Raw genomic sequence first — 101464 nt, forward strand, 5'->3', positions numbered from 1 at the left:
TCATCCAGCGCCGGATACGGCCGGAGCGGGGTGAGGCCGCAGCGGCCCGGGCGGCGATCAGCGCCTCAACAAGATCTTCCGCCTCGCACGGCCACCCGTCAGGCGTGACATAGAGAGGATACTCCAGAAGCGTGGCGACGATCAGGGCGTCCAGATCGGGGCGCGCCGTGCGGTCGGGCAGGGGCAGGCGATCCTCGGTCAAACCCCAGCCCGCATAGAAGGGCCGGCCGTATGTGATCACCCGCTGTCCGCGCAGCAGGGCTTCAAATCCGGTCAGGGAGGTCAGGGTCACCACGACGTCGCAGGCCTCAACACAGGCCCCGATGTCCAGGGTGTCGGCCACCGCATCGATGGCCTCCAGGGTGGTGTCGTCGACAACGCCGGGCCGGTTTCCGGCCAGCACGTCCGGGTGGGCCTTCCAGATCAGGAAGCTGTCCGGGTGGTCAGCCCGGGCCGCAGCGATCAGGTCGGCATTGGTCCGGATGTCCCCGCAGCCCAGCAGGACCGACCGGTCGTTCTCGACCTGGCCCACGATCAGCACCCGTTTCCGATCCGACGGCCAATCCGGCGGCGTTGCGCCCGTCAGATTGTATTTCGACAGGCCGCTCTCGACGATCCGCTGACGCAGGGCCGCGGCGCGGGCTCGGGCCTCGACCGAAGGGCGTCCGGATTGAATCAGGGTCTCCAGCCGCGAGGGGCTGGCAGGGTCATAATAGATGCCCTGATCGTCCAGCACCGTCGACAGGGCCCCGATGAAATTGGAACCCAGTCCGTGCGAGCGGATGAAGCCGTCCTCCATCCGCACGGTCGGCCCGTCGAAACCGGCCGCTGCCTTCCGGATCGCAGCGGTCTCCTTGCCCGCCCACCACAGTAGTCGACCGCCGTTGGCTCCGGCCGCCGCCGCGGCGGCACCGACTGTATCGAAATAGCGGAGCCGGGCGGTCGGGGCATTGAGCATCCGACGGATCGCCGGTCGTTTGGCCGGGGCAAAGCCAACCCCGGCCCAATAACCCTTCAGCCGGTCGGCCCGGGCGCGCAGGGCGATCAGACGGGTCACCGCCTGTTCGGCTTCGCAGCGGTGCCCGGTGACGGGGTCGACGTAGCGGCTACAGACGATCAGGGCGGCGGCGGCCAATGTCTCGATGTCGCGCGCCATACCGCGACGTGCCATCGGCACCGTGTCGGTGGTCAGCCCCCAGCCGGCATAGAAGGGTACCCCGAAACAGGTGACGACCTTGCCACGCAGCAGGGCCTCGAAGCCGAGGCCGCTGGTCACCGTATAGACGGCGTCGACTTCGGCCAGCAGGTCTGCGGGGCGGACGTCGGTGTTGATCAGGGTGACCCCGGCCAGATCCGCGTCGGCGATACAGCCCGTCTTCAGGCCTGCGGCTACGGCGGGATGGCGTTTGACGATCAACTGGGCGTCCGGGTGGTCGGCCCGGGCTGCGGCCAGCATCGTGGCAAAGGCGTCCGGCGCGGCCAAACCATAGCGGATCGAGGCGTCGCCCCGGGTCTGGTCGACCACCAGCACGCGCGGGCCGGGACGAAGGATCGACCGGTCCAGTGGCTCGCCCAGATTGGTCCGCGACAGGCCGGCGGCGACGATGCGGTCGATCAGGGATCGGGCCCGGGCATGCATGGCTGCATCGCACCAGTCGGGGGCCTCCACGAGAGTCCGCTCCAGTCGCGAGGGGCGGGTGGCGTCATAATAGATGCCGAGGTCATCGACGATCAGGCTCAGGCTTGCGGCTCCGGCCTCGCCCAGTCCGACGGAGCGCAGGAACCCGTCCTCCAGCGCGACATAGGGGTGGCCGGTAACCCGGCTCCATAGACGCCCCGCCCCCGTCGTCGGCCGTCGACCCCAGCCCAGCACCGTCCGTACCGCCGGTCCCGGCAGTCGCTGCGGCGCATATTCCGGCAGGAAGGCATCCAGATGCGGAAGCGCCAGCAATCCCGGCGCGCACGCCCAGGCGGGAACTGGCGCGGCCTCGTCCATCAGTCGGGTGTACGCGAGCAGGCGTCGTGCCGCCGCAGCAGGGCCTCGGCGGCGGTCAGGTGCAGCCGCTCGACCATGCCCCCGCCGACGCGGATCGCGCCCCGCCCGACCGCAGCCGGATCGGCGAAGGCGGCGACCAGTGTCATGGCATGGGCCACCTCGTCGTCGGTCGGGCAGAAGGTCGCATTGGCGATGGCGATCTGGCCGGGATGGATCAGACTCTTGCCGTCGAAACCGTACAGTCGGCCCTGATCGCATTCGCCGGCGAAGCCAACGGCATCGTTCAGACGGTTGAAGACGCCGTCGACCACCTGCAGACCATGGGCCCGCGCGGCTGCGACCGTGGCGGCCAGCCATGGCTTCAACGGTTCGCGGTCCGGCACGGACTGGCAGCCCAGGGCGGCGGTCAGATCGTTGGTGCCGAACATCAGGGCCGTGAGCGCGCCGTCCACCCCGCACAGCGCATCCAGATTGAACAGGGCGCGCGGGGTTTCGATCATGGCCCACAGGGCGGTGCCAGTCGGCAGTCGGCTGCCCAGTTCCGCGACGTCGCGGGCGTCCTCGACCTTGGGGGCCACGATGATTTCGACCGGGGTACCGGCCAAGGCGTCCAGATCGTCGCTACCCCAGGGGGTGTCCAGCGCATTGACCCGCACGGCCAGGCGCGGACCGAAGCCGCCGCCGCGTACCGCCTCGACCGCGGCAGCGCGCGCCTCGGCCTTCATGTCGGGGGCCACGGAGTCCTCAAGATCGAACACCGCGACGTCGCAGGTCAGGGTGCGCGCCTTGTCGATGGCGCGCGGGTTCGAGGCCGGCATAAACAGGACGCTGCGGACCAGCCCCTCGGTCATCACACCCGTCCGGTCACGGGGATCAGGGCTCCGGTGATCGCCCTGGCCTGCGGCGAGGCCAGGAACAGCATGACAGCGGCCAAATCGGCCGGGGCGACCCATGTGGCGGGATCGGCGTCAGGCATGTCGGCCCGGTTCTGCGGCGTGTCGAGGATCGACGGCAGTACGGCGTTGACGGTGACCGTGCTCGACTTCAGCTCCTCGGCGAGGCTTTCGGTGAGGCGATGCACGGCCGATTTCGACGCCGCATAGGCCCCCATCCCGGCCGCCGACTTCAACGCGCCATTGGCTCCGACATTGACGATCCTGCCCGTGTCCGACTGTTTCAGATGCGGCAGGGCGGCGCGGCAGGTATTCAGCGCCGTGGTCAGGTTCAGGGCGTACATCCGGTCCCAGGCGGGCCGGTCGTCGTCCAGGGTCTGCCAGACGAAACCGCCGGCGATGTTCAGCAGGGCGTCCAGCCGCCCGAATTTCCCGACCACGGCCGCGATCGCCGCAGACGCCGCCGCCGGATCGGTCAGGTCGACCCCGCCCAGCTCCAGCGTGTCCGCCGGGGCCGACTGGCCGACGGCATGATCGATGATCGCCACGCGCCAGCCCTGGGCCAGGGCGGCAGCTACAACGGCGCGCCCCAGCTCTCCGTGCCCGCCCGTAATCGCGATGACGCGTTCGTTCATTGTTTCATCTCCCATCGGTCATCCCTCGCGCGCACGGCCCGGGTCCGTCAACCGGCCACAGCCGGGCCGCGCCCCGGACGCCGGAGGAATCGCCCCATCGGGCGGGCACGATGCGGGTGAGGGTGCTGTCGGCGAAGACGTGTCGGGGGACTCGCTCCGCCAGTCGGGGATAGAGGTCGGCGACATTGGACAGGCCGCCGCCCAGCACCACCACGTCCGGATCAACCAGATTGACCACCATGGCCAGGGCTCGCGACAGACGATCAGTGTAGCGTTCCAGCGAAGCGACGGCGGCCGGGTCGCCCGTGCCTGCTGCGGCGACGATCGCCTCGGCCGCCAGGGTCCGGCCGGTCACTTCAGCATGATCCCGCTGGAACCCGGTCCCCGAAATCCAGGTCTCGAGACAGCCGTGCAGCCCGCACCAGCAGGTCGGGCCCGGCACTTCGGCGGCGGTCGGCCAGGGCAGGGCGATGTGACCCCATTCTCCGGTCAGACCGTTGGCCCCGCCAATCAGTTGTCCGTCGACGGCCAGGCCGCCGCCGCAGCCGGTGCCGATGATCACCGCGAACGCGACCGCCGCGCCGGTGGCTGCGCCGTCGACGGATTCGGACAGGGCCAGGCAGTTGGCGTCGTTGGCCATTCGGACCGGTCGCCGCAGGGCCGTCTCCAGATCCTCGCGGAACAAGCGGTCGTTCAGCCAGATCGAGTTGGCGTTGCGCATCCGTCCGGTGGTCGGTGACACTGAGCCGGGCACGGCCAGTCCGACGGTTCCGGCCCGGTCAAACTCACGTTCGATCCGCTCCACCAGTCGGACCACGGCCGCCAGCGCCGCGTCATAGGTTCCGGGGTTGGGTTCTCGCAGGCGGGTCAGGAAACGGCCGTCAGCCGCCAGGGCCGCGGCCTCGATCTTGGTCCCGCCGAAATCCACGCCGATCTGCATTGTGCCGGTCTAGCAGGCCGTCGTCAGACGGCGAAGACCTGCGCTACCAGCCGCTCGAGCGCCCCGGCGTCGACCGCGTCGAAGGCGGCGACGTCGGTCGCATCGACATCGAGCACACCGATCAGGTCTCCGGCCGCGTCGAAGACGGGCACGACCACTTCACTGCGTGAGCGGGAATCGCAGGCGATGTGTCCGGGGAAGGCCTCGACGTCATCGACGATCCGGGTCTCGCCTGTGGCGGCCACGGTCCCGCAGACGCCCCGTCCGAACGGAATCCGCAGACAGCCCAGCGTGCCCTGGTAGGGACCGACCACCAGCTCCCCGGGCTTCACGGGATCGACGACATAGAAGCCGGTCCAGAAGAATTGCGGGAAGGAGTCAGCCAGCATGGAGGCGACCGTGGCCATCCGGGCGACTTGGTTCATCTCGCCATCCAGCACCGCCAGGATCTCGTCATGGACCTCCGCATAGCGGGCCGCCTTGTCGGCAGGGCGATCATCACGGGCGGTGTAGGACATGGCAAGACTCCGGCTGTAACCGCCATATAGGCGGCCCGGTCAGACATTGCGACCAGGGGCGGACCGGACGAATTCCCCTGTCAGGGGAATCGCTAAATGGCTGAATCTTGGGGATAACTGTTCACCGAACAAAAATCAGCCAATCTGCGGCAACGCTTTCCCGCAAAACGACGTTAACCTTGACAGCCGGGTGTCCGGACCGGACACATTGGCCGGCGAACATGGTTAATGGCCGATCGCGCGACCGATCAGCCCGCAACGTGTGAGGGGGAGTATGCGCGACCGCCACGGCTTCGACGACGACCCCGCACCGGCCCGGCGCCGTCGTGCCCCGATCGCCGCAGCCGCCGTAATCGGTGTGCTGGCGATCGCCGCCCTGACCCTGTCCAGCTGTGGTGATCGCGGCCTGCAGTTCTGGCGACAGGACTCTGCCGGTGGTGCAGCCAACGCCTGTCCGCGCCCGGCAGCCTTCACCGGGGCCGAGTTCAACGCCCAGGAGACCAGTCTGCGCGCGCTGCGTCGGGCGGCCTTCCGTGGCGACTTTTTCGCCCAGCTGGAGCTGGGGTCACGCTATGCGGCCGTGAAGGCGACCGACAAGAATATCGAGGATCCGATCGAGAGCTCGGTCTGGTTGGCCCTGGCCCTCGCCAATGACGAGGGCTATGCGCCGATCAACCGGGTCGAGCGTGGCGGCTTCGGCGGCTGGCGGCCGCTGTCCCGCTACGACGACTGCCGCGCCTGGGAACGTCACAATGTCTACCAGCGACTGGATCGTCAGCTGGGGCGGATGACGCGCGCCGAGCAGGAAGCCGTTCGAGACCGGGTGATCTATGTCCTGTCGACCCAGGACGCCAAGGGTTACCGCGCCCTCGCCCGTCTGCACGATTCCCTCTACGGCCCGTTCGGCGAGCCGCAGGACAATCGCGAGGGCCGCGAGGCCTGGGGACATGACGGCAAGAACGGCGGGCCTGACCGGGATCCCAGCGCCCTGCATGCCGCGACCAGCCTGTTCCAGCGCAATGACGTGGACGCCTATCTCTACAACTATCTGGCGGTCCAGACCGGCGATGTCGGGGCCTATGTCCTGCTCAAGGATTTCGAGCGGTCTTCGCCGAGCCGCAGCCGCTACGCCGCCTTCGTCGAGGCCAAGGCGCGCCAGTGGGTGCCGCCGTTCGAATTCTATCCGAATGCGGCTCCGGCCTCGGGTGTCCCCTTCTCGGATGAAAGCCGTCCGCGTGGCGATGCCTATGAATACGCGCTGTCGCGCATGACCGAACTGCCGTTCGTCCATGTCGGACGGGCGCTGCGTTATCTCGGCGTGACCGAGACGGTCGCGACCCGTCCCGACGCCCTGTCGAAACGCCAGATCGAGACGCTGGAGGCCATGCTGGGTCATCCGATGGAATCGCGGCTGTCCTATCTCGAGCGGGTTCGGGCGGTTCAGCTGGCGGCGGTCAACGGCTCGTCCGAGGCCCAGCTGGTGCTGGCGGTGATGTACGCCGAGGGCATTGGGGTCCCGACGGACTATGCCCGCGCCTTCCACTGGTTCGACGAGGCGGCCCGACAGGGCAGCCCTGAGGCCAAGTTCGCCATGTCGACCTATTTCGCTCTCGGCGTCTCCGGCGTCGCCGATCAGGACAAGGCTGCGGCCGTCGCCGTGCGGATCGATTCCGCCCTGGCCGGCTTCGGCCCGTCCGCATCCCGCCTGCAGGCCGTCCTGGCCCAGGTCTCCCGCTCGCAACGCCGCTAGGAGGGCGTGGAATCATGACCGATCGTCCCGTCCGCAGTCTGATTACCGGCCTGGCCGTCATCGCGGCCGCTGCCCTCGGCGGGGTTCTGGCACCGGCCTCGACCGCCGAGGCCCAGGTGGCCGCCCGTGTCGAGAGCCAGACCCGCCCCAATTTCGGCATCCTGCTGACGCCGCCGACCCGCGGTACGCGCGGGCGGTCGAGCCATCACCGTCGCTATGACTATCGCCGTGACCACCGCCCGGACTGGCGGCCGGAGTTCCGTCGCGACGGCACCGAAGAGATCGTCCTGGTCGATTGCGGCGGCAATCCCGGTTCCGGGGCGGTCGAGGACGCCGTGCGCCGCGTGCGCCCCGGCGGCACCCTGGTCATCCGGTCGCGCGCCGGTGCCTGTGTCGGCTGGCTGAACATCGACAAGCCGATGACTCTCATCGGCGAGGGCGGCTTCGACCCGCGCGACTGGAACCGGACACCGTCGGCGACCCTGCAGGCCCCGGACGGTCTGCCCTGCATCACCGTGGCCCAGGGCGTTCGGGTCGAGATCCGCGACATGGTGTTCGCGTCGCCCAAGGCCGGCGATGCCGCCTGTATCGTCGGCTACGGAGCCGAGATCGTGATGAACCGGGTCGGTTTCCGCCATGCCGGCGACGAGGCCGCCATCTATGCCGACGGGGGTCTCATCGACATCCGCAATGCCATCATTGATGCCCAGACCATCGCCCCGGCCATCGTCGCCGACGGAGCCGTTCTGACCACCTATGAACTGGTGGTCACCGGTGCCCAGACCGGCCTCGAACTGATCCCGGGTGCGGGCCAGACTTCGCGGGTTTCGACCTCGACCTTCAAGGGCACTGGTGTGCCTAACAGCTTCGGGCCGCGCTCGATCGGCATGATCATCCGCTCGGGCCGCGACTACGGCCGGGTCGAGATCGAGAACACCGCCATCGTCGGCTATGTCGAGGGTGTGGCCATCGAGGGGGCCTCCGTCACCATGAGCGACAGCCGGGTCGGACGCTCCGACAAGGGCGTGGTCCTCTACAATGGCGAGTTGCGGCTGACGGACAGCCGGATCCGGGCTGCGGGGGTCGGGGTCGCCGCGGCCTCGGGCCACGCCGTGATCACCAACAATGTCTTCGCCGGGGTGCAGCAGGTGATCTTCGCCGAGTCACGCGCCACAGTCGAAGCCAGCGGCAACCGCGTCTGGTCGCAGTCGGTGTGCCGCCCCAGCTTCCGTGATCGCTACCGTGGCCGTTACGAGCCCTACTGGGATCCGGGCAATGGCTGGACCTGCGTCAACAGCCCCTATCCGCGCGACTGGTGGGACGACGAGGACGGTCTGCTGGGCCTGCCCTACCACGACGACAGCTACAGGCTGGACGGCTACGACAGCTATCGTCAGGGCGAGGGCTGGTACGATCAGAGCGGCCGCTATGTGACCGACGATCGCTACACCGGCGACGACCGCTGGAGCCGTGGCGGCGGCTGGCGGCGTTGATCCCCGGCTCGTGTTGATGGATTCCGGTATCCAGCCACCCCCGTTCAGGGGGCGGGCCATTCCGTAGTCGGGGAGTTAGGGATGATTTCAGCTTGGGGTATTCCGCTGGCGCTCGGCGACCGTCGCATCTTGCGTCCCGGGTCCCTGCGCTGGCTGCGCGCCCTGGGCTGGATGGTCCTGCTGTTCGGCGTCGTGGCGATACCATCCTATGCGGCGATCGGCGGCCTGACCGCCGCTCTGCCCGAGGGGGCCGTCTCCAGCCTGATCGCCAATGCGTCCGGGGCGGTGATCAGCCTGCTCCTGTACGCGCTTTTGGTCTGGGGTGGCGAGGCGCGCCGTCCGTCGGAACTGGGGCTTGGCGCCGCACCCGTCGAGTTGATGACGGGTCTGGTCATCGGGGCCGCCATGTTCGCCTCGGTCATGGGTTTGATGGCGCTGTTCGGCCTGTATGATTTCGTCTGGAAGGGGGCGGCTCCGGTCTGGGAATCCCTGGGCATCACCATCCAGTCCGGTGTGGTCGAGGAGATCCTGACCCGCGCCATCATCCTGAGGCTGGTCTGGCGGGCCTTCGGGCCGTGGGCCGCCTTCGCGATTTCGGCCGCCCTGTTCGGGGCCCTGCATCTGGCCAATCCCAACGCCACGCCGTTCGCGGCCCTGTGCATCGCCGTCGAGGCGGGCATCATGCTGGGGGCCTTCTATGCCCTGACCGGCCGGATCTGGGTGTCGATCGGAGTCCATGCGGCCTGGAATTTCACCCAGGGCTATCTGTTCGGGGCTGCCGTCTCGGGCACGGATTTCGGACCGTCCCTGGCCACTAGTACGGCCCGCGCCGGCTTCCATCCCTGGCTGACCGGCGGGGCCTTTGGCCCCGAGGCCTCGGTCCCCGGTCTGGCCGTCGGCACGGCGGTCGGGGTCTGGGTCCTCTGGCTGGCGTGGAAGTCCGGCCGCTTCGCGCGTCCGGTAGGCCCGGAGGGACTCGAACCCCCAACCAGACCGTTATGAGCGGTCGGCTCTAACCATTGAGCTACGGGCCCGCCGAGGGCGGTAGTTTCGCCTAGCAGGCGGTCGCTCCGCTTGCCAAGCGCCATTGTAGCCCGACCGGTCCCGGGTATTTCCGATGATGAATGGAACCTGCCACCGGGGCCGGGACGTTGTTCAGGCACCAACCGCCAAGGTTCCGCCACGGCCCGACGCCACCGTCCGGGTCCCGTGGCCCGTTTTCCGGAGACCTGCTGACATGACACGATCCTTCCACTCCCTTTCGCTGGGAGCCGTTCTTCTGGCCGCCAGCGCCCTGACCGCCCCGGCTGCCCTGGCCCAGGAGGCCCCGATGGCCGGCATGCATATGATGCAGGCCCCGCCGTCGCTGAACCTGTCGGCCCATGGCGAGGTGCGTATGGCCCCCGACATGGCCACCATCACCTTCGGCGTCGTCACCGAGGCCCCGACCGCCGCAGAGGCCATGCGCAGCAACGCCGCCCGGATGAATGAGGTCATGGCCGCCCTGCGCCGCGCCGGCATCGCCGAGCGCGACGTCCAGACCTCGGGCCTGAATCTCTCGGCCCAGTACGACTATGTCCAGAACGAGCCGCCCAGGCTGCGGGGCTATCAGGCCAACAACCGGGTGACCGTGACGATCAATGATCTGTCCCGGGTCGGTACCACCGCCGACGCTGTGGTGGCTGCCGGGGTCAATCAGATCGACGGCATCAGCTTCGGCCTGAAGGACTCTAGCGCCGCCGAGGATCGCGCCCGCCAGTTGGCAGTCCGCAACCTGCAGGCCAAGGCCGCCCTGTATGCCCAGGCGCTCGGTGTGCCGCTGGCCGGGATCCGCTCGCTGACCGAGTCCGGTGGCTACAGCCCACGCCCGCCGCAGCCCATGTATGCCCGCGCCGAAATGGCCATGGATTCAGGCTCGACACCGGTCGCGGTCGGTGAACTGACCGTGCGGATCGACATCACCGGCGTCTACGACCTGGGACGTTGACGCGACCCGGGCCCGCCGTCACCGGCGGGCCCGGGTCGTTCGCCCGTCGGGATACGTTCATTTGACGCAAACGCTTGCCTCTCTATGGTCGCGTCAGGCCGCTTTCTGGCCCGCACCGTCCGGACCTTCCGACCTCCATGAAACAGTTCTTCCTGACCGTGCTGGGCGTTTTCCTCGGCCTCATCCTGTTTGTGGTCGTCGTGCCGGTGGTGCTGATCACGGCGGCGGTGTCCTCGGCCTCGTCGGCCCCGGTGACCGCATCCAACACGGTGCTGGAACTGGATCTGCGCGACGGTCTGACCGACCAGGATCCGATCAATCCGTTCGCCGCCTTCGGCGGCTCCGGGCTGTCGGTCATGGAAGTCGTCGATACCCTGGCCCAGGCCGGGGATGACCGGCATGTAAAGGCCCTGCTGATCCGTCTGCCAGAGGCCGGCATGACCCCCGCCGCCGCCGACGAGGTGCGTCAGGCCGTGCGGCGTTTCCGCGCTTCTGGCAAGGTCGTGATCGCTCACAGCCAGGGCTTCCAGCCGGTCGGCACCACGATTTCCAGCTATATGGTCGGCGCCTCGGCCTCGGAACTGTGGATGCAGAACACCGCCAGCTTCCAGCTGACGGGCTTCTCCGCCGACCAGATTTTCCTCGGCCGCGCCTTCGACAAATACGGCGTCAACGCCCAGTTCGAGCAGCGTTACGAGTACAAAAACGCCGTCAACGAATACACCCAGAGTGACTTCACCCCGGCCCACCGTGAGGCGATGACGGCGTGGATGACCTCGATCTACACCAGCGCCATCGCCAATGCGGCCAGTGATCGAAAGGTCACCCCGGCGGCCCTGCGCGCGACCATCGAGGGCGGCCCGTGGTCATCGGCCGAGGCGCTGCAGCACAAGCTGATCGACAAGATCGGTCAGGTCGAGGAGGCCGAGGCCGAGATCAAGCGGCGCGCCGGCGACGGGGCCAAGCTGGTCGAATTGAGCGACTATGCCTCGTCCAAGGGCGAGCGCAGTGGCTCGGGCCGCAATGCCATCGCTATCGTCGGCGGTGAGGGGGCCATCCTGACCGGTACCGGCGGCGGCGGCGGGTTCGGCGGCGGCTCGTCGATCCGCTCCGATGACCTGGCCGGAGCCCTCTATGAAGCGATTGAGGACAAGGACGTGAAGGCCATCGTCTTCCGCGTGTCCTCGCCCGGCGGCTCGCCGGAAGCCTCGGAACAGATCCTGGCCGCCGTGCGCGCCGCCAAGGCCGCCGGCAAGCCGGTGGTCGTGTCCATGGGGGCCTACGCCGCCTCGGGCGGTTACTGGATCAGTTCGGAAGCCGACTACATCGTGGCCCAGCCCTCGACCCTGACCGGCTCGATCGGCGTGTACGGCGGCAAATTCGTGCTGGCCAATGCGCTCGGCCGCTTCGGGGTCGACATCCGCGACCTGTCGGTCGGCGGCGACTATGCCGACGCCTTCTCGCCGGCCCAGCCCTTCACCGCCGCGCAACGGACCGCCTATGCCGCCACGATCGACCGTACCTATGAGGAATTCATCACCCGGGTCGCCACCGGTCGTCACCTGACGCCGGCCCGGGTGCGGGAAATTGCCCGCGGTCGCGTCTGGACCGGTCGTCAGGCCAAGGAACTGGGTCTGGTCGACGAGCTGGGCGGGCTGCACGAGGCCATCGCCCAGGCCCGTCGTCTGGCCGAGATTCCCGCCGATGAGTCCGTGCGCTTCAAACGCTATCCGACGCCGGAATCGCCGTGGGAAGCCCTGTCCAAGGCCTTTGGCGTCTCCAGCGAGGCGGCGCGCGTGCTGGTCGGGATCGGTGGGGTGATGGCGGATCCGCAGGCCCAGGTCGTGCTGCAACGGATCGAATCCGACCGCATGCGCAGCGCCGGGGCCTCGGTCCTGGCTGAGCAGCCGCTGCCCTGACAGGGGCCCGGTCGGGCTTTCCGGACGGGCTGTCACCGCAACGCACACTCGCCTGTGACCGTGTCTTCCATTGACCCGGAAGCGATATGGACCGACATTGCGCTTCCGACGCCCCCCGGGGTGTTTCCAAAGGCTGTTCGATGATCGAGACCGATCGCTTCATTCCCTCGGGGGCTGCATCCCGTCGGCGGGCCCCCGGCCTGCTGGCACCTGTGGTGTGGCTGTGCGGTCTGATCGCCACCCTGGCGGCGATGACGATCGGGGCGGTTCTGGCAGTGTTTACGGCCGTGGCCGTGGCCGTGATCGCGATCTTCGGGACGATTCTGATCTTTCTTGCTGGTCTGGCCCTTCGCGCCCGCCGCCGCTTCGGTGGCCGCAATCGTCGCGGTGACGATGTGATCGAAGCCCGCAAGGTCGACGGCGAATGGGTCGCCTACGGCTGGGAACGCCAGGGGCGATAAGCCCGCCCATGCTCGATATCAGCGACGCGCCGTCCCCTAATTTCGACAATCGCCGCGCACCGCCGGACCTGCTGGTGCTGCACTATACCGGCATGCAAACCGCCGAGGCGGCCATCGCGCGTCTGCGGGACCCGGCAGCCGCGGTCTCGGCCCATTATGTCGTCGATGAGGACGGCCGGATCCTGAAACTGGTCGCCGAGGAACGCCGGGCCTGGCACGCGGGTCAGGGCGAATGGCAGGGCGAAACCGATTGCAACGCCGCCTCGATCGGCATCGAGATCGTCAATCCCGGCCATGAGTTCGGCTACCGGCCCTTTCCGGATATTCAGATCGCCGCCGTAACCACCCTGGTCGCTGACATCCGCTCGCGCTGGACCATCCCCGACGGTCGCATCATCGCCCATTCCGACCTGGCCCCCGCGCGCAAGCAGGATCCGGGTGAGCTGTTTCCGTGGAAGGCTCTGGCCGCCGCCGGTCATGGCCTGTGGTTCGAACCCGCCCCTGAGCGGATCGCTGCGCTGGGCCCTGACCTGACCATCGGCGACGAGGGGTTGGGTGTGGTCGTGATGCGCGCCGGCCTGCACCGGCTCGGCTACGGCCTGAAGCCCGGTGGCAGCTATGACGACGACACCCGGCTGACGGTCGAGGCCTTCCAGCGCCACTGGCGGCCCACCCGCGTCGACGGCATCGCCGATGGCGAGACTCGCGCGACCCTGATGGGCGTCCTGCAACTGGCGACGGCGGAGAGTCCGACCGGCGTCCTCAATTAGCTACGGCCATGGTCGGCGACCCGGACATCGAGGTTCTGAGGCAGCAGGACCGGGAGCGCCGGATCAAACACCGGGCCCGCGTCCGGGCCGAGGTCGAGCGGCGTGGGCTGGGCTCGGTCATGAACCAGACGCGCTGGACCGAACTGCGGGCCGCGATCAGGGACCTGCCGTTCGCGCCACCCTACCAACGCCACGACGTGCTGGAGCGCCCCGAACCGCTGTGGCCCTCTGACCAGCAGATCGATCCAGGCTGCTGGTGCGATGAATGCCTTGAGCCCCTGTATGCGATCGAATGGCTGCGGATCATCCCGCGGCTGTGGCGGCAGGAGGGGGCGCTGGTGCCGCTGAAGCCCGTCGGTGATTGCTCCGGGGCGCTACGCGCCGCCCTGTCGCGCCTCAACATTCCCTATCGCGAGGATGATCGCGGGATCTGGATCCATGGCTATGCGACGGGCGATCCCACGCTGGATCCCGGTGCCGGAGGCTGAGCCCCCAGTCCCGTCCGTTGGTGGATTGACGTGCCCGGACGAAACGCCCATCTGTCCCCCGTCAGACGGCCGGGCGGTCGCGGCGGGCGCGTGCGCCTGTCGAGGAAAGTCCGGGCTCCACGGTGAAAAGGCGGCGGGTAACGCCCGCCCGGGGTGACCCGAGGGATAGCGCCACAGAAAGCAAACCTCCGGCCCTGCGGGACCGGTAAGGGTGAAAGGGTGGGGTAAGAGCCCACCGCGTCTCTGGTAACAGCGACGGCATGGCAAGCCCCGCCTGGAGCAAGACCGAATAGGGATGTCGCGCGGTTTCGGCCGCAGGGTTCACCGCCCGAGGCATCCGGGTAGGTCGCGAGAACCGTCCGGCAACGGGCGGTCCAGAGGAATGATCGTCACCCGACGTCCGGCTTCGGCCGGGCCCAGGGGACAGAACCCGGCTTACAGGCCGTCTGACACTTTTCCCTTCAGATCGCCCCGGCCCGGCATGGGGGCGTTAACCCCTGCATCAGTCGACGGGCGCATTCTCTGTCCACAGGGTGTTTATACTTGCCGTGTTCTGTGTATGTTCTGCAATTCCCGGCACGATGTTGTCGGCGGGCCGTGAACTTGGTTAAAAAGTGTCAACTAATCCCATTGAGGCCCATCTGATCCCATGCTATCCCAATGACATGATTTTGGGGCTGAGGGACGTCGCATAGGGCGCGTCACGGATTTCAGGGGCGGACCTAAGGGTCCGATAGGGCAGAGCGTGTTTCTCTCGACCTTCGAGAAGCAGCTGGACGGCAAGCGCCGTCTCTTGATCCCCCAGGAATTCCGCACGGCTGAAAACGGCGCGGAACACGGCGTCTTCTGCTTTCCTTCCATTGAAGCCGACTGCCTCGAGGCCGGCGGTGACCGGCTGTTCGCCGAATACCGCGGCGTGATCGAGGGCCTGCCGTTCGGCGACCCCTATCGTTCGGCGCTGGAGGCCGCGATCTACGGCGAGCAGAAGGCCCTGGCCTATGACTCGGGCGGGCGCATCACCCTGCCGGAATCCCTGTGCGCCGAAGCCGAATTGTCCGAGGCGGTCGTCCTCTATGGCGTCGGCGACCGGTTCCAGATCTGGGCCCGCGACAAATGGGAAACCCATCGCGCCGAACAACGCCGTGCGGCCCGGGCCGGTCTGGCCCAGTTCGGTGAAATGCGGCGTCAGGCGATCAAGCCGGGCGGGGCCGGATGAGCGCCCCCCACGCCCCCGTCCTGATCGACCAGGTCATCGCCGCCCTGTCGCCCGGGCCCGGCGATGTGATCATCGACGCCACCTTCGGGGCCGGCGGCTATACGCGCGCCATCCTGGCGACCGGGGCCGAGGTTATCGCTCTCGATCGCGATCCGACGGTCCAGCCCTTTGCCGAGGCGGTCGCCAACGACTTTCCCGGCCAATTCACCCTGGTGCGCACGCCATTTTCAGCCCTGACCCAGGCCTTCACGGACAGCGGTCGCGACCGGCTCGACGGGGTGGTCTTCGATATCGGCGTCTCATCGATGCAACTGGACCAGGCCGAGCGCGGCTTCTCCTTCATGCGCGACGGTCCGCTCGACATGCGGATGGGCGATGAGGGCGAAACCGCCGCCGACATCGTCAACACCTGGGATCACGGGCCGATGGCCCACATTTTCAAACTGTATGGTGATGAGCGCCAGTCGGGCCGGGTCGCCACCGCCATCCTGCGTCGCCGGGTCGAGCAGCCGTTCGAACGGACGCTGGACCTCGCTGCCGTCGTGGAAAAAGCCCTGGGTGGCCGTCGGGGTGCGCCGATCCATCCGGCCACGCGCGTGTTCCAGGCCCTGCGCATCGCCGTCAACGACGAGCTGGGCGAGCTGCGTGCCGGGCTCGAGGCCGCTGAGGCCTGCCTGTCGCCGGGCGGTCGGATGGTGGTCGTGACCTTCCATTCGCTCGAGGACCGCATCGTCAAGGCCTTCCTGACCGAGCGGACCGGCAACGCCCCCGGTGGTTCGCGTCATGCCCCGGTGAAGATCGAGACCCGCAAGCCCAGCTTCACCCTGCAGTTCAAGGGCGCGCATGATGCCGACCAGCATGAGCTGGACGCCAACCCCCGCGCCCGTTCGGCCAAGCTGCGCGCCGCCGTCCGCACCGATGCCGCCCCATGGGGAGGGATCGCCGCATGACGATGTGGACCGCCCCCCGCAATGGCTTCCAGCGCCTGTTCGACTGGAAGGTGCACGGCATCCGTTGGGTCGAGATCATCGGCCTGCTGCTGGTCGCGATCATGATCTTCTCGGTCTATGTGGCCAAGGCGGGCGCGGCCCGCGAGGGTGTGCGCATCAGTCAGCTGGACCGCGAGATCGACGACAACGGCGAGCGGGTGCGCCTGCTGCGGGCCGAGGTCGCGCGCCTGGAACAGCCCGGTCGGCTGGAGGCCTTGTCGCGCAGTGCCGGTCTGGCCCCGGTCGACGTCCATCGCCGGACGAGCGAAGAGAGCCTCGCCGCGATCGCGCCTGTGCCCGAACCGCGTCCCGTCATCATCGCCCCGACAACCGCTGCCGCCGTTGATGCCGCCGCCGCCGAAAGCCCGGTCGTTCCGGGTCCGGAGGCCGGTCGATGAGCACCCAGGATCATCCGTCCGCCTATGATCGTCCGGCACCGGGTCAATCGCCGGGGCGGCGGGTATCGCCGACCTGGCGCTGGTTCGCCGAGGGCATCTGGTGGGTCGAACATGCCTTCGGCCGCGCCCGCGCCCACGCCCGGCCCGAGGAAGACGCGCGGGTCCGGATCTTCCTGATCCTGGGCCTGTTCGCCCTGGTGTTCGCGGCCCTGGCCGCGGGGGCGATCCATTCGGCCCTGATGGTTCCGCGCGGTGGCGGCGGCTATGCCGGTAATTCGAACGCCCTGGTGCGGGGCGATCTGGTCGACCGCAACGGGGCCCTGCTGGCCACCAATATCGTCCACTACGCCTTCTATATCGATCCGGCCGAGGTCTGGGACCGCGCCGCAGCCGAGCGGCAGATCCGCCAGGCCCTGCCGGCCGTGCCCGCGACGCGGCTGAAAAAGGTCCTGAACGGGGACCGACGTCTGATCGTCATGCCGGGACTCACGCCCGCCGAACGCAGAACGCTGCACGCCCTGGCGCTGGGCGGTCTGTCGTTCGAACCGGAAGACCGGCGCGTCTATCCGCTGGGCACGTCGGCTACCCATCTGATTGGTGACGCTGACACGGGCGGAATCGGGATCTCGGGGGCAGAGCTGGCCTTCAATGATGAAATTCGTGCCGCCGGGGCCAGCGGCGTGCCGTTCGCCCTGTCGATCGATCTGCGGGTCCAGGGTGTGCTGGAGAACGAATTGGCCGCGGCCGCCGAGGCCAACGGGGCCAAGGGTGCGGTCGGCATCATCACCGACGTTCAGACCGGCGAGGTCCTCGGTCTGGCCAGCTGGCCGACCAGTGACCGCCTCGATCGTGTGACCTCGGCCCACTACGAGATGGGTTCGGTGTTCAAGACCTTCACTGTGGCCGCGGGTCTCGACACCGGCACGGCCGACATGAGCACCCGGTTCGACGCCTCGGAAGCCTTCATGATCGGCAACCGTCGGATCACCGACTTCCACGCCCAGAATCGCGTGATGACGCTGGAGGAGGTCTATCTCCATTCCTCGAACATCGGCACCTCGCGGCTGGCCGTCGAGATGGGTGGATCGGTCATGCGCGACTATTTCACCCGCTTCGGCCTGATGGATGCGGCCCCGATCGAATTGAAGGAATCGGCCCGCCCGCGGCGTCCGCGCCGCTGGGACGACTCCACCCTGGCCTCCCTGTCGTTCGGCTACGGCATCATGATCACCCCGGCCCAGATGGCCGTGGCCATGGGGGCCCTGACCAACGGCGGGCGCTTCATCCCCCTCACCCTGCGCAAGGGTGACGGCACCCCGGTGCGCGGTCGACAGGTGGTCTCGCCCGAGACCTCGCGCACCCTGCTCGATCTGTTGCGCCTCAATGTGGTGCGTGGCTCGGGTGGCTTTGCCGAGGCCCCGGGCCTGCGCGTCGGCGGCAAGACCGGCTCGGCCAACAAACTGGTCGGGGGACGCTACGACCCGACCCACGCCGTCGGCACCTTCGCGGCCGTCTTCCCCGCGGACGGCCCGATCGACGCGCGCCGCTATTCGATCCTGATCCTGATGGACGAGCCCTCGGCCTGGCCGCGCACCGGCGGCTATGTCGCCGCTCCTGCCGTGGGCCGTATCGCCGACCGCATCGCCCCCTTCCTCGGCGTCGAGCGCCGCGCCGATGCCTGGCGCACGGCCCTTGGCGAACGCATCGTCGCTGAGCCAACGGCAGACGGGGGCGTGCGATGAGCGGCCTGCGCCTGTCCGACCTGCTGCGTCGCGACGTCAGTTCTGACCCCGTGATCACGGGGCTGACAGCCGACAGCCGCCAGGTCGTCCCCGGGTCGCTGTTCGTGGCCCTGCCGGGCACCGTTGCCGACGGTCGCGCCTTCATCCCCCAGGCCCTGTCGCGCGGCGCGGCGGCGGTGCTGGCCCCGCAGGACACCCCCGACAACTCGGCCCCGGTGCTGGTCACCTCGGGCGACGTGCGGCGCGCCTATGCCATCGCCGCCCGCAGCTTCTACGGGGTCCAGCCGGCCGTCTGCGTCGCCGTCACCGGCACCAACGGCAAGACCTCGGTCGCCACCTTCTGCCGCCAGATCTGGGCGGCGCTGGACATCAAGGCCGCTAGCATGGGCACGTTGGGCGTCGTCGCCCAGTCCGGTTCGCTGTGCGAGGCCCTGACCCCGCCCGGCCTGACCAGTCCCGACGCCGCCGACGCCGCCCGGCTGCTGGCCCGGCTGGCCGGTCAGGGCGTGACCCATCTGGCGCTGGAAGCCTCGTCGCACGGGATCGACCAGCGCCGCCTCGATGGCGTGTCGCTGAAGGCGGCGGCCTTCACCAACCTGTCCCAGGACCACCTCGACTATCACGGCACCATGGACGGCTATCGCGCCGCCAAGATGCGGTTGTTCGAGACCCTGCTGCCGCGCGGCCGCACAGCGGTGCTCAATGCCGACTCCGACGTCTATTCCGGCTTCGCCTCGGCCAGCATCATGTCGGGTCTGGGCGTGCTGGGCGTCGGCCAGCGCGGCCGTGACCTGACGCTGATCGAGCGTCGTCCGACCGCCGAGGGTCAGCGTCTGACCATCGAGGTCCGCGGTGAACTGCACGATGTGCTGCTGCCACTGGCCGGGGCCTTCCAGGCGTCCAACGCCCTGGTCGCGGCCGGTCTGTGCATCGCCGCCGGCGAGTCGGCCGACCGGGTGCTGGCGGCCCTGTCCACGCTCAAGGGTGCCGAGGGTCGGATGCAGCGCATCCCGGGTGCCACCCGCGGCGAGGTCTATGTCGACTATGCCCATACGCCCGATGGACTTGAGACGGTTCTGGCCGCCCTGCGGCCCCATGCCAGCGGTCGACTGATCGTGGTGTTCGGGGCCGGTGGTGACCGCGACCGGGCCAAGCGGCCGCTGATGGGCGAAATCGCCGGCCGGCTGGCCGATGTGGCCATCGTCACCGACGACAACCCCCGTTCCGAGGATCCCGCCGCCATTCGCAAGGCCGTCCGGGCCGGCTGTCCCGAGGCGCTGGAGATCGGCGACCGCGCCCAGGCCATCGCCGAGGCCGTGGCCATGATGCGCGACGGGGATGTGGTGGTGATCGCCGGAAAAGGGCATGAACAGGGTCAGATCGTCGACGGGGTGACTCACCCGTTCGACGACGCCACCGTCGCGACCGAGGCCCTCCGCGTTCATGCCTGACTCCGCTCCGCCCCTCTGGACCGCTCCCGACATCGCCCTGGCCACCGGGGGCCGGATCGAGGGCGGGGCCTTCCAGGCCAACGGCATCACCTACAACAGCCGCGAGATCGTGCCCGGCGACCTGTTCATCGCCCTCAGGGGCGCGCGTGACGGGCATGAATTCGCCGCCTCGGCCTTTGCCGCCGGCGCGGCCGGGGCCCTGGTCGAACATCCGGTCGACGGCGGTCCCTGTATCGTCGTGCCCGACACCCTGAAGGCGCTCGAGGCGCTGGGCGCAGCGGCGCGGGACCGGGCTCCGCAGGTGCGGCGCGGGGCCGTTACCGGCTCAGTCGGCAAGACCAGCGTGACCCAGGCGATCAAGGCCGGGCTTGATCTGGCCGGTCCGGCCCATGCCTCGATCAAGAGCTACAACAACCATATCGGCGTGCCCCTGACCCTGGCCCGGATGCCGGCCTCGACCGAACGGGCGGTGTTCGAGATCGGCATGAACGCACCCGGCGAAATCGGCCCGCTGAGCCGGATGGTCCAGCCCCATGCCGCCTGCGTGACCACGGTCGGCCCGGTCCACATCGAGGGCTTCAGCGACGGCGAGACCGGCATCGCGCGCGAGAAATCCGCCATCTTCGAAGGCCTCGGTCCCGGTGGCGTGGCCGTGATCAACGGTGACAACCTATGGCAGCCTATGTTGCACCAGGCCGCCCTCCACGCCGGCGCCCGCATCGCCACCTTCGGTTCCGAGCCGGGCCATGATGCGCGGTTGATCGATTTCCGGCCCGGTCCGGACGGCGCGCGCGTCTCGGCCGAAGTCCGCGGGCGTACCCATCATTTCAACCTGCGCCAGTCCGGCTTCCACTGGGGGCTGAACAGCCTGGCCGTGATCCTGATGCTGGAGGCGCTTGATGTGCCGATCGAGACGGCGCTGGCCGCCCTGTCGGACTTCGAACCCCTGGTCGGGCGGGGTCAGATCCGCAGCGTCACGCTGGCGGGCGGGGCCTTCACCCTGATCGACGAAAGCTACAACGCCAATCCGCTGTCGATGCGGGCCGGTTTTCTCAGCCTCGGCGCGCGCGCCGTCGCGCCGGGCGGGCGTCGTATCATCGCCCTGTCGGACATGCTGGAACTGGGTGACCAGTCGCGCGCGCTGCACGAGGGTTTGGCCGAGGTGATCGAGGCTGCCGCCATCGATGTGGTCCACGCCGCCGGACCGCAGATGCGCCATCTCTACGATGCCGTTCCTCCCGAGCGCCGCGGCCTGTGGTTCGCCACTGCCGCCGAACTCGCCGAACACGCTGATGATCTGGTGAACCCTCGTGACGTCGTCATGGTCAAGGGCTCCAATGGATCGAAGGCCTCTCTGGTTGCCGCCGCCCTGGCCGATCTCGAACGCCGCCATGACGCCCGGTTCAACGACGCAATAGGGAGCGTCTGATGTTCTATCTGCTCTACCTCTACTACGCTGACATCGCGCAGGATTATCCGCTTTTGAATCTGGTTCAGTACCAGACCGTGCGGGTCGTTCTGGCGATGGCCACAGCCATGATCGTGGCGGTGGCCATGGGCAGTCGCTTCATCGCCTGGATGCGCGCCAAACAGGGCAAGGGCCAGCCGATCCGCGCCGACGGGCCGATCAGTCACCTGTCCAAGGTCGGCACCCCGACGATGGGCGGACTGATGATTCTGGCCGGGATCGCCGTGGCGGTGTTTTTGTGGGGCGACCTGACCAACCCCTATATCTGGATCGTTTCGCTGGTGACGGCGGCGTTCGGTGTGCTCGGCTTCGTCGACGACTATTCCAAGGTGACCAAACAGTCCTCGGCGGGACTGACCTCGAAGCAGAAGTTGCTGGCCCAGACCGCCATTGCCGTGGTCGCGGGAATCCTGACCGTGCTGTGGATGACGGCCTCGCCGACCACGCCCAATCTGGAAACCTCGATCGCCTTCCCGTTCTTCAAGGCGGTGCTGCTGAACATCGGCTGGTTCTATGTCGTGTTCGCCGCCTTCACGATCGTCGGTTTTTCCAACGCCGTGAACCTGACCGACGGCCTCGACGGCCTGGCCATCGTGCCGGTGATGATGGCGGCGGCGGCCTTCGGCGTGATCACCTATCTGGTCGGCAATTTCATCTTCTCGGAATATCTGCAGATCCATCACGTGCCGGGGGCCGGTGAGCTGGCAGTATTCTGTGCGGCCATGATCGGCGGGGGCACGGGTTTTCTCTGGTACAATGCCCCTCCGGCCAAGATCTTCATGGGTGACACGGGTTCACTGGCCTTGGGTGGCGCGCTCGGGGCCATCGCCGTGGCAACCAAGCACGAACTGGTGCTAGGTATCGTCGGTGGTCTGTTCGTGATCGAGGCCGCCTCGGTCATGATCCAGGTCGCCTATTTCAAGGCCACCAAGAAGCGCATCTTCCTGATGGCCCCGATCCACCACCATTTCGAAAAGCTGGGCTGGCCGGAATCGACGGTGGTGATCCGCTTCTGGATCGTCTCGGCCATGCTGGCCCTGGCCGGTCTGGCCACGCTGAAGCTGCGGTAGAGCCATGATCCCCGTTCCCGGTTTCGAAGGGCGGCGTATCGCGGTCTTCGGCCTGGGACGGTCGGGGATCACGGCGGCGCGCGCGCTCAAGGCCGGCGGTGCCCGGCCGGTGCTGTGGGACGACAGTGTCTCCAGCCGCATGCAGGCCCAGGCCGAGGGCTTCGATGTCGACGACCTGACCGTGGCCGACTGGTCGGGCTTCGCCGCCCTGGTGCTGTCGCCCGGCGCGCCCCTGACCCATCCGCTGCCGCACTGGACCGTGACGAAGGCCGCCGAGGCCGGGGTGCCCGTGATCGGCGACATTGAACTGTTCGCGCGTGCTTTTGCCGCCCTGCAGCAAGTCGACCGCCCCAAGGTGGTGGCCATCACCGGTACCAACGGCAAGTCGACGACCACAGCCCTGATCGGCTGGGTGCTGCAGCAGGCCGGGCTGACCGTCCATGTCGGCGGCAATATCGGTATCGGCGTGCTGGCCCTGCCGGCCCCGACGCCGGACGCCGTCTATGTGATCGAGGTGTCGAGCTATCAGCTCGATCTGACCACCTCTTTCGCGCCTGACGTGGCCATCCTGACCAATATCAGCCCCGACCATCTGGACCGCCACGGCGGCATGGACGGCTATGTCGCGGCCAAGACCCGGATATTCCAGGCGCAGGGGCCGGATGCGGTGGCTCTGGTCAGCCTCGATGATGACTGGAGCAGCCGCGTCGCCCGTGACCTTTCGGCCTTGGGGCAGCACGTGCGTACCGTTTCGACCGCGGTCCCCGCCGAGATTCGCGTCGACAATGGCGTGTTGAGCATCGCCGGTGAGCCCGTCGCCAGCCTGACCGGTGCCCGTTCGCTCCCCGGGCGTCACAATGCCCAGAACGCCGCCTTCGCCTGGGGGGCCGCCCGCGCGCTGGGTGTACCGCGCGAGGTAGCCGCGAGCGGCCTGATGACCTTCCCCGGCCTGGCCCACCGGATGGAGCCCGTCGGCACGTTGGGTCGCGTTCAGTTCATCAACGACTCCAAGGCCACAAATACCGACGCCGCGCGTCAGGCCCTGCTCAGCTATCCGGCCAGTTTCTGGATCGCCGGTGGGCGGGCCAAGGACGGTGGTATCGACACCCTTCGCGACCTGTTTCCGCGTGTGGCCCGGGCCTATCTGATCGGCGAGGCGGCCTCCGATTTCGCCGCCACGCTCGGCGCAACGCCGCACCGGGACTGCGGGGACATGGCCTCGGCGGTTCAGGCCGCGGCCGCCGATGCGGTCGCGACGGGCGTAGAGGCGGTCGTGCTGCTGTCGCCCGCCGCCGCCAGCTTTGACCAGTATCCGGACTTCGAGGCGCGGGGCGAGGCGTTCCGTGCGGCCGTCCTGGCCTTGGGCGCGACCCCGGCGGCGAGCGCATGACCCACGGCTACACCCCTGCCTTCTCGCGCAACGACCAGGGCCCGATCGCCAAATGGTTCTGGACCGTCGATCGCGGCTTGCTGGGCGCAGCCCTGGGGCTGATGGCTCTGGGCGTCGCGCTCAGCTTCGCCTCCAGCCCCGCCGCCATCCTCGTCGATGAGTCGATTACCGATCCGTTCCACTATTCCTGGCGCATGATCGTCTTTGCCGCGATGGGGCTGGGCATCATGCTGACCACGTCGCTGTTGTCGCCACGTGGTGTGCGACGCATCGCCGTCCTGGCCCTGTGCGGAGCGCTGCTGATCATGGCCCTGCTGCCGTTTATCGGTGACACGGTGAAGGGGGCGGCGCGCTGGATCAACCTGGGTCCGTTCAGCCTGCAGCCGTCCGAATTCGCCAAGCCGGCCCTGATCGTCTTTGCCGCCTGGATGTTCGCCGAAACCCAGAAGGGGCAGGGCGTTCCCGGCGTCTCCATCGCCTTCGGCTTCTATGCGGCCACGGTCTTCCTGCTGCTGATCCAGCCCGACATCGGCCAGACCCTGCTGATCACCACCACCTTCATGGCCGTTTTCTTCATGGCCGGGGTGCCGCTGAAATGGATGGCGGTACTGGGCGGGATGGTTCTGGCCGGCATGTTCTCGATCTATTTCCTGTTCGAACATGTGCGTGCGCGTCTGGCCAAATTCATCGCTCCCGGCGTCGAGGACACCCATCAGGTCGATCGCGCCTCCGAAGCCATCCGCGCCGGTGGTCTGGTCGGACGCGGGGTCGGTGAAGGGGTGATGAAACGTCACGTCCCCGACCTGCACACCGACTTCATCTATTCCGTCGGGGCCGAGGAGTTCGGCCTGGTCCTGTCCCTGACCATGATCGGCCTCTACGCCTTCATCGTCCTGCGCGGGATGAGCCGGGCGATGAAGCTGAACGATCCGTTCGAACAGACGGCCGCGGCGGGTCTGTTCATCCTGATCGGGCTGCAGGCCTGCATCAATGTGGCGGTGAACCTGAACCTGATCCCGACCAAGGGCATGACCCTGCCCTTCATCAGCTACGGCGGCTCGTCGATGTTGGCCATGGGCCTGACCATGGGTTTCGCCCTGGCCCTCACCCGTCGCCGGCCCGGGGCCTATGAGCCGGGGGCCAGCCTGCCCCAGCGTCGCCGCCTGCTGCCCTGATTTCACGCGCCCGCCCTCGGCACGGCCGCGCGCGTGACGTAAGGAGGCGGGGCAATCCCGGAGTGTCCATGTCGTCAAAAGTCTGTGTCGTCGCCGCCGGAGGCACCGGCGGCCATATGTTCCCGGCCGAGGCCCTGGCCCGCGAGCTGGCCGGTCGCGGCTGGCGTATCGTCCTGGCCACCGACCGGCGCGGCGAACACTATGCCGGGGCCTTTCCGGCCGAGGAGCGACTCGCGCTGGACGCGGCCACCGGCGCGGGCCCGCTCGGCCTGGCGAAGGCCGGGTTGGCTATCGGTCGCGGAGTTTTTCAGGCGCGCTCGGCCTTCCGGCGGCTGGATGTGGGCGTGGCGGTTGGTTTTGGTGGCTATCCCTCGGCCCCGGCGCTGCTGGCGGCGATCGGCCAGCGTCGCCCCACCCTGTTGCACGAACAGAATGCCGTCCTCGGTCGCACCAACCGCATGCTGGCTCCGTATGTGAAGGCCCTGGCCTCGTCCTTTCCTGTGCTGGAACGGGTACCGGCCCCGCTGGCGTCCCGTGTTCATCTGGTCGGCAATCCGGTGCGGCCGGACATCCGGGCCCTGTTCGACCGGCCCTACACCGCCCCGACGGCGACGGGCTCGATTCGCGTCCTGATCACCGGCGGCAGCCAGGGGGCCCGCATCCTGTCCGAGGTCGCCCCCCGTGCCCTGGCGGCTCTGCCGCCTGCCGTGCGCGCCCGCCTGGTGGTGCAACAACAGTCGCGCCCCGAGACATTGGAGGCGGCCGAGGCCACCTACCGTGACGCCGGGATCAAGGCCGAGGTCGCCCCTTTCTTCACCGATATGGCCACGCGCCTGTCGTCGGTGCATCTGGTCATCGGCCGGGCCGGGGCCTCGACCTGTTCGGAACTGGCCGTCGCGGCCCTGCCGTCGGTGCTGATCCCACTTAAGATCGCCATGGACGACCACCAGCGCTTCAACGCCGCAGGACTGGTCGCGGCTGGTGGGGGGGTGATGATCCTCGAGGACGACGCGAACGTGGAAACCCTGACCACCAGCCTCGCTACGGTGCTTTCCGATCCGGCCCGGTTGGCGACCATGTCGGCGGGAGCCCGGTCCGTTGCCCTGCCCGACGCCGCGGCCCGTCTGGCCGATCTGGTTGAGGCCACGGCTGGCCAGGCGGCAATCCCCCGTTAACCGCCTTCGGACACCTCACCTACAGACAGGAGCTGTAGCGTCGGGTCATGTTTCACGAGCGCACAGGTTTTGATCTTGCCGCGGCCCTGCCGGATCGTCGTCGGCTGGCCCGCACCCTGTTCCGCACCCAGCGCCGGCCCGAGGAACGGGCCACGCTGCTGGGTGAGGTCGTCGATCTGGTTCGGCCGGAGGAGGTGCTGCTCCATGTCGAACGCTGGGTCCGGGCCGGGCGCAAGGCGATCGTCGCCAACCACAATCTGCACAGCCTCTATCTGGTGCGCCGCGACCCGTCGCTACGGCGCTTCTTTCAGCGAGCCGATCTGGTGCAGCTGGATTCGACGCCCCTGGTCTGGTTCGGGCGGCTGATCGGCCTGTCCAGTCGACCCTTCCATCGCTGTACCTATCTGGACTGGCGCAACCATTTCTGGAGTCTGGCCAATCGCGAAGGCTGGCGCGTCATGTACGTCGGCGGGGCACCGGGTGTGGCCGAACGCGCCGCGCGGCGACTGTCGTCAGACACGCCCGGGGCGACGATCGCTGTACTCGACGGCTATTTCGACGTCACCGCCGGCTCGAGTGACAACGCGGAAGTCCTGGCCGCGGTCAATGAGTTCCAGCCGAACGTCCTGTTCGTGGGCATGGGCATGCCCCGTCAGGAGGCCTGGATCGCCGACAATATCGAAGCCCTGCCACAGACGGTCATTCTCAGCGTCGGGGCCGCCTTCGACTATGAGGCCGGTGAACAAAAGGCCGCGCCGCGCTGGATGGGGCGAATTGGTCTGGAGTGGCTGTTCCGTCTGGTCGTCGATCCGAAGCGACTGTTCACCCGCTACTGCGTCGAGCCTTGGAGCCTGCTGGGTCCGGCGCTCGCCGATCTGCGCGCCGCCCGTCGTCTGGGTGCTCGCGAAAGCTAGGCCACCAGTTTTTCGGCCTGATGCAGGTCGACGCTGACCAGTTGCGACACCCCGCGCTCGGGCATGGTCACGCCATACAGCCGGTCCATCCGGCTCATGGTCACCGGGTTGTGGGTGATGACGATGAAGCGGGTATCGGTGCGCTTGCGCATCTCGTCCAGCATCCGGCAGAAGCGATCGACATTGGCGTCGTCCAGCGGCGCGTCGACCTCGTCCAGCACGCAGACCGGGGCCGGATTGGCCAGGAAGACGGCGAAGATCAACGCCGCCGCCGTCAGCGCCTGTTCGCCGCCTGACATCAGGCTCATCACCGACAAACGTTTGCCGGGCGGACAGGCAAAGATCTCCAGCCCGGCCTCCAGCGGATCGTCGCTCTCGACCAGCTTCAGCTCGGCCTGACCGCCGTCGAACAGGGTCTCGAACAGGGCCTTGAAATTATCGTTGATGATGTCGAACGCGGCGACCAACCGTTCGCGACCCTCGGCGTTCAGTTCGTCGATACCGTCGCGCAATTTGGCGATGGCTCCGGTCAAGTCCGACCGCTCTATCCGCATGCTGTTCAGCCGACCGTCGTATTCGTCGGCCTCTTCCTCGGCCAGCAGATTGACCGCCCCCAGGGCCTCGCGCTCACGCTCCAGCCCGAACAGCAGGCTCTCGGCTCCCGCGGCGTCGGGCGGGCGGGCGATGGCGTCATCGGTCAGCTTTTGGCCCAGTTCCCCGGGCGACATCTGGGCCGTCTCGCGCACGGTGGCCTCGGCCTCGGCCAGGCGTTCGCCGGTGGATTCAGCCCGCGCCGCCAGTCCGGCCCGCGCCTCGCGCGCCGCCGAAGCCGTGCCCTCGGCTGCGCGCGCGGTACGGTCGGCCTCGATTGCCGCCGTCTCGACCACGGCCAGGGCATCGCCGGCGGCCTTGCGCCGGGTCTCGGCGGCGGCCAGGGCATCCAGCAGCGATGACCGCTTGGCCGCCAGCGCCTCGGGCGCGCCTTCAGCCTGTTTCAGCAGGGCAGCGGTACGCTCTCGGTCCTTGTCGAGGGCGATCACGCGCGCGGCGCTGTCACGCGATCGGGCGCTCCAGCTGTCGCGTTCACGCACCAGTCCGGTCAGCCGGGACTCGCGTCCGGCCCGTTCGCGCGCCTCGCCGTCGCGCTCGGCCCGCGCCTGGGCGGACCGGCTGCGCGCGACCTCGGCCGCCGCGCGGACCTCGGCCAGCTCTGCCCGCAGGCTGTCGAGTGTCTCCGACGGGGACTCGACGGACAAGGCCTCGTCCAGCGCCGTGCCGGACGCCTTGGCCTCGGTCTCCAGCCGCTCCAGGGTCTCGTCCAGCGCCTGGCCCCTGGCTTCGCGCCGGGCCTGATCCCGGCCCAGGGCCTCGACCCGGTCGCGGGCGGCGGTGACGGCCTTGTCGGCGGCGAACGGGGCCAGTCGCGCCGACTTCACCGCCTCCTCGGCCGTGCGGAAGGCTTCGGCGGTCGCCTTAAGAGCGGTCTGGGCTGCATCCAGCGCCGGCTTGCCCTCGTCGATCCCGGATTCCAGTTCAGCCAGCCGGGTGCGCTGCTCCAGCCGGATCGCCGCCGGTCGTGGAGCTTCGGCCCGGGTCACGAACCCGTCCCAGCGGTACAGATCACCCTCGACCGTCACCAGACGCGCCCCGGTGGGCAGGTCCCCGGCCAGGGTCGCGACTTGCCCGCGTTCGGCGATGCCGCACAGGGCCAGACGGGCGGCCAGCTGATCGGGCGCGCGCACATGGTCGGACAGGGGGCACACGCCCTTCGGCCAGACCGGGGCGGGCACCTCGGCCCCGGCCCAGTAGGCCGCCGCTGCCTTGTCCAGAGCGGCGTCCAGATCGTCGCCCAGCGCAGCGGCCAGCGCGGCCTCATAGCCCTTGTCGGCGCTGACCCGATCCAGTGCCGGCGGATGGTCACGCTTGCCCGTGGTCAGCAGTTGCGCCAGACCCCGCGCCTCGGTTTGCAGCCGTCCCAGCCGATCCTCGGCCGCGCGGGCAGCCTCGCGTGCCACCTGTTCCGCCCGGGCCCGGTCACCGCGTTCAGCCTCGGCCGCTTCGACGGCAGCGCGCGCTGCCAGCAATTCCGTATGGGCCCGGTCCAGCGTCTCGCGAGCCGCCGCCAGGTCCGGCGTCTCCATTGGTCCCAGCGCCTCCCGCTCGCGGCGGGCACTGTCCAGGGCAGCGGCCGCCCGGCTGACCCGTGCCTCGGCATCGCGCTTGCGGGTGGTCTCGGCATTGGCCCGGGCCTCGACCGAGGCCACGGTGCCGGCAACCCGTTCGACCTCGGCATCGGCGGCGGCCCGTCCGGCCTCGGCCGTGGCCAGCGCCTGTTCCAGTTCCGGCGTCCGCGTCGGCGCGGCGGCGACCTCGGCTTCCAGTTCGGTGATGGCGCTGCCCAGTCGCGCCAGTTCGGCGGTCGCATCTCCGGCCATATTGGCCTCGCGATCACTGTCCGCGGCGATCCGTGCCACTTCGGCGGTCAGCCGGTTGACCTCGGCCCGGGCTGCCTGTTCGGCCATGTCCAGCCGGTCCCGCTCCAGCGAGGCCCGGTGCAGCAGGGCCCCGGCCACAGCGTCCTCCTCGCGCGCGGGCTTCAGTCCCTCCTGGGCCGTCAGCGCTGCGGTCTGGGCCCGCGCCGCGGCCCCGGTCGTCTCGGCCACGGCGCGGTCCGCCTCGGCCAGTTCAGCCGCCGCCGCCTCGGCCGCCAGCCGCGCATCATTCCAGCGGACGAACAGCAGCGCCGCCTGCAGGGCCCGGATCTCGGCCGAGATCTTCTTGTATTTCTCGGCGTGGCGGGCCTCGCGCTTCAGCCGCGTCAGCGCCGTCTCCAGTTCGCGACCGATGTCGTCCAGCCGGTCCAGATTGGTCTCGGCCGCCTTCAGCCTCAGCTCGGCTTCATGGCGACGGGTGTGCAGGCCGGCCACGCCGCCTGCCTCTTCAAGAATACGCCGCCGGTTCTGCGGCTTGGCGGCGATCAGTTCGCTGATCTGGCCCTGCCGCACCAGGGCGGGACTGTTGGCCCCGGTCGAGGCGTCAGCGAACAGCAACTGCACATCGCGGGCCCGCACCTCCTTGCCGTTGATGCGATAGGTCGAGCCCTGACCCCGGTCGATGCGGCGCGACACTTCCAGCATGGGGGAGTCGGTGAAGGGCTGCGGGGCCCGGCGCTGGGCGTTGTCGATGGTCAGCTGGACCTCGGCGTGGCTGCGCGGCGGGCGGTCGGCGGCCCCGGCGAAGATCACGTCGTCCATGCCCTGACCGCGCATGGCCTTGGCTGAATTGGCCCCCATGACCCAGCGCAGCCCTTCCAGCACATTGGACTTGCCGCAGCCGTTGGGCCCGACCACGCCGGTCAGGCCCGGCTCGATATGCACCTCGGCGGGGTCGACGAAGGATTTGAAACCGACGAGCCGAAGGCGCTGGAACTGCATTACGGTTCCCGACTCTCCGTGGTCAGTGCGCGGCGACGAGGGGCGTGATCATCGCGGCCAGACCGCCCAGGCTGCGATCCATGACCCGCTGGCCATTGACGAACAGGGTCGGGGTGCTGTCGACACCGGCGGCGATGGCCCCGTCGATGTCAGCGTCGATGGCCGCCCGGGTCGCAGGCAAGGCGACACAGGCGTCGATTTCGGCCTGCGTGCGCCCGCTGACGGCCACGGCGCTGTCGAACCACAGGGTCTGGTCCCCGCCGTTCAGAACCGCCCTTTGTCCCTGCATCAGGGTCCCGGCCACGTCATAGAAGCGCTCGGGTGCAGCACAGTGGGCGAGAGCCGCGGCCGGCACGGCGATCGACGCCGGTGCGGTCGGCAGGTTGCGGAACACCAGCCGGACCTGACCCGTATCGATGAAGCGACGCTTGAACTCGGGATAGACCACCAGATGCCAGTCCGCGCAGTGCGAACAGGCGAACGAGGCGTATTCCACCACCGTGACCGGCGCATCGGCGCGGCCGATGAACCGGTCCGCGGCGGTGACGGCCGGCGGTGACCCGGCCAGCGCCGATACCGGCGCGAACGCCAGCATCAGCATTGAAAGGACCAGCCGCCGGACCAGGGTCATCGCGCTCAGCCCTTGGCCAGTTCGGCGTCGATGGCCGACGACAGGCTTTCCAGCGAAGTGTCGACCACGCGGGTGCCGTTGACCAGGAAGGTCGGGGTGGAGTTGACCCCGGCGTCGACGCCGGCCTTGACGCGGGCGTCCAGCGCCTTGATCGCGGCCTCATCGCTGACGCAGGCTTGGAACTCCTGTTCGCTCAGGCCGGCCCCGGTGGCGACGCGGACCAGGGTCGAGCGTGGCGGCACGCCGGCCTGCCATTCGCGCTGGCTGGCCATGATTTCATGGATCACGTCGAAATATTTGTCCTCGCCGGCACAGCGGGCGATCAGGAATCCGGCGGCGGCGATGTCGGCCGGCGGCGTCGGGAATTCGCGGAAGATGTAGCGGACCTTGTCGTTGTCGACATAGCGGGTCTTGAACTCGGGCCAGACCTGTTCCTGCCAGATGGCGCAATGGCTGCAGGTGACCGAGGCATATTCGATCACGGTGACCTTGGCCCCTTCGGCGGCCCCCAGGGCCATGTCGCCTTCAGCGGCAGCGCCACCGTTGCCGCCGCTGCAACCGGCGAGGGCGGCCATGGCTGTGAGGGCTGCGGCGGTCATGGCCGCGCGACGGCTCATCGTGCCGTAGCGGAACTTGCCGGTGATCGTGTCGCGCATGGATGACTTCCTCGAACGGGGGACGGATTTCGGGACGATCGCGCGATTCCCCCGGAAACGCGCGTGTCGATAGCTTTCGAGAACAGGTGCGGCAAAGGTTTGTCAACGGCGGCGATTATCGCTCCCGGGCTTGTCCACCGCCAGAACCGCGCGACCCAAGCGCTGCAGGGCGGCCTTCAGCCCGTCCGGAGCCGGGCCGAGAGAGGCGTCCAGCTCGGCCTCGGCCGAGGCGGACAGCGGTGGGGCCGACGGGCCGATGCGGTTGGCCGGACGCGCCAGGTCCGACGGCGGATTGATCGGGCCCTGGGCGATGCGCAGCCGGTCGACGCTGCCGGGGCCGAGGAACAGATTGACCCGGGCCAGGATGTCTTCCGACTGGTGCTGCACCAGCAGGGCTGCGGGTCCGGCCACGCGCAGTTCCAGCGTGCCGCCGGCCCCGCCCTTGCCGCGCGTCAATTTCTGCGGCCGCGTGACCCGGGCCAGTCGATCACCGACGATTTCGCGCCAGCGCGGCTCCAGCGTTCCGGCGCTGCGGCCGAATTTCGCGTCCAGCTGTTTGATCAGCGGGGCCAGGGCGCGACCGGCCGGCGGCGCGGACCGGGGCAGGGGCCGGGTCCGTCGGCGCGAGAGGATCTCGCGCACTTCGCTGTCAGTGGGCAGATCGCGGCGCATTTCGCCTGTATAGCGCGCGGGATGGCATCCGTCCCCTGCGACATCCCCACGATCCGCGCCGCCCTGCTGGGCTGGTACGACGCCCATGGCCGGACCTTGCCGTGGCGCGCTGCCCCGCGCTCGGAGGGGGCGAACGACCCCTACCGGGTCTGGTTGTCCGAGGTGATGCTGCAGCAGACCACCGTGCCGCACGCGACCCCCTATTTCCGGACCTTCCTCGATCGCTGGCCGACGGTCGAGGCCCTGGCCGCTGCCCCGGATGCCGAGGTCATGGCCGCCTGGGCCGGGCTTGGCTACTACGCCCGCGCCCGCAACCTTCTGGCCTGCGCCCGGGCCGTGAGCGCCGACCACGGCGGTATCTTTCCGGACACCGAGGCCGGCCTGCTGGCCCTGCCCGGGGTCGGGGCCTATACGGCGGCGGCCGTGGCGGCGATCGCCTTCGATCGCCCGGCCAATGTCGTCGACGGCAATGTCGAACGGGTCATGGCCCGGCTGTTCGCGGTCGAGACGCCGCTGCCCGCCGCCAAACCGGAACTCAAGCGGCTGGCGGGCGGCCTGATCGCCGATCACCGTCCGGGTGACTGGGCCCAGGCCCTGATGGATCTGGGGGCCACTGTGTGCCGTCCCCGCACCCCGCTGTGCGACTTGTGCCCACTGACCGCCCACTGTGCCGGCCTCGCGGGCCGCAGGCCTGAACGCTATCCGCTGAAGACGGCGAAGGCCGACCGGCCCCGTCGCTTCGGCACCGCCTTCGTGCTGTTCGATGATCGCGGCTGGGTGGGTCTGGAGCAGAGGCCCGCCAAGGGGCTGCTGGGCGGCATGCTGGGCCTGCCGACGACGGACTGGGGTTCGCCGGACATGGCCGTGGTCCCCCCGATCGCAACCGACTGGCAGGTGGCGGGAACGGTCACCCACGTCTTTACCCATTTTGCCCTGACGCTTGAGGTCAGCATCGCAACGGGAGAGGGAAATCTGCTGTGGACGCCGGTCGAAGACGCGCGGGCGGGGCTACCGACCGTCTTTCGCAAGGCGCTGGACAAGGCAGTCGCGGCAAGTCGGGCATTCTGAGAGCTTTTCAGGACCCGCACTCAATGTCATAGCAGCACGGACTGCGGGCCTAGCTTATGTCAGGTTGCGCTCAGGGTGGGGAGCCCGGGTCCTTTGAAGCTGGCATTGAAAATCCTCGCGGGTCTCGCTGTCGCTGTTGTGGCTCTGGTCGGGGCGCTGGTGATCTACACTTTTGCCACGGCGCTTCGGCCCGCCAGCCCGGTCGGTGTTCAGCAGGCGGTCGTCGTTGATGCAGGCCATCCGCCGATCCCCGTGGACATCTGGTATCCGACCGACAGCAAACCGGGCTTTGTCCTCCTGCCGTCGGCGGCACAGTGGGTCGCCGCCCGGGGGCGCGTGGCGGGCGCAGGTCTGCCGCTGGTGATCCTCTCCCATGGCACCGGCGGCGGTGCCATGAGCCATGTCGATACGGCCCTGGCGCTGGCAGAGGCCGGTTTCGTGGTGGTCGCGCCGACCCACACAGGTGATAATTTCAGGGATGACAGTGCGGTCGGCACGTCGCACTGGCTGGTCGACCGGTCACGCCACATCAGTCGTGTCGCCGACTTCATGCTCAACACCTGGAGAGACCGGGCTTATCTGGATGGCAGGCGCGTCGGTCTGTTCGGCTTTTCGGCCGGGGCGACGACCGGGCTGATCTCGATCGGCGGCGTGCCCGATCTCGACCGCGTCGAGACCCAGTGCGCCAGCCATCCCGAGTTCGTCTGCCAGCTTCGCCGGGCCGAAGCACCGATTCAGGATCCCGGCACCGCCAGCTGGACGCACGATACCCGGATCTCGGCAGCGGTGATCGCGGCCCCGGGGCTGGGCTTCACGTTCGAACCGGCGGGGCTCGCGGCAGTCCGGGTGCCGGTGCAGCTCTGGAGCGGTGCCGAGGATCAGTCGGTTCCCTATGCGACGAACGCCGGGATCGTCAGGGGACTGTTGCCGAACCCACCCGAATTCCACAGCGTGCCGGGTGCCGGACATTTAGCATTTCTTCGGCCATGCCGGATTGGTCCGCCCCTGCTCTGCAAGGATGGTCCCGACTTCGATCGCGTGGCCTTCCATAAGACCTTCAACCGCGCGGTCGTGACCTTTTTCGAAGCGCATCTCGCCGCGTCGTCAGCGGCAGTATCGGCGGGCGCAGACACCGGGAACGGGCACCACAAAACCCCTACCGCAGGGTGACGATCTTCAGCGTTCCGACCTTGTTGCGGGGTGTGACCGCCACCTGATCGCCCAGCCGGCGAAACAACAGGTCGGTGCGCGCGTCTCCGACCTGAAGGCCGGTCACCGTCAAACGCTCGATACCCGCGGGCAGGGATGGATTGGTGATGGTCACCGTCTGTTCGAAAGCATCGACCTGAAGTCCCAGCACCGCCTGCATCATCAGGAACACCGAACCCGCCGCCCAGGCCTGGGGCAGGCAGGCGACCGGATAGGCAATCGGCGGTTCGCCCGGCTGGCGCTCGAAGCCGCAGAACAGCTCCGGCAGCCGCATGTCGAAATGGCTGGCCGCAGAATAGATCTCGCCCATCAGCAGGCTCACCGCATCGCGTTCGCCATAATGCGCCATGCCCGCGGCCCCGATCGCCGTGTCGTGTGGCCAGACCGAACCATTGTGATAACTCATCGGATTGAACCGGACCTGTCCGCGCGCCAGGGTTCTCAGGCCCCAGCCGGTCCGGAACTCTCCCGACAGCATCCGCTGGGTAACCTTCAGGGCCCGCTCGCGGCTCGGCAGGCCGGTGAACAGCAGATGGCCGGCATTCGAGCCGATGGCCCCGCACGGCGCGCGGTCTCCGTCGAGCGCGATGGCGTAAAAGCCTTCGTCCTCCATCCAGAACAGGTCCTCGACCTTCGCCCGCAACAGCTCGGCCCGTTCCAGCCATCCGCGCGCGCGATGATCGCCCAGCCGTCGACCCAGGTCCGCCATGGCCCGCCAGGCGGCGTAGGCGTAGCCCTGAACTTCCAGCAGGGCGACCGGCCCCTTGGGGAAGCTTCCGTCGCTGTGGAAGATGGAGTCTTCGGAGTCCTTCCAGCCTTGGTTGGACAGGCCGGTGTCGGCCGCCCGGGCGTAGTCGATCAGGCCGTCCCCGTTGGAATCGCCATGATCGCGCATCCACTCAGCGGCGGCCAGCAGGTTGGGCCACAGCTCGCGGATCAGATCCAGATCGCCGCTGCGGCGGGCGTAGGCTCCGGCCAGGGCGATGAACAGAGGGGTCGTGTCGACCCCGCCATAGTAGAGATGGAACGGAACCTCACCCAGGCCCGACATTTCGCCGCCGCGGGTCTCATGCATGATCTTGCCGGGCGTGGAATCCTGGAAGGCCGAGGTCTCGGTCGCCTGCCGCGCCGCCAGATAGGTCAACACCCCTTTGGCCAGTGACGGGTCCAGCCACAGCAGCTGCCAGGCGGTGATGATGCCGTCGCGTCCGAACGGGGTCGAGAACCAGGGCACCCCGGCATAGGGATAGGGTCCGGTCGGCAGGTTGGTGGTCAGCAGCGCCACGTCGGCCCGCGACTGGTCCAGCCAATGGTTGAAGCGTGGATTGCCGGGCCCGCGCAGCGACGCGCCACTGCGCCGACGCGACCGCATCGCCAACTGCGCGATTACCCCGTTCAGCCGCCAGCGCTCGGCATTGGGCACCTCGTCGACCTCGGCCCCGAGCTCGATATAGAGGTCGACCTGCTTGCCCTTGGGCAGGCTGAACATGAATTCGGCCCGTTGCGGCGTCAGTCGGGCCGGTGGCTCCGAGAATCTCAGGCTACTGGATCGCTCGACCCCGTCCAGGCCGGTGTAGCGGAAGGTGACGTCGCGACCGCCGCAAACCGGTGGTTCGACGGTCCCGCGTGCCTTGCGCATTGTGCCGCGGACCTCGAAAATATCCGCGAAATCGGCACCGAATTCGAACGCCAGCGGCAGCAGCACGTCCTCGATGCCGTGGTTGCAGATCTGCACTCGCTCGAACATCCGGCGGCCCCACAGGAACCGCCGTCGCTCGATGTGCAGCACGCCCGCCGGGGCCCCCTTGCCGCCCATCGGCGGCAGCGGCCGGTTGGTCGAATGACACGAGAAATAGACGTTGTCCTGGGAGACACCCGAGCTTAGACGGGACGGCCGTGCGCCGCCGGCGGTCATGACAAATCGGGACAGCAGCCGGGTGTCGTGATCGAACAGGCCGTCGGCCCCGCCCTTCAGATCACCCCAGGCGTCCGCGACCAGAAAGGTGTCGGCGTTCTTGAGCGCCAGCAACTGTTCCAGGCCGGCGGGTTCGGTCGTTTCCTTGGCCGTCGTCGTCACGCTGTAGGTGTCGTCCAAAGGGGTATGTCCTCGCCGGTCGTCGGGTCGGTGGTGATGGCCTTCACGCGAACCGTAACCATTGAGAGGGGGGAGGGTTCAATCAAGCCCCCAGGTTGCCGGGGTTCAGGCGATGGAGGCGAACGTCCGGGCTTCGTCCACCGCTCGCAACGTCGAGGCCGTCGCTCGGGGCAGCTCGGCATAGGGCCGCCGTGCCAGCAGGTCGCCGTAAACGTCCAGATAGCGTCGCGCCATCGCCGTGGCCGAGAAGCGTAACTCGAAGCGGGCCCGGATTGCCTCGCGGTCCAGCAGGTGTGCCCGCCCGGCGGCGGCGACCGCCTGTTCCAGCGTCTCGACCAGATATCCGGTCTTCCCCGCCTCGATCACCTCTGACGTCGAGCCGCAACGGAAGGCCACGACCGGCGTGCCACAGGCCATGGCCTCGATCATCACCAGGCCGAACGGCTCGGGCCAGTCGATCGGGAACAGCAGGGCCTCGGCCCCGCCGAGGAAGGTGGATTTCTGATGGTCGCTGATCTCACCGACGAATTCGATGAGCGGATTGTCGGCGATCATCGGCTGAATCACCGTCTCCCAATAGACGGTGTCGGCCGCGTCGATCTTGGCCGCGATCTTCAGCGGCTTGCCCAGGGCTGTGGCGATCTGGATGGCCCGGTCGGGCCGTTTCTCCGGCGAGATGCGACCGAGAAAGGCCAGATAGCCCTGCGAGCGCGCCGAGAATTCGTACAGCTCGGCCGGCATGCCGTGATGCACCGTCGCCTGCCAGTTGGCGAATGGCATCGGCCGTCGCTGGTCGTCGGAGATCGACACCAGGCCGAACTCGCTCCAGCGCTCGTAGACCTTGGCCAGATCCTCCAGATCAAGCCGCCCGTGCAGCGTGGTGATGGTCTTGCCCGCCATCCCTGCAAAGAAGGGGAAATGGATCATGTCGGTGTGGAAATGGATCAGGTCGAAATCGTCGGCGTGCTCCAGCACCGTCGCCAGCAGGGTCATGTGCGCCGCCAGGTCGGACTTCAGCGGCCGGGGGTCGAGGCGTATGGCCTGGTCACGCACCGGGATCAGCCGGGCCCGGGTTTCGGCATCGGCGCTGGCGAACAGGGTCACCTCATGGCCGAGGTCGACAAGGGCGTCGGTCAGGTGGGCCACAACCCGTTCTGTACCCCCGTACAATTTGGGAGGAACCGCTTCATAAAGGGGGGTGACCTGGGCGATTTTCATGTCCGAAACTCCGCCGTCCGCAACCACAGGGACGCGAGAGTCAAACCGGCCGGGTGGCAGTTCGTTCCGCAAATAGTATGGGTCTGCGACCGTATGTCCCGACCGCCGGGAAGGCTGTCGCTGCCTACTGCATTCCGGCGCGGACCTCGGCCCTCAGGGTGTCGATCGAGCGCAGTCCCTGATCGGTCTTGAAGCGCCAGTAGGTCCAGCCATTGCAGGCCGGGGCGTTCTCGAACAGGGCCCCTAGCTTGTGGATCGAGCCGCTCATCTCGCCCGACACCAGCGAGCCGTCGGCCCGCACCCGCGCCTCGCGGTCGCCCTTGGGACAGTACAGCCGGTCGCCGGGCTGCAGCAGGCCCGCCTCGACCAGGGCCCCGAACGGCACCTTGGTCTCGTGCTTCTTTGAGCCCGTGACCATCAGGTCCTCGGGACGGGCCGGCACCACGGCGGCGATGCGTTTCTCGGCCACGTCGGCATAGGTCGGATCGCGTTCGATGCCGATGTAGTGGCGACCCATCCGGCGCGCGGCAGCCCCGGTGGTGCCGGTGCCGAAGAAGGGGTCCAGCACCACGTCGCCCGGCTTGGTCGCGGCCATCAGCACCCGGTGCAGCAGGGCCTCGGGCTTCTGGGTCGGGTGGGCCTTCTTGCCATCGGCATCCTTGATCCGCTCCTCGCCGGTGCACAGGGCGAAGGTCCAGTCGGAGCGCATCTGCACATCCTCGTTGAAGGCCTTCAGGGCGTCGTAGTTGAAGGTGTAGCGCTTCTGGTCACGCGACCGTGCCGCCCAGATCAGCGTCTCATGGGCATTGGTGAAGCGGGTGCCCTTGAAATTCGGCATCGGGTTGGACTTGCGCCAGATGATGTCGTTCAGCACCCAGAAGCCCAGATCCTGGATCGCCGTGCCCAGGCGGAACACGTTGTGATAGCTGCCGATCACCCAGATCGAGCCCTCGGGCTTCAGCACCCGGCGGCATTCCGCCATCCAGGCGCGGGTGAAGGCGTCATAGGCGGCGAAGCTGTCGAACTTGTCCCAATCGTCATCGACGGCGTCGACCACGCTGTTGTCCGGCCGCAGCAGGTCGCCGCCCAGCTGCAGGTTATAGGGCGGGTCGGCGAAGACCATGTCGACCGACGCATCGGGCAGGGTCTTGAGCATTTCGATGCAATCGCCACGCAGGACGACGTCGGTCTTCAGATCGGTCACGAAACTTGGCCCCACTCAGCTTGAGCGTTGAGTGGTGAATCATCACGGTTAAGGGCGGGTAACCGCGCGAAAATATCTCGCCTCATTCGCAGGAAACTCGCGTGGGGAAGGCTCCGGCTATGGGCAAACCCGCGCTGCCTTCGCTATGACGACGGAATGAACGCACGCCTTCGCCCCGTCCCCTTCGCCCTCGGGCCCGTCCATTTCGTCGGTATCGGCGGTATCGGCATGAGCGGCATCGCCGAGATCATGCTCAAGATCGGCTATGCGGTGCAGGGCTCGGACGCCAAGGCCAGCGCCAATACCGAACGGCTGGAAAAGCTGGGCGCACGCATCTTCATCGGCCACGACGCGGCCCATGTCAGCGAGGGTGTCTCGGCCGTGGTCTATTCCACCGCCGTCAAGGCGACCAACGTCGAGATGGTGGCCGCTCGCGAGCGCCGCATTCCCCTGGTCCGCCGGGCCGAGATGCTGGCCGAGCTGATGCGGCTGCAGTTTTCGATCGGCGTCGGCGGCACTCACGGCAAGACCACCACGACCTCGATGGTCGCCTGTCTGCTGGACGCGGCCGGGCTGGACCCCACCGTGGTCAACGGCGGCATCATCAATGCCTATGGAACAAACGCCAAGGTCGGCGACGGCGACTGGATCGTGGTCGAGGCCGACGAGAGCGACGGCAGCTTCCTGCGCCTGAAATGCACCGTGGCGATCATCACCAACATCGACCCCGAACACCTCGACCACTACGGCGACTTCGACGCGCTGCGGAAGGCGTTCTGCGACTTCATCGAGGACATCCCCTTCTACGGCTTCGGCGTGGTCTGCCTCGACCATCCCGAGGTGCAGCGGCTGGCGGCCTCGATCGACAACCGGCGGCTTGTCACCTACGGCCTCAACCCCCAGGCCATGGTCCGGGCCGAGAATGTCGAAATGTCGCCCGACGGCTGCCGTTTCGACGTGGTCGTCCAGGGCCAGGGTCTGGCCGCACTGGACGCGCCGATCCGGATTTCCGGCCTGCACCTGCCGATGGCCGGTTGGCACAATGTCTCCAACGCCCTGGCCGCCATTGCCGTGGCGCGTGAACTGGGCGTCGCCGACGAGGCGATCAAGGCGGGTCTGGCCGGCTTCGGCGGCGTGCGCCGGCGCTTCACCACCACGGGCGTCGTCGGCGGCGTGCGCATCGTCGACGACTACGGCCACCACCCCGTCGAGATCGCCGCCGTTCTCAAGGCCGCCCGTCAGGTGACCGAGGGCCGCGTCATCGCCGTGGTCCAGCCGCACCGCTTCACCCGGCTGCGCGACCTGATGGAGGAGTTCTCGACCTGTTTCTCGGATGCCGATGCGGTGTTCGTCGCCGATGTCTATGCGGCCGGTGAGCAACCGATCGAGGACATCGACAAGAACGCCCTCGTCGACGGTATCCGCCGCTTTGGCCACCGCTCGGTCCAGCCGCTGGAAAGCGTCGCGACCTTGCCGCGCGTGATCGCCGACGAAGCCAAGGCGGGCGATCTGGTCGTCCTGCTGGGGGCCGGTGACATCACCGGCTGGGCCTATGCCCTGCCCGGGCAGCTTGAGGCGCTGGCGTAATGCCTCCTTTCACCGCTCATCCCCGCGAAGGCGGGGACCCAGGTTTGAACGCCCGCACTGATGGAGACGTTTTCAGGTTCGTTCGATTGGACTCGGGTACCGCGGCCAAAGCCTGGGTCCCCGCCTTCGCGGGGATGCACGGAAACTAGTATGGCCTGGACCGACTCCCTCCCTCCCGTGCGCGGCAAGTTGCTGCGCGACGAGCCGCTGGGCCCGTTCACCTGGTTCCGGGTCGGCGGCGCGGCGGACGTGCTGTTCATCCCGGCCGATGCCGACGACCTCGCCGACTTCCTGAAGGCGCTGGACCCGGCGGTGCCGGTGGCGGTGCTGGGCGTCGGCTCCAACGTCATCGTCCGCGACGGCGGGATCGAGGGTGTGGTCGTGCGCCTGGCGGGTCGTCCGTTTGCGGGCATCACCACCGATGGCGACACCATCACGGCGGGCGCAGGGGCGCTGGACGCCATGGTGGCGAAGGCTTCGGCGAAAGCGGGGCTGGCGGGACTGGAGTTCTACGCCGGTATCCCGGGCACCATCGGCGGGGCCCTGACCATGAACGCCGGCTGCTATGGTGCGGAAACGAAGGACATTCTGGTGTCAGCCCGGGGCCTGACGCGGGCAGGGCAGTGGGTCGACTACACCCTGGCCGATTTCGGCTACACCTACCGCCACTCAGAAGCGCCCGTCGACATCATCTGGATCGAGGCCGTCTACCGCGGCACGCCCGATGCGCCCGAGGCCGTGGCCGCGCGCATCGCCGAGATCACCAGCCGTCGCGAACAGACCCAACCGATCCGCGAAAAGACCGGCGGTTCGACCTTCAAGAACCCGCCCGGCCATTCGTCATGGAAGCTGGTCGATGAAGCGGGCTGGCGCGGCAAACCTTTCGGTGGCGCAAAATTCAGTGAGCTGCATTCCAACTTCATGATCAATTTCAACGACGCGACCGCCGCGGACATTGAAGGTCTGGGAAATGCCGTGCGCGAAGACGTTCAAAGTAAACTGAACGTAAACCTCGAATGGGAGATCAAGAGGATCGGCCGCCGCCTTTGAGTTGATCCCATGACCCGCCCGCTCGCAGATCTGCACGTCGCCGTCCTGCTGGGCGGACTGTCGTCCGAGCGCGAAGTGTCGCTGTCCTCGGGCAAGGGCTGCGCCGAGGCGCTGGAGGCCCAGGGTGCCCGCGTCACCCGCGTCGACGCCGGTCGCGACCTGGCCCAGGTGCTGGCCGCCCTGAAACCCGACGTCGCCTTCAACGCCCTGCATGGTCATTATGGCGAGGACGGCTGCGCCCAGGGCGTGCTGGAAACCCTCGGCATTCCCTATACCCACTCCGGCGTACTGGCTTCGGCCCTGGCCATGGACAAGTCGCGGTCCAAGGCGGTGCTGAATGCTGCCGGGGTCGTCGTGCCCGGTGGCGGCCTGTTCGACCGGTTCGAGGTCGCCAAACGTCACGTGATCCCGCCACCCTATGTCATCAAGCCCAATGCCGAAGGCTCCTCGGTCGGCGTCTATGTGGTGATGGAGGGCGCGAATCGGCCCGTCGCCGACCTGGCCGAGGACAGCTGGACCTATGGCGAAAAGGTCATGGTCGAGCCCTTTATCGCCGGCAAGGAGTTGGCCGTGACGGTGCTCGGCGAAGCGTCCGGGCCGCGCGCCCTGACCATCACCGACATCACCCCGACCAAGGGCTTTTATGACTACGAGGCCAAATACGCGCCGGGCGGCTCGATCCACGTGCTTCCGGCCGCCCTGCCGTCCCATGTTTTCGAGCGGGCCCTGCGCCAGTCGGAGCTGGCCCATACCGCCATGGGCTGTCGCGGTGTGACCCGGTCCGACTTTCGTTATGACGATATTAAGGACGATCTCGTCTTTCTGGAGATCAATACCCAGCCCGGCATGACCCCGACCTCGCTCAGTCCCGAGCAGGCCGCTTATTGCGGGATGGATTACAAGTCTTTGGTTCGGTGGATGGTGGAGGACGCCTCATGCCCGCGATAGTTCGCGGCGGTCGGCGACAGAGTTCCAAACAGGTGCCCAAGCGCGGTGCGCCCTCCGGCAAGGGGGGCACGCGGTCGCGTGGCGGTGCCCGGAATGCGTCGCCGGTTCCCGGCAAGATGGCGGCCATCGGCCGTCTCGATCTGTCGCCGCGCGCCGTGGTGATCAGCATTGCCGCGGGCGCGCTGCTGCTGGCCGGCGTTCTGGCCACCGGCGCGCGTGCCGAGCGGATTGGAGCCTCCGTGTCCGGCGGCGTCGATACGGTCATGACCGGCATGGGGTTGAGCCTGCGCCGCGTCCACATCACCGGGGCCTCGACCGAAGCCACCCCCGCGATCCAGCAGGCGCTTGAGGTTCAGGCCGGGCAGCCGATCATCGGTCTTGATCTCGACCTGCTGCGCCAGCGGGTCGAGGCGGTTGGCTGGGTGCGCGAGGCGCGCGTGGTGCGCCTGCTGCCCGATACGCTGATCATCGAGGTGCGCGAGCACGACCGGCTTGCGGTCTGGCAGGCGGGCGGACAGGTTAAGGTCATCGACGGCCAGGGCCGGGTCATCACCGGTGCCGACGCCGGTCGCTATCCGGGCCTGCCGCTGGTGGTCGGCAAGGGGGCCGATCTGGCCGCCGCCGACATCCTGCCCCTGCTGGCCCAGCGCCCGCGCCTGATGAGCCGCGTCGACGCCCTGGTACGGGTCGACGAGCGCCGCTGGGACCTGCGTCTCAAGGACGGCAGCCTGATTCAACTGCCCGCGACCAACCAGGACGCGGCCCTGATCCAGCTCGATGCGCTGGACCAGCGTGAGCGACTGCTCGACCTTGGCTTCGCCCGGGTCGACCTCAGAACTCCGGACGAAGTCGCCGTCCGTCCTTCGGCCGGTGATGTGTAAGCGTATGAGAAAGCGGAACTGATGGCCGGGCGTGTGGACAAGACTGTGGACAATGCCAAGGGCGCGGCCGGCCGTGCGCCCGTCGTGGCGGCGCTCGATCTGGGCCAGTCCAAGATCGCCTGTTTCATCATGAAGCCGGACGGCGTGCGTCATGCCGACCGTACCATCCGCGTCGCCGGGGCCAGCCACGTCCAGTCGAAGGGCGTGAAGGGCGGGGCCATCATCAGTATGGACGACGCGGCCCAGGCCATCGGCCATGCCGTCGAGCGAGCCGAACGCGCCGCCGGGGCTCCGGTCTCGGGCGTCGTCGTCACCACCGCCATCGGCCAGATGGCCAGCCACCGCGTTCAGGCACGGGTCTCGCTCGGGGCCAATCCGGTCGGTGACGCCGATCTGGCCCGCGCCATCGGCATGGCCCTGGCCCAGGTGCGCCTGCCCAACCGCCGTCCGATCCACGTCCTGCCGATCGCCTGGTCGGTCGACGGCGCGCGTGGTGTCCATGACCCCCGTGCCATGCACGGCGGCTCGCTCGGCCTCGACCTGCTGGTCGTGTCGATGGCCGAAAGCGCCTTCTCCTCGCTCAGCCACTGCCTCGAACTGGCCCATCTGGACCTGCAGGGCGTGGTTGCCGCGCCGATGGTCTCGTCCCTGGCGGCGCTGGAAGACGACGAGATGGATCTGGGTGCCGTCTGTATCGACATGGGCGGTGGCTCGACCAGTGCCGCGGTCTGGGGCGGACGCTCGCTACTGCATATCGAAAGCCTCAATGTCGGCGGCGACCACGTCACAGCCGACATCGCCCGCGGCCTGTCGACCTCGCGGGCCGGGGCCGAGCGGCTCAAGACCCTGCACGGCTCGGCCATGGCCTCGGCCAATGAGGACCGCGAGATGCTGGAGGCCCCGCCGCGCGGCGAGGATCCGTCGTCGGGCCCAGTGATCGTGCCCCGCGCCATGCTCAAGACCGTCATCGCCCCTCGCGTCGAGGAGACACTGGAGCTGCTGCGCGACCGCCTGCGCAACGCCGGCGTCGGGCTCGAGCCGGGGGCCGGCCTGGTCCTGACCGGCGGAGCCAGCCAGCTGAACGGCGTGCGCGAACTGGCCGTGCGGGTGTTCGACCGCCCGGTCCGGCTGGGCAAGCCGCAGCGCGCCCCCCACCTGGCCGATGCGGCCTCGGGTCCGGCCTTCTGCTCGGCCGCCGGCATCCTGCTGCGCGCCGCCTATGGTCCGCGTGAGGCCGTCTCGGCCCGCAAGCTGATGTCGCGTCAGATCACCGCGGCCGATGCCCCCCGCGTTCATCAGGGCAATCTGGTCGCCCGCGCCGCCGGCTGGCTGCGCGAAAACCTCTGATAGCGCGTCGGTTTTCTGCCAAAACCGGGCCGACCTGTTGAAAGCCGGGTGATTTCTGCCGTGAAGGTTAACGAACCGGCTGTTTAACCGTCCGACTCACCTTATCCGGTAACCTTCCCTTAACGCTGTTGGGGCTTTCCTTAACGCGTCCATAACCAATGCGAATCGGCGGGGGCTTCGCATTGGATCTACGGGGCTGGGTCGGAAGGTCGGAATCGAAATGTCTCTATCACTGGTGCGTCCTGAGCATACGGAATTGAAGCCCCGGATCGTCGTCTTCGGCGTCGGTGGTGCGGGCGGCAACGCCGTCAACAATATGATCGACGCCGGCCTTGAAGGGGTCGAGTTCGTCGTCGCCAACACCGATGCCCAGCATCTGTCCTTCGCCAAGACCGACCGCCGCATCCAGCTGGGCGAGACCATCACCCAGGGCCTGGGCGCGGGCGCGCACCCCGAGGTCGGCATGAATGCCGCCGAGGAATCGGCCGAGGAAATCTTCAGCCATCTCGATGGGGCCCATATGGTCTTCATCACCGCCGGCATGGGTGGCGGCACCGGCACCGGTGCGGCCCCCGTCATCGCCAAATGCGCCCGTGACCGCGGCATCCTGACCGTCGGCGTCGTGACCAAGCCCTTCACCTTCGAAGGCCGTCACCGCATGCGTCTGGCTGATGCGGGCATCGCCGAGCTGCAACGCTACGTCGACACCCTGATCGTCATTCCGAACCAGAACCTGTTCCGCGTCGCCAATGAGCGCACCACCTTCGCCGATGCCTTCGGCATGGCCGACCAGGTGCTGCATTCGGGCGTGCGTTCGATCACCGACCTGATGATCCTGCCGGGCCTGATCAACCTCGACTTCGCCGACGTCCGCGCCGTCATGTCCGAAATGGGCAAGGCGATGATGGGCACCGGAGAGGCCTCGGGCGACGACCGCGCGCTGCAGGCGGCCCAGAACGCCATCGCCAACCCGCTGCTGGACGAGACCTCCCTCAAGGGCGCCAAGGCCGTGCTGGTCAACATCACCGGCGGTCTGGACATGACCCTGCTGGAAGTCGACGAGGCCGCCAATGCCATCGCCGGCGAAGTGGATGGCGACGCCAACATCATCTTCGGCGCGGCCTTCGACCCGTCGCTGGACGGCAAGATCCGCGTCTCGGTCGTCGCGACCGGCATGGACGAGGCGGTCATCTCCAAGATCGAGCCCCAGGGCACCAACCTGCTGGACGGCCGCCGCAACGCCGCTTCGGCTGCGCCTGCCGCTCCTGTCCGCGCGCCGGAACCCGCCCGTGCCGAAGCGATCCGGGCCGAGTCCCCGCGCGTCGCCGAGGCGGCCCCGGTCACCCCGACCTTCCAGTCGTCCGAGCGGACCTACGCCGCCGCCCCCCGGGCCGATGCGCGCCCCGAGCCGGTGATCCGCGTCGCCGAGGAACGCGACCTGCAGCCGATCGTCGATCCGTGGGTCGAAGAATATGAAGCGGCCCCGCAGCCCCGTACCGCCGCCGCCGCCCCCGAATCCCAGGGCGACCTCTACAGCGAGCGTCCGGCCGCCGCCGCACCCGCCCGTGAAGAGGTCGTGGCCGACGATTCCTACGACGACCGTGACCATCGCCGCAGCGGCTGGAGCCTGTTCGGCCGTGGCAAGCGCACCCCGACCCCGCCGGTCTATGTGCCGTCATCGTCGCGCGGAACCTCGCAGATGCGCACCACCACCTCGGCCCAGCCGGCTCCCGAGCCGGAAATCGGTCAGGCAGAGGACGATCTGGAGATTCCGTCCTTCCTGCGCCGGCTCGCCAACTAACACGCTGAACGCACTGTTATAATCAGCCGCCCCGGAGCCCCAGGCCCCGGGGCGGCTTCGCGTTTGAGGCGAGCGTTTTTCCCAAAACGAAACAATCCGAAACCCGACTTTCATTTCGGCCTTGCGCCCGGATCGCTAGACGGTCTGCGAGTACAGGTCCGCGCGCAGAAGCCGCCGGACGTCACAGCGAGTTCGAGTTTGTCGGTCAGAAACGACCATCACCAGAAAACGACCATTGCCCCTGCGATCATCGCGGGCGTGGGCGTGCACACCGGAAAGCGTGTGCGTCTGGCTGTGCGTCCGGCCCCTGTGGGCACCGGCATCGTCTTCGTGCGCACCGACATCAAGGACCGCGACAACCGCATCCCCGTCTCGGGCGAGGCCGTCGTCGACGCCCGCCTGAACACCATGATCGAGAACGCCGCCGGCGTGCGCCTGTCGACCATCGAGCATCTGATGGCCGCCTTCTGTGCCCTGGGCGTGTCGAACGCCGTGGTCGAGGTCGACGGCCCCGAGCTGCCGATCCTCGACGGCTCGGCCCTGCAATTCGTCCAGCTGCTGGACCGCGCCGGCTTCCGCCGTCAGGAAGCCCCGGTCCACTATATCGAGATCCTCGAGCCGATCCGGGTGCGCGACGGCGACAAGACCGCCGCCCTGCTGCCGTGCGATCGCTACGAGATGCGTTTCGAGATCGACTTCCCTTCGGCGGTGATCGGCAACCAGGTCGTCGATTTCGTCGTCGACGAACAGACCTTCCGTACCGAGATCATGGCCGCCCGCACCTTCGGCTTCGCCCATGAGGTCGAGGCCCTGCGCAAGGCCGGTCTGGCCCGCGGCGGCAGCCTCGAGAACGCCGTGGTCATTGACGGCGACGAGATTCTCAACCCCGGCGGCCTGCGCATGGAACGCGAGTTCGTGAAACACAAGGCGCTGGACGCCATCGGCGACATGTACGTCCTCGGCGCGCCGCTGCGCGGTCGCTACGAAGGCGTCAAGGCCGGTCACGCCATCAACAACCTGCTGGTCCGCGAACTGCTGGCCAACCCCCAGGCCTGGCGCCAGATCACCCACCTGCCGGCGCTGGCCCAGGTCGGCTAGAGGCCGACGCGCCCTCGCGCCGTTGTCATCCCGGACGCCGCGCCGCGGCGATCCGGGACCGCAGGCTCTTCATGTCCCGGGGCTCCCGGAAATCGCGGCGCGACTATCCGGGACACGGGTTCCGCCACGCTGGATCCTGACCTGTCTCCCGGATAGCGGCTGACGCCGCTTCCGGGAGGATCAACCTTGTGCGCTCAAGCGTCCCGGATCACCGCTTTCGCGGCGTCCGGGATGACAAGGTGTCTGGACTCTTGCGCAGGGCGACGGGCTGCCATCCACCCTTGGGCGACCGACAGGATTCGACCCGTTGCGGACAGCGGTGTGGACTCGCATGATCGACCGATGAAACTCCAACACTTACTGGCGCGGCAAGGCGGTAGAGCAGCATTGCTTCTTGCGGCCTTCTTCGCGCCTGGGCTGGTTTACTCCATCCGCTACGTCCAGGCCGGAGCGGACGCCGCCTTTTACGGCATTCTCTGGGGAGCGGTGGGGTCGATTATGGCGCTCATCGGGTTCGCACTCAGCTTTCAGACATCAGCGGTAGGACGGCTGGGGCGTTTCGCGCAGGGCTTGATGCCAGTCGTAATCGCTTGGTGCATCATTCTCTTCTGGTGAAGGGGCGTCATTTAAGGATTGTCGGCTTCTCACCCGTTGCGGACCAAGAGAATGTCGGCTCTGCTGCCGGGATGAGAGCAATCGTCCTCCCGCTTGTGCTCGCGCTGTCGACCTTTGGATCGTCGGCGCATGCGCTTTGCAGCTACAAGGGCGAACTCTATGCCCGGACGACAGTCAGGCAGGAGTTTCAAGACTCCCAGTGGGTTGTCAGGGCCAAGGTGCTTACGGCGACCGAACACTTCATCGAAGGCGAAGAGCCTTGGACCGAGTATCAGCTTGAAGTGCGGCACGCCTACAAGGGTAGTCCGCCGGGACGCCTGCGGTATTTCACACTCCGCAACAGCGGAGGTTTCTATCTGGATCGCGGTCGGGAGCATGACCTCGGTGGCGAGTATTTCCTCTTTCTGAACCCCACGATCAGATCCCCCGAAGTCCCCGCGGCAGCCAGCGGGACGGTCTCCGTGAACTACAGTTGTGGCGTTTCCGGGCCTTGGAACAGTGTGACGACGGCGTCACGCGCGGACCTGGTTCGGCTCAGCCGCTAAAGTCTGCATTCCACCCCTCCCGGACCTCGGCCGGGCCTTCTCAGCGTCACAGCGCTACCCCCGCTGCGCTGTTGCAGACGCCCGGCGAGGCCACCATGTTCCATCCTGCAAGGCCAAGCGCAGGGGGACGACATGGTCGGGATAGCAGTCTCGGATCTCCAGGAATCACGGCGTCACGCCGAGCACCAAACCCGTGTTGACCCCCATGACTGAGGCTGTCCTCGCCGTCTGGCTTGTCGCCGTTCTCCCCGCCTACATGTGCTGGAAGAGCCTGCGCCCCAGACGGCCTGACCGGTCAAGGACGACCCGGTATCTTTCCACGATCGGCCTGGTGGCGGTCTCGGTCGCTGCGCTCGCCGCGATCTGGATCGCACAGGGTCGAACCGGGGCGGACCTGGGGCTGGCGATACCGCCGCCGCTGGCCGGGATGATCGGCCTGCTGATTGCCGCCCTGATCATCCCCGTCCTGATTGTCATGATGCGGGCGAAAGCCCGGACCGACAGGCCGCCGTCAGACGCCATGAACGCCCTCCTGCCCGAAACGGGGTCAGAGGCCTTTCTGTTCGTGGTGTTCAGCGTCGTCGCCGGGTTCGGCTGGGAGGTGCTCTATCGGGGTTTCCTGCTGTGGTTTCTGCAACCCTTTGTCACATTGTGGGGGGCCGTCCTCCTCGCGGCCATCGCCTACGGCCTGGCGCACGGCATCGCGGACAAGCGACGGATTGGCCCCAGCCTGTTGTCAGCCCTTGTATTTACAGCGGCCTATGCCCTGACACACAGCCTGTGGTGGCTCATCGTCATCCACATTGCCCTGCCTTTGCTGGGGGCCTTTGCCGCGCGGCGATCGTCCGGGACCCAGCCGGGGTCGACGACCGTTACGCCCCCTGCCTGACGCGACATTAGCCAGCAGCGCTCCGGGGCGATATGGTCAAGGTTCGTTTTCGGCCGGGCGCCGGTGTCGCAAGCCGCTCCGTCGCGGACAGACAGCAAACGCCCGGCCTTTCGCCAGCCCGTTCTCTTCCGCGGATCAGGAGAGAGCGTTCCGAGATCCAGGAGCCCGGAAATGCAATTTTCGTCTGCTCGTTTTCTGTTTTTTCTCGTGGCGGGCTTGCCGGTCGGCTTCATTCTGGTGGCGCTGGGTTTCGCTGTCGCGGGGCTTCCAATCTCGGCACCCCAGCTCTTCCCCTGGGCCCTTGGACTCGCGGTCATTGCTGGTGCGATCGCGGGATTCTGGCGGCGGTCTGCCTAGAGCGCGCTTCTCAGCCGCAACAGACCCTCACCCCAGCGCCACCGCCGACATCAACCGCCCGAAGTCCGGCTCGCCGTTCAGATAGGCCCGCCGGTTCGAATAGAACCGCGCCGCATCCGCCCGCGTGTCGTCGCCGGTCCAGGCGGCCTCGCCGATCCCGGCCTGTTCCAGCCGCCACAGCACGAAGCCGGGCAGGTCGAACTGACGTCGGTCGGCCACGACACCCGACGCGAAAAACCGCTCGCTGCCCGGATCGTGGTGGGTGAACCGGTCCATGAAGGTGGTGTCGACCTCATAGGATGTCTGGGCGATACAGGGTCCGACCACGGCCACCGTCCGGCCCGGCTCGGCCCCCAGCGCCTGCATCGCGGCCGCGGCGCTGTGCACCACTCCGTCCAGCGCCCCCTTCCAGCCGGCATGGACGGCCGCGACCACCCCTGCGGTGGCGTCGGCCAGCAATATCGGCGCGCAGTCAGCGGTCAGCACGGCGCAGATTACGCCCGGCGCGGCCGTCGCGACCGCGTCGCCTTCGGGTCGGTCGCCCTTCCAGCCGGTCTCGGCCACCCGGGTGACGACGGAATGGATCTGGTAGCAGGCGGCCAGGTCGTCGGTCGTGCCGCCCATCCACGCGGCCACGCGCCCGCGGTTCTCGCGCACGGCCGTCGGATCATCACCCGACCCCACCCCGGTGTTCAGCCCCTGATACAGGCCGGTCGAGACGCCGCCCGCGCGCGTGAAGAAGCCGTGGCGCACCCCGGCGCTGGTCAGCAGCGGGTGGGTGATTGGGGTCAGGATGTCGGTCATCCCCTTTTCATATCGCGCGCGCATCGGCCTGTCGCGGTTGCGACCTGCGTCCGGAACCGGCGCAGCGGTCCTCTATGATCACAATATGGAGACTTTGGCCGATCAGGGCGCGGGGCGGAGTTTGGCAGGGTTGGCACCCCGAATTCGCCAAACCCTGCCAGTCCGTTCAGTCCTCGAACCCCGGGACCGCCAGCGAGCGCGGGGAAAAAATGGCCGCGGCCTTGAACAGGGTCCCCATCTGGTCCGGCCCGGTGAGCCGGTCCAGCTGACGCTGGATCACCGGGGCGACGTCGGGACGGGCCGTGCTCAGCCGTTCGGCCCGGGCCGCGATACCCAGCCGGTTCAGGAAATCGCCCTGGTCGCGGCAGCCGGTGACGTCGGCCCCGGCATGAACCGCGGCCTCCAGCACTGCGGGAAAATCGGCCCATTGGGTCAGGTCGGCCTCGCCCGGCGTTTCCAGCGGATCGACCTTGCGGTGACGATGCAGGCCCTGCAGCGTATCCCCGGCCTCGGGTCGGGCCCGGCCATAGTCGATCAGCAGGGCAGCCCCCGACGTGGCGCTGACCAGCCGGGCCAGATCGCGACCGAACATGGCCTGCTGGTCGGAAATCTCCAGCGTCTGACCGGACTCCATGTCGAACGCCGGGCGCTTGAAGCCGCCGCTGATGGCCACGAGTCCGAAGATCAGCTCGCCGTCATCGCTGACGCCGACCCGGCGCTCGGCCCAGCCGTCCTCCGTCTTCACGAACTGGCGCGCCGGCATACAGTCCAGCACCTCGTTGGCGATCAGGATCACCGGCGCATCGGTCTCGATCCGGTCCAGGGCGGTGACCCAGCGCGGATGGATGTCGCTGTCGGCCAGCATCCGGGCCTGCATGTCCCGCAGCGGCGCGCTGGGCTCGATCAGGATCAGGTCCACCGCCTGCAGGAAGTCGGGGGCCAACCGCGCCGCGCGCAGGGCGTCGGCCATAAGGGTCCCGTCGCCGGGTCCGACCTCGACCAGCCGCACCCGCTCCGGCGCGCCCAGCCGCTGCCACGTCTCGACCGCCCACAGTCCGATCAGCTCGCCGAACATCTGGCTGACCAGCGGGGCGGTGATGAAGTCGCCGCCGGCCCCCAGCGCGGGGCGGGTCGCATAGTAGCCGGCCTGCGGATCGTGCAGGCAGCGGTTGACGTAGTCGGCGACCGTCATCGGTCCGGTCAGGGCGATCTCGCGCGCCAGCCGGTCCTTCAGCGCCATCAGCCGGCCGCGGGTGCGACCGGCGGCCGACGCCAGGCCCGCTGGATCAGCCAGATACCGATCAGCATCATCGGCACGGACAGGATCATGCCCATGGTCAGGCCCATCGGAAGTTGGTCGAGACCGACGTCAGGCTGGCGCACCGTTTCCAGCGTGGCCCGGATCAGGCCGTAGCCCAGCAGGAACAGGCCCGTGACATAGCCGGGCTTGGCCAGCAGACGCACCTTCCACACGGCAAAGGACAGGATGGCCAGCAGGACGATGCCCTCCAGCCCCGCTTCATACAGCTGGCTGGGGTGGCGCACGACGTCGCCGGGGCCCGACCCCATATATTCGCAGGTCGCGCCATAGATCGCCCGGGCGTGGTTGTTGCAGAAGTTCACGCCCCACGCGACGTCAGTGGTCCGGCCCCACAGCTCACCATTGACGAAATTGGCCAACCGCCCGAAGGCTAGGCCGATCGGCACCACCGGGGCAATCAGGTCGCCCAGACTGAGCATGTTGATCCGGCTGCGGCGCGCGAAGGCGATCATGGCCACGGACACGCCGATCAAACCGCCGTGGAAGGACATGCCCCCGTCCCACAGGCGGAACAGCGCCAGCCTCTGACCCCAGTCGGCACCGGTGAACAGGTCGCCATACAGTTCGGGGCGATAGAACAGGGCATAGCCCAGACGCCCGCCGAGGATGATACCGAGGGTGATCCACAGCACCAGATCGTCCAGCTGCACCGCATTGACCGGCGGCCGGCCCGGGGCCCAGACGCTGGTGCTCTTGACCAGCCGTGCCGCATACCACCAGCCCAGCACGATGCCGGTGACATAGGCCAGGGCATACCAGCGGATATCCAGCGGGCCGATGCTGAACCAGATGGGGTCGAATTCGGGAAAGGGCACGGGCACTCCTGCAATCGCCTGCCTCGCCGTTTAGCAAGGGACGCTGCGTCCGTCGCGGACTTTCAGCCGCCTCGCTTCTGCCCCAAGGCGCGGTTAGGTGCGGGTCCCCCGTGTTCTAAAGGATTCATTCACCATATCGGGCGGACCATCCCCCACAGAGACCCGGATTCGATCCGGTCAGGAGACAGACGGCATGCAGACGCGAAATCCCATCCTCGACGAGTTCGCCAAGCTGACGACCGGCGCGATGGGGCTGGCCCAGGCCGCTGGAGACGAGGCCAAGGCGGCCTTCCGCTCCCAGTCCGACCGGCTGGTCGCCGAGATGGATCTGGTGCGTCGCGACGAGTTCGACGCGCTGAAGGCCGAGATCACCGCCCTGCGCGCCGAGGTTGCCTCCCTGAAATCGGGAAAAGTGTCCGCAACCGGGCAAAAGAAGCCTGGAAAGGGAACGTCCACAGCCTCGGTTCCCCCCAAGGACGCAGTCGGTTGAGCCGAATCTGCGAACACGCCTACCGTCAATTCATGCCGCGTGAGTCGCGCGACATGCCCCGAACGATTGGGACTGCCTGATGGACGCTGTGAGGCCCGAAGAGGTCGATGTCCCGTTTGATCCGCTGGATGTGGTCGAACATGTGCTGACGGCAGAGAACCTGCCGTTCGACCGTACCGACGACGGTGATCTGGCTTTCGCCCTGGCCGGCGACTGGAAGGACTATGAGCTGTGGTTCGCCTGGCGTCCCGAGGGCGACTGCCTGCAGCTGTGCTGTGCCCTCGACCTGCGGGTCAGCAAGGGACGGCGCACGGCCGCCTATGAACTGATCGCCCTGGTCAACCAGCGCACCTGGTTGGGCCATTTCGAGGTCTGGGCCGAGGATGGCGAGATCGTCTTCCGCCATTCCCTGGCCCTGCCGCACGGCGAGCGCCCGACCCTGGCCCAGGCGGCCTCGATGATCGACGCCGCCGTCGAGGCGGCCGATCGCTACCACCCGGCCTTTGCCTTTATGATCAAGGGCAACAAGAAGCCGCAGGAAGCTATCGACGCCTGCCTGTTCGAGACCGTCGGCACCGCCTGATCCCGTCCTTCTGACTGGCCGCGACCCTGACTGCGGGTGACAGCGCCGGTCTGAAGCCATATGCCCTGCGCCTGAAGTGTCCCGACTGGTCGTCGGGACGCGGTCTATCCAGGAGCATCCGCCGTGGCCAAAGCTGAATCCGAACAATCCTCGGTCCGTCCTGTCGTTCTGCTGGGCTGCGGGCGGCTGGGCTCGGCTATCGCCGAGGGCTGGCTGGCGACCGAGGCGCTGGATCCCGCCGAGCTGATCATCCTGACCCCGTCGGAAAAGCCGGTCGCCGAGGCCGCCCGCAAGCTCGGGGCCTGGATCAATCCGCCGCTGGAAGCCCTGGCCGACGCCCGGGTGCTGGTGGTCGCGGTCAAGCCGGCCATGTGGCGCGCTGCCGTCGCGCCGCTGATCGAGCTCCTGCCAGCCGACGCCGTGATCGTCTCGGTCATGGCCGGGGTCCCCGGCGCGGCCCTGACCGAAGCCTTCGGCGGCCGTCCGGTCGTGCGGGTCATGCCGACCACCGCCGTGGCCCAGGGACGGGGCGTCGCCGCCCTGTCCTCGACCTCCGCCGTGGCCCTCAAGGCCGGGCGCGCCCTGTTCGCCGCCATGGCCACCGTGGTTGATCTCGACGACGAGGCGCGCATGAACGCCGCCACCGCCGTCGCCGGCTCGGGCCCGGCCTTCGTCTATGCGTTCGTGCAGGCGATGGCCGCCGCCGGCGAGGCCCAGGGTCTGGATCCCGTCGCTGCCGAGGCCCTCGCCCGCGGCGCGCTGCGTTCGGCCGGATCGGGGGCCGATACCGGTCGCCCGCTCGCCGACCTGGTGTCCCAGATCGCCGCGCCCGGCGGCACCACCCAGGCCGGGCTGGACGCCATGGCCGCCAGCGTGTCCGCCCCGGCCACCGCCGCGATCACGGCCGCCGCGGCCCGGGCTGCGGAACTATCGGGTCACTAGCCGACCGGCGACCAGATTGGCGGCCAGCCGGTCGAAGGCCCGCTCGGCGTCGTGCCAGGTGGCGTAGCCATACACATCGGCCAGGGTCGGCGAATACCAGTCATAGCGGACCGGCAGGCGCTGACCGTCGGCGGTAATCACCTCGCCCTCGACCGTCGCCCCGCCGATGCTGATGCTGCGATGACCGTCCAGACCCGGCCGACGGGCCATCTGTTCAAATGTCGGGCGGTTGGGGCGCAGGTCGGTCAGCACCAGCGCGATGCGCGCGCCCTGCAGAGTGCCGGCCTTCGTCAGGGCGTCGCGGACGGTCACCGCCAGTCGGTCGACCTCCCGCTGTACGTCGCGCGGGCCCAGTTCCGCGATCTTCTCCTGCAGGTCGGGACCAATGCTGACGCTGACCTCGGCCGGCTGGGCCTGGGCGGCACCGGCCAGGGCCAGGGTGGCGGCGAGGGGGGCGAGGAAGGCAAGATTGCGCATGGTCATCTCCGGGGTCGGACCCTGTCCGCTGAAGATGCGCCTGTCGTCCCGTTCCCGCCAGTGAGTCGCCGGAATTTGTGATCAGCCGGGCAGACGGATCATGGCGCGCAGCCCGCCCATATCGCTGCGGTCCAGGGTGATGTCGCCGCCGTGGCCGCGCGCCACGTCGCGGGCGATGGCCAGGCCCAGACCCACGCCCTTGCGGTTCTGGTTGCGCGCGGGGTCCAGACGCGAGAACGGCCGGAAGGCTTCCTCGTACATGTCGGGCGGTATGCCGGGGCCGTCGTCCTCGATCACCACTTCCAGCCCGCCCGAGGCCAGCGGGCGGGCCGACAGCCGCACGTGCTCGCCGTGCGCCGCGGCATTGCCGGCCAGATTGGTCAGGGCGCGCTTGAAGGCCATGGGGCGGACAGTAGCGGTCAGGTCGTCGGGCACCACCACCTCGGCTTCGACCCCGGCGCGGCGGGCGTCGGCCGCGGCAGTGTTCAGCAGGTCGGCCACCGTCACGGTCTGGGCGGCCTCGCCGGCCTCGCCCTGGGCGAAGGCGAGGTATTCGTCGATCATATGCTCCATCTCGTCGAGATCGCCCTTCATCGCCTCGGCGCGCTTGAACGGCGGGGCCAGGGCCAGCTCCAGCCGCAACCGGGTCAGGGGCGTGCGCAGGTCGTGGCTGACCGAGGCCAGCAGAGCCGTGCGCTGCTCGATATGGCGCTGGATCCGGTCGCGCATGGCCAGGAAGGCGACCGCGGCGGCCCGCACCTCGCGCGCGCCGTGGGGCTTGAACCGCACCGAGGTCTCGCCGCGGCCAAAGGCCTCGGCCGCCTCGGCCAGCCGTTCGATGGCCCGGACCTGATTACGAATGAACAGGATCGCCACTGACATCAGCAGCACGGTGGCGATGGTCAGCCACAGCACGAAGATCTGGGCCTGGGTTGCCACCGCCCGTTCGCGCGGGGCGATGATGCGCAGCACGCCGTCGGCCTGCTGAACCCGGATGTCGACATAGGCGGGGTAGCGGGTGGTGTTGAACCAGAACGGCTGGTCCAGCCGCGCCGACAGGGCGTGTTCCAGCGTGCGGTCGACCACGCCGATCGCGCCGCGTTCCTGTTCGCGGGGCAGGGTTGCCCCCTCCTGCAGTGCCACCGACAGCGACATCGCCCGCTGGGCCCGGTCGGCGATCACCGCCAGGTTCTCAGCCGTCGGTTCCTCGCTGTAGCTTTCGGCGGCCCAGGCGATGTCCCCGGCCAGACCTTCGGACAGGCGGGCCGTCACCGTCTGCCAGTGAGCGTCGAAGAAGATCCAGGTCACCGCCATCTGCATGATCAGCACCGGCAGGACGATGATCAGCAGTGACCGCCCCCACAGCGAGGTCGGTAGCCGCCGCTTCAGGAACCGCGGCCACAACGCAGCGGGCAGGATGCGCATCGGTTCAGTCCGGGGCCAGCATATAGCCGACACCGCGCACGGTCTGGAGGTAGCGCGGATTCTTGGGGTCGACCTCCAGCTTGCGACGCAGGCGGGTCACCTGGACGTCGACGGCCCGGCCGGTGATGTCGGCGGTGTCGGGCGACAGGCTGATGCGCTCGACCGGGGCATGCGCACTCAGGGCAAGGGTCTTCAGCAGTTGGGCTTCGGCCTCGGTCAGTCGCAGCGGCGCGCCGTCGCGGGTCAGTTCCAGCCGCTCCATGTCGAACACGGCCGTGCCCAGCTTGATCTCGCGTGGCGACATCGGCTTGCCGCCGGTGCGGCGCAGGATGGCCTCGATCCGCAGCGCCAGCTCACGCGGGTCGAACGGCTTGGTCATATAGTCGTCGGCCCCGCGGGTCAGGCCCTCGACCCGGTCGTCGGCCTCGCCTCGCGCGGTCAGCAACAGCACCGGCGTCCTGGAGGTGTCGGCCTTGCTGCGTACCCAGGTCGTCAGGTCCAGACCGCTCTCGCCCGGCATCATGATGTCCAGCACCACCAAGTCGAACTCGATCAGCTCCATCAGCCGCCGCGCCGCCGCGGCATGGGCCGCGCCGGTGACGCGATACCCTTCGCGGGCCAGATATTCCTTGAGCAGTTCGCGGATGCGGTCGTCATCATCGACGATCAGCAGATGGCGACCGACGCCGGCTCCGGCGACGGGCCCGGAACGGCCGTTCTGGCGCGGTTCGACGGCGCTCATGACACACCTCTGGCGATCAGGGCGTTGACCTCGGCGGCTTCGAGGGCTCTAAACCGCACTTCTTCGCGGGAGACGTTATTCAATGGCCTTCGTTCCTTTCGACGATCGTGACGGCTGGATCTGGATGGACGGTGATTTTGTGCCCTGGCGGGAAGCAAAAACGCACGTTCTGACCCATGCCCTGCACTACGGCTCGTCGGTGTTCGAGGGTGAGCGTATGTACGGCGGTGAAATCTTCAAGCTGACCGAACACTCAGAACGCCTCCATCGCTCGGCGAACATGCTGGACTTCGACCTGCCGTACAGCGTGGCCGAGATCGACGCCGCCTGCAAGGCGACCTGCGAACGGATGGGGCTCGACGACTGCTATGTTCGTCCCGTGGCCTTCCTCGGGGCCGAACAGGTCAGCGTCACGGCCAAAAACAGCCGACCCCATGTGGCCATCGCCGCCTGGGAATGGCCCAGCTATTTCGACCCCGAAACCAAGGCCAGGGGCATCCGTCTGGAATGGGCCAAATGGCGCCGTCCGGACCCGATGACCGCCCCGTCGACGGCCAAGGCGGCGGGTCTGTACATGATCTGCACCATGTCCAAGACCGCGGCTGAAAAGCGCGGCTTCTCCGACGCCATGATGCTGGACTGGCGCGGCTATGTGGCCGAGGCCACCGGGGCCAATGTCTTCTTCGTCCAGGACGGCGTGCTGCATACGCCGCCGGTCGACGCGATCCTTGACGGCATCACCCGCCAGACCGTGATCCAGATGGCTGCGGCCAAGGGAATCGAGGTCGTGGTCCGCAACATCCGCCCCGAGGAGCTGTCGACCTTCAGCGAATGTTTCCTGACCGGCACGGCCGCCGAGGTCACGCCGGTCAGCGAGGTCGGCGAGTACACGTTCAAGCCGGCGGCGCTGTCGCTGGGCCTGATGGAAGACTACGGCCGGCTGGTGCGACGACAGACCTGAAACCGGGGTCCCTTCGAACCATGAGCGCCTTTCCGGTGCATGACGCGGACCTGACATGTCTTGCCGCCGCCGGTCGGCGGCGCGGGCTTGCGCCCCGGCGCGGTATTGATTTCGCCTCGAATGACTACCTCGGTCTGGCCGGTGGTGAAGACCTGACCCGGGCCGTGACCGCCGCCCTGTCCCGGGGCGTGCCCGTAGGCTCGGGCGGCTCGCGTCTGCTGCGCGGCAATCATCCCGAGCATGAGGCGCTGGAGGCCGAGGCCGCCGCCTTTTTCGGTGCAGGCGCGGCCCTCTATTTCTCGACCGGCTATGCCGCCAACACGGCACTGCTGGCCACCCTGCCGCAGCGCGGTGATCTGGTGCTACACGATGCCCTGATCCATGCCAGCGTGCACGAAGGCCTGAGACTGGGGCGGGCCGAGGCGATCGCCTTCCCGCACAATGACGTCGCCGCCGTCGCTGATGCGATCGGCCACTGGCGCGATCATGGCGGTTCGGGGCGCATCTGGATCGCGGTCGAGAGCCTGTACAGCATGGACGGCGATCAGGCACCGCTGGCCGACCTGATGGCCGTGGCTGACCGTCACGACGCGGTGCTGCTGATCGATGAAGCCCATGCGACCGGCGTGTTCGGTCCCGGCGGGCGCGGGCTGGCGGCGGCCCTTCAGGGGCGGGACAATGTCGTCACCCTCCATACCTGCGGCAAGGCCATGGGCGGGGAGGGGGCATTGCTCTGTGGTCACCCGACGGTGATCGATTTCCTGATCAACCGCGGCCGCGCCTTCATCTTCTCAACCGCCCCGTCGCCGTTGATGGCGGCGGCCATGCGGGAATCGCTGATCCTGATCGGAGACGAGGCCGCACGCGGTCGTCTGCAGTCCCTGTCCCGGACGGCGGGGGAGTTGCTCGCCGAGCGGCTCGGTGTGGCACCGACGGGGTCACAGATCATTCCGGTGGTTCTGGGTGACGACGCCCACACCATGACCGTGGCCCGGGCGCTGCAGGACGGTGGCTTTGACGTCCGCGGCATCCGCCCGCCGACCGTACCGCCCGGCACCGCCCGCCTGCGCCTGTCCTTGACGCTGAACGTCGACATGGCGGCGGTCGAGGCCCTGGTCACCGCGCTGGAACCCCTGTTGCAACAGCACCCTGGAACGCCCTGATGCGCCCCATCGTTGTCACCGGCACCGGCACCGACATCGGCAAGACCGTCTTTGCGGCGGCGCTGACGGCAGCCCTCGACGGTTGCTACTGGAAACCGGTGCAGGCGGGATTGCAGGAACCGACCGACAGCATGACGGTGGCCACCCTGACCGGTCTCGGTCCGGATCGAGTGCTGCCGGAGACCTGGCGGCTTGTCACCCCGGCCTCGCCCCACCACGCCGCGCGTCTGGACGGGGTGCATATCGATGACCTCGCCCTGACCCCGCCGCCCTGCGACCGGCCACTGGTGATCGAGGGGGCGGGCGGCTTGCTGGTGCCGCTGAACCCGACGACGGTCTATGCCGACGTCTTCGCGCGCTGGGGTCTGCCGGTCGTCGTCTGCGCCAGCACCGCCCTTGGTACGATCAACCACACCCTGCTGACCCTTGAGGCGCTGCGGGCCCGCGACATTCCCGTGCTGGGGGTGGCCTTCATCGGCGACGCGATGGACAGCTCCGAGACGGTGATCGCGGATCTGGGCAAGGCGCGGCGGCTGGGCCGTCTGCCGTGGCTTGATCCTCTGACGCCGGACGGTCTGGCCCGGGCTTTCGCGGCCAATTTCGACGTGGCGGACTTCCGTTGAGCGGGGCCGACGACACCTCGCCGGTCTGGCGGCCCTTTACCCAGCATGGCCTGAACGAACCGGTGCCGATGGTGGTGCGGACCGAGGGGGCGGCCCTGCACACCGACGACGGGCGGCGCATCATCGACGCCATTTCCAGCTGGTGGGTGATCACCCACGGCCACAGCCATCCGCGCCTTCAGGCCGCCCTGCGCCGCGCCAGCGAACACTATGACCAGATCATCTTCGCCGGCTGGACCCATGAACCGGCCGAAACCCTGGCCCGCGGTCTCGTCGCCATGACACCCGAGCCGCTGCAGCACGTCTTCTATTCGGACAGCGGGTCGACCAGTGTCGAGGTGGCGCTGAAGATGGCGCTGGGCTTCTGGGCCAATACCGGCCGGCCGCGCCATCGCATCGTGACGATGCAGCACGGCTATCACGGTGACACCATCGGCACGATGTCGGTCGGCGAGCGTGGCGTGTTCAACCGGGCCTATGCGCCGCTGCTGTTCGATGTCGCCACCATCCCGTTTCCGTCACCGGGAACGGAGCAGGTCACGATCGACGCGCTCGAGGCCTTCTGCCGCCAGGACCCGGCCCCGGCCGCGTTCATCGTCGAGCCCCTGATCCTCGGGGCCGGCGGCATGCTGATCTATTCCGCGGCGGTGCTGCGGGCCATGGCCGAGGTCTGCGCCCGGCACGACGTGCTGTTCATCGCCGATGAGGTGATGACCGGCTGGGGCCGCACCGGCACCCGTCTGGCCTGCGAACAGGCCGGGGTCACGCCCGACATCCTGTGCCTGTCCAAGGGACTGACCGGCGGGGCCCTGCCGCTGGCCGTTACCCTGGCGACCGGCCCGATCTTCGAGGCCCACCGCTCGTCGGACCGCTCGCGGATGTTCTTCCATTCGTCCAGCTACACGGCCAACCCGATCGCCTGCGCGGTCGCCGTCGAGAATCTGGCCATCTGGCGCGACGAGCCGGTGCTGGAGCGGATCGACGCCCTCGGGGCGGCCCAGGCCGGGCATCTGGACCGGTTGCGTGACCACCCGGCCCTGACCCGCCATCGGCAGCTGGGCACCATCGCCGCGGTGGATTTCAATGGTGGCAAGGACGGCTACCTGTCCGGACTGGGGCCGTGGCTGCTGGCCTTCTTCCTCGACCGCGACCTGTTGATCCGCCCGCTGGGCGACACCGTCTATGTGATGCCGCCCTACTGTATCGACGTGCCGGATCTGGACCGGGTCTGGACCGCCATCGTCGAGGCGGCGGACGCGGTGGCTGCGCGCGCCTGACGGCCTACGGCTGACCGTCGGTAGCGGACGGAACCGGCTCTTCGGCTTTCAGGATCCTCGCGGCCCTGCGCCGTCGCAGCACGATCCAGAGGATCGGAACCGCGATCAGGGCGAACGGCAGGATCGCCGCGAATACGAGGATCAGCCCGCCCAGCGCCTGCATGAATACGGTCAGGGCGTTGTCCAGCGCCGAAGACACCGGACGGAAGGCGCTGTCCGGAGCCAGCTGTCCCGCTGCCTCATAGGTGATGGTCAGGGTCGAGGTAGCGACGCGGGTCCGCATCAGTTCGAGCGCCGACCGGGTCGCGTCCAGTTCGCCCTGGACCCGCGCCAGTTCCCGTTCGGTCTGCAGCAACTGTTCCAGCGGGGCGGTTCGTGTCGCCAGCAGCTGTTGCAGCCGGTCCCGCAGAGTCGACAGGGCGCGCATTCGGGCCTCGGTGTCGCTGAGATTGCGGGACAGGTCCTCGCTATCGGTGGCGGCGAGGGCGATCCGTCCGCCGGCCGCTGTCGCATCCCCCTCCAGCCTGGCCCGGAACGGCGTCAGGAAGGCGGGTACGGCGCGGATTTCCAGCCGGGCTGACAGGCTGTCGCGGCCGTACCGGGTCGATTCCGAACCGATCACCTGACACACGGCGGCCCCGGCTGAAACACAGGCCTGTTCATGCCGCTGCATCAGCGCCGGCCCCTTGTCCGCCGGCACTTCCAGACCGTAGCGATAGGCGTAGGCGATCTGGGCGGCCCGAACGGCCACCTCTGCGGGCGGCCCCGACGAGGTCTTGCCGGCGGCGTCGGTGGCGACGGCCATCGCCGGAGGCGGGGCTGCGGGGGCCATCATCTCCATGCTGACGACCGCGTCGGCTGCATCGAGGGCGCCGTTACTGTCGGACTGCTGGCAGCCGGCCAGTGCCGCGATCGCGGTCAGGCTGGCGAAGGTCTTCAATCCCGTGGGCATCGACATCCTCCATCCGCGCGGTGATCACGCCTGCGTGATGTCGCGCGCCGATTATGGCCGGCTTACGGCAACGTCGGCGTGCGAAGACGTCTTGCCAGACGCCCTCCGCTCGCGTTCAAGCGGTCAGAGACGTCCGGCGGGGGGCCGGGCGGGGGAGTCCTCGATGTTCAGCCTTCTGAACCTGCAGAGCCTGTTCGGGCTGCTCGTCATCATCGCCGCCTGCTGGGGTCTGTCCGAGAACCGGCGGGCGTTTCCGTGGAAGCTGGCCATCGGGGCCGTGGCCGTCCAGGCCGGACTGGTGCTGGCCCTGTTCGCCATTCCCGGCTCCCAGTCCGTGCTGGCCGCCGTGACCAGCGCCGTCGACGGTCTCAGCCTGGCCTCGGCCAAGGGCGCGCAATTCGTGTTCGGCTATCTGGCCGGGGGCGACCAGCCCTATTCGGTCGACAACCCGTCGGCCCTGTTCACCTTCGCCTTCAATGTCCTGCCGCTGATCCTGGTGATCTCGGCCCTGTCGGCCCTGCTGTGGCACTGGAAGGTCCTGAAATGGATCACCCACGGCTTCGGTCTCCTGTTCCAGCGCACCATGGGCCTGGGCGGGGCCTCGGCCCTGGCGGTAGCGGCCAATATCTTCCTCGGCATGATCGAGAGCCCGATCGTCATCCGCGCCTATCTGGCCAGGCTGACCCGGTCCGAGCTGTTTCTGCTGATGGTCGTCGGTCTGGCCACGGTCGCCGGTTCGACCATGGTCGCCTATGCCACCATCCTGCATGACGTCCTGCCCAACGCCGCCGGCCATGTGCTGGTCGCCTCGATCGTCTCGGCTCCGGCCGGGGTGCTGCTGGCCCGCATCATCATTCCGGAGAAACCGGGGCAGGGCGGGGCCCACGCCGAAGACGGTTCGGACCTGAAATACGACAGCGCCGTCGACGCCATCGTCAAGGGTACGGCCGATGGCCTGATGGTGGTGCTGAACATCTCGGCCATTCTGATCGTGTTCGTCGCGCTGGTCGCCCTGGCCAATGTGATGCTGGGCGGCCTGTGGCTGTTCGGCGACCATGTCACGGTCGAGCGGGTGCTGGGCTGGGTCTTCATGCCCGTGGCCTGGCTGACCGGTGTGGAATGGGCCGAAGCCGGCAAGGCCGGCTGGCTGCTGGGCGTCAAGCTGACCCTGACCGAGTTCGTCGCCTTCATCGAACTGGGCAAGATCCCGGTCGGTGACATGAGCGAACGCACGCGGATGCTGATGACCTATGCCCTGTGCGGCTTCGCCAACATCGGTTCGGTCGGCATCACCGTCACCGGCCTGTCGGTGCTGGTGCCCGATCGCCGCGAGGAGGTGCTGGGCATGGTCTGGAAGGCCCTGTTCGCCGGTTTCCTCGCCACCCTGATGACCGCCGCCGTGGTCGGGGCCTTGCCCGCCGCGGTGTTCGCCTGATAGCGTTGCATTAGAAAACGGAGCGTCCCTCATGAAGCTGTTCGACTATGCACGCGCACCCAATCCGCGTCGGGTTCGCTGGCTGATGGCCGAAAAAGGCATCGAGGACATCGAGATCGTGTCCGTCGATCTGGCGACGGGTGAGCACAAGTCTCCGGAATATCGCAACCGTATCGGCCTGGCCCATGTCCCGGCGCTGGAGCTCGACGACGGGACCTGTATCTCCGAGTCGCTGGCCATCTGCCGCTATCTGGAATCCCTCTATCCCGAGCCCAACCTGTTCGGCCGGGACGCGCGCGAACAGGCGGTGATCGAGATGTGGACCCGGCGCTGCGAGATCTATCTGGCCAATCCGATGATGCTGGCGGTGCGCCACACCCATCCGGGTCTGGCCCTGATGGGGCCGCAGAACCCGGAGGTCGGGGCCTACAACCAGGCCGAGGCCGAGAAGATGATGAAGACGCTGAACCGGCATCTGGCCGACCGTGAATTCATCGCTGCCGACCGCTTCACCATGGCCGACCTGGTCTCGGTGACCGGGCTCGATTTCGCCCGCATGATCAAATACCAGCCGCCCGAGGCGTTCGAGCATTTCAACCGCTGGCTCGAGGCCTGCCGGGCCCGCCCGGCGGCGAAGGCCGGGCTCTAGCCCCGCGGCGTGAATTTCCGGATCACGCCGGAATAGGTCATCAGCGTCCGGTCACCGGTGGTGATCTGGCCGCGCACGAAGATCAGCGACCCGCCGGCCCGCACCACCTCGCCGGTCGCCTCGATCAGCTCACCGACATAGGCCCCGTCGATGAAGGTCGAATCCAGCTGGATGGTGACGCCGTTCTTGCCCTCCATCTCCTGGTAGGCGGTCTGGAACAGGGCGATGTCGGCAAACGTCATCAAACAGCCGCCGTGCATGCGGTCACCGGCGTTCATATGTTTGTGCTCGGCCCGGAAGGCGCAGCGCATGCGGCCGTCCGGATCGGGCTTGAAATAGAACGGCCCGACCACCTGGTCGAAGGTGCCCTGCAGATCATAGTGCTGCCAGCCGGCGAACTCGCCCTCGCTCACCGTGACTTTCGCGACCATAGTCCTTACTCCGCCTTCTTTCCGCTATTGCAGCGCAGCATATAGACATCATGAACGATCCCATCGAGAGCGCCATCTTCGAAAAATTGGCCAAGGCCGATCCCAAGGGTGTCGGCGGCAAGAGTATCGAGCCCTCCGACGTGGCCAAGGAACTGCAGCCGGAACAATGGCAACGCCTGCTGCCCAAGGTGCGCCACTGCGCGCTGGCCCTGATGCGTCAGGGCAGGCTGACCATCACCAAAAAGGGCAAGGTGGTCGACCCGACGGCCTTCAAGGGCGTGATCCGCCTGCGTCTGCCGACGCCCGAGGAAACGGCGGCCGCCCTGGCCGCCCTGCCGCCGGTGGTCGACGAGGATGACGACGACTTCGCCTGATCCCGATCTCGGAGCCGTCCTCGACGACATCCGGGCCTGCCGCGCCTGTCTCGGTGAGCTGCCGCACACGCCGCGTCCGGTGGTGCATGTCTTTCCTGAAACCCGGCTGCTGATTTGCGGCCAGGCCCCCGGTCGACGGGTGCATGAGAGTGGCCTGCCGTTCACCGACCCGTCGGGCGACCGGCTGCGTCAGTGGCTGGGCGTCGACTATGCGACCTTCTACGCCGACCCGCGCATCGGCGTCGCGGCCCAGGCCTTCTGCTATCCCGGCACAGCCCCCAGGGGCGGCGACTATCCGCCACCGCGCCGCTGTGCCGAGCTGTGGCGACCCCGGCTGCTGGCGGCCCTGCCGCGCATGGAGCTGACCCTGCTGGTCGGCGGTCATGCCCAGGCCTGGGCGCTGGGCGCGGCGGCGAAGTCCGGTATGACCGCGACGGTGCGGGCCTGGCGCAGCTTTGCGCCTGACATATTGCCGCTGCCGCACCCGTCATGGCGCAACACGGCCTGGCTGCGGCGAAACCCCTGGTTCGAAGCGGAAATCCTGCCCTATTTGCAGCAACGTGTCCGGGCTATCCTCGCCCCATGATCAGACGCCTGTCCGTCCTGTGCCTGGCCATGGTCCTGACGGCCTGCGCCACCCCCTATGTCCAGCCGCCGCTGACGCCGCCGGCCGGGTTCGTCGGTCCGTATATCGAGGATGTGCCCGCAGGCCAGTCCGGGGCCTTCGTCGTTCAGGACGGGGCCCGGTTGCCGTATCTGCACTGGGCCCCGGCCGAGGCTGAGCCGTGGGCGGTGATCGTGGCCCTGCACGGTATGAACGACTCGCGCGCCTCGTTCCGTCTGGCCGGTCCGTGGTGGGCCGAACAGGGGATCGAAACCTGGGCCTATGACCAGCGCGGCTTCGGTGAGGCTCCGGGCCGGGGCCTGTGGGCCGGCGAGGCGACCCTGACCACCGACCTGCGCACCGTCGTCGCCCTTGTCCGGGCCCGTCATCCCGACGCCCTCGTCGCCGTTGTCGGTGAGAGCATGGGCGGGTCGATCGCCGTCGCCGCCTTCGCCTCGGATCAGCCGCCCGCCGCCGACCGGCTGATCCTGCTGGCACCGGGGGTCTGGGGCTGGTCCAGCCAGGGCTGGCTCAACGGCACCAGCCTGTGGTTCGCCTCCCGCCTGTTCGGCGACCGCGCGGTCGAGCCGCCGGAGTGGGCCGTCCGCGACATCCGCGCCACCGACAACATTCTGGAGCTGATCCGCAACGGCCGGGATCCCAACAGTATTCTGGCGACCCGTTTCGACACCCTGTCGGGCCTGGTCGGGCTGATGGAGACGGCTTCGCAGCGGCTGGGCGACACCCGCGTGCCGACCCTGCTGCTGTATGGGGCGCACGACCAGATCGTCACCCCCGGACCTATGCGGCTGGCGCTGGAGCGGGCCGGGGCATCGCCGACCCTGCGCACGGCCTGGTATCCGGACGGCTGGCATCTGTTGGACCGCGATCTCGGGGCGGTGACCGTCTACGGTGATGTCGTCGCGGCCCTGCGCGATCCCGCGGCCCCGCTGCCGTCCGGAGCCACCGCGGTCCTGCCGCAACTGCAGGCTACGTCCCCGGGACTCTGAAACCAACCGTCAGGCTTGCCGTTGCGTCATCCTGAGGGTATCTGGCCCCAACATGAATATTGCCCGGGAAGGCTCGCTATGAGCACGACGCTTTTCGATTCTCCGTCTTTTGCGAACCATGAAGGCGTCCACGCCTTCTTCGATGAAAAGACTGGCCTCAGGGCGATCATCGCCGTCCACTCCACGGCCCGGGGCCCCGCCGTCGGTGGCACGCGCATGTGGAACTACGCCTCCAGCAGCGAGGCGCTGGAGGATGTTCTGCGCCTGTCGCGCGGCATGAGCTACAAGAACGCGATCGCCGATCTGGAGATGGGCGGCGGCAAGTCGGTCATCATCGGCGACAGCCGCACCCAGAAAACCCCCGAACTGTTCGCCGCCTTCGGGCGCGCCGTCGACACGCTGGGCGGCACCTATTACGCGGCCGAGGACGTCGGCGTGTCGGTCGAGGACGTGGCCGAGGCCCGCAAGGTCACGCCCTATGTCCTGGGTCTGAAGGACGGTCCGGAAGCCTCGGGCGATCCCAGCCCGGTCACGGCCGAGGGTGTGTATCGCTCGACCCTGGTCGTCGCCCGTCGTCTGTGGAAGCAGGATGACCTGACCGGCCTGACCATCGCCATGCAGGGCGTCGGCCACGTCGGCGGCTATCTGGCCGACAAGCTGCACGCGGCCGGTGCCAGGCTGGTGGTGACCGACGTCAACACCGAACTGCTGGCCGAGGTCGCGGCCCGCACCAATGCCGAGATCGTCGCCCCCGACGCCATCTATGACGTCAAGGCCGACATCTATGCCCCCTGTGCGCTCGGCGCGACGCTGAATGCGCAGACGCTGGACCGGTTGACGGTCAAGGCGGTGGTCGGCCCCGCCAACAACCAGCTCGCCACGCCCGAGATCGGCGAGGCCCTGTTCACGCGCGGCGTCCTGTACGCCCCGGACTATGTCATCAACGGCGGCGGCATCATCAATGTCGCCTCCGAACTGCGCGCCCGACAGGCCGGCGGGGCCTATGACCCGGCCTGGGTCGAGGCCAAGCTCGGCCGCCTGATGGAAACCCTTGAGGAGATCCTCGAGCGTTCGGCGTCCGAACGGCGGCCGACCGATCAGATCGCCGCTGCCATCGCCGAAGCCCGGATTGAGGCCGCTGCCGCTGAACGGGACACCCGGCGCCGGGCCGCCTGACCCAACCCGGTCGACACAGCCCACGGAAACTGTTGCCTGATTAACCGGTCTTAACGCCCCATTTACCACGCAGGCGGCAGTTTCTGCCTAGCGGGCGTGTTCGGTCTCCCGTCGGTTAGAGTGGGTGGGGACGCGTGGGCGGCTTCTCGGCGGCGTTGCAGCGATTTGGAATCGGTCGACTGACTGTGGTGCTGGGCGTTGCCGCCGGCGTTGCGGCGGTGCTTGTCGCCGTCATGCTGCGCATCGGTCAGGCCCCGGACGCCCTGCTCTATTCCAACCTCGACCTGCGTGAGGCCTCCGAGATCTCCAGCGCTCTCGACGGGGCCGGGATCAAATATCAATCCAAGGGCGACGGCTCGACCATCTTCGTCAATCGCGACGACGTCGGCGAGGCCCGGCTGATGCTGGCGGGCAAGGGGCTCGTGACCTCGGGCTCGGTCGGCTACGAGCTGTTCGACAACCAGTCGGTGCTGGGTCAGACCGAATTCCAGCAGAACCTCAACGAACAGCGGGCCCTGCAGGGCGAGCTGTCGCGCACCATCATGTCGATGCGGGGCATCACCTCGGCCCGGGTCCAGATCGCGATGCCACGGCGTGAGCTGTTCCAGTCGGACGGGGTCGACCCCACGGCCTCCGTCGTCGTCGGTGTCAGCGGTCGGGCCCTGACCGCCAACCAGGTCGATGCCATCCGCAACGTGGTTGCCTCTTCGGTGCCGAACCTGAAGCCGGAAAAGGTCACCCTGACCGACACCGCCAACCGAACCCTGGCGGCCGGATCCAGTGCCGACGGCTTCAGTGCCGCCTCGGCCCTCGACGCCAAGAATACGACCGAGGCCCAGCTTCAGGCCCGCATCAAGGACATCGTCGAGGGCGTCGTCGGTGTCGGGGCGGCTCGGGTCCAGGTCACCGCCGACATCGACCACAGTCGCTCCACCACCCAGGAAATGCGCTACGATCCTGACGGCCAGGTCGTGCGCTCGACCTCGACCAACGGCACGGAGTCGACCGACACCACCGGTGCGACCGACGGCGGAGCCACGGCGACCAACAACATCCCCGGCGGCCAGGCACCGACCACGACCCCGGCCGGCTCCACCGACACGGCCAATACCGAAACCACCAACTACGAAATCTCCAACACCACGACGACGACGATCAAGGAGGCCGGCGAGGTCAAGAAACTGGCCGTGTCCGTGGTCGTCGACGACGCGCGCGTCCCGGCGGCCGACGGCAACGGGCCGGCCACCTATACGGCGCGCTCAGCGGAACAGATCGAACAGATCAAGTCCCTTGTCGCCGCCGCCGTCGGTATCGACGAGGCCCGGGGCGACAAGATCGAGGTTCTCAACGTCGGCTTCACCCGCAACATCGCCGACATGGGCGGCACTGAAGCCGGGTCGTCGCTGTTCGCCTTCACCAAGAACGACATCATGCGCGGCATCGAGCTGCTGGTCCTGTTGATCACCGGTCTGCTGCTGATCTTTTTCGTCCTGCGGCCGCTGCTGAAGACCGCTTCGGGCGGCGGCGGGCTCCCCGCGCTGGCCTCACCGGGCGGCACCGCGGTGCTGCAGACGAGTCTGGGCGGAGGCCAGGGCGGCGATGTGGCCCAGCTGACCGGGCCGTCGGAAATGGAAAAGCGGCTGGATATGGCCCGGGTCGAAGGTCAGGTGAAGGCATCGTCGGTCAAGATGGTCGCTGATTTCGTGGACAAGAACCCCGATGAATCGACGGCGATCCTGCGCAACTGGGTGCACGAAGGCTGATGGCCCGCGCTCCCACCAAGAAGGTCGTCATTGAAGACCCCGCCAAACTGAGCGGGCCGGAAAAGGCCGCGGTCATTCTGCTGGCCCTCGGTGAGGATCATCCCCGGCTCTGGGAGTCTCTCGACGAGGAGGAGATCAAGGAAATCTCCCAGGCCATGGCCGCCCTGGGCACGGTGGCCTCGACGGTCGTCGAGGAGCTGATGGTGGAGTTTGTGTCCGGCATGGCCGGTTCGGGCTCGGTCATGGGCAGCTTCGAACAGACCCAGCGCCTGCTGGCCTCCTTCATGCCCTCGGATCGGGTCGACGGCCTGATGGAGGAGATCCGTGGTCCCGCCGGCCGGACCATGTGGGACAAGCTCGGCAATGTGAACGAGGCCGTCCTCGCCAACTATCTCAAGAACGAATACCCGCAGACGGTCGCCGTGGTCCTGTCCAAGATCAAGCCGGACCATGCGTCACGGGTCCTGACTGCCCTGCCCGAGGATTTCGCCCTGGAATGCGTCCAGCGGATGCTGCGGATGGAGCCGGTGCAGCGCGATATCCTCGACAAGATCGAACAGACGCTGCGCACCGAATTCATGTCGAACCTGGCGCGCACCTCCAAGCGCGACAGTCACGAGCTGATGGCCGACATCTTCAACAGTTTCGACCGTCAGACCGAGGCCCGGTTCATCGGTGCGCTGGAAGAGCGCAACCGCGAGGCGGCCGAGCGCATCCGGGCATTGATGTTCGTGTTCGAGGATCTGAACAAGCTCGACCCCGGCGGTGTCCAGACCCTGCTGCGCGCCGTCGACAAGGACTCCCTCGGCCTGGCCATGAAGGGGGCGTCGGAAAGCCTGCGCGAGATGTTCTTCTCCAACATGTCCGAACGCGCCTCCAAGATCATGCGCGAGGATATGGAATCGATGGGCCCCGTCCGTCTCAAGGATGTCGATGCCGCCCAGACCGCCATGGTTCAGGTCGCCAAGGACCTCGCCGCCAAGGGCGAGATCATGCTGGTCGGCCAGAGCGGCGATGACGAGTTGATTTACTGACATGACCGAACCCTCCGTCCATCGCCCGTTTGCCTTCGATACCGAGTTCGACGACTCCGGCGTCGTCGTAACGCCGTCCAGCTTCCGCCCGACCAAACGCTCGTACGCTCCCGCCGAAGTCGAGGCCCTGGTGGCCCAGGCCCGGCTCGATGCCCGCGAAACGGCCCTGGCCGAGGTCGAGAGCCTGCAGGCCATGGCCGTCACGGCCATCGGTGAGGCCGTGGCCTCCGGTGCGCCGGCCCTGACCCGGCTGATCCAGCTGCATCGCGAACAGGCATCGCACCTGGCCCTCGCCGCCGCCCGCGTTGTCGCCGCCGCCGCCCTCGACCGCTTTCCCGATGGCCCGCTGCAGGCCGCGCTGGAAGCCCTGGGTCAGGAGATCGACGCCACGCCGCGTCTGGTCATCCGCTCCGCCGGGCTGGACGAGGCCGTGCAGGCGCGGATGACCCAGCTGTGCGCCGACGCCGGGTTCTCGGGTCTGGTCGCCTTCCGCGAGGACTCCGATCTGCCGGTCGCGGCCTTCCAGCTGGAGTGGGCCGACGGTCGCGCCGGCTTCGATCCAGAGGCCGCCCATGCCCGCATGTCCGAGGCCTTGCACTCGGCCCTGGCGAGCGAAGCCGGCCACGCTGAAACCCTTTCTGACGGGAGGCCCTCCGATGGCCAATGACGATCTGTCCCTTGAGGAGTTTCCGGACTCCACCGCCCTGACCACCGGCGATGAGGGGGGTGACAAGGCCGCCACCGATCTCGCCAGCGTCTTCGACGTCCCGGTCAACATCTCGGCCGTGCTCGGCAAGGCCCACATGACCGTAGCCCAGCTGCTGAAGCTGAATCGCGGCTCGGTGCTCGAGCTGGACCGCAAGGTCGGCGAGGCCATCGACATCTTCGTCAACAACCGTCTGGTCGCCCGCGGGGAGGTTGTCGTCGTCGAGGACCGTCTCGGCGTGACCATGACGGAAATCATCAAGACCGAGGACACCGGCGCCTGATCGGCTGCCGGATCCCCGTAAGTAGAGATTAGAGGAGAAGACCCATGCGGCTTCTGGTGGTTGGACGGCTTTCGGGCCAGCTGGCGTCGGCGGTAAAGATGGCCATGGCCCACGGGGCCAAGGTGCAGCACGTCGAGCGCATCGACCAGGCGACGGAGCAACTCCGGCGCGGGCAGGGGGCTGACCTGCTGATGGTCGATTATCACCTCGACATCGGGGCGCTGATCGCCGCCAACGATGCCGAGCGGATCCACGTTCCGGTGGTCGCCTTCGGTCTCGACGCCAACGCCGCCGAGGCCGCCGCCGCCATCAGGGCCGGGGCCAAGGAATTCATCCCGCTGCCGCCGGAAGCCGATCTGATCGCCGCTGTGCTGTCGGCCGTGGCTGACGACGACCGGCCGTTGATCTCGGCCGATCCGTCGATGAAGGCCGTGGTCATGCTGGCCGACCAGGTGGCCCGCTCCGAAGCCTCGATCCTGATCACCGGCGAAAGTGGCGTCGGCAAGGAGGTGATGGCCCGCTATCTGCACACCAATTCCAAGCGCGCCGAACGGGCCTTCATCAGCGTCAACTGCGCCGCCATCCCCGACAACCTGCTGGAGTCGGAGCTGTTCGGTCACGAGAAGGGGGCCTTCACCGGGGCCATCGCCCGGCGCATCGGCAAGTTCGAGGAAGCCGACGGCGGCACCCTGCTGCTGGACGAGATCAGCGAGATGGACGCCCGCCTGCAGGCCAAGCTGTTGCGCGCCATTCAGGAGCGGGTCATCGACCGGGTCGGCGGCACCAAGCCCGTGCCGGTCAACATCCGCATCATCGCCACCTCCAACCGCGACCTGGCCCGCGCCGTCAGCGAGGGCACCTTCCGCGAGGACCTGCTCTATCGTCTGAACGTCGTGAACCTGCGCCTGCCGTCCTTGCGCGAACGACCGGGCGACATCGCCGCCCTGGCCGATTTCTTCGTCAAGAAATACGCCGCTGCCAACGGCGTGCCGGTCCGCCCGATCGCCGCCGACGCCCGCCGCGCCCTGGCCGGCCACCGCTGGCCCGGCAACGTGCGCGAGCTGGAAAACGCCATGCACCGCGCGGTGCTGCTGGCGACCGGGGCCGAGATCGATGCCGAAGCCATCCGCCTGCCCGACGGCCAGCCCCTGACCGGCAGTGGCTCGATCGATTCCAGTCCCGCCGCCCGCGCCGCCCAGACCGCCGACGCCGTGTCGCGCGCTTACGTCGGCCAGACCGTGGCGCAGATGGAGAAGACGCTGATCCTCGACACCCTGTCGCACTGCCTCGGCAACCGCACCCACGCGGCCACCATCCTCGGCATCTCGATCCGCACCCTGCGCAACAAGCTCAACGAATATTCGGACGACGGCACGCCCATTCCCGCACCCCAGTCCGGCGTCGCCGCCTCCGGTTACGCAGCCTGACCATGGCCACGGCGGCGGATCGCAGAAGCGTCCTGACCGGCCTCGGCGCGCTGGCGCTGGGGGGCTGTTCCGCACCAACTCCGTCCGACGCGCCCCCCCGGGTCCAGCCGGCCCGGCCCGCGGCCACGATCGGGGCCATCGATCTGTCGGCCCTGGAGGCCCGCAACGGCGGCCGTCTCGGCTTCGTCGCCATCGACACCGGGAGCGGTCGCAGCTGCGGCTGGCGCGGCAATGAGCGGTTCGTCTACTGCTCGACCTTCAAGATGTACCTCGCCGCCGCGACCCTGGTCCGTATCCAGGACGGCCAGGAGACGCTGGACCGGCGCATCCCGATGACCGCCGCCGACATGGTTTCGCACGCCCCGGTGACCGAACCCGCGATCGGATCCAGCCTCAGTGTCGAGCGCCTGATGCAGGCCATCGTCGAGGTCAGCGACAATCCGGCCGCCAATCTGCTGCTCAAGGCCAACGGCGGTCTGGCCGCCATGCAGGCCTTCTACCGCACGCTCGGCGACGCCAGCACCCGCGTGGACCGCTTCGAACCCGAGATGAACCGCCTCGACGGCGACAAGGACACGATCCGGCCGGACCGTTCGGCGATCAATCTGCAACGTCTGTTCGTCAGCCTCGACTCGCCGCTGACGACGGACTCGCAGGCCCGGCTGCTGGGCTGGATGGTGGATTCCCCGACCGGTGCGCGTCGGATCAAGGCCGGTGTGCCCGCCGGCTGGCGTGTGGCGCACAAGACCGGAACCGGCGGTTATGGTCCGACCAATGACATCGGCCTGCTGTATCCGCCGACAGGCAAGCCGGTGATCGTCGCCGCCTACTATCATGCCTCCGCGAACACGTCGTCCGCGGCCAATGACGCCGTCATCGCCGAGGCCACCCGGCTGGCCCTGAGGGCCCTGCGTCACGGGGCTGCCGCATGACCGACATCCCGACGATGATGAAGGACGGCATGGCCCGTCCAACCGGCAAGGAAGTCCTGGGCTGGTTCGCGCGCGGCGAGGTGGCCATGGCCATCAGCGTCATCGGCGTCATCCTGCTGCTGATCCTGCCGGTTCCGAAATTCCTGCTCGACATGTTGCTGGCCATCTCCCTGGTCTCCAGCGTGCTGATCCTGATGTCGGCGGTGATGATGAAGCGGCCACTCGACTTCGCCATCTTCCCGACCGTCCTGCTGGTTTCGACCCTGTTCCGCCTGGGTCTGAACCTGGCCTCGACCCGGCTGGTCCTGACTCACGGTCACGAGGGGCACAATTCCGCCGGTGAGGTGATCCAGGCCTTCGGTTCGCTGATGATGGGCGGCAATTTCATCATCGGCATCATCATCTTCGCCATCATCCTGGTGGTGAATTTCGTGGTCATCACCAAGGGCTCGACCCGTATCGCCGAGGTCAGCGCCCGCTTCACCCTCGACTCCATGCCCGGCAAGCAGATGGCCATCGACGCCGACCTGTCCTCGGGTCTGATCGACGAGGCCGGTGCCAAGCTGCGGCGCAAGGAGCTGGAGCAGGAATCGACCTTCTTCGGGGCCATGGACGGTGCCTCCAAATTCGTCCGCGGCGACGCGGTGGCCGGGCTGATTATCACCTTCATCAACGCCATCGGCGGCATGCTGATCGGGGTGCTCCAGCACGACATGGCCGCCGGTGATGCGGCCAATGCCTATATCCAGCTGACCATCGGCGACGGTCTGGTCACTCAGGTCCCGGCCATCATCATCTCCATCGCCGCTGGCTTCCTGGTGTCCAAGGCCGGGGTCGAGGGCACAGCCGACAAGGCCTTCGTCGCCCAACTGGCCACCAACCCCGTCAGCCTCGGCGTGGTCTCGGCCGCCTCCGCCCTGATCGGCCTGATCCCCGGCATGCCGCTGATCCCGTTCGCCGCCCTGTCCCTCGGCACCGGTGTCATGGCCTGGCGTCGGGGTCGCAGCCGTCTGCGACCCCAGCCGACCGAGGCCCAGCTGGCCGCCGCCGCGGCCGGTCCCAAGGAAGAGATCGAGGAACCGATCGGCACGGCCCTCACCATCGACGAGGTCAAGATCGAGTTGGGCTATTCGCTGCTGTCCCTGATCAACGACCTCGAGGGCCGGCGCCTGACCGATCAGGTCCGCGCCCTGCGCCGCTCGCTGGCCCAGGAGTACGGCTTCGTCATGCCGTCGGTGCGCATCCTCGACAACATGCGGCTCGGCACCCAGGGCTATGCCATCCGCATCAAGGAGATGGAGGCGGGGCAGGGCGAGGTGCGTCTGGGCTGTCTGATGGCCATGGACCCCAACGGTCGCCAGGTCGAACTGCCGGGCGAACACACCAAGGAACCCGCCTTCGGCCTGCCCGCCACCTGGATCGACGAGAGCCTGCGCGAGGAGGCCACCTTCCGCGGCTACACCATCGTCGACCCGTCGACCGTGCTGACCACCCACCTGACCGAGATCCTCAAGGAGAACATGGCCGAGCTGCTCTCCTACGGTGAGGTGCAGAAGCTGCTGAAGGAACTGGGCACCGAAGAGCAGAAGCTGGTCGAGGAACTGATCCCCTCGGTCGTCACCGTCACCACCCTGCAGCGGGTGCTGCAGACCCTGCTGCGCGAGAAGGTTTCGATCCGCGATCTGGGGGCCATCCTCGAAGGGCTGGCCGAGGCCGCGCCGCACACCAGTTCGGTCACCACCCTGGTCGAGCACGTCCGCACCCGGCTGGCCCGCCAGCTGTGCTGGCAGCACAAGGGCGAGGACGGAGCCCTGCCCATCGTCACCCTGTCACCCGAATGGGAACAGGCCTTCGCCGAGGCCCTGGTCGGCCAGGGCGAGGACAAGCAGCTGGCCATGGCCCCGTCGCGTCTGCAGGACTTCATCCGCGCCGTCCGCGACGTGTTCGAACGCGCCGCCATGGCCGGTGAGAGCGCCGTGTTGCTGACCGGACCCCAGGTCCGGCCCTATGTGCGCTCGATTATCGAACGCTTCCGCGGCCAGACCGTGGTGATGAGCCAGAACGAGGTCCACCCTCGCGCCCGGCTGCGCACCATCGGCTCCGTCTGATCTAGTTGACCTGGCTCCAGCCCCCGGCCGAGGCGTCGCGGGCCACCACATTGACCGGGCGGGCGATCAGGCCGGACTGGGTGATCCACACCTCGTATTTGGCCCCGTCGGCCATCGGCATATAGGTCGCGCCGCCGTACAGGGTGTCGACCGCGTCGATGTGGCGGCGATAGCGCCGTGCCATGTCCCAGACGCTGAGCTTCCACGGCACGGTGATATTGCCGGGCAGGACGGTGGCCCGGTCGCCGCCGGACAGGGCGTGGACGCTGCGGGTACTGTGCAGCTCCTGCTCGATGTCCTGATAGCGGCCCGACAGCCGGTCCAGCCGGTACTGGCTGTCCAGTCCCATCACATTGGCCCACGGCTTCCACTTCAGCACCTGGGCCTCGATCCGCCAGTCGTCGCCGTTCAGCAGAAACAGTTCGGTCCGGTCGGGCGCGCCCTCGACCCGGGCGGGCTGGGTCACCGTGGCCTCGAAATACTGCGGTCCCAGCTGCTTCAGCTGCAGGGTCGCCACCGGGCGTTCATAGGTCATCCGCGCATAGGTCTGGACGTTGAGGCCCGTCAGGGCGGCGATCGCCGCCACCGCCATCAGTCCGCCCCCGCCGATCGTGCCCAGACCGCCGCTGAACAGCCTGCCGCGGAACAGACTGCCAAGGCTGGCCAGAAGCAGAAACAGGCCAAGCGCCCCGACCACCGCCGGAATAATCCACCACCACCAGATCATATCGTCTTCTCCACCCCTCGGACCTTGGCAGTATTAACCGTAATTCACGGTTCTGACGACAGTTTCACCCATCACGCGACTGGACTCAGCATCGGGGGCGGCTAAAGCTCCGCCGGATGAGTGAGATCGTTTCCCTGAAATCCGGGGACCCCGCCCGGTCCCTGTTCATGCCGACGCCCGGTTGCGCCCCGACGGGACAGTCGGCACCCGGCCCGGCTCATCAGGGGTAGACCATGCTGCAGTTCGGTGACCGCCAGAGCGGCCTCGTCTATCGGGATCGGCCGACCGCCTTCGGTCTGCTGGTCGAGGCCGGGCGACTGGCCTGTGTCCGGGTCGATCGGGACGCGGGCAGCTATTTCGACCTGCCCGGCGGTGCCGTGGACGGCGATGAGACCGAGGCCGAGGCTCTGGTGCGCGAATTCATCGAGGAAACCGGCCTGACCGTGCGGCCGGTGTCGCGACTGGTCGAGGCGGCCCAGTATTTCCGCAAGACCGACAGCACGCCGTTGAACAACCGGGGCGGCATCTGGATCGCCGAACGGGTCGCCTTCGACCCTGCAGCCAGGATCGAGGCGGACCATGAACTGGTCTGGCTGGATCCGCTCGCGGCCCTGTCCGGTTTGCGCCATGAGGCCCACGCCTGGGCCGTGGCGCGAATGCTACGCCAGTCGACCTGAGCGTCGCGCGGGTAACGTATGTTGTCTGGTATCCGACAAGGGGCCGTGTACAGCTAACCGGCTGGCTGCGGAATCCGTCGTGTCCGGGCCGGACCCGACCGTCGTGAAAACCAAGCCGATCCACGGCATTGAAGACGCCCAGACCCTGGCCGAGGCGATCGTGGACACCATCCATGAACCCCTGCTGGTGCTGGACGGTGGCCTGCGGGTGCTCGCCGCCAGCCGGGCCTTCTACGAGACCTTCAAGGTCGATTCCGAACATACGATGGGCTGTCGGCTCTACGATCTGGGCGACGGCCAGTGGAACATCCCGGCCCTGCGTGAGCTGCTGGAAACCATCATCCCGACCCGGGTGGCCATGGACGGGTTCGAGGTCGATCACGACTTCCCCGGCGTCGGCCGGCGCACCATGCTGCTGAACGCGCGCAAGGTGATCTACGAAACCAGCCCGAATTCGACGATCCTGCTGGCCTTCACCGACATCACGGCCCGGCGGGCAATCGAGCGGGAGAAGGAATTGCTGCTCGAGCGGACGGAGGAGTTGCTGCAGCAACAGCAGACCCTGTTGCAGGAGATGCAGCACCGCGTCGTCAACAGCCTGCAGATCATCGCCAGCATCCTTATGCTGAAGGCGCGCAAGGTGACCTCCGAGGAGTCGCGCGCTCATCTGCGAGACGCGCATCAGCGTGTGATGTCGGTCGCCGAGGTCCAGTCCCACCTGCATGCCACCGGCGGTGTCGACAAGATCGCGGTCGGTCCCTATCTGACCAAGCTGTGCGGCAGCCTGTCATCCTCGATGATCGGCGAAGGTCGACCGATCGCGATCGTCGTTGAGGCCGATGAGGGTCTGATCCGGTCCGATCAGGCCGTCAGTCTCGGGCTGATCGTGACGGAACTGGTGATCAATTCGATCAAATACGCCTTTCCGAGTAACCCCGCCGACGCCCGGGTGACCGTCCGGTACGCCAGCGAGGGCACCGACTGGACCCTGACCGTCGCCGACAATGGCGTTGGCGACTCGTTACCGGCGATCGTCACATCGGGCGGTGGTCTCGGCACGGCCATCGTCGAGGCCCTGGTCCGGCAACTGGAGTCGCAGCAGACGGTCTGTTCCGGGCCGGGCCGCACGGTGACGATCTCGCATATGACCGAGGCCCTCGCCCGGGTCTGACGCGCCTGCATCTCCCGGGTCCAAGCGGGGCCTTTCGGAACGTCAGCCCGATCTGTCCGCTGTCTTGATCCGGTCGCCGCTGGGGCGACCCCTGACAGGAGACTCTCAATGCCCGATCATGATCGCATCGAAGGTGCCGCCAAGGATCTTGGTGGCAAGGCCAAGGAAACCGCCGGCAAGGTGACCGGCGACGAGAAGCTGAAGGCTGAAGGCCGCGCCGACCAGGTCGAAGGCAAGATCCAGAACGCTTTCGGCGGTGCCAAGGACGCCCTGCGCGACGGCAACAAACACTGATCACACGTCAACCGCTGCGGTCCGGCTGGTCCCCGGTCGGCAGCAGCGGAAGGCCGGTCCTGTTCGGCCAACCGCCTATTTGGTCAGGGCTCGCATGGCCTTGTCCAGCCCGTCGATGGTCAGCGGAAACATGCGCTCGTCCATCAGTTCGCGCACCATCGAGACCGAGGCGGAATAGCTCCAGTAGCGTTCGGCCACCGGGTTCAGCCAGACGCATTTCTCCCACTGCTGACGCGCCCGCGTCAGCCAGACGGCTCCGGCTTCCTCGTTCCAGTGTTCGACCGAACCGCCGGGCATGGTCACCTCATAGGGGCTCATGGTGGCGTCGCCGACGAAGATGGCGCGCCAGTCGCCGGGGTATTTGTTCAGCAGGTCCCAGGTGGCGATCTTCTCGCCGTGACGCCGCCGGTTGTCCTTCCACACACCCTCGTAGAGGCAGTTGTGGAAGTAGAAGAACTCCATGTTCTTGAACTCGGTCTTGGCCGCCGAGAACAGCTCCTCGCACAGCTTCACATGGCCATCCATCGACCCGCCGATATCGAGAAACAGCAGCACCTTGATGGTGTTGCGCCGCTCGGCCCGCATATGGATATCCAGCCAGCCCTGACGCGCCGTGCCGTCGATGGTCGCGTCCATGTCCAGCTCGTCCTGCGCGCCCTCGCGGGCGAAGCGTCGCAGCCGGCGCAGGGCCACCTTGATGTTGCGCGTACCCAGTTCGACCGTGTCGTCCAGATTGCGGTATTCGCGCTTTTCCCAGACCTTGACCGCCCGCCCGTGTTTGCCCGGCCCGCCGATACGCACCCCTTCGGGATTGTAGCCGCCGTGGCCGAACGGGCTGGTGCCGCCGGTGCCGATCCATTTGGACCCGCCCTGGTGCCGCTCCTTCTGCTCTTCCAGACGCTGTTTCAGCGTCTCCATCAGCTTGTCGAACCCGCCCATGGCCTCGATCGCGGTCTTGTCCTCGTCGCTGAGGTATTTATCGGTCAGCAGCTTCAGCCAGTCGTCGGGAATTTCGGTGGTCAGATCCTCGCCCGCACCCACCGTCTCGACCCCGGCGAACACCTTGCCGAACACCTGGTCGAACCGGTCGTAGTGCTTCTCGTCCTTGACCAGCACCGCCCGCGACAGGTGATAGAAGTCATCGACCCTCCGGCCCGCCACGTCCTTGTCCATGGCCTCCATCAGATGGAGCCATTCCTTCATCGACACCGGAACCCGGGCGTCGCGAAGCGCGGTGAAGAAGGGGAGCAGCATCAGTCTTCGGTTCCGATAACCGTACGTAACTCGGCAAGTGCCGCCCGCAAATCCGCAGCGTCATCGATAGCGAGGCCAAAAATGGTCAGACGATCCACGGATTGATACCGGTGGGCGATCCTGTGGCGAAGGGAAATGATTTGTGGCCACGGTGCGGTTCGGCCCTTGGCTTTCGTGGCTTCGCTGAGCGTATTCGCGCATTCTCCCACTACAAGGAAATTCAAGGCGACGGCATCCTGAACCAGGGTACTATCCAGAAACTCCTCGCGGCTGACGTCCCCGGTATATCGCGCGACCTTGTCCAATGCCTCGATCATCACGTCGAGCATCGCCAGATCGTCTTCGGGGTCAGACCGCAATGGCGTCGCTTTCGGCGTGCTTGCGGATGCGTTCGGTCATGGCTCTCGCTGTCCCCATTTCGACGCGTGCGCCTACGGCCTTCGACAGGTCTTCCTCGATCCCGAAGAATCGAAAACCTAACGGTCGGGTCATGTCCACCAGCAGGTCCACGTCACTGTCCGGCCCCGCCTCATCGCGGGCATAGCTGCCGAACAGGCGCACATTGACGATGCCCTGCTCTGCCAGCCAGGGCTTCAGGTCGCGCAGCTTGATCAGCAGTTCGTCGCGGGTCATTGGGCTATCATAGACTATCCGCGCCGCAGGATGAACTCATGGTCGCGCCAGGTGCCGACCGGATACTCATATTCCCCGGCCTTTTCGAAGCCGTAGGCGGCATACAGTTTCTGCGCCTTCAGATTGCCGCTCCACACCCCGATCCATTCGGCCCCGTCACCATTGGCCGCCATCCAGTCCAGCGCCACGGTCAGCAGTTTGGTCCCGAGCCCCAGCCCCTGCGCCGACTTGGCCACATACAGCCGCTTCAGCTCGGTGTGCGACGGGCGGCCGTCGGGATGGGGCAGGCTATTGGGGCCGGTGGTGGCAAAGGCCACGACTGCGCCGTCGACCTCGGCCACCCACCAGCCCCCGGCCGGGTCGGCCAGGCTGGCGGCCGTGGTCTCCTCCCCGAACGCCACATTCAGGAACGGCACCAGATCAGCGGGCGGGTAGGGGATGCCGAAGCCCTCAACGAAGGTCTCGACGAAGGTGACGCGCCCCAGGGTCGACAGGGCAAGGGCGTCATCGGGGCGGGCGGGGCGGATCAGGGGCTCGGTCATGGTCCCGCTTTAGCACCCGTCGGTGGCCGGGACTCAACCCCTGTTCAGCGGTTGACGCGGTGGTTGGGGTTCCCTGCGGACCGCTCTATCCTGCGCCGCATGAGCGTTGCCCTGTTCACCCACCCCGACATGATCGACCACCGGCCCGGGGTCGGCCATCCCGAACGACCCGAACGGCTGCAGGCGGTGCTCGATGCCCTCGATGCCGCCGGCCTGTCGCGCGACCGCCACGCCGCGACCGAGGCCGCCGTCGCCGATCTGGAGCGACTGCACCCCGCCGCCTATGTCGCCCGCATCCTGGCCGCCGGACCGGCCGAGGGGCTGACGGCGCTGGATGCCGACACCCTGCTGTCGCCCGGCAGCGTCCGCGCCGGTCGCCTGGCCGCCGGGGCGGTGATCGACGCTGTGCGCGCCGTGGCCCGCGGCGAGACGGCCCGTGCCTTCGCCGCCGTGCGCCCGCCCGGCCACCATGCCGAGCCGGACACGCCGATGGGCTTCTGCCTGTTCTCCAATGTCGCCGTCGCCGCCCGCGTGGCCCAGGCCGAGGGATTCGCCCGCGTCGCCGTGGTCGATTTCGACGTCCACCACGGCAACGGCACCCAGGCGGCGTTTGAGGGGGACGCCAGCCTGTTCCTGGCCTCGATCCACCAGTCACCGCTCTATCCGGGCACGGGCGCGGCGTCCGAGACCGGGGTCGGCAATATCGTCAATGCGCCGGTCGCCCCCCACGTGGCCCGCGAATCATGGCGCGCCGCCTTTGCCGATGTCCTGATGCCGGCGCTCGAATCGTTCGCCCCGGACCTGGTCCTGATCTCGGCCGGATTCGACGCCCACCGCCGCGATCCGCTGGCCCACCAGTCACTGGAGGCCGACGACTTTGCCTGGGCCACCCGCGCCGTGCTCGAGGTTGCCCGCCAGACCTGCGGCGGCAAGGTTGTGTCCTCGCTCGAGGGCGGTTACGACCTCGAAGGGCTGGGCCGTTCCGCGGTCGCCCATGTTCAGGCACTGGGGGAGATTTAGGGACCGCATACGGCGTATCGACCACACCGCCCGCCCCCCGCAGCCATGACCGCTTCCCTTTCCGATATCGACGCCGGCCGCCTGCGGTCCGAACCGACGCCCCAGCCGGTCGCGGTCCAGACCCCGACACGCCCGGGTGCCATCATCCTGGCCCGCCACGGCGAGCCGGCCCTGTCGCGCAAATGCCTGATCACCGCGACCCAGTACCGCGACTGGTGGGCCCGCTATGAGGACGGTGGCCTGCTGGCCGGCCAGACCCCGCCACCGGCCCTGGTCGCCGCCGCCCAGGGGGCCGGGGCCATCTATGCCTCGACCCGGCTGCGGGCCCAGGAAACCGCCGCCGCTGTGGCCGATGGTCGCGAGGTCATGGTCGACGCCCTGTTCATTGAAGCGCCCCTGCCGCCGCCGAACTTCCCGGACTGGATCCGACTGCCGCCCAAATACTGGGGCGTGGTGGCGCGCTTCTGGTGGCATGTGTTCAACCACCACGATGGTCAGGAGACCCGCCTCCAGGCCGAGGCCCGCGCCAAACAGGCCGCCCAGGCCCTGATCGCCCGGGCCGCCACCGGCGAGGACGTGCTGGTCTTCGCCCACGGCTATTTCAACCATATGGTCGGGGCCCGGCTGAAGGCTGACGGCTGGCGCCTGGTGCACAATCAGGGCTTCAAATACTGGTCCCAGCGGCGCTACGAGAAGGCCTGATCCCCGGGCCTGACGTTCCTGGGGTTGGCGCGCCCGCCGCGTCCTGTAGAACGAACCGATGACCGACAAAGCCGCCATTCCCGCCGATCTCAGCTTCGAGGACGCCCTCGCCCGGCTGGAGTCGATCGTCTCCCGCCTTGAGTCCGGCCAGGCCCCGCTCGAGGAATCGATCACCCTGTATGAAGAGGGCGCGCGCCTGAAGTCGCATTGCGAGGGCCGGCTCAAGGCCGCCCAGCTGCGCGTCGAGAAGATCGTCGTCGGCTCCGACGGCCAGGCCAAGGGTGCCGAACCGGCCGAGTTCGGCTGATGGCCACCGACCCGGTCGCCGAGCGCATTGCCTTCGATGACTTCCTCAAGGTTGATGTTCGCGTCGGCCAGGTTCTGACCGCCGACCCCTTCCCCGAGGCGCGCAAGCCCGCCTTCAAACTGACCATCGATTTCGGCCCCGACATCGGGGTGAAGAAGTCCTCGGCCCAGATCACCGTCCACTACACCCCGGACCAGCTGGTCGGCCGCAAGGTCGCTGCCGTGGTCAATTTCGCCCCGCGCCAGATCGGCCCCTTCATGTCCGAGGTCCTGACCCTGGGCTTCCCGGATGCGGACGGCGAGGTGGTACTGGTCGGGGTCGACCGCGACGTCCCTGTCGGCGGGAGGTTGTTCTGACGCTTCCGCCGGTCATCCCCTGTGCCGCCAATTCGTCCGCCCAGACGGTCATCGACCGGGTGGCCGAGGTCGCCGACCTGGTCACCGTCGCCCTCGACGAACTGCTGCCCCGCGCCGACGGACCCGAGGTTCGGCTGACCGAGGCCATGCGCTATGCCGCCCTCGGCCCCGGCAAGCGGCTGCGGCCCTTCTTCGCGCTTGAGGCGGCCAATCTGTTCGACATCGAGGAACGGCCGGTGCTGCGCGCCGCCTGCGCCCTCGAATGCGTCCACGCCTACAGCCTGGTCCACGACGACCTGCCCTGTATGGACGATGACGACATCCGCCGCGGCCGCCCGACCCTGCACAAGGCCTATGACGAGGCCACCGCCGTCCTCGCCGGTGACGCGCTGCAGACCGCCGCCTTCGACATTGTCCTGCACGAGGACACTCACGAGGACCCGGCCATCCGCTGCGAACTGGCGGCCCGTCTGTCGCTGGCCTCGGGCGCGCGCGGCATGGCCGGCGGCCAGATGATCGACCTGCTCGGCGTGCGCGACGACCTCGGCGGCGTGGCCCGGATGCAGCGGCTCAAGACCGGGGCCCTGTTCGCCTATGCCTTCGAGATCCCGCTGATCATCGCCGGGGCCCGCGACCACCACCGTCAGGCCCTGACCAGTTTCGCCCACGACATCGGTCTGGCCTACCAGATCGTCGACGACCTGCTCGACGTCGAGGGCGACGAGGACCTGCTGGGCAAGGCCGCCGGCGGCAAGGACGCGGCCCGCGGCAAGACCAATTTCGTCACCCTGCTGGGCGTCGATGCGGCCCGCCTCCGGGTCGCCCACCTGGCCGATCAGGCCCGCGCCCATCTGGATGTGTTTGGTCATGACGCCGAAATCCTCAAGGCCAGCGTCGACTTCGTCCTGAAACGTCAGTCCTGACGCACCGTTCGTTCGCCCGGCTGAGCCCCGGACCGTTCGGTGCAGCGACACTGTGGCCTCTCGCCCGGGTCGTTTGGGCGCGCTAGATGCACCGCTCCTGCACGGAATTTTCAACGGGAGTCGACCTGACCCGCAGCGAAATGGTCTAAGGCGGGTTGGTAGATAGTCTTTCCTGGGTCCAAGGTCCCCGAATGCCCGATACGCCGCTACTCGACACCGTCCATATCCCCGCTGACACGCGCGACTTCGACACGCACCAGCTGCGGCAACTGGCCGACGAGCTGCGGGTCGAGACCATCGACGCCGTCTCGGTCACCGGCGGCCATCTGGGGGCCGGTCTGGGCGTGGTCGAACTGACCGTGGCCCTGCATCATGTGTTCGAGACGCCGAAGGACATCCTGATCTGGGACGTCGGCCACCAGTGCTACCCGCACAAGATCCTGACCGGGCGTCGCGACCGCATCCGCACCCTGCGCCAGCCCGGCGGCCTGTCCGGCTTTACCAAGCGCAGCGAGAGTGAATACGACCCGTTCGGCGCGGCCCACGCCTCGACCTCGATCAGCGCCGCCCTCGGCTTCTGCGCCGCCCGTGACCAGAAGGGCGACAGCAACAAGGTCGTGGCCGTGATCGGCGACGGTTCGATGTCGGCCGGCATGGCCTATGAGGCGATGAACAACGCCGCCGAGACCACTAAACAGCTGGTCGTCATCCTCAACGACAACGACATGTCGATTGCCCCGCCGGTCGGCGGCATGAGCGCCTATCTGGCCAAACAGGTCTCGGGCGGCACCTATCGCAATTTCCGCCGCTTCGGGAAGTCGGTGGCCGATCACCTGCCGCGCCCGTTCCGCAATGCGGCGCGCAAGGCCGAGGAATACGCCCGCGGCATGATCGTCGGCGGCACCTTCTTCGAGGAGCTGGGCTTCTACTACATCGGCCCGATCGACGGTCACGACCTCGACAACCTGGTCCCGATCCTGAAGAACGCCGCGGCCATTGATGACCGGCCGGTGCTGGTCCATGTCGTGACGCAAAAGGGCAAGGGCTATGCCCCGGCCGAGTCCAGCACTGACAAGCTGCACGCCGTCGCCAAATTCGATGTGATCTCGGGCAAACAGTCCAAGGCCGTCTCCAACGCCCCCAGCTACACCAAGGTGTTCGGCACCGAACTGATCAAGCGGGCCCATCTGGACCCCTCGATCGTGGCCATCACCGCCGCCATGCCCTCGGGCACCGGCCTCGACCTGTTCGGGCAGGTCTTCCCCGACCGCACCTATGACGTCGGCATCGCCGAACAGCATGCGGTGACCTTTGCCGCCGGTCTGGCCGCCGACGGCATGAAGCCGTTCTGCGCCATCTATTCGACCTTCCTGCAGCGCGGCTATGACCAGGTCGTCCACGACGTCGCCATCCAGAAACTGCCGGTGCGCTTCGCCATGGACCGCGCCGGTCTGGTCGGGGCCGACGGAGCCACCCACGCGGGCAGCTTCGACATCGGCTTTATGGGCGCGCTGCCGGGCATGGTGCTGATGGCCGCCGCCGACGAGGCCGAACTGGCCGCCATGATCGCCACCAGCCTCGAGATCGACGACCGCCCCTCTGCTTTCCGCTATCCGCGCGGCGAGGGCGTCGGGGTCGAGATTCCCGAACTGTCGGCCCCGCTGGAAATCGGCAAGGGCCGCATCGTTCGCGAAGGCACGGCCGTGGCCATCCTGTCGCTGGGCACCCGGCTTGAGGAATCGCTCAAGGCCGCCGACCTGCTGGCCGCGCGCGGCGTCTCCGCCACCGTGGCCGACGCCCGTTTCGCCAAGCCGCTGGACGCCGACATGATCCTGCGTCTGGCCCGCGAGCACGAGGCCCTGATCACGGTGGAGGAGGGGGCCATGGGCGGCTTCGGGGCCTTCGTGCTCCAGCTGCTGGCCGAGAAGGGCGCGCTCGACGCCGGCCTCAAGATCCGCACCCTGTGCCTGCCCGACGTGTTCCAGGACCAGGACAGCCCTGCCGCCATGTATGCGACCGCGGGCCTCAACGCCCAGCAGATCGCCGCCAGCGCCCTCGCCACCCTGGGCATCGACGCCGCCCGCGGTGCCGTCCGGGCCTGATTTCGACCCCTGAGGCAACCCGTTCGCCCGCCACCCCGTTGTAACCCGACAGGGTGGAGTGGAGAGCGTGATGAAATACCAACTGATTGCCGGCGTGGCCGGACTGAGCCTCGCCCTGTCCGGAGCCGCCATGGCCCAGGACGCCCCCGCCGAAGGGCCTGCGCCCATCATCCGGGCCACGGATTCGACCCTCACCTGTGTCCAGATGTCCGAGGAAGCTGCCCAGCTGAGTCAGGCCATGGGCGGTGAGCCTGACGGGGGTCTGTTCGGCACCCTCGGCGGCGTCGCCCGCTCCGGCGCAGCGCTGCTGATCCCCGGGGCCGGCCTCGTCATGGCCGGAGCTGACGTCCTGACCCAACCCGACCGCGACCGCCGCGAAGCCGAAGCCGCGGCGATCCGGCACCGCTGGTACTACCTCAACGGCCTCTACGCCGGTCAACGCTGCCAGCAACAGGCCGAAGCCGCCGAAGCCACCGCCCCGCAACATTAGGGTCGGTCTCATCTTCCTTCTCCCCTTGCGGGAGAAGGTGGCCCGTGCAGCGGGTCGGATGAGGGGTCACACCGGCCGGGCCGGGCGTGAGCCCATCGAAAGCCGCTGACTCTGGCCGCCTGAGAGACCCCTCATCCGTCAGCCTTCGGCTGCCACCTTCTCCCGCAAGGGGAGAAGGAACGCATTTTCCATCCGGATTCGTACGAAAAACCCTTCACACTTCAACCCACTACCCTTTTCTACCCGCAAAACACCCGCCCCCCTTCCGACCTGCCCCATAATCCCCCTGTCCCGTCGCAAGGAAGGGCCGCCTGGCCTGCGACCTGGTGTGCGGCGGGAGTGGAGAAGCGGGGGCCCGGTTCCGGTCTGCCATCGCAAGGCAGGCGACGCCCGGGGTCTGATCGGGATGATTGGATGTCAGGGATGCGGGGGATACGCATCCGGTCCGGGGACTGTGTCGCAAGAACGGCCCGCCCGTCAGGGGCACTGCGGTAAGGCGCTAAATATCGCCACCCGACGCAAGCTTCTGAAAACTCTCCACGCGGAGCGTCAGCCTTCGTCGAAACGGTATTCTTTCTGTTGTTCCGGGCGAAGGCCCGGCGCTCCGCCTGCCCTTCCATACCCGCCCCGGCATCCGGGGCGGCGATCCCGTTCGTCTGTCGTTCGTCGTGTGTGGGCGGGAAATATGTCCGGCAAGCCTTGCAGTGCCGTCCTCGAACCCCAGTTAGACGGGATACTTTTCCGACATCCGACCCGCCCACAAAGGAGCGCCGATGCCGCATGCCGACAGCCTGATTCTCACCCTGGTCGGAGGATTCGTCCTCGCCTTCGTGTTCGGCATGTTGGCCAACCGGCTGAAGCTGTCACCCCTGGTCGGCTATCTGGTGGCGGGGGTCGTCGTCGGCCCCTTCACGGGGGGCTTTGTCGCCGATACGGAACTGGCTCCGCAGTTGGCCGAGATAGGCGTCATCCTGCTGATGTTCGGCGTGGGCCTGCACTACTCGCCGGCTGACCTGATGAAGGTGCGCAAGGTAGCGGTGCCGGGGGCCATCGTGCAGATCGCCGCCGCAACCGTGCTGGGCTGGGCCCTTGGCCGCGCCGTGCTCGGTCTCGGCCACCTTGAGGCCGGGCTGTTGGGCTTCGCCCTCGCCACCGCGTCGACCGTGGTCCTGCTGCGGGCTATCGAGGAACGCAGACAGCTCAAGGTCGAGGTCGGGCGTATCGCCGTCGGCTGGCTGATTGTCGAGGATCTGGTGATCGTCGTCGCCCTGGTCATGCTGCCACTGCTGATCGTGCAGCCGGGCCAGACGATGGACAGCCTGCAACTGGCGCAATCGATCGGCTGGACCCTGCTCAAGGTGGCGCTGTTCGTCGGGGCCATGCTGGTGATTGGCCCCCGGGTCCTGCCGTGGCTGCTGGTCCGGATCGCCCATACCCGGTCGCGGGAGCTATTCACCCTGGGGGTGCTGGCCATCGCCCTCGGCATCGCCTGGATCGCCTACTCTCTGTTCCACTCGTTCGCGCTGGGGGCCTTCCTCGCCGGACTCGTCCTGAACAGTTCGCCCCTGGGGCACAACGCAGCCGAGCGGTCCCTGCCCCTGCGCGATGCCTTCGCCGTGCTGTTTTTCGTCTCGGTCGGTATGTTGTTCGACCCGACCATCCTGGTCCGCGAGCCGCTGGCCGTGCTGGGTGTGCTCGGCATCGTCATCGTCGGCAAGTCCGTGGCGGCCCTGGCCATCACGACCCTGTTCAAACTGGACCGCGCCACCAGCCTGACGGTGGCGGCGAGCCTGGCCCAGATTGGCGAGTTCTCGTTCATCCTCGTCGCTCTGAGCGTGTCTCTCGGTGCGATGAGCCGCGAGACCCAGGATCTGGTTCTGGCCGCGGCCCTGCTGTCGATCTCGATGAACCCGTTCGTCTTCGCCCTGATCGACCGCATGGGCGGGCGGCCGAAGCCGTCGACCATGGATCCGGTCGACGCGCCGCCATTGCTCGAAGAAAAGGCCGCCGCCGAAAATCCGGCGACGGCCTGATCTGTCAGTCGGCGACCGGTGTCAGAGCACCCCGATCATGCTGGCGACCAGCGGATGCCGGACGATGTCGCGTTCGGCCAGCCGGATCACCGCGATGTCGGGCACGGGGGCCAGACGTTCGGCGATGTCGACCAGACCCGAGATCCCGGGCAGCAGGTCGGACTGCTGCGGGTCACCGGTGACCACCATGGTCGAATGCCAGCCCAGCCGGGTCAGCAGCATCTTCAGCTGCATATAGGTGCAGTTCTGGGCCTCATCGACGACGATGAAGGCGTTGTTCAGGGTCCGGCCGCGCATGAAGCCGATCGGGGCGATCTCGATCAGCCCCTCCGTCATCAGCTGTTTGACCCGCTTCATGCTGAGCCGGTCGGACAGGGCGTCGTAGAGGGGGCGCAGATAGGGGGCCAGCTTGTCCTCCATGTCGCCGGGCAGGAAACCGATCGATTCGCCGGCCTCGATGGCGGGCCGCGACAGGACGATGCGGCCGATGGTGCCGGCTTCCAGCGCCTCGACCGCCTTGGCCACCGCCAGATAGGTCTTGCCGGTGCCCGCCGGGCCCAGCGACAGGACCAGATTGTGCTCGTCGATCGCCGCCATCATTTCGGCCTGGCCGTCGGACCGAGGTTTGAGCGTCTTCAGATAGGCCTGGTCACGATCGTCATTGGAAGGCATCGGCGACCAGCTACCTTGGGACGCCCCGCGTCGGGCGCGGGACTCATCACTGAACTGGCGGGAATCAAGAACACCTTCGCGGTTCGACTGGCGTCTCATAGCGGCACGTTTGGTCACGGGCGCCTCCAGGGCATGAAAAAAGGCGATGCCGTGAAAGCATCGCCTCGTACGAGCGTAGGGAGAAACGAAACAACGGAGGCCGTGCAGCCGCCCGGATCGGGGGAAGGGTGAACTTCCAGCGGGCATGCCCGCCGTCGACCGGAACGCGTCACGCGCGTCCTCCTCGGGGCCTGACCGGACCGGGCTTGATCCGGCTTCCGATCCGGGGCCGAAATGGCGGCCTCGAATCGCATCAACAGGATGATGCTAACGTGGTTTACGAAGGCTTAAAGCCCTCATTCGCTTCAGATAAGGTTATGCTTTCATGACAGTCTATGCGTTGGCCGACAAGAAACCGCAGCTACCGGCGGTTGGCGAATACTGGATCGCGCCGAATGCCACCGTCATCGGCGACGTGACCCTGCATCCGGGGGCCAGTGTCTGGTTCGGCGCTGTGGTCCGCGGCGACAACGATCCGATCACCATCGGCCGCGATACCAATATCCAGGATGGCAGCGTCCTGCATTCCGACCCGGGCGAACCGCTGACCATCGGCGACGGCGTCACCGTCGGTCATATGGTGATGCTGCACAGCTGCGAGATCGGCGACAACACCCTGATCGGCATCGGGGCGGTGATTCTTGGTCGGGCCAGGATCGGCAACAACTGTCTGATCGGGGCCAATACATTGATCACCGAGGGCAAGGTGATTCCCGACAATTCGCTGGTGATGGGTCAGCCCGGCAAGGTGGTGCGTCAGCTCGAACCGGGCCAGATCGAGGCGCTCAAGGCTTCGGCCGCCCACTATGTGCAGAACTGGCAGCGGTACGCGGCTGACCTGAAAGCAGTTTAGGCGACCTGGCGGCCGTTTATCGTGGCCAGACTCAACGGCGCGCGCCGGACCTCGCCGACCCCCACCGAGACCCGCGCCGTCAGCGAATCGACGTCGACCAGATCACGGCTCCCGGTCGTGGTCGGGGCATACAGACCCAGAATCCGGTCCGCCGCCCCGTCGGGACCGCGCAGCGGCGTCAGGGTGATCTCCAGCGCCGCCTCATCGGCCCCGGCTCCGGCCACAATGACCACGGGCCGGGCCTCGCGGAAGGTGCGGGTGATGGCGTCGGCCACCAGTGGCCGACTGGTCTCGCTCCACCACGGCAGCCAGGCCGTACCGGCCAGACGGTCGCCGTGGAAGGTCTCGATCCAGCTGCCGGCGAGGCGGAACTCGGCCCCGTCGCCACGCCGCACGGCCATGAAGGCGCGTGGCAGCAGCAGGCCCAGCCGCGTCGGATCGAAGGCGGTGCGATCAGGAATCACCGCCGCCTCGCCCAGCGCGGTCCAGGTGTCGATCAGGGTCTGGGTGTCAGAATGGAACATGGCTCCGGCCTCCACCCCCGGTCCCGCAAACTTGGGGCCGCGACCGTTTCGCCGGGATGGCAACGGAAACGAAAGGCTTTTCCGATTTGATACAGGCTGGATCGGCCTGATTTTTGCTTGGCCGGCGTATCTGAGATGATCGGGAGTCCAGCCCATGCGGGTGCGGATCAAGACCTGGCTGCCAGCCCTGGCAGGCTTTATCGCCGTGACGGCCTTCGCCGACAGTGCTGCGGCCGGTTGCACTTCCGGCTGCCCGCCGCCCCCGCCGCCCTGCTGTCAGCCGCCGCCACCGCCACCGCCTCCGCCGCCGCCGCCGACACCGTGCTGCCAACAGCCGCCCCCTCCGCCCTGCTGCGGTGGCGGCAACGTCAACGTCAACGTCAATGTGAACGCCAACGCCAATGCCAACGCGAATTCCAGTGCCGCTGCGCGCGCCGGAATCAACGCCCGGGCGGGTTCCGGCGTCATTGTCCAGGGCGGCGGCAGCGCCTATGTCACTGTCGACCAGCCCTATCCCACCACCATCTCCGGCCTGATGGTCGAGGGGGCGGTGGTCTCGCAGGTCGTGCGCGTACCGTTCGAATCGCGCCGCCGCTTTGAAAAGCGGGTGGTCATCCAGGCCGTCTGCATCGATGACCGCAACGTGCCCCATCCGGCCTCGCAGGTCCGCCCCGATCGCGACGTGCGCGGCGACTATGAGGGCGAACTCTATCGCTGCCTGGCGGGCACCTGGCTGCAGGTCACCATCGCCGAATACCTCGGCGAAGTGCGGTTCGACCACGGCGAAACCATGAGCTGCCGCAAGCGGGAGGCCCTGTGGCATGGTCGCGGTGGTGCCGTCGAATGCCGCCCGGAGAAGCCCGAGCGTGACTGCAACGAACGCTCGCTGCTGCGTCGCTACGGTGCCGGGGTCAAGATTCTGACGATGATCCGCGAGGAAACCTACACCGAGTATCGCGAGGAGGTCGTGCAGACCTCCGGCATCGCGGTGTCCGGTGCCAGCATCACCCTCGATGGCGGCGTCGGCGGCCGGGTGTTCTGAAGCCGCTGTTCAGCCCGGGGTCATCCGCGACCCCGTACAGTATGAACGTCGATCTCCATCGACGAACCTGAGAATGCAACTGGCCCCGATCCGCAAGGACCGGGGCCATTTTTTGCTATTGGGCCGGTGCCGCCGCCGCTGCGGGTGCCGCCGGATTGTCCGATGTGATGGTCAGACGCCAGGCTTTGTCCGCCGTCAGGTACTGGCGCGCCAGTCGCTGGATGTCGGCCGACGTCGTCGATTCAAGATCCGAGACGTTGGAGCGGATTTCGTCAAAGGTTCCGGGCTTGCGGCCCGCCGCGACGAGCTGGCTCACCCAGTAGCCATTGTCCGCCTGACTGCGCCGCAGGGATTCGACCAGGGGCGCGCGGGCCCGGAGCAGCTCGTCCTCGCTGATCGGCACCTCTCTCAAGCTCGCGGCGATCGAGTCAAAGGCGGTGAACAGCACCGGCAGGTTTTCGGGGCGGGTCTCGGCCAGCATCAGCTGAAAGCCATAATCGGGGAAGACTGACGACGATGTGGCCGCCGACCCTGGCCCATAGGAGATGCCCAGCTTTTCACGGACCTCCTCGTTCAGTCGAAGCTGAATGACGGCGTTGAGTATGGCCAGTTGCCGCGACTCCAGCTTGTCGTCGATGGCATCGGTGGTGGCCCAACCGATCAAGCCGATCGCTTGCTCACCTGGGCCTTCATGCTTCAGTTGAACTGGTTCGGTCGAGGGTGCCGGGAAATGGCGGACGTCCGAGCCCGGCAATGGTTCAGCCTGCGCCCCACGATCCGGCAGGGCACCGAAGGTGTTCGCCACTGAGGCGATGGCGTCGTCCACGGTGATGTCGCCGACCATGACAATGTCGATTGGCCCGTGGGCGCGGCCCTCCGTTACGCCTGCGCGAATCTCCTCAATCGACATGGCCGCGATCTGCTCCTCCGTAGGGGTGGCGTCGCGCTGGTCTCCCGAACTGATCAGTTCGCCGAGGTCGCGACCCAGTACGCCGCCCGGCGTGGCACGGAGCTGGGCGAGTTGCGCAGGAAACTGGCTGCGGGCTCGCTCAAACGGCGCGGCGCGAAGGCCCGGGTCCACCATGTAGGCCGTCAGCACCTGCATCTCGAGCTGCAGATCTTCCGGCCGCGTCGCCCCATTAAGACTGTAGGCGTCGGTCAAAAGGCTGGCGTTGACGCTGTAGGTCTTGCCACTGAGAACACGGGTCAGTTGATCCACGGTCAGCTTCGAAGTGCCGCCGGGTCCCATCACCGAATTGGCCAAGGTCATGGCTGTGACGCGGTCTGTGGGTAATGCCAGTTCGCCGATACCGGTGCGGACGTTGACGAGGATCTGGTTGTCGCGGAAATCGGTCGGCTTGACGAACAGCCGGACGCCGTTGGGGAAGTCCACGCGGGTGACCCCAAGGTCAGCGATCTCGGTACGCGCGCTCGGCTGGGTAGGCGTTCCAAAGTCTGTGTAGGGCCATTCCAGCGCGGCCTCATCAGCGCGCGCTGTTACCACGACCTGGCGAGACGCTTCCAGCGCCGCGGTGACGGCGGTCTCACCGCCCTCGATCGCGACCGGAGAGGTGACCATGACGAGCGGTCCCTGACCTTCGAAGACCGGGCGGACGGCAGCGGTGACCTGATCGGGCGTCAGCCCTTCGACCGTGGCGTTGAAGAGGTTAAGGCTGGTCGCTGGCGACGCGAAGACGTTCCCGTCATTGGCCGCTCCCAGCAGTCCGTTGGCCAGCGCGGGTGTTGACCGCGTTGCGGCGGCCGTGACCGCGTTCTGCAGTCGGGTGCGGTTGTCGATGATCTCCCGCTGCAATTCGGTTTCCGTTATTCCGAACTGGACCAGCCGTCGCTGTTCCTGTTCGATGGTCTCCAGCGCCCGTGTCAGGCCGCCGGGATTGAAGCTCGCTTGGACCGAGCCGGCCGACAGACTGTCGAATACGGTGGCGTTCGCAGCGTTTGCACTTACGAACGGAGGATTGTCGGCGCGCGCCAGTTCTCCGAGGCGGCGGGTCAGCACCGCCAAACCGAGATAGCGGATCATGTTTTCGCGGCGTTCGGCGACGGTGTCCGGATCGAGATCAGGAGGGCGGATCCAGTTTATTTCGACAGAGGACTGGATGCCCGGCTCTACCAGGATACGGGTTTCAGGGCCGCGTGCGGCGACCTGTCCAAGATCGGGATCGGGGCCATCCATGGTGTTGGACGTCCAGCTTTCGAACGCAGCGCGAACCTTGCCCTCCATCACCTCTACATCGAAATCGCCGACGGCGATGAAGGTGGCGCGGTTAGGCCGATAATAGGCGTTGTAGAACTCCACAAAACGCTCTCGGGGTGCAGTGCGGATGATGTTGAGGTCGCCGATAGGCAGGCGGTTCGCCAGACGCTGGCCCGACGCGAGAAGGCCAAGCTGGGTCTTGATGACTCGCATTTGCGGTGTATTGCGCATCCGCTCCTCGCCCTCGATCACGCCGCGTTCGGCATCGACCGCGTCGGGAGCCATCAGGGCCTCGGACACCTGTTCGCGCATGATGCGGAGGCTGGCGTCGACAGTCTCATCATTCGTGCGAGGCAGTTCCAGCAAATAGGCCGTCTGGTCGAAGCTGGTGAAGGCGTTTGTGTCGGCACCAAAGGCCAGGCCGAGGCGTTCAAGGATGCGCAGCAGCTCATTTTCGGGAATGTTGGTCGTCCCGTTGAAGGCCATATGCTCCATGAAGTGGGCCAGCCCCAGCTGATCCTCGTTCTCCATCAGTGAACCTGCGTCGATGCGCAGGCGGAACGAAGCCTGGCCTGCCGGCGTCGCGTTGTGCAGAATCGCATACTGCATCCCGTTGGACAGGACGCCGAAGCGGACGTTAGCGTCAGCGGGGATGTCACTGGCGGCCTGTGCCCAGGGATCCGACGGCTGCGCGGCGGCCTGCGCTACGATTGCAGGCTGCGCCTGGCTGACGGCGACAGCGGGCAGCGCCACCAGGGAGAGGACGAGGCTGCTGGACGCGGCGAGCAGAAGCAGACGGGCAGATCGCATTCGGGACACTCCGGGTGACCGGCGTCCCGCCATTCTCCAGCGGACGTCGGCGCAGAACAGGGACGGTGACCGGAACCCTAGCGTGTCAAATTTCGGGCGTCACCCGCATAAGGCGGGTGGGGTCGCTTTTCTGCCAGATCAGGGGCCGGGGCTTGAAACGTAGAAGGTCGCGGCATTTCCCACGGCATTGGTGCCGGTGATTACGGCCCGCGCCGAGCCGACGACTGTCGTACTGGCGGTGGCGGTGACGGAACCGTTGTTGGTCTGGACGTTGGTCGCCGTCAGATAGCCGGCACACTCCGAGCAGGCATAGCCGGTCACCGAATTGCCCACGGCGTCGGCTCCGACATAGACATCATAGCCGTTGGTGCCGGAGAAGGTGGCCGTAGAGTCGACCCCGCCCGAGTTGAACTGGGCATTGTCGATCTTGACATAAACGTCGTTGTTGCCGACCGACACGTCGTTGCCCGCCGCCCGTGCGTAGGCTTCGGCGGCTCCATAGTCATAGGCCGTCGTGATCGCCGCGGCGCGGACCTGGGCGACGTTTGACTGGTCCGTTTCGGCGATCAGTGCGCCGCCCTGATTCTGAAGGACGGCCTGGTTGGCGCTGGCCCGCGCCCGTCCAGCCAGGTCCCAGGCGTTGCCGGCATTGGCACTGGCATCGGACTCGATCAGATCGCCGGTCGAGCGTTGGCGAACGTAGAGGTTCTGGTTTGAAGCGGCGTCGCTGTTGACCGCCACGGCGTTGGCCATGGCCTGGCTGCTGAAAGCCGCCTGGGCGGGAATATACTGGGTGCTGGCCAGATTCCCGGCGCGAATCGTCGCTGATGACTCCTGGCTGACAGTGCCGGTAACCGTTGCGCCGTCACCGCCCAGGGCGGCCGTATTGCCGATCGCCGAGGCATCGACCGTCGCGCCCGCCAGCAGACGGGGCGAATCGTCCGTAATGGTCGAGTAGGCGACGATCTCTCCATCCGTGACCTGCTGGCTGGCGTCGACACTCAGGTCAGCCCCATAGGCACCAACGGCCAGATAGTTTCCGCCCGCCTGCGTCGTCGCCGTGAGCCGGCCGGCAGTATCGCCCCCCAGGGTCATGGTCGTTGTCGCCAGCGCGTCGCCGTGCATCTCCTGGGTCGAATCGACGGTGATCGTCCCGTTCTCAACCGCACCCGAGAAGCTGTTGCCCTGGGCCGAGGTCGAGACGGTGACCTGTTCGTCGGCGTCGACGACATTGAGCGTCTGACCGGCGACGACATCGCCCAGCTGGATCTGGTTGTTCAGGACGATCGCGCCGTCCTGCGCCATAGCCTCAGTAGCGGCTGCGGCGCACAGTAGCGTCACGCCGATCGTGCCAGCGAGACGGATCCGAGCGGGTCTGGCCATTGTTCGTGTCCGTGTTGGGGTAGGCGGGATAGTAGCCGCCGGTGAGACCGGTGGTGCCGCCGAGTGGGTCGTTCGACGCATTGAGGCAGATCTCGGGGCCCGGAGCCCCGTACAGATTAGCCATGAATTCGACCGTGGCCCGTTCGATCAGGGCGCGAACCGCCAATTGTACGGGCTCGAAGCCGCCCTCACCGGCGGAGATGTCGAAGACATTGCCGTTCAGGAAGTCGAACACGCCGGCCGAGATTTCCCGGCCGATGATCTGCTTCTGGTAGGAGACGACATCGACCACTTCCAGGGTGGTGGTCTGGACCAGCCGCAGGTCGATGGCGATGTTCATGACAAAGGACTTGCCGGTGAATGCAACCGACAGCGGCGTGTTGGACGAGGCCTGGCCGGCCGCTGCGTCAAAGCCACCTGACCGGATATTGTAGTTCACCTCGGTGATGCCGCCGACCAAATAGAAGTCTGAGCCGGGCACCTGACCGGCCAGAATGCGACGGTACTGCTGGTCATCGCTTCCGCCCGGGCCGTCATCGCCGATCAGACGATTGTTGGCGTAGCGCAGCTCCAGCTCGGACACCGAGGTATCATAGCGTTCCACGATCCGGGCCCCGGACTTGGCCAGGGCCGAGACGGCCATCAGCGAAGCGCCGCCCGTGACCTGCCGGCCGCCGTCGGCCGAAACCGTGCCGGTGTAATCGCTGATCCGGCCGACAGCCATGCGCGGCGACGGCAGATTGTAGCGACGGGCATAGTCCGCCATGCAGAAGAGGGCGGTGGAATAGGGGGTCGGGTTCGCTGTCACGGGCGCATTGCCGATCGGCGTGGCGTAGAGGCCGGCAGGATTGGCGGTCGCCGAAATGCAGCCGGTCAGCAGGACCGCCGCGGTGCAGACTGCGCCTGCAGTCTTCAGTCGACGCTGGCGAATGCTCATGGAAACCTCAGGGTGCCGTTCAGGGCCGTGCCGGCGGTGATTGCGCCGTTGTTGGTCTGGCTGGAGTTGACGATGACGGTGTTGTGGTTGCCCTGAACCACGACGTTCAGGCTGTTGCCGATGGCCGAAGCCCCGCCGATGGCGTTCCGTCCACCTGTGCCGCCCGCACCGCTGTAGCTGGCGGAGACGCCGCCGGAGGCGCTGGAGTAGGCACTCGCACCGTTCTGGATAAGGCCGTTGACGATCAGGCGGTTGCCGTTGGTGTCGCGCGTCGATCCGGTCTGCGGTCGCGCTGTCGTATAGCGCGCGCCGCCGTAGCCGGCCTGATAGGTCGCCGCGCCCGACGATCCGGTCGACTGGGCGGCTGCCGCTGTGGGCAGACCCATGACGGCGAGGATCAGGATGGTCTTCAGCCGGAAGAGTGACATTACAGCGCTCCGCACGCGAACGTGGATTACGGATCTAAGGGCAACCCGCGTGCCAAAATGGGATAGGGATATTAAGAAGCGCTTGAGATTGCCGTGATCACTGCGCATTTGAGGCTGATGCAGTTGCCAGCCGACCCAATCGACGGTCCTCCCCGCGAGAAGATCCTGAACGCCCCGCCGGTGGCGGTCCTTCTGGCCCTGTCGATGCCGATTCTGTTTCTCGTGCAGCAGCGACTGCACGATGGCGGACTGTCCTATGCGTTTTTGCCGTCGTCTCTGGTCTACGGCGATTGGTGGCCGGGCCTGTTCAGCGCCATGCTGGTCCACGGCGGCTGGGGCCATGTAGCGGCCAATGCCATTGCTGCCCTGGCCTTCGGTCCACCCGTCGCCCGCCTGTTTTCCGGACTGAAGGGCGCGGCCGTTTTTCTCGGCTTCTATATAGTGTGCGGTCTGGTGGCCTCGATCGGCTACGCCGTGGTCCACCTCGCCAGCAATGACCCGGTGGTCGGTGCCTCCGGGGCGGTCTTCGGGCTGATGGGCGCTGCCCTGCGCCTGCTGGGAAGTCGTCAGGGCCGCCTGCGCGCGATCACCGACCGGCGCGTGCTCACTGCGGCGGCAGTTATAATGGCGGTGAACGCCGCCACGGGTCTGATCGGATTCGCGCCCGGCGTTGAGGGGGCTCGAATCGCCTGGGAGGCGCACGCCGCCGGCTTCGTCTTCGGACTCTTCACGATCGGTCCTGTCGCCCGGCTGTTCGGACAGAAACCTTCGTGATTTGATTCCGGGGACCGCCTGCGCGATCCTGTCGGAAAGCGGCCGGTTACGGTCGTTCCTATATAAGAGTGAAGGAGCTGCCCGATGCTGGTTGCCGAAATCCTCAAGGACAAGGGAGGTGCCGTCTATTCGATCGCCCCCGACTTCACCCTCTCCCGCGCCTGCGCTGAACTCGAACAGAAGCGGGTTGGTGCCCTGATCGTCTGCGACGGCGACCAGGTGGTCGGCGTCCTGTCCGAACGTGACGTGGTGCGTGCTGTGGCCAAGGACGGCCAAGCGTGCCTGCTGCGCCCGGTCGCCGACTATATGACGCGTGAGGTGGTGTTTGCCGAACCCGGGGAAACCGTGGCGATTCTGATGGGGCGCATGACCGATCGCCGGATCCGCCATCTGCCGGTGCTCAAGGCCGGTCGACTGACCGGCGTGATATCCATCGGTGATGTCGTCAAATGCCAGATCGCCGAGGCGACCAATGAAGCTGAGAGCCTCCGCACCTATATAGCTGCGGGCTGAACCGCGGGGCGGGCCTGCAGAGTCGACTTTCCGACCCCGGTCGGTGAACCGGACTCGGCGAGAAACTTGGCCGAAATCGATAATGGCGCTTGCAGAGCAAATGCCCGGTCCGTATATCGCCCCCTCGCTCGGAGACGGGCTGGCCGCCGGGGCCGGGGAGACGAAACTCTCCCGGGTTCCAAAGAGGTTAAGGGATTAAAAACCTCTTGCTTCTGCAGCCGGTCCCAACTAGTCTCCGCGCTCCAATCGAATCGTCGGAAACGATAAAGAGGGTGGCCAAGCTGCTTTCCCCGACGGTTTTTTGCGGCTTCGGAAGCTTCGGTTTCCGGTTTCGCGAAATGGCTGAAAAGCCCGGTTGACACGGAGACCGGCCTTCTTTAGAAAGCCGCCTCCGCCGCCCTCCGGGGTGGGGCCGCAGTAGAGAAGTTCTTCTTAAAAAAGAACCGCTTGACACGGAAAACGGAGGCGACTACATCGCCGCCTCCGCCGCTTTTTGGAGCGGGTCGTCGAAAAGAGGTTCTCTTTAAAAAGAACCGCTTGACACGGAACACCGAGGCGACTACATCGCCGCCTCCGCCATCACCTGGCGCTAAACGGTGGGACTGGAAGTCTTCCGGTTCGGGTCTTTGAAATCGTTGATTTGGAAAGAGAAACGCAGGCGGCGGTGTCCTAGCGATGACCCTTCGGGGTTATTACGACGATACTGACACTCTGCGGTCTTTTTGAAAAGATACAACCATGTCGCTGGTTCTTACGGATCAGCGAAGTGGTTCTCGTCAAAAATACGTAGAACTAATGCCAACCGGCCTTCGGGTCGGTCTGCTTTAGTCAGATAGTCAACTCAACCTGAGAGTTTGATCCTGGCTCAGAGCGAACGCTGGCGGCAGGCCTAACACATGCAAGTCGAACGGATCCTTCGGGATTAGTGGCGGACGGGTGAGTAACACGTGGGAACGTGCCTTTTGGTTCGGAATAGCTCCTGGAAACGGGTGGTAATGCCGAATGTGCCCTTCGGGGGAAAGATTTATCGCCATTAGAGCGGCCCGCGTCTGATTAGCTAGTTGGTGAGGTAAAGGCTCACCAAGGCTACGATCAGTAGCTGGTCTGAGAGGATGACCAGCCACATTGGGACTGAGACACGGCCCAAACTCCTACGGGAGGCAGCAGTGGGGAATCTTGCGCAATGGGCGAAAGCCTGACGCAGCCATGCCGCGTGAATGATGAAGGTCTTAGGATTGTAAAATTCTTTCACCGGGGACGATAATGACGGTACCCGGAGAAGAAGCCCCGGCTAACTTCGTGCCAGCAGCCGCGGTAATACGAAGGGGGCTAG

The 101464-nt window shown here is 67.5% G+C and carries 98 protein-coding genes, 1 tRNA gene, 1 rRNA gene and 1 other RNA gene (1 of these 101 cut by a window edge); 69 read left to right on the plus strand and 32 right to left on the minus strand.

What is annotated here, in order from left to right; genetic code table 11:
• The 5 genes in view from AAC067_RS08620 to AAC067_RS08640 are tightly spaced (at most 23 nt apart) and all read right to left on the minus strand, a layout consistent with a single transcriptional unit that may run on beyond the window.
• Window positions 1–1996: the 5' portion of a capsular polysaccharide biosynthesis protein gene (locus tag AAC067_RS08620; protein ID WP_339931517.1), read on the minus strand. Its footprint begins 47 nt before the window's first position; 1996 of the gene's 2043 nt are visible here — the first part of the coding sequence; the start codon lies at window positions 1994–1996; its stop codon lies off the left edge, out of view.
• Complete coding sequence (locus AAC067_RS08625; protein WP_339931519.1) at window positions 1996–2847, minus strand: CoA ester lyase; 852 nt, start codon at window positions 2845–2847, stop codon at window positions 1996–1998. Before AAC067_RS08625 ends, AAC067_RS08620 begins: the two co-directional genes overlap by 1 nt.
• A complete protein-coding gene (locus AAC067_RS08630) occupies window positions 2847–3524 on the minus strand; it encodes an SDR family NAD(P)-dependent oxidoreductase (RefSeq protein ID WP_339931521.1) in 678 nt (225 codons plus the stop codon). The genes AAC067_RS08625 and AAC067_RS08630 overlap by 1 nt, the downstream gene beginning before the upstream one ends.
• Window positions 3525–3528: 4 nt before the next feature.
• Window positions 3529–4464, minus strand: a complete 936-nt coding sequence (locus AAC067_RS08635; protein ID WP_339931523.1) for an ROK family protein — start codon at window positions 4462–4464, stop codon at window positions 3529–3531.
• Between the two features lie 23 nt (window positions 4465–4487).
• Window positions 4488–4982, minus strand: a complete 495-nt coding sequence (locus tag AAC067_RS08640; RefSeq protein ID WP_339931525.1) for a GAF domain-containing protein — start codon at window positions 4980–4982, stop codon at window positions 4488–4490.
• A gap of 274 nt (window positions 4983–5256) precedes the next feature.
• Between AAC067_RS08640 and AAC067_RS08645 the strand changes: the two genes are divergently transcribed.
• From AAC067_RS08645 to AAC067_RS08655, 3 genes are all read left to right on the plus strand, one after another.
• Window positions 5257–6732 carry a tetratricopeptide repeat protein gene (locus AAC067_RS08645; RefSeq protein WP_339931527.1) on the plus strand — a complete coding sequence of 492 codons (1476 nt, stop codon included), beginning with the start codon at window positions 5257–5259 and terminating at the stop codon, window positions 6730–6732.
• A 14-nt stretch (window positions 6733–6746) separates the two neighbouring features.
• Window positions 6747–8225 (plus strand): right-handed parallel beta-helix repeat-containing protein, encoded by a 1479-nt coding sequence (locus AAC067_RS08650; RefSeq protein WP_339931529.1) that lies wholly within the window; start codon window positions 6747–6749, stop codon window positions 8223–8225.
• A gap of 429 nt (window positions 8226–8654) precedes the next feature.
• Entirely contained in the window at window positions 8655–9227 is a 573-nt protein-coding gene (locus AAC067_RS08655; protein ID WP_339931732.1) for a CPBP family intramembrane glutamic endopeptidase, read from the plus strand.
• Here the strand turns inward: AAC067_RS08655 and AAC067_RS08660 are convergent.
• A tRNA-Ile gene (locus AAC067_RS08660) sits at window positions 9187–9259 on the minus strand. The two genes, AAC067_RS08655 and AAC067_RS08660, sit on opposite strands and share 41 nt — an antisense overlap.
• A 203-nt stretch (window positions 9260–9462) precedes the next feature.
• On the opposite strand from AAC067_RS08660, the gene AAC067_RS08665 reads away from it, so the two are divergent.
• From AAC067_RS08665 to AAC067_RS08745, 17 genes are all read left to right on the plus strand, one after another.
• The gene (locus AAC067_RS08665; RefSeq protein WP_339931531.1) at window positions 9463–10212 is read left to right on the plus strand and encodes an SIMPL domain-containing protein; all 750 of its coding nucleotides are present in this window, start codon (window positions 9463–9465) and stop codon (window positions 10210–10212) included.
• Window positions 10213–10349: 137 nt separating this feature from the next.
• On the plus strand, window positions 10350–12131 hold the full coding sequence (gene sppA / locus AAC067_RS08670) for a signal peptide peptidase SppA (RefSeq protein ID WP_339931533.1): 1782 nt from the start codon (window positions 10350–10352) through the stop codon (window positions 12129–12131).
• Between the two features lie 140 nt (window positions 12132–12271).
• Complete coding sequence (locus AAC067_RS08675; protein ID WP_339931535.1) at window positions 12272–12592, plus strand: hypothetical protein; 321 nt, start codon at window positions 12272–12274, stop codon at window positions 12590–12592.
• Between the two features lie 8 nt (window positions 12593–12600).
• Complete coding sequence (locus AAC067_RS08680) at window positions 12601–13362, plus strand: N-acetylmuramoyl-L-alanine amidase (RefSeq protein ID WP_339931537.1); 762 nt, start codon at window positions 12601–12603, stop codon at window positions 13360–13362.
• An 8-nt stretch (window positions 13363–13370) separates the two neighbouring features.
• Complete coding sequence (locus tag AAC067_RS08685) at window positions 13371–13850, plus strand: DUF6678 family protein (RefSeq protein ID WP_339931539.1); 480 nt, start codon at window positions 13371–13373, stop codon at window positions 13848–13850.
• Between the two features lie 61 nt (window positions 13851–13911).
• An RNA gene (rnpB, locus tag AAC067_RS08690) (RNase P RNA component class A) lies at window positions 13912–14304 on the plus strand.
• A 291-nt stretch (window positions 14305–14595) separates the two neighbouring features.
• On the plus strand, window positions 14596–15066 hold the full coding sequence (locus AAC067_RS08695) for a division/cell wall cluster transcriptional repressor MraZ (protein ID WP_339931541.1): 471 nt from the start codon (window positions 14596–14598) through the stop codon (window positions 15064–15066).
• Window positions 15063–16016 carry a 16S rRNA (cytosine(1402)-N(4))-methyltransferase RsmH gene (gene rsmH, locus AAC067_RS08700; RefSeq protein WP_339931543.1) on the plus strand — a complete coding sequence of 318 codons (954 nt, stop codon included), beginning with the start codon at window positions 15063–15065 and terminating at the stop codon, window positions 16014–16016. The genes AAC067_RS08695 and rsmH overlap by 4 nt, the downstream gene beginning before the upstream one ends.
• Window positions 16013–16453 (plus strand): cell division protein, encoded by a 441-nt coding sequence (locus tag AAC067_RS08705; protein ID WP_339931545.1) that lies wholly within the window; start codon window positions 16013–16015, stop codon window positions 16451–16453. The genes rsmH and AAC067_RS08705 overlap by 4 nt, the downstream gene beginning before the upstream one ends.
• Window positions 16450–18195, plus strand: coding sequence for a penicillin-binding protein 2 (locus AAC067_RS08710; RefSeq protein ID WP_339931547.1), 1746 nt, complete (start codon window positions 16450–16452; stop codon window positions 18193–18195). The genes AAC067_RS08705 and AAC067_RS08710 overlap by 4 nt, the downstream gene beginning before the upstream one ends.
• Window positions 18192–19646, plus strand: coding sequence for a UDP-N-acetylmuramoyl-L-alanyl-D-glutamate--2,6-diaminopimelate ligase (locus AAC067_RS08715; RefSeq protein WP_339931549.1), 1455 nt, complete (start codon window positions 18192–18194; stop codon window positions 19644–19646). Before AAC067_RS08710 ends, AAC067_RS08715 begins: the two co-directional genes overlap by 4 nt.
• Window positions 19639–21075 carry a UDP-N-acetylmuramoyl-tripeptide--D-alanyl-D-alanine ligase gene (murF, locus tag AAC067_RS08720; RefSeq protein ID WP_339931551.1) on the plus strand — a complete coding sequence of 479 codons (1437 nt, stop codon included), beginning with the start codon at window positions 19639–19641 and terminating at the stop codon, window positions 21073–21075. Before AAC067_RS08715 ends, murF begins: the two co-directional genes overlap by 8 nt.
• On the plus strand, window positions 21075–22184 hold the full coding sequence (gene mraY, locus AAC067_RS08725) for a phospho-N-acetylmuramoyl-pentapeptide-transferase (protein ID WP_339931553.1): 1110 nt from the start codon (window positions 21075–21077) through the stop codon (window positions 22182–22184). Before murF ends, mraY begins: the two co-directional genes overlap by 1 nt.
• Window positions 22185–22188: 4 nt before the next feature.
• Window positions 22189–23574 carry a UDP-N-acetylmuramoyl-L-alanine--D-glutamate ligase gene (murD, locus tag AAC067_RS08730; protein WP_339931555.1) on the plus strand — a complete coding sequence of 462 codons (1386 nt, stop codon included), beginning with the start codon at window positions 22189–22191 and terminating at the stop codon, window positions 23572–23574.
• A complete protein-coding gene (ftsW, locus tag AAC067_RS08735; protein WP_339931557.1) occupies window positions 23571–24749 on the plus strand; it encodes a putative lipid II flippase FtsW in 1179 nt (392 codons plus the stop codon). The genes murD and ftsW overlap by 4 nt, the downstream gene beginning before the upstream one ends.
• 68 nt (window positions 24750–24817) lie before the next feature.
• Window positions 24818–25924 (plus strand): undecaprenyldiphospho-muramoylpentapeptide beta-N-acetylglucosaminyltransferase, encoded by a 1107-nt coding sequence (gene murG / locus AAC067_RS08740; protein ID WP_339931559.1) that lies wholly within the window; start codon window positions 24818–24820, stop codon window positions 25922–25924.
• Window positions 25925–25971: 47 nt separating this feature from the next.
• Window positions 25972–26838, plus strand: coding sequence for a WecB/TagA/CpsF family glycosyltransferase (locus AAC067_RS08745; RefSeq protein ID WP_339931561.1), 867 nt, complete (start codon window positions 25972–25974; stop codon window positions 26836–26838).
• On the opposite strand, the gene smc is transcribed toward AAC067_RS08745, so the two are convergent.
• From smc to AAC067_RS08765, 4 genes are all read right to left on the minus strand, one after another.
• Window positions 26835–30272, minus strand: coding sequence for a chromosome segregation protein SMC (gene smc, locus AAC067_RS08750; RefSeq protein WP_339931563.1), 3438 nt, complete (start codon window positions 30270–30272; stop codon window positions 26835–26837). The genes AAC067_RS08745 and smc overlap by 4 nt on opposite strands.
• A gap of 22 nt (window positions 30273–30294) precedes the next feature.
• Window positions 30295–30903 (minus strand): thioredoxin domain-containing protein, encoded by a 609-nt coding sequence (locus AAC067_RS08755; RefSeq protein WP_339931565.1) that lies wholly within the window; start codon window positions 30901–30903, stop codon window positions 30295–30297.
• A gap of 5 nt (window positions 30904–30908) precedes the next feature.
• Complete coding sequence (locus tag AAC067_RS08760; RefSeq protein ID WP_339931567.1) at window positions 30909–31559, minus strand: DsbA family protein; 651 nt, start codon at window positions 31557–31559, stop codon at window positions 30909–30911.
• Between the two features lie 102 nt (window positions 31560–31661).
• A complete protein-coding gene (locus AAC067_RS08765; RefSeq protein ID WP_339931569.1) occupies window positions 31662–32231 on the minus strand; it encodes a DciA family protein in 570 nt (189 codons plus the stop codon).
• Window positions 32232–32252: 21 nt separating this feature from the next.
• Here AAC067_RS08765 and mutY point away from each other — a divergent pair, with 21 nt between their 5' ends.
• Both mutY and AAC067_RS08775 read left to right on the plus strand, forming a co-directional pair.
• Window positions 32253–33299 carry an A/G-specific adenine glycosylase gene (mutY, locus tag AAC067_RS08770; RefSeq protein ID WP_339931571.1) on the plus strand — a complete coding sequence of 349 codons (1047 nt, stop codon included), beginning with the start codon at window positions 32253–32255 and terminating at the stop codon, window positions 33297–33299.
• 93 nt (window positions 33300–33392) lie between these two features.
• Entirely contained in the window at window positions 33393–34469 is a 1077-nt protein-coding gene (locus AAC067_RS08775) for a dienelactone hydrolase family protein (RefSeq protein ID WP_339931573.1), read from the plus strand.
• Here the strand turns inward: AAC067_RS08775 and AAC067_RS08780 are convergent.
• From AAC067_RS08780 to AAC067_RS08790, 3 genes are all read right to left on the minus strand, one after another.
• Complete coding sequence (locus AAC067_RS08780) at window positions 34456–36603, minus strand: amylo-alpha-1,6-glucosidase (RefSeq protein ID WP_339931575.1); 2148 nt, start codon at window positions 36601–36603, stop codon at window positions 34456–34458. The genes AAC067_RS08775 and AAC067_RS08780 overlap by 14 nt on opposite strands.
• Before the next feature lie 105 nt (window positions 36604–36708).
• Entirely contained in the window at window positions 36709–37821 is a 1113-nt protein-coding gene (locus tag AAC067_RS08785) for a glycosyltransferase family 4 protein (RefSeq protein ID WP_339931577.1), read from the minus strand.
• 124 nt (window positions 37822–37945) lie between these two features.
• Window positions 37946–39025, minus strand: a complete 1080-nt coding sequence (locus AAC067_RS08790) for a site-specific DNA-methyltransferase (RefSeq protein ID WP_339931579.1) — start codon at window positions 39023–39025, stop codon at window positions 37946–37948.
• 156 nt (window positions 39026–39181) lie between these two features.
• Between AAC067_RS08790 and murC the strand changes: the two genes are divergently transcribed.
• The 11 genes from murC to AAC067_RS08845 all read left to right on the plus strand — a co-directional run bounded on the left by murC (window position 39182) and on the right by AAC067_RS08845 (window position 50143).
• Entirely contained in the window at window positions 39182–40612 is a 1431-nt protein-coding gene (murC, locus tag AAC067_RS08795; protein WP_339931580.1) for a UDP-N-acetylmuramate--L-alanine ligase, read from the plus strand.
• Window positions 40613–40762: 150 nt separating this feature from the next.
• The gene (gene murB, locus AAC067_RS08800) at window positions 40763–41662 is read left to right on the plus strand and encodes a UDP-N-acetylmuramate dehydrogenase (protein ID WP_339931582.1); all 900 of its coding nucleotides are present in this window, start codon (window positions 40763–40765) and stop codon (window positions 41660–41662) included.
• A gap of 9 nt (window positions 41663–41671) precedes the next feature.
• On the plus strand, window positions 41672–42610 hold the full coding sequence (locus tag AAC067_RS08805; protein ID WP_339931584.1) for a D-alanine--D-alanine ligase: 939 nt from the start codon (window positions 41672–41674) through the stop codon (window positions 42608–42610).
• On the plus strand, window positions 42598–43491 hold the full coding sequence (locus AAC067_RS08810) for a cell division protein FtsQ/DivIB (RefSeq protein WP_339931587.1): 894 nt from the start codon (window positions 42598–42600) through the stop codon (window positions 43489–43491). Before AAC067_RS08805 ends, AAC067_RS08810 begins: the two co-directional genes overlap by 13 nt.
• 21 nt (window positions 43492–43512) lie before the next feature.
• Window positions 43513–44838 carry a cell division protein FtsA gene (gene ftsA / locus AAC067_RS08815; protein WP_339931589.1) on the plus strand — a complete coding sequence of 442 codons (1326 nt, stop codon included), beginning with the start codon at window positions 43513–43515 and terminating at the stop codon, window positions 44836–44838.
• A 220-nt stretch (window positions 44839–45058) separates the two neighbouring features.
• A complete protein-coding gene (gene ftsZ, locus AAC067_RS08820) occupies window positions 45059–46639 on the plus strand; it encodes a cell division protein FtsZ (RefSeq protein WP_339931591.1) in 1581 nt (526 codons plus the stop codon).
• A gap of 198 nt (window positions 46640–46837) precedes the next feature.
• Complete coding sequence (gene lpxC, locus AAC067_RS08825; RefSeq protein WP_339931593.1) at window positions 46838–47737, plus strand: UDP-3-O-acyl-N-acetylglucosamine deacetylase; 900 nt, start codon at window positions 46838–46840, stop codon at window positions 47735–47737.
• Between the two features lie 342 nt (window positions 47738–48079).
• On the plus strand, window positions 48080–48352 hold the full coding sequence (locus tag AAC067_RS08830; protein WP_339931595.1) for a hypothetical protein: 273 nt from the start codon (window positions 48080–48082) through the stop codon (window positions 48350–48352).
• Window positions 48353–48423: 71 nt separating this feature from the next.
• Window positions 48424–48897: a hypothetical protein gene (locus AAC067_RS08835; protein ID WP_339931597.1), complete on the plus strand. Its 474-nt coding sequence runs from the start codon at window positions 48424–48426 to the stop codon at window positions 48895–48897.
• Between the two features lie 205 nt (window positions 48898–49102).
• Window positions 49103–49786 (plus strand): CPBP family intramembrane glutamic endopeptidase, encoded by a 684-nt coding sequence (locus AAC067_RS08840; RefSeq protein WP_339931599.1) that lies wholly within the window; start codon window positions 49103–49105, stop codon window positions 49784–49786.
• A gap of 171 nt (window positions 49787–49957) precedes the next feature.
• Complete coding sequence (locus AAC067_RS08845; protein ID WP_339931601.1) at window positions 49958–50143, plus strand: hypothetical protein; 186 nt, start codon at window positions 49958–49960, stop codon at window positions 50141–50143.
• A 27-nt stretch (window positions 50144–50170) separates the two neighbouring features.
• Here AAC067_RS08845 and AAC067_RS08850 read toward each other — a convergent pair whose 3' ends face one another.
• The 3 genes from AAC067_RS08850 to lgt form a co-directional block, all read right to left on the minus strand.
• Window positions 50171–50947 carry a polyphenol oxidase family protein gene (locus tag AAC067_RS08850; protein ID WP_339931603.1) on the minus strand — a complete coding sequence of 259 codons (777 nt, stop codon included), beginning with the start codon at window positions 50945–50947 and terminating at the stop codon, window positions 50171–50173.
• 166 nt (window positions 50948–51113) lie between these two features.
• On the minus strand, window positions 51114–52187 hold the full coding sequence (locus tag AAC067_RS08855) for an SAM-dependent methyltransferase (RefSeq protein ID WP_339931605.1): 1074 nt from the start codon (window positions 52185–52187) through the stop codon (window positions 51114–51116).
• Complete coding sequence (gene lgt / locus AAC067_RS08860) at window positions 52187–53083, minus strand: prolipoprotein diacylglyceryl transferase (protein ID WP_339931607.1); 897 nt, start codon at window positions 53081–53083, stop codon at window positions 52187–52189. Before lgt ends, AAC067_RS08855 begins: the two co-directional genes overlap by 1 nt.
• A gap of 193 nt (window positions 53084–53276) precedes the next feature.
• Between lgt and AAC067_RS08865 the strand changes: the two genes are divergently transcribed.
• The 3 genes from AAC067_RS08865 (at window position 53277) to AAC067_RS08875 (ending at window position 55098) form a co-directional block, all read left to right on the plus strand.
• On the plus strand, window positions 53277–53573 hold the full coding sequence (locus AAC067_RS08865; RefSeq protein WP_339931609.1) for an accessory factor UbiK family protein: 297 nt from the start codon (window positions 53277–53279) through the stop codon (window positions 53571–53573).
• Window positions 53574–53652: 79 nt separating this feature from the next.
• A complete protein-coding gene (locus AAC067_RS08870; protein ID WP_339931611.1) occupies window positions 53653–54156 on the plus strand; it encodes a YbjN domain-containing protein in 504 nt (167 codons plus the stop codon).
• Window positions 54157–54279: 123 nt separating this feature from the next.
• Window positions 54280–55098 carry a pyrroline-5-carboxylate reductase dimerization domain-containing protein gene (locus tag AAC067_RS08875; protein ID WP_339931613.1) on the plus strand — a complete coding sequence of 273 codons (819 nt, stop codon included), beginning with the start codon at window positions 54280–54282 and terminating at the stop codon, window positions 55096–55098.
• Here the strand turns inward: AAC067_RS08875 and AAC067_RS08880 are convergent.
• The 3 genes from AAC067_RS08880 to AAC067_RS08890 form a co-directional block, all read right to left on the minus strand.
• Complete coding sequence (locus AAC067_RS08880) at window positions 55084–55575, minus strand: hypothetical protein (RefSeq protein ID WP_339931615.1); 492 nt, start codon at window positions 55573–55575, stop codon at window positions 55084–55086. The genes AAC067_RS08875 and AAC067_RS08880 overlap by 15 nt on opposite strands.
• An 81-nt stretch (window positions 55576–55656) precedes the next feature.
• Window positions 55657–57000 (minus strand): ATP-binding protein, encoded by a 1344-nt coding sequence (locus tag AAC067_RS08885; RefSeq protein ID WP_339931617.1) that lies wholly within the window; start codon window positions 56998–57000, stop codon window positions 55657–55659.
• 4 nt (window positions 57001–57004) lie between these two features.
• On the minus strand, window positions 57005–57742 hold the full coding sequence (locus tag AAC067_RS08890; RefSeq protein WP_339931619.1) for a response regulator transcription factor: 738 nt from the start codon (window positions 57740–57742) through the stop codon (window positions 57005–57007).
• An 82-nt stretch (window positions 57743–57824) separates the two neighbouring features.
• On the opposite strand from AAC067_RS08890, the gene AAC067_RS08895 reads away from it, so the two are divergent.
• Genes AAC067_RS08895 through AAC067_RS08910 form a run of 4 tightly spaced genes read left to right on the plus strand, consistent with a single transcriptional unit; the run spans window position 57825 to window position 61766 of the window.
• A complete protein-coding gene (locus AAC067_RS08895) occupies window positions 57825–58703 on the plus strand; it encodes a branched-chain amino acid aminotransferase (RefSeq protein WP_339931621.1) in 879 nt (292 codons plus the stop codon).
• A 20-nt stretch (window positions 58704–58723) separates the two neighbouring features.
• A complete protein-coding gene (locus AAC067_RS08900; RefSeq protein ID WP_339931623.1) occupies window positions 58724–59866 on the plus strand; it encodes an 8-amino-7-oxononanoate synthase in 1143 nt (380 codons plus the stop codon).
• A complete protein-coding gene (gene bioD / locus AAC067_RS08905; protein WP_339931625.1) occupies window positions 59866–60489 on the plus strand; it encodes a dethiobiotin synthase in 624 nt (207 codons plus the stop codon). Before AAC067_RS08900 ends, bioD begins: the two co-directional genes overlap by 1 nt.
• Window positions 60486–61766, plus strand: a complete 1281-nt coding sequence (locus AAC067_RS08910; protein ID WP_339931627.1) for an adenosylmethionine--8-amino-7-oxononanoate transaminase — start codon at window positions 60486–60488, stop codon at window positions 61764–61766. The genes bioD and AAC067_RS08910 overlap by 4 nt, the downstream gene beginning before the upstream one ends.
• 4 nt (window positions 61767–61770) lie before the next feature.
• Here AAC067_RS08910 and AAC067_RS08915 read toward each other — a convergent pair whose 3' ends face one another.
• On the minus strand, window positions 61771–62718 hold the full coding sequence (locus AAC067_RS08915; RefSeq protein ID WP_339931629.1) for a DUF4349 domain-containing protein: 948 nt from the start codon (window positions 62716–62718) through the stop codon (window positions 61771–61773).
• 163 nt (window positions 62719–62881) lie between these two features.
• Between AAC067_RS08915 and AAC067_RS08920 the strand changes: the two genes are divergently transcribed.
• The gene (locus AAC067_RS08920) at window positions 62882–64153 is read left to right on the plus strand and encodes a nucleoside transporter C-terminal domain-containing protein (RefSeq protein ID WP_339931631.1); all 1272 of its coding nucleotides are present in this window, start codon (window positions 62882–62884) and stop codon (window positions 64151–64153) included.
• 31 nt (window positions 64154–64184) lie between these two features.
• Entirely contained in the window at window positions 64185–64802 is a 618-nt protein-coding gene (locus AAC067_RS08925; RefSeq protein WP_339931633.1) for a glutathione S-transferase, read from the plus strand.
• Here the strand turns inward: AAC067_RS08925 and AAC067_RS08930 are convergent.
• Window positions 64799–65233: a PaaI family thioesterase gene (locus tag AAC067_RS08930; RefSeq protein WP_339931635.1), complete on the minus strand. Its 435-nt coding sequence runs from the start codon at window positions 65231–65233 to the stop codon at window positions 64799–64801. The genes AAC067_RS08925 and AAC067_RS08930 overlap by 4 nt on opposite strands.
• Window positions 65234–65283: 50 nt before the next feature.
• On the opposite strand from AAC067_RS08930, the gene AAC067_RS08935 reads away from it, so the two are divergent.
• From AAC067_RS08935 to flhA, 11 genes are all read left to right on the plus strand, one after another.
• Complete coding sequence (locus AAC067_RS08935; RefSeq protein ID WP_339931637.1) at window positions 65284–65607, plus strand: DUF3253 domain-containing protein; 324 nt, start codon at window positions 65284–65286, stop codon at window positions 65605–65607.
• Window positions 65588–66193: a uracil-DNA glycosylase family protein gene (locus tag AAC067_RS08940; protein ID WP_339931639.1), complete on the plus strand. Its 606-nt coding sequence runs from the start codon at window positions 65588–65590 to the stop codon at window positions 66191–66193. The genes AAC067_RS08935 and AAC067_RS08940 overlap by 20 nt, the downstream gene beginning before the upstream one ends.
• Window positions 66190–67221 (plus strand): alpha/beta fold hydrolase, encoded by a 1032-nt coding sequence (locus tag AAC067_RS08945; RefSeq protein ID WP_339931641.1) that lies wholly within the window; start codon window positions 66190–66192, stop codon window positions 67219–67221. Before AAC067_RS08940 ends, AAC067_RS08945 begins: the two co-directional genes overlap by 4 nt.
• Window positions 67222–67299: 78 nt before the next feature.
• Entirely contained in the window at window positions 67300–68397 is a 1098-nt protein-coding gene (locus tag AAC067_RS08950) for a Glu/Leu/Phe/Val dehydrogenase dimerization domain-containing protein (protein ID WP_339931643.1), read from the plus strand.
• A 134-nt stretch (window positions 68398–68531) separates the two neighbouring features.
• A complete protein-coding gene (gene fliF / locus AAC067_RS08955) occupies window positions 68532–70160 on the plus strand; it encodes a flagellar basal-body MS-ring/collar protein FliF (protein ID WP_339931645.1) in 1629 nt (542 codons plus the stop codon).
• On the plus strand, window positions 70160–71194 hold the full coding sequence (gene fliG / locus AAC067_RS08960; RefSeq protein WP_339931647.1) for a flagellar motor switch protein FliG: 1035 nt from the start codon (window positions 70160–70162) through the stop codon (window positions 71192–71194). Before fliF ends, fliG begins: the two co-directional genes overlap by 1 nt.
• 1 nt (window position 71195) lies before the next feature.
• A complete protein-coding gene (locus AAC067_RS08965; protein WP_339931649.1) occupies window positions 71196–71861 on the plus strand; it encodes a flagellar assembly protein FlbE in 666 nt (221 codons plus the stop codon).
• The gene (gene fliN / locus AAC067_RS08970; protein WP_339931651.1) at window positions 71851–72183 is read left to right on the plus strand and encodes a flagellar motor switch protein FliN; all 333 of its coding nucleotides are present in this window, start codon (window positions 71851–71853) and stop codon (window positions 72181–72183) included. Before AAC067_RS08965 ends, fliN begins: the two co-directional genes overlap by 11 nt.
• Before the next feature lie 44 nt (window positions 72184–72227).
• Window positions 72228–73610, plus strand: coding sequence for a sigma-54 dependent transcriptional regulator (locus AAC067_RS08975; protein WP_339931653.1), 1383 nt, complete (start codon window positions 72228–72230; stop codon window positions 73608–73610).
• A gap of 2 nt (window positions 73611–73612) precedes the next feature.
• Window positions 73613–74542 (plus strand): class A beta-lactamase, encoded by a 930-nt coding sequence (gene bla / locus AAC067_RS08980; RefSeq protein WP_339931655.1) that lies wholly within the window; start codon window positions 73613–73615, stop codon window positions 74540–74542.
• 14 nt (window positions 74543–74556) lie between these two features.
• A complete protein-coding gene (gene flhA / locus AAC067_RS08985) occupies window positions 74557–76650 on the plus strand; it encodes a flagellar biosynthesis protein FlhA (protein WP_339931734.1) in 2094 nt (697 codons plus the stop codon).
• Between the two features lies 1 nt (window position 76651).
• Here flhA and AAC067_RS08990 read toward each other — a convergent pair whose 3' ends face one another.
• On the minus strand, window positions 76652–77377 hold the full coding sequence (locus tag AAC067_RS08990) for a hypothetical protein (RefSeq protein ID WP_339931657.1): 726 nt from the start codon (window positions 77375–77377) through the stop codon (window positions 76652–76654).
• A 233-nt stretch (window positions 77378–77610) separates the two neighbouring features.
• On the opposite strand from AAC067_RS08990, the gene AAC067_RS08995 reads away from it, so the two are divergent.
• The 3 genes from AAC067_RS08995 to AAC067_RS09005 all read left to right on the plus strand — a co-directional run bounded on the left by AAC067_RS08995 (window position 77611) and on the right by AAC067_RS09005 (window position 79519).
• On the plus strand, window positions 77611–78054 hold the full coding sequence (locus AAC067_RS08995; protein WP_339931659.1) for an NUDIX domain-containing protein: 444 nt from the start codon (window positions 77611–77613) through the stop codon (window positions 78052–78054).
• Window positions 78055–78157: 103 nt separating this feature from the next.
• Complete coding sequence (locus AAC067_RS09000; protein WP_339931661.1) at window positions 78158–79225, plus strand: histidine kinase dimerization/phosphoacceptor domain -containing protein; 1068 nt, start codon at window positions 78158–78160, stop codon at window positions 79223–79225.
• 108 nt (window positions 79226–79333) lie between these two features.
• On the plus strand, window positions 79334–79519 hold the full coding sequence (locus tag AAC067_RS09005; RefSeq protein WP_339931663.1) for a CsbD family protein: 186 nt from the start codon (window positions 79334–79336) through the stop codon (window positions 79517–79519).
• Window positions 79520–79594: 75 nt separating this feature from the next.
• Here the strand turns inward: AAC067_RS09005 and AAC067_RS09010 are convergent, their stop codons facing one another.
• From AAC067_RS09010 to AAC067_RS09025, 4 genes are read right to left on the minus strand one after another with little or no spacing between them, the layout of a single operon-like run.
• Window positions 79595–80773 (minus strand): VWA domain-containing protein, encoded by a 1179-nt coding sequence (locus tag AAC067_RS09010; protein ID WP_339931665.1) that lies wholly within the window; start codon window positions 80771–80773, stop codon window positions 79595–79597.
• Window positions 80773–81102 carry a HepT-like ribonuclease domain-containing protein gene (locus AAC067_RS09015; protein WP_339931667.1) on the minus strand — a complete coding sequence of 110 codons (330 nt, stop codon included), beginning with the start codon at window positions 81100–81102 and terminating at the stop codon, window positions 80773–80775. Before AAC067_RS09015 ends, AAC067_RS09010 begins: the two co-directional genes overlap by 1 nt.
• Window positions 81103–81121: 19 nt before the next feature.
• Entirely contained in the window at window positions 81122–81406 is a 285-nt protein-coding gene (locus AAC067_RS09020) for a nucleotidyltransferase family protein (RefSeq protein WP_339931669.1), read from the minus strand.
• A 14-nt stretch (window positions 81407–81420) separates the two neighbouring features.
• Window positions 81421–81948, minus strand: a complete 528-nt coding sequence (locus AAC067_RS09025; protein ID WP_339931671.1) for a GNAT family N-acetyltransferase — start codon at window positions 81946–81948, stop codon at window positions 81421–81423.
• A gap of 99 nt (window positions 81949–82047) precedes the next feature.
• Here AAC067_RS09025 and AAC067_RS09030 point away from each other — a divergent pair, with 99 nt between their 5' ends.
• The 8 genes from AAC067_RS09030 (at window position 82048) to AAC067_RS09065 (ending at window position 89881) form a co-directional block, all read left to right on the plus strand.
• Window positions 82048–82968 (plus strand): histone deacetylase family protein, encoded by a 921-nt coding sequence (locus AAC067_RS09030; protein WP_339931673.1) that lies wholly within the window; start codon window positions 82048–82050, stop codon window positions 82966–82968.
• Between the two features lie 45 nt (window positions 82969–83013).
• Entirely contained in the window at window positions 83014–83670 is a 657-nt protein-coding gene (locus AAC067_RS09035) for a histidine phosphatase family protein (protein ID WP_339931675.1), read from the plus strand.
• A 58-nt stretch (window positions 83671–83728) separates the two neighbouring features.
• On the plus strand, window positions 83729–83977 hold the full coding sequence (locus AAC067_RS09040) for an exodeoxyribonuclease VII small subunit (protein ID WP_339931677.1): 249 nt from the start codon (window positions 83729–83731) through the stop codon (window positions 83975–83977).
• On the plus strand, window positions 83977–84333 hold the full coding sequence (locus AAC067_RS09045) for a tRNA-binding protein (protein WP_339931679.1): 357 nt from the start codon (window positions 83977–83979) through the stop codon (window positions 84331–84333). The genes AAC067_RS09040 and AAC067_RS09045 overlap by 1 nt, the downstream gene beginning before the upstream one ends.
• Window positions 84334–84383: 50 nt before the next feature.
• Window positions 84384–85256, plus strand: coding sequence for a polyprenyl synthetase family protein (locus AAC067_RS09050; protein ID WP_339931736.1), 873 nt, complete (start codon window positions 84384–84386; stop codon window positions 85254–85256).
• A gap of 191 nt (window positions 85257–85447) precedes the next feature.
• Window positions 85448–87358, plus strand: a complete 1911-nt coding sequence (gene dxs, locus AAC067_RS09055; protein ID WP_339931681.1) for a 1-deoxy-D-xylulose-5-phosphate synthase — start codon at window positions 85448–85450, stop codon at window positions 87356–87358.
• A gap of 70 nt (window positions 87359–87428) precedes the next feature.
• Window positions 87429–87848 (plus strand): hypothetical protein, encoded by a 420-nt coding sequence (locus AAC067_RS09060; RefSeq protein WP_339931683.1) that lies wholly within the window; start codon window positions 87429–87431, stop codon window positions 87846–87848.
• Window positions 87849–88621: 773 nt separating this feature from the next.
• Window positions 88622–89881 (plus strand): cation:proton antiporter, encoded by a 1260-nt coding sequence (locus AAC067_RS09065; RefSeq protein ID WP_339931685.1) that lies wholly within the window; start codon window positions 88622–88624, stop codon window positions 89879–89881.
• Window positions 89882–89902: 21 nt separating this feature from the next.
• Here the strand turns inward: AAC067_RS09065 and AAC067_RS09070 are convergent, their stop codons facing one another.
• Window positions 89903–90670 carry a PhoH family protein gene (locus AAC067_RS09070; protein WP_339931687.1) on the minus strand — a complete coding sequence of 256 codons (768 nt, stop codon included), beginning with the start codon at window positions 90668–90670 and terminating at the stop codon, window positions 89903–89905.
• A gap of 307 nt (window positions 90671–90977) precedes the next feature.
• Between AAC067_RS09070 and AAC067_RS09075 the strand changes: the two genes are divergently transcribed.
• Window positions 90978–91505: a gamma carbonic anhydrase family protein gene (locus tag AAC067_RS09075; protein ID WP_339931689.1), complete on the plus strand. Its 528-nt coding sequence runs from the start codon at window positions 90978–90980 to the stop codon at window positions 91503–91505.
• Here the strand turns inward: AAC067_RS09075 and AAC067_RS09080 are convergent.
• Window positions 91502–92029, minus strand: coding sequence for a PAS domain-containing protein (locus tag AAC067_RS09080; protein WP_339931691.1), 528 nt, complete (start codon window positions 92027–92029; stop codon window positions 91502–91504). The genes AAC067_RS09075 and AAC067_RS09080 overlap by 4 nt on opposite strands.
• Before the next feature lie 154 nt (window positions 92030–92183).
• On the opposite strand from AAC067_RS09080, the gene AAC067_RS09085 reads away from it, so the two are divergent.
• Window positions 92184–93071 (plus strand): hypothetical protein, encoded by an 888-nt coding sequence (locus AAC067_RS09085; protein ID WP_339931693.1) that lies wholly within the window; start codon window positions 92184–92186, stop codon window positions 93069–93071.
• A 115-nt stretch (window positions 93072–93186) separates the two neighbouring features.
• On the opposite strand, the gene AAC067_RS09090 is transcribed toward AAC067_RS09085, so the two are convergent.
• The 4 genes from AAC067_RS09090 to hfaA all read right to left on the minus strand — a co-directional run bounded on the left by AAC067_RS09090 (window position 93187) and on the right by hfaA (window position 98844).
• The gene (locus AAC067_RS09090) at window positions 93187–96129 is read right to left on the minus strand and encodes an insulinase family protein (protein WP_339931695.1); all 2943 of its coding nucleotides are present in this window, start codon (window positions 96127–96129) and stop codon (window positions 93187–93189) included.
• A 105-nt stretch (window positions 96130–96234) separates the two neighbouring features.
• Window positions 96235–97479 (minus strand): holdfast anchor protein HfaD, encoded by a 1245-nt coding sequence (hfaD, locus tag AAC067_RS09095; RefSeq protein WP_339931697.1) that lies wholly within the window; start codon window positions 97477–97479, stop codon window positions 96235–96237.
• Window positions 97406–98416, minus strand: coding sequence for a holdfast anchoring protein HfaB (gene hfaB, locus AAC067_RS09100; RefSeq protein ID WP_339931699.1), 1011 nt, complete (start codon window positions 98414–98416; stop codon window positions 97406–97408). Before hfaB ends, hfaD begins: the two co-directional genes overlap by 74 nt.
• Window positions 98413–98844 carry a holdfast anchoring protein HfaA gene (gene hfaA, locus AAC067_RS09105; protein WP_339931701.1) on the minus strand — a complete coding sequence of 144 codons (432 nt, stop codon included), beginning with the start codon at window positions 98842–98844 and terminating at the stop codon, window positions 98413–98415. Before hfaA ends, hfaB begins: the two co-directional genes overlap by 4 nt.
• A gap of 93 nt (window positions 98845–98937) precedes the next feature.
• On the opposite strand from hfaA, the gene AAC067_RS09110 reads away from it, so the two are divergent.
• From AAC067_RS09110 to AAC067_RS09120, 3 genes are all read left to right on the plus strand, one after another.
• Entirely contained in the window at window positions 98938–99618 is a 681-nt protein-coding gene (locus AAC067_RS09110) for a rhomboid family intramembrane serine protease (protein ID WP_339931703.1), read from the plus strand.
• An 84-nt stretch (window positions 99619–99702) separates the two neighbouring features.
• The gene (locus AAC067_RS09115; RefSeq protein WP_339931705.1) at window positions 99703–100131 is read left to right on the plus strand and encodes a CBS domain-containing protein; all 429 of its coding nucleotides are present in this window, start codon (window positions 99703–99705) and stop codon (window positions 100129–100131) included.
• Between the two features lie 842 nt (window positions 100132–100973).
• Window positions 100974–101464: ribosomal RNA gene (locus AAC067_RS09120) — 16S ribosomal RNA — on the plus strand; the annotation flags it as partial.

It is taken from the genome of uncultured Brevundimonas sp. (genome assembly GCF_963977465.1).
Classification (GTDB): Bacteria; Pseudomonadota; Alphaproteobacteria; order Caulobacterales; family Caulobacteraceae; genus Brevundimonas.

Excerpts from the sequence above, each read along its gene's own strand:
- AAC067_RS08625 (WP_339931519.1), bottom strand. The coding sequence starts at position 2,847 with ATGACCGAGGGGCTGGTCCGCAGCGTCCTGTTTATGCCGGCCTCGAAC.
- AAC067_RS08630 (WP_339931521.1), bottom strand. The coding sequence starts at position 3,524 with ATGAACGAACGCGTCATCGCGATTACGGGCGGGCACGGAGAGCTGGGG.
- AAC067_RS08635 (WP_339931523.1), bottom strand. The coding sequence starts at position 4,464 with ATGCAGATCGGCGTGGATTTCGGCGGGACCAAGATCGAGGCCGCGGCC.
- AAC067_RS08640 (WP_339931525.1), bottom strand. The coding sequence starts at position 4,982 with ATGTCCTACACCGCCCGTGATGATCGCCCTGCCGACAAGGCGGCCCGC.
- AAC067_RS08645 (WP_339931527.1), top strand. The coding sequence starts at position 5,257 with ATGCGCGACCGCCACGGCTTCGACGACGACCCCGCACCGGCCCGGCGC.
- AAC067_RS08650 (WP_339931529.1), top strand. The coding sequence starts at position 6,747 with ATGACCGATCGTCCCGTCCGCAGTCTGATTACCGGCCTGGCCGTCATC.
- AAC067_RS08655 (WP_339931732.1), top strand. The coding sequence starts at position 8,655 with ATGGCGCTGTTCGGCCTGTATGATTTCGTCTGGAAGGGGGCGGCTCCG.
- AAC067_RS08665 (WP_339931531.1), top strand. The coding sequence starts at position 9,463 with ATGACACGATCCTTCCACTCCCTTTCGCTGGGAGCCGTTCTTCTGGCC.
- sppA (WP_339931533.1), top strand. The coding sequence starts at position 10,350 with ATGAAACAGTTCTTCCTGACCGTGCTGGGCGTTTTCCTCGGCCTCATC.
- AAC067_RS08675 (WP_339931535.1), top strand. The coding sequence starts at position 12,272 with ATGATCGAGACCGATCGCTTCATTCCCTCGGGGGCTGCATCCCGTCGG.
- AAC067_RS08680 (WP_339931537.1), top strand. The coding sequence starts at position 12,601 with ATGCTCGATATCAGCGACGCGCCGTCCCCTAATTTCGACAATCGCCGC.
- AAC067_RS08685 (WP_339931539.1), top strand. The coding sequence starts at position 13,371 with ATGGTCGGCGACCCGGACATCGAGGTTCTGAGGCAGCAGGACCGGGAG.
- rsmH (WP_339931543.1), top strand. The coding sequence starts at position 15,063 with ATGAGCGCCCCCCACGCCCCCGTCCTGATCGACCAGGTCATCGCCGCC.
- AAC067_RS08705 (WP_339931545.1), top strand. The coding sequence starts at position 16,013 with ATGACGATGTGGACCGCCCCCCGCAATGGCTTCCAGCGCCTGTTCGAC.
- AAC067_RS08710 (WP_339931547.1), top strand. The coding sequence starts at position 16,450 with ATGAGCACCCAGGATCATCCGTCCGCCTATGATCGTCCGGCACCGGGT.
- AAC067_RS08715 (WP_339931549.1), top strand. The coding sequence starts at position 18,192 with ATGAGCGGCCTGCGCCTGTCCGACCTGCTGCGTCGCGACGTCAGTTCT.
- murF (WP_339931551.1), top strand. The coding sequence starts at position 19,639 with ATGCCTGACTCCGCTCCGCCCCTCTGGACCGCTCCCGACATCGCCCTG.
- mraY (WP_339931553.1), top strand. The coding sequence starts at position 21,075 with ATGTTCTATCTGCTCTACCTCTACTACGCTGACATCGCGCAGGATTAT.
- murD (WP_339931555.1), top strand. The coding sequence starts at position 22,189 with ATGATCCCCGTTCCCGGTTTCGAAGGGCGGCGTATCGCGGTCTTCGGC.
- ftsW (WP_339931557.1), top strand. The coding sequence starts at position 23,571 with ATGACCCACGGCTACACCCCTGCCTTCTCGCGCAACGACCAGGGCCCG.
- murG (WP_339931559.1), top strand. The coding sequence starts at position 24,818 with ATGTCGTCAAAAGTCTGTGTCGTCGCCGCCGGAGGCACCGGCGGCCAT.
- AAC067_RS08745 (WP_339931561.1), top strand. The coding sequence starts at position 25,972 with ATGTTTCACGAGCGCACAGGTTTTGATCTTGCCGCGGCCCTGCCGGAT.
- smc (WP_339931563.1), bottom strand. The coding sequence starts at position 30,272 with ATGCAGTTCCAGCGCCTTCGGCTCGTCGGTTTCAAATCCTTCGTCGAC.
- AAC067_RS08755 (WP_339931565.1), bottom strand. The coding sequence starts at position 30,903 with ATGACCCTGGTCCGGCGGCTGGTCCTTTCAATGCTGATGCTGGCGTTC.
- AAC067_RS08760 (WP_339931567.1), bottom strand. The coding sequence starts at position 31,559 with ATGCGCGACACGATCACCGGCAAGTTCCGCTACGGCACGATGAGCCGT.
- AAC067_RS08765 (WP_339931569.1), bottom strand. The coding sequence starts at position 32,231 with ATGCGCCGCGATCTGCCCACTGACAGCGAAGTGCGCGAGATCCTCTCG.
- mutY (WP_339931571.1), top strand. The coding sequence starts at position 32,253 with ATGGCATCCGTCCCCTGCGACATCCCCACGATCCGCGCCGCCCTGCTG.
- AAC067_RS08785 (WP_339931577.1), bottom strand. The coding sequence starts at position 37,821 with ATGAAAATCGCCCAGGTCACCCCCCTTTATGAAGCGGTTCCTCCCAAA.
- murC (WP_339931580.1), top strand. The coding sequence starts at position 39,182 with ATGAACGCACGCCTTCGCCCCGTCCCCTTCGCCCTCGGGCCCGTCCAT.
- murB (WP_339931582.1), top strand. The coding sequence starts at position 40,763 with ATGGCCTGGACCGACTCCCTCCCTCCCGTGCGCGGCAAGTTGCTGCGC.
- AAC067_RS08805 (WP_339931584.1), top strand. The coding sequence starts at position 41,672 with ATGACCCGCCCGCTCGCAGATCTGCACGTCGCCGTCCTGCTGGGCGGA.
- AAC067_RS08810 (WP_339931587.1), top strand. The coding sequence starts at position 42,598 with ATGCCCGCGATAGTTCGCGGCGGTCGGCGACAGAGTTCCAAACAGGTG.
- ftsA (WP_339931589.1), top strand. The coding sequence starts at position 43,513 with ATGGCCGGGCGTGTGGACAAGACTGTGGACAATGCCAAGGGCGCGGCC.
- ftsZ (WP_339931591.1), top strand. The coding sequence starts at position 45,059 with ATGTCTCTATCACTGGTGCGTCCTGAGCATACGGAATTGAAGCCCCGG.
- AAC067_RS08830 (WP_339931595.1), top strand. The coding sequence starts at position 48,080 with ATGAAACTCCAACACTTACTGGCGCGGCAAGGCGGTAGAGCAGCATTG.
- AAC067_RS08835 (WP_339931597.1), top strand. The coding sequence starts at position 48,424 with ATGAGAGCAATCGTCCTCCCGCTTGTGCTCGCGCTGTCGACCTTTGGA.
- AAC067_RS08840 (WP_339931599.1), top strand. The coding sequence starts at position 49,103 with ATGACTGAGGCTGTCCTCGCCGTCTGGCTTGTCGCCGTTCTCCCCGCC.
- AAC067_RS08845 (WP_339931601.1), top strand. The coding sequence starts at position 49,958 with ATGCAATTTTCGTCTGCTCGTTTTCTGTTTTTTCTCGTGGCGGGCTTG.
- AAC067_RS08850 (WP_339931603.1), bottom strand. The coding sequence starts at position 50,947 with ATGACCGACATCCTGACCCCAATCACCCACCCGCTGCTGACCAGCGCC.
- AAC067_RS08855 (WP_339931605.1), bottom strand. The coding sequence starts at position 52,187 with ATGGCGCTGAAGGACCGGCTGGCGCGCGAGATCGCCCTGACCGGACCG.
- AAC067_RS08865 (WP_339931609.1), top strand. The coding sequence starts at position 53,277 with ATGCAGACGCGAAATCCCATCCTCGACGAGTTCGCCAAGCTGACGACC.
- AAC067_RS08870 (WP_339931611.1), top strand. The coding sequence starts at position 53,653 with ATGGACGCTGTGAGGCCCGAAGAGGTCGATGTCCCGTTTGATCCGCTG.
- AAC067_RS08880 (WP_339931615.1), bottom strand. The coding sequence starts at position 55,575 with ATGCGCAATCTTGCCTTCCTCGCCCCCCTCGCCGCCACCCTGGCCCTG.
- AAC067_RS08885 (WP_339931617.1), bottom strand. The coding sequence starts at position 57,000 with ATGCGCATCCTGCCCGCTGCGTTGTGGCCGCGGTTCCTGAAGCGGCGG.
- AAC067_RS08890 (WP_339931619.1), bottom strand. The coding sequence starts at position 57,742 with ATGAGCGCCGTCGAACCGCGCCAGAACGGCCGTTCCGGGCCCGTCGCC.
- AAC067_RS08895 (WP_339931621.1), top strand. The coding sequence starts at position 57,825 with ATGGCCTTCGTTCCTTTCGACGATCGTGACGGCTGGATCTGGATGGAC.
- AAC067_RS08900 (WP_339931623.1), top strand. The coding sequence starts at position 58,724 with ATGAGCGCCTTTCCGGTGCATGACGCGGACCTGACATGTCTTGCCGCC.
- bioD (WP_339931625.1), top strand. The coding sequence starts at position 59,866 with ATGCGCCCCATCGTTGTCACCGGCACCGGCACCGACATCGGCAAGACC.
- AAC067_RS08915 (WP_339931629.1), bottom strand. The coding sequence starts at position 62,718 with ATGCCCACGGGATTGAAGACCTTCGCCAGCCTGACCGCGATCGCGGCA.
- AAC067_RS08920 (WP_339931631.1), top strand. The coding sequence starts at position 62,882 with ATGTTCAGCCTTCTGAACCTGCAGAGCCTGTTCGGGCTGCTCGTCATC.
- AAC067_RS08925 (WP_339931633.1), top strand. The coding sequence starts at position 64,185 with ATGAAGCTGTTCGACTATGCACGCGCACCCAATCCGCGTCGGGTTCGC.
- AAC067_RS08930 (WP_339931635.1), bottom strand. The coding sequence starts at position 65,233 with ATGGTCGCGAAAGTCACGGTGAGCGAGGGCGAGTTCGCCGGCTGGCAG.
- AAC067_RS08935 (WP_339931637.1), top strand. The coding sequence starts at position 65,284 with ATGAACGATCCCATCGAGAGCGCCATCTTCGAAAAATTGGCCAAGGCC.
- AAC067_RS08940 (WP_339931639.1), top strand. The coding sequence starts at position 65,588 with ATGACGACGACTTCGCCTGATCCCGATCTCGGAGCCGTCCTCGACGAC.
- AAC067_RS08945 (WP_339931641.1), top strand. The coding sequence starts at position 66,190 with ATGATCAGACGCCTGTCCGTCCTGTGCCTGGCCATGGTCCTGACGGCC.
- AAC067_RS08950 (WP_339931643.1), top strand. The coding sequence starts at position 67,300 with ATGAGCACGACGCTTTTCGATTCTCCGTCTTTTGCGAACCATGAAGGC.
- fliG (WP_339931647.1), top strand. The coding sequence starts at position 70,160 with ATGGCCCGCGCTCCCACCAAGAAGGTCGTCATTGAAGACCCCGCCAAA.
- AAC067_RS08965 (WP_339931649.1), top strand. The coding sequence starts at position 71,196 with ATGACCGAACCCTCCGTCCATCGCCCGTTTGCCTTCGATACCGAGTTC.
- fliN (WP_339931651.1), top strand. The coding sequence starts at position 71,851 with ATGGCCAATGACGATCTGTCCCTTGAGGAGTTTCCGGACTCCACCGCC.
- AAC067_RS08975 (WP_339931653.1), top strand. The coding sequence starts at position 72,228 with ATGCGGCTTCTGGTGGTTGGACGGCTTTCGGGCCAGCTGGCGTCGGCG.
- bla (WP_339931655.1), top strand. The coding sequence starts at position 73,613 with ATGGCCACGGCGGCGGATCGCAGAAGCGTCCTGACCGGCCTCGGCGCG.
- flhA (WP_339931734.1), top strand. The coding sequence starts at position 74,557 with ATGATGAAGGACGGCATGGCCCGTCCAACCGGCAAGGAAGTCCTGGGC.
- AAC067_RS08990 (WP_339931657.1), bottom strand. The coding sequence starts at position 77,377 with ATGATCTGGTGGTGGTGGATTATTCCGGCGGTGGTCGGGGCGCTTGGC.
- AAC067_RS08995 (WP_339931659.1), top strand. The coding sequence starts at position 77,611 with ATGCTGCAGTTCGGTGACCGCCAGAGCGGCCTCGTCTATCGGGATCGG.
- AAC067_RS09005 (WP_339931663.1), top strand. The coding sequence starts at position 79,334 with ATGCCCGATCATGATCGCATCGAAGGTGCCGCCAAGGATCTTGGTGGC.
- AAC067_RS09010 (WP_339931665.1), bottom strand. The coding sequence starts at position 80,773 with ATGCTGCTCCCCTTCTTCACCGCGCTTCGCGACGCCCGGGTTCCGGTG.
- AAC067_RS09015 (WP_339931667.1), bottom strand. The coding sequence starts at position 81,102 with ATGCTCGACGTGATGATCGAGGCATTGGACAAGGTCGCGCGATATACC.
- AAC067_RS09020 (WP_339931669.1), bottom strand. The coding sequence starts at position 81,406 with ATGACCCGCGACGAACTGCTGATCAAGCTGCGCGACCTGAAGCCCTGG.
- AAC067_RS09025 (WP_339931671.1), bottom strand. The coding sequence starts at position 81,948 with ATGACCGAGCCCCTGATCCGCCCCGCCCGCCCCGATGACGCCCTTGCC.
- AAC067_RS09030 (WP_339931673.1), top strand. The coding sequence starts at position 82,048 with ATGAGCGTTGCCCTGTTCACCCACCCCGACATGATCGACCACCGGCCC.
- AAC067_RS09035 (WP_339931675.1), top strand. The coding sequence starts at position 83,014 with ATGACCGCTTCCCTTTCCGATATCGACGCCGGCCGCCTGCGGTCCGAA.
- AAC067_RS09040 (WP_339931677.1), top strand. The coding sequence starts at position 83,729 with ATGACCGACAAAGCCGCCATTCCCGCCGATCTCAGCTTCGAGGACGCC.
- AAC067_RS09045 (WP_339931679.1), top strand. The coding sequence starts at position 83,977 with ATGGCCACCGACCCGGTCGCCGAGCGCATTGCCTTCGATGACTTCCTC.
- dxs (WP_339931681.1), top strand. The coding sequence starts at position 85,448 with ATGCCCGATACGCCGCTACTCGACACCGTCCATATCCCCGCTGACACG.
- AAC067_RS09060 (WP_339931683.1), top strand. The coding sequence starts at position 87,429 with ATGAAATACCAACTGATTGCCGGCGTGGCCGGACTGAGCCTCGCCCTG.
- AAC067_RS09065 (WP_339931685.1), top strand. The coding sequence starts at position 88,622 with ATGCCGCATGCCGACAGCCTGATTCTCACCCTGGTCGGAGGATTCGTC.
- AAC067_RS09075 (WP_339931689.1), top strand. The coding sequence starts at position 90,978 with ATGACAGTCTATGCGTTGGCCGACAAGAAACCGCAGCTACCGGCGGTT.
- AAC067_RS09080 (WP_339931691.1), bottom strand. The coding sequence starts at position 92,029 with ATGTTCCATTCTGACACCCAGACCCTGATCGACACCTGGACCGCGCTG.
- AAC067_RS09085 (WP_339931693.1), top strand. The coding sequence starts at position 92,184 with ATGCGGGTGCGGATCAAGACCTGGCTGCCAGCCCTGGCAGGCTTTATC.
- AAC067_RS09090 (WP_339931695.1), bottom strand. The coding sequence starts at position 96,129 with ATGGCGGGACGCCGGTCACCCGGAGTGTCCCGAATGCGATCTGCCCGT.
- hfaD (WP_339931697.1), bottom strand. The coding sequence starts at position 97,479 with ATGGCCAGACCCGCTCGGATCCGTCTCGCTGGCACGATCGGCGTGACG.
- hfaB (WP_339931699.1), bottom strand. The coding sequence starts at position 98,416 with ATGAGCATTCGCCAGCGTCGACTGAAGACTGCAGGCGCAGTCTGCACC.
- hfaA (WP_339931701.1), bottom strand. The coding sequence starts at position 98,844 with ATGTCACTCTTCCGGCTGAAGACCATCCTGATCCTCGCCGTCATGGGT.
- AAC067_RS09115 (WP_339931705.1), top strand. The coding sequence starts at position 99,703 with ATGCTGGTTGCCGAAATCCTCAAGGACAAGGGAGGTGCCGTCTATTCG.